Below are 115,343 nucleotides of genomic sequence, written 5' to 3'. Positions count from 1 at the left end.
CTCGTTCTCCGATAAAATTGTAGTCAATATTGCTAACAAAGGGGAGAATCCTGATGATCTTACAGAATACGCTACTACCTTTATTGATTCTATAAACACGCATCTTTCTAAATATGTAAAAAAAATACAAGGCAAAGTAGGGGATGATAATGTGATGGAATTATACGATTTTGTATACGATCACCTTCCCTTTTTTCTTACTAAAGATGATTATGACAATTTAGATAAAAAGATTAACCCAGATTCTATTGCTAGGGTTATAGAGAGTAATTATAAATCTGTGATTTCTCCAGCAGGTGTTGTTACTAGGAAGTATATTGTGAAAGATCCTTTATCGTTAACACCTATAGGACTCCAAAAGCTTGCACAACTTCAGTTAGGAGATAATTATGATCTATACAATGGTTTTTTAATTACTAAAGACAGGAAAAATTTGTTGTTATTTCTTACTCCTGCATTAGCAACAAATGAGACAGGAGAGAATACTATTTTTGTAGAGAAGTTAAAAAAAATCACTAACAACCTTAATGAGAAGCATTCCGAAACAACCAATGCTACTTTGTTTGGAGCTACGTTGTATGCAGTAGCTAATGCTAAACAGATAAAAGGCGACATACAACTCACAGTTAGTATTGCTATGACGATACTGTTGTTGATACTAATTTTCTTTTATCGTAAGTTAGCAGTACCACTTATTATTTTTGCACCTACTATATTTGGTGCTACTGTAGCTATTGCTTTATTATACTTGATCAAAGGAAAAATTTCCGCTATATCCTTAGGTATAGGTTCTGTTTTGTTGGGAATTACACTGGATTATTCCTTGCATATTCTTACACATTTTAGGAATAATAATAATGTGAAAGAATTGTATAAAGATGTTTCTATGCCCGTAATAATGAGTAGTCTTACTACAGCAGTTGCATTTTTATGTTTAATTTTTGTAAAATCCGAAGCGTTAAATGATCTTGGGATTTTTGCAGCAATAAGTGTAGTTGGGGCATCTGTTTTTGCATTAATTTTTATACCACAGGTATATCGTTTTTCAGAAAGTAAAAAGACAAATAGAAAAACTTTTATAGATAAAATATCTCAAATAGATTTTCATAAAAATAAAGTTTTAATTTCCATTATAAGTATTGTGTTTATTGTCGGATTATTTCTTTTTCATAAAGTTGGCTTTAATACAGATTTGAGTACCATGAATTATCAACCGGAAGAGTTGGTGGCTGCAGAGGAAGACCTGGATAGAATAAACAATAACAAAGCAAAATCAATTTATCTAGTTTCTTATGGTTCTTCATTAAATGAAGCTTTAAACGCAAATAATAAATTATTTGAAACTCTTGATCAAAAGAAATCAAATAATGAATTAATAAACTTTAGCTCCGTTGGAGGAATTGTGTTATCTAAGGAAGCTCAAATAGAGAAAATAGCTCTTTGGAATGAATTTTGGACAAAAAAACGTAAAGATTCTTTAACCAATTTATTAATAGAAAAAGGGAAGGTTCTTGGTTTTAAACCAGAGACATTCACTCAATTTTATACAGCATTAAATAAAGAAATTAACCCAATTGGTTTTAACGAATACCAAAATATTAAAGAACTGTACCTCGATGAATTTGTAACTAGTGAAAAGGATTTTTCTACTGTTGTTTCGGCAATTAAAGTTGATCATCAAAAAGCTGATGAGATTAATGCCTCACTTAATAAGATTCCCAACACCGTAGTTATTGATAGGAAACAGTTGAATGAGAATTTGTTAGGGAATCTAAAGAATGATTTTAATTCATTGATTGGGTATTCCTTAATAGCTGTAGTCCTATTACTGTTGTTGTTTTATAAAGACCCAATGCTTGCTTTGGTTACTGCATTACCTATTGCTATTACGTGGGTAATTACATTGGGAGTAATGAAAATGCTAGGAATTGATTTTAATATTTTTAATGTAATCATTTCTACATTTATTTTTGGATTGGGTGTAGATTACAGCATTTTTATAACGAACGGACTTATAAAGGAATATACGTATGGGGTTAAGGAACTTTCGACCTATAAGACCTCTATTTTGTTATCCGTAATTACTACTATTTTAGGAGTTGGGGTTTTGATCTTTGCAAAACATCCTGCTTTACGTTCTATATCTACGGTATCCTTAATTGGTATTCTATCGGCAGTGTTGGTTTCATTTACTATCCAGCCAATGTTATTTAGAGCGTTTATTACTAATCGAGCAAGAAAAGGATTAACTCCGCTTAGAATTCGTCAAACATTATGGTCAATATTTAGTTTTGGGTATTTTATTATTGGCGGATTTATAGTTTCCGTAGTGAGTAGCCTTATTATTCCGTGGTTTCCGGTGAGCAAGAAAAAGAAAATGGCTGTTTTTCATAAAGTGGTTTCTAAGTTAATGGGATCTGTATTATATTCTAATCCTTTTGTAAAAAAACGTATATATAATCCGGAAAACGAAGATTTTAGTAAGCAATGTATTATTATAGCAAACCATTCATCTTTCTTAGATATCATTTCTATAGGGATGTTATACCCTAAGTTGATCTATTTAGTGAAAGATTGGGTTTATGATAATCCAGTTTTTGGTAGGGCTGCAAAATTAGCTGGATTTTACCCAGTTTCTTCTGGTATAGAAGGAGGGGTTGAACACTTAAGAGAAAAAGTCAAACAAGGATATTCTTTAATTGCATTTCCCGAAGGAAGCAGAACAGAAACCGCTAAAATGAGTAGATTTCATAAAGGATCCTTCTATCTAGCTCAAGAGCTAAATTTAGATATACTACCAGTTGTTATTCATGGCAATTCACAGGTTTCTCCTAAGGGGGATTTTATTATTCACGATGGAGCTATTCAATTAAAAATATTACCAAGAATTCAATTAGATAATAAAGAGTTTGGAGATGGGTATACAGACAGAACTAAAAAAATAAGTTCGTATTTTAAAGAGCAATATGCCACTTTACAAAATGATCTGGAAGGAATTGATTATTATAAAAAAGCATTATTAAATAACTATAGATACAAGAGTTGTTTTGGAGAAGTAAAAATTGATTACTTAGCAAATAAGGAACAATATTATAAAACAGCGAGTTTTATAGAGCAAAAAGATCGTGTGATTTGTTATAGTGATGATTATGGTCAATTTCTTTTACACCTAGCTTTTAAAAGGCCGTATGCTAAATTAAAAGGAATTTTAACTAAACCTCAGAAATTGAGTGTGGCAAAAAACTGTTATACAACGGTTAGGAATAAAATAGAATTTGTGGCTGATGAAGATTTGACATCGACAAAATTTGATGTACTTTTGTTACATACAACTACACCATTACAACCACAACATTTAAAGAATTTAGTGTCAGAGGATATTACAAGAATTATTGTTACCTCTGAAGATAATTTGTTTTTCGAATCATTGAAAACTACATTTAAGGTAGTTGTTCAAGAGTTTGGATTAACAGTTTTGAATAGAATATAGCACATGCAAGAAAAATTTGATGTCATTATCATTGGGAGTGGATTAGGTGGATTGGTTTCTGCAAACATTCTTGCTAAAGAAGGTAAGAAAGTATGTGTATTAGAAAAGAACAATCAATTCGGAGGAAACTTACAGACTTTTGTTAGAGATAAAAGTATTTTCGATACAGGAATTCATTATATAGGCGGTTTAGATAAAGGCCAGAATCTATATCAGTATTTTAAGTATTTAGATATTATGGATGATCTAAAACTTAAAAGAATGGATATCGATGCGTATGATGTCATTACTTTTGATGATGACGAATTTGAATACCCACATGCACAGGGATATGATAATTTTGTAAAACAGCTAGTAAAGTTTTTTCCAGAAGAAAAAAAAGGGATTCAAGAGTATGTAGATAAGGTAAAAGATACTTGTTATAGATTTCCATTGTATAATTTAAATGAAGGAGATCGATATTATGGAGAAGATCTATTAACACTAAAGGCCAAGGATTATATAAATAGTATTATTAAAGATCCAAAATTAAGAGCTGTACTCGCTGGTTCTAATTTGTTATATGCAGGAGACCCAGAAAAAACACCATTTTATGTTCATGCATTATCGGTTAATTCATACATGGAAAGTGCTTGGAGATGTATTCAGGGAGGAAGTCAGATAGCTAAGTTATTAGTAAAAAGATTTAGAGCACTTGGAGGTAAAATTTACAAATACCAAGAAGTAAATAAATTTAATTTCGAAGAAGATCAATTAGTTTCTGTATCCACTACCAAAGGAGATACTTTTTATGCAGATAATTTTGTCTCTAATGTAGATCCAAAACTTACATTACAGATTGTTGGTAAAGAAAGATTTAGAAAATTATATTATAAGAGAATTCAGAATACAGAAAGTATAATTTCTTCTTTCAGTTTATATATAGTTTTCGAAAAAGGAACATTTCCTTATATCAATAAAAACTACTACCATACTAAAACATTTGATCAAGTATGGACCACTCAGGATTATGCCGAAGAGAATTGGCCAGAAGCATATATGTTTACGACCAATGAAGATCTCAAAAACCCAGGTTATGCAGAAAATTTGACTTCAATTGCTTATATGCGATTCGATGAAATGGAACCTTGGAGTCATACCTTTAATACTGTTGCAGAAAAGAATGATAGAGGAGAAGATTATGAAGCATTTAAGCAACGCAAAATTGAAGCTTATTTAAAAGAAATTGAAAAAAAATACCCAAATATCAGATCCTGCATTAAATCTATTCATACTTCTACACCACTTTCTTATAGAGATTATATAGGCTGTTATGAGGGTTCTATGTATGGTTTTGTAAAGGATGCAGATAATCCAATGAAATCCTTTTTATCACCAAGAACTCGGATTCCTAATTTGTTATTTACTGGTCAAGGATTAAATATGCACGGAGTGCTGGGAGTAACGATAAGCGCAGTAGTTACTTGTGGAGAATTAGTGGGTAAAGAACATTTATTACAAAGAATAAAAGATACTTTGGCAGAAAAAGAATTATCCGAGTCATAATGAAAAATATTTGCTATCATATTTTCTTTATATCTATTGTCATCTTGTTTTCTTCCTGTGGTGTTAAGAAATCATTGGCTGCAAAACCAGATATTTCTGGAATAGAAAATGTCGATACTACTCGGATAAAACACAGTGAAACTTTTTTTACATTAAACAATAATCTGCTTAGAAAGAATAAACAAGGATTATGGGAAATGTATTTAGAAGGTAAGCCACTCGAACGAGGAGTTGCAGCAGGAAGTTTGAGTCGAGAATTGATTAAAATTCAAGAAGATGCTTTTATCGGCAAAATAACGGAATTGATTCCTTCAGAAAGTTACCTTAAATTCTTGAGTAAAATTGTAGCTTGGTATAATCGAAAGTTACATTTGAATGTTCCAGAAGAGTACAAAACAGAAATTTATGGAGTTTCCAGATATGCATCGAATGATTATAATGATTTTGCGGAACCTTATGTAAGAATGTTATATGCGCACGGAGCGCATGATATCGGGCACGCATTACAAGATTTGATGTTAGTCGGTTGTACGTCTTTTGCCGCTTGGGATGACAAAACAGTTGATGGAAAATTGTTAATAGGACGTAATTTTGATTTCTATGCGGGAGATGACTTTTCTAAAGAAAAGTTAGTGACTTTTATGAACCCTTCTGAGGGTTATAAATTTATGACTTATGGATGGGCCGGAATGATGGGAGCACTATCAGGAATGAATGAAGAAGGACTAACGGTTACTATTAATGCAGGTAAATCTAAAATTCCATTGATAGCAAAGACCCCAATATCGATTCTAACAAGAGAGATTTTACAATATGCGTCTACTATCGATGAAGCTATCGAAATAGCAAAGAAAAGAGAAGTGTTTGTTTCAGAATCTATTATGATTGGTAGTGCTAAGGATAAAAGGGCCGCACTGATAGAAGTTTCTCCTGATAATTTTGGAGTGTATAAGGTACCAAATACAAACCAATTGATTTGTTCTAATCATTTTCAGAGTGATTCTTATACACAAGATAAACGCAATCAAAAAGCTATAGAAGAGAGCCATTCTTTTTATAGATATCAGCGAATGACAGAGTTACTATCCGAAAATGATAAGTTAACTCCTGAAAAAGCAGTAGCAATATTGAGAAATAGAGATGGTCTTGATGATAAATTGATAGGATACGGTAATGAAAAGGCATTGAATCAGATGCTAGCACACCACGGTATTGTTTTTCAACCTGAAGAACGTAAAGTATGGGTTTCTACCAATCCATATCAGATGGGAGAATTTGTAGCCTATGATCTTGATGATGTTTTTGGAAGAATGAAACAACAAAAAGAAGAAATAGTGATTGCTACAGAATCTTTAAATGTTCCCGAAGATCAGTTTATTTATACTAAAACATATGCCAATTACGAAGCATTTAGAATATTAAGTAGAAAAATTGAAAGCGCTATTGATAATGAAGAAAAGATTTCAGAAGACGAACTTTTAAAATTTCAAAGCTTAAACTCTAATTATTGGGCGACGTATTATATACTAGGAGAATATTATTATGTGCAAAAAGAATATAAGAAAGCTTTGATAGCTTTTAAACAAGCACAGAAAAGAGAGGTAACTACAGTTCCTGATGTAAAGAATATAGAGAAATACATTAGGAAGTGTGAACGAAAAATATAAGTTAATGACTCAACATATAGAACAATCTACACCAGCGGAAATATCGAATCTTCAGAATGAAAAACTTCTAGAGTTAATCGATTTTGTTATTCAATATTCTCCGTATTATAAAAGATTGTTTGCTAATCTAGGTATTTCTAAAGAAGATATCCAAACCGTTGATGATCTTAAAAAACTTCCTATTACTACTAAGGACGATTTACAGGCGTATAACGATGATTTTTTATGTGTTCCTAAATCAGAAATTGTAGATTATGTAACTACTTCTGGAACCTTAGGGAAGCCGGTTACGTTTGCACTAACGGAGAAAGATCTACAAAGATTAGCGTATAATGAAGCAACTTCTTTCGAAACAGCAGGAGTAACCAAAACAGATGTGGTGCAGTTGACTACTACTTTGGACAGAAGATTTATGGCGGGTCTTGCATACTTTTTGGGAACCAGAAAGTTAGGAGCAGCAATGGTTCGTGTAGGATCAGGAATTCCAGAATTACAATGGGATTCTATAGAGCGTTTTCAGTCTACTTATTTAGTGGTAGTGCCTTCTTTTTTACTAAAGTTAATTTCCTATGCGGAAGCCCACGGGATTGATTATCAAAATTCTTCGGTTAAAGCTGCGATTTGTATCGGAGAACCTTTAAGAGATCAGGATTTTAATTTAAATACTTTAGGCAGTAAGATTAAAGAGAAGTGGGACATAGATTTATATTCTACTTATGCATCTACAGAAATGAGTACTGCATTTACAGAATGTGCAGAACATAGAGGGGGACATCATCGCCCAGAGCTTATTATCGCAGAGATTTTAGATGAAGATGGTAATGCAGTAGAAAAAGGTGAAGTAGGAGAGTTAGCGATTACTACCTTAGGTATTGAAGCGATGCCTTTATTACGATATACTACTGGTGATATGGTACAAGCACATCATGAGCCTTGTAACTGTGGTAGAACAACCATGCGTTTAAGTCCAGTTTTGGGTAGAAAGAAGCATATGATTAAGTATAAAGGGACTACTTTATATCCGCAAAGTGTGATCGAGGTACTCACAAGTTTTGAAGGATTGGGTATGTATATAATTGAAGTAGTTATTGGCGACTTAGGAACCGATAAATTATTGATTCATATTTCAGATTCTCTAAGTGCTTTACGACAAAAAGAGTTAAAAGAACATTTACGAGCAAACCTTAGAGTAGTACCAGATTTGGTATTGAATTCTAAAGAAGCATTAAAAGCTAAAAAATTCCCAGAGATGAGTCGTAAACCAATTTCTTTTATAGATTCTAGAGAAACTACTCATAGTTCTTGAAAGTGATTGTTATTCTTTTTTTTGTTATTTTGAAATTTCCCCATTAAGATAAGTGGATTTGTGATTTTTTTTATAGCTTTAAATAATACTAATTTTAAAACCTGTTTATAATGAAAATTAAACACTTCACTCAAATCTTAATTGCTTTAGGGTTTTTATTGTCCACTTCTTGCCAACAAGAAGAAACAGTTTCAGAAAACGAAAATCAATCTTTTACAGAAGATCTCTTCGCTAAGAACTGGCAAGAAGCAGATCTTTCAAGCATTTTTACCGGAAAAGAAATGAATTATCCAATTTCTATTACTCAATTAGAAAACGTCCTTGATCATAAAGATGTCTATCAAATACGGTTCGTACCAGGTGTAATAGACGAAGAACTACTTGTTAAAATAATAAGTATTGATGTAAGCGGTAATGTTCTTGCAGAGGAATTGGTGGAACAGAATAAAGATTTACAAATTAGCAATCAATTAAATGGTATTAGTACTATCGGATTTAATAGAGAGTTAATATCCGATCCTACCGTTGCGAAACATATTTTACGGTTTGATGAAGCTGCTGAATATATGAATTCTTGGGGTCAAAAGTCAAATCAAGACATAAATGAAGTAACTTCTTTTGGTGGAATGCGTGTACGTCATTTCTCTATAGAACCTAATGTAGTTTCTCATATGATTGATCAGAGAGCAGAGTTTATAAATCTTTCTTGGGGACTTAATAAGAATAATAAACTAACAACGGTTTTTTTACCTGTTACAAATAGTAAAATACAATTAACAACTAAGAATGGAAATAGTGGATCAGCGTATGATTTTACAAACCCTTGCCCGCCAGAATGTGATCCTAATTAAAATTACATAATAATATATTTAAGACCTAACATTTTTTTTAGATTTTGTTGGGTCTTTTTTTATTTATGGTTGATTCAGAGTTTTTGATAATGAGTAGTTATTTGTTTGATTTTCAGTAAGAAGAAGGGTTTTGTTATATGAAGTAAATAATTTTTTCATATTTACTTCACGATTTAAGTTGTATTTATTATAAATTTAGGGACATTTAATTTAAATCTATTTTATTAGAATTATCTACTAAAAGATTTTTGTTAGATGTTTATTTACATACCCACACTCCATATTTTGTAAGCTTATTTTAATCATATTACTAATTTAAATCGAAAACAAAAATGATTCCAGACAAAAAACACAATCCCGACAAAGCGAATACAGTTAAATCAGATGTAGCTGCAGAATGGACAGCCGCATGGAGAAAACAATGCCCTGATAATTGTAAAGCTTTTTTGATACCTGCTGTTGATTTAATCGAAGTTTTAAATGAAATGGGTATTCTGGGTAATAAAGCTGCAGCAAAGGCTCAGAAAAAAGCTTCTAAAAATAAATTAGATGTACGAGCATATATGGCTATTGGATCAGAGGATGGAGGCCCTGTAGAAGAAAGGTTATTAATAGTTGGTACTCAAGAAATCGATGGAGTATATAGAGATATTATTAATGGAAAGATAGATGGGAAATCAGCAGGTTTAAGCGATGGCCCTAGTAGTGGTATTTATGATGTTACTTCTCCCTGTCCGCCAGTGTGTGATAATAATAGTCCTTTAATATAATTTATTAATGTATTTTTTAAAAGGCCTAATTTATGTTGGGAATATATTTTTAATCATAAATGCTATATTATATATAAGAGCCTTACATAATAGTAAGGCTTTTAAAGTTTTTACATTTTTTTTAGTCACTATTAGCATAATTCAAACTAGTATGACTTTGATAAGCCGTGTCCTGCACGAGAATAATTTATATTTAAATAATGTTTTTTTAGTATTACAATTTCTAATTTTATCTATTTTTTACAGTACCTTATTAAAGCGTAGATTTGTAATTTCTATTTTAATTTTAGTTTTATCGTTTTTGAGTTATCAGTATTTGAGCGATTTAAACTTGTTTTTTGTGTATAATCCAATTGGAATTAGTTTGACTCAGGCAATTCTGATGATATATTCTTTATTATATTTATACGATTCTTTAAAAGACAAAAAGCCTCAATTTTTATTAATTAACATAGGGATATTTTTGTATTTAATCTGTAGTACTTTAATCTTCGCTTCTGGAAATTTAATTTTTAATATTAATATACCTCAAAAAACTTATCTTTTACTCTTAAAATTAAATGCTTTTTTGTTTATTATCTTCCAAATCCTAATCTTTATAGAATGGAGAAAGAATTACTACAAGAAGATTCCCAAATCATAGTGGTTATTTTAATAGCTATTATGGTATTACTGTTAATGGCAGTATCATTAGTACTTTTCTTTTTCTTTTCCCGTAAAAAAATAGTTGCAGCAGAGCTAGAAAAAGCGAATATGGCGATTTCTTATCAAAGAGATTTGATACACGGTACCATAGAAACCCAAGAAGAAGAGCGTAAACGTATTGCGCAGGATTTGCATGACGCTATTAGTGCCAAACTAAATGTGGTTAGTCTTAGTACCAATGTCTTAATAGATGGCAAATTAAATAAAGAAGAACAGGAACAAACATTACAACATATATTATCAGTTACTACAAAAACTCTAGAAAGTTCAAGAAGATTAGCACATAATTTATTACCTCCAATTTTAGAAAATTTTGGATTGCAAGCTGCAATAGAAGAGCTTTGTGATGAATTTATTAGCAGCAAAAAATTAAAAGTAAATTACACTGTTGTATACCATGATTTTTTTTCTAAAAACAATGAATTGCATATTTTCAGGATTATTCAGGAGTTATTAAATAATTCAGTTCGACACGGTGAGGCGGCTAATGTAGTTTTAAATATTAATGAAGACGATAAAGAACTAATTATAGAATACTCTGATGATGGGAAAGGATTTGACATACAATCCATAAATATAAACAAGGGAATTGGACTTAAGAATATAGAAAGTAGAGTAGAAATACTCAATGGGATACTTTCTTACCAGAGTGAAGTCGGTAATGGAGCAACGTTTACTATTAGCACTAAAAAACCTAAGAAATGAAGAAAGACATTATAAAATTGGCTATTGCTGATGACGAAACATTATTTAGACAAGGGATTACTTTTATTCTGGATAAAGAGAATAATATAGAAATTTGCATACAAGCAGAAAATGGAAATGATTTAGTAAAACAATTAAATCTTTCCAAAGAATTACCAGAGGTCATTTTGATGGATTTAAAAATGCCCGATCTTAATGGAGTAGAAACAACTAAAATTGTTAAAAAGAAATTCCCAGAAATTAAGATCATCGCGCTAACAAGTTATTATAGCAAGCCATTTATCATTAACATGATACAACAGGGAGCTGTTGCTTACCTTGCCAAAAATGCAACACCTACAGAAGTTATAAATACTATAAATCAAGTGGCTATTAAAGGATTCTATTATGATGATAATGTAATGAGCATTTTAGAAGAAGCTTCTTTAAAATCAAAAAAGAAAACCAGAGATAGTGAGTATTTGACCAGCAGAGAAAGGGAAGTTCTAAAGTTGATATGTGAGCAGAAAACAACTACAGAAATTGCAGAACAATTGTTTATTAGCCCACGAACGGTAGAAGGACATCGTAATAATTTATTAGTAAAAACAGGATCTAAGAATATTGCTGGTTTGGTAATTCATGCAATAGAGAATCAAATATTTGTGAGAAATCAACAAATCTAAAAATGTTTTTTTGATATCAATTTTATAAAAACAATCGAAAATATTGCCAAATTAAATAACATTTAAATTTTATTTTAACATATTTTTTTGTTAATAAGACCTGTTAAAGGTTAAAACCCGTTAAAGCACTTGACAAAATCGCTACAGGGCATATATTAAAAGTGTTGATTAATTAATCAGCATACAAGGATAGAAAGTAGTGAACTTTTATTCTTTAGAATTTGAAATCTTAAAAAGTTATTGAATATTTTGCGTGTAGCAATATATTCCAGTTACTAACAGAATACGTTAGTTACTTTCTTAGTAAGTTCTATTACAGATTAACTTTTTTCAGACAACATTTTAAAATACTTTAATATGGGCTATTTATTATAGTGATATATGATTTAGTATGAATTTTTCAAATTCGTTTAAAACTAATTTTTAACGTTTAAAACTTATTTATGTCAAGTAACAACAACACCATTATCGGATTAGCAACAGGAGTAGCACTAGGAGCAGTGACCGCACTTTTATTTGCACCCGATACTGGTAAAAATACAAGAAAGAGAATCAAAGTAAAAGTAAAAGATACGAAAGATGATTTAGCGGAACGTGCTAATAAAATTTCTGAAGAAATAGCATCAAAATTTAATTCGCAAAAAACTGAATTTTCAAAAGAAATCGACGGGCTAGTAGGTGATATGAGTTTAAAAGCAGACGATGTAATTCTAACGCTCGAAAAGAAATTAGAAACATTGAGAAAAAGAAATGAAAAGATTAATGCTAACTAACGGCTTATTTAATGTCGTTTATATCTAAATAAAAAGAAAGAAAAGAGTTAGTAATTAATAATTTCAAAAACAGAAACATGAAAATTTTAAATAAAATACCATTTTTATTATTATTCACCTTTGCAATCACAACTGCGCAAGAACACAATATGGAGATTACCAAAGAAACTACCGTAAAGACATACGAGTATGAAAAAGGTGATATGACGATTCCTTATGAGGTAACTATATGGAATAAAGAGTTAGATCCAATTAAATTAGCTAAAGAAGATCAATATAAGTTAAATCAAGAACGTGTAGACGCTCAAGAAAGAATTACAAAGGTTATTAACATAGATGATCAATACGACAATTCATTTGATAATAGAATTCAGATATCATATTTAAAAGAGGCAGATAAAGATTTTAAGATAATGCCATTAAATGATGGATTCGTAATTATGGTGAGAGGAGAAGAATTAAAGTATTCTTTAGAAAATAAAAGTTACAAGATTAAAAAAACATCAGATGAAAATTTCTTTATGATAGAAAAATTATCTGATTCTAAATAGGATTAGCCTATATGTTTGTAATATAGATTAAAAAACCCAAGTCAGCATTTAAGTTAGTATTAAATGTTGACTTAGGTTTTTCTACATTTTAAAACTATTTTTTCTTCATTACAATTCGTTGTGAAAAATAGATAGATGTCTCCACCATCTTTAATTTTAAATTTTTTACGAATTTCGGAAACAGTTTCTGGAAAGTTACGTGTAGTAATATTAGCTTTTGTAATTTTTTCCTTCTTCAGTATTTTTTTTTGATAGGGGAACACAGAAAGTATTTCAAAACTCCTTCCAGGAAAATTAATAAGATTATCAGAAGTATATAAATGCGAATGTTGATGGAGTTTTTCTAGGTCAAAACTTTTTGAAACATTATAAAACCCTCCTGATTTCATAATGGCAGCATTAGGCTCATACACGTACTTTTTTGGATTAGAAAATTTAGGTAAAGTATTATTTCCTTCTTTTAATGAAAAATCGAATATCTGATTTTCATTCTTATTGATTTGTATAGTTTTAATTAGGGTATCAGTTTCGATATTTTTCTCTAATACCCAAAGCAACTCTTTTACTTCATTGTTTACCGCAATAACATGAATTTCCTTTACAAATTGTAATGATTTTAATCCAGAATGAATATCGAGTAGAGGAGATGTTTTGATTAGTATGCGATCACTTTTAGAAAATAATAGGTCTAAATTAGATGGAACATCTGGTAAACAATCTTCTAAGAAAAATACTTTTCCTTTGCTGTCATGTCTTCTAGATGGATCAATGTAAATCCAATCTACAAACTCTAGTTTTTTTAAAATTTCTAACCCATCACCAGAGTGAGTTTCTATATTGTGAGCATTCAGAGCTCTAAAGTTGTGAGCTGCTATTTCGCTTAAATCTGTATTTAATTCACAATGAATAACTTGCTTTACCTTTTTAGAAAAATAATAGTCATCGATTCCAAAACCTCCAGTAAGATCTATTAAGCTATTGCCGGTAACTAAATTGCTTTTATAAAGTGCCGTGACTTCTGATGAAGTTTGTTCTAAATTAAGGGTAGGAGGATAATAGATATCCTTTGTTTTATACCATAGTGGTAACTTGTCTTTTGTCTTTTGTCTACCATTAATCTGCTGGGCTAATTCTTGTACGCTTATAGTATCATAAGGACTACCGGATAATATAAACTTAGTCAGATCTATTGGTTCGTTGGATTTTTTATAGATAAAATCCTGTACTTCCTTATGTAATACGTTGTTATTCAATCGTTACAATTCTTTAGTTAATTGCTTAACAATTTTATACTCTGATAAAAATTCTTTTGCAATTACCTTAATAGCTGTATAAAAAGGCACAGCTACAATTAAACCTCCAATTCCAAATAATGCACCAAAAATAAGTATAGCAAGGAAAATCTCTAAAGGATGTGATTTTACACTGTTCCCGAAAATCAAAGGCTGATTTAAGAAATTATCAATTAGCTGTATTACGATATATCCTATTAAAATATAGGTTAATTTAGGAAGAATAACAGATTGAAAATCGTACCCCAAATTACTTGTCGCGGCCAAGATTAATACCAAAGCTCCACCAAATAATGGGCCTACGTAAGGTATTAAGTTGAAAATAGCCGCAATTAAAGCAACGGCAATGGCATTGTGAACCCCAAAAATCAATAATAAAATAGTATATAAAACGAATAGTATAAATATCTGTAGTAGCAAGCCAACGAAGTATCTAGATAATAAATCTTTGATTTTATTAAACGCACGCATAAACCTAGTTTCATCTTCTTTTTTGGCAAAAACCATCAAACTTTTTTCCAATAACTTACTGTCTTTTAATAGAAAAAAAGAAATAAATAAGACAGAAAACAACCCGATTAATAAGGCTCCGAAACCACTTAAAAAGGTATTGATAGCATCAGGAATCGCTTTTAAGTCAAAGAACTCCATTAAATCAGTTTGCTTAATTAATTCTATAAAGTTCAGTTTTTCTACATTAAAATAATCGCTGATCTCCTGGTTTAAACGATCTAGGTCATCTCCAACTTCATTTATATCAATTTCTCCGATCAATTGTCCTTGTTCTGTAATGATAGGCACAAACAAGAGAAATAAACTAAGAAAGAGACCAATGGTGATAAAAAGTGTAAATATTACGGCAAGTGAGTTATTGAATTTTAATCGTCTTTTTAGGAATAACACAAGCGGTCTTCCCATTAAAGAAATTACCGCAGCAAAAGTAACATAGAGAAGAATAGATTGTATTTTATATAAAAACCAAAGTAAAATGACTACTCCGACAACGATTCCTAGGGCTCTTAAAATCCCATATGCGATTGTTTTTGAATTCATAATTATATTTTTAAACAAACTTTAGTTAATTGATAAACATATGATCATTTATAACTATTGATCATCAATCATCAATTGTTTTGTAATTTCATACAGTGCAATACCGGTAGCTGTAGCAACGTTCATACTGCTGTTGGTACCATACATATTGATATGTATACTTTTCATCAATTTTGTTAGTACATCTTTAGAAATTCCTGATTTCTCTTCGCCAATAACAAGTGCAATTTTATCATTCACAGAAAATAATTTTGTCGAAACCGGTACACTGTTTTCTGTAATTTCTAAACCAACAACTTTGTATCCTTCTAATTTTAAGTTGTCTATGAGCGGTAGAATATGCTCGTGATGTTGGTAAGGAATTGTTTTGTACGTTGATCTTGCAGTTCGTTCCATTCTTTTACTAACAATAGTTATGTTTTGGCCACAGAAGTAAATTTGTTCCACACCAAAACTATCTGCAATTCTAAAAATACTGCCGATATTAGCAGGAGAATTTACGCTATCGCAGATCAAAGTAATTGGGAATTGTTTTTTGATAAAAACTGTGGTTTCGTGAGTTAGTTGCGTTGGCATTTAATTAATTTTCAAAAGCATATTTGATAATATTAGCACCCATTTTTAGTGCTTTCTGACGAACTTCTTCGGAGTCATTGTGAATTTCTGGATTTTCCCAACCATCTCCAAGATCACTTTCAAAGGTAAATAATAATACAAGTCTACCTTCATAGGTAATTCCCAATGCTTGAGGCCTTTCTCCATCGTGTTCGTGTATTTTAGGGAGTCCTTGTGGAAATTTATATTTAGCAGAAAATATCGGATGTGATACTGGTAATTCTACTAATTCTTGATCGGGAAAAACTTTGATAAGTTCTTTCCTTATGTAAGGCTCCATTCCATAATTATCATCAATATGCAAAAAACCACCACTCAATAGATAATTTCGTAAATTTTCTGCATCTTGTTCTGTAAAGAAAACATTTCCATGACCAGTCATATGTATATATGGATATTGGTAAATATCAACACTTTCTGGTTTTACCGTTTTAGGTTTGGCACTCATTGCGGTTTGAATATTCTGATTACAAAAACTAATCAAATTCGGTAATGCGGTAGGATTACTATACCAGTCACCACCTCCATTGTATTGTAATACTGCAATATCCTGTGCTAAAACAACTCCAGAGAATGCCACTAGAAAAAGAAAACTTGTAAGTTTTTTGGTCATCATCGTCTAAATAATAGAATCTAAAAGTACTAAAATAAACAAGATGAAGAGAAACCTTTTGATACTATTAACGCTCATAATTACTACAGTGGTTCAGGCACAGAGTGATAACAACTCAATTGTGGTTATGGAACTGTTTACTTCTCAAGGATGCAGCAGTTGTCCTCCTGCAGATGAATTATTAGATATGATTAATGAAAAATACGAGAATGATAATGTATTTGTTCTTTCTTATCATGTGGATTATTGGAATCGATTAGGATGGAAAGATCCTTTTAGTACAGAAGCGTTTAGTGATTATCAAAGGGATTATGCACAACAGTTTAATAGTAGATCTATATATACTCCTCAATTAGTTGTTAATGGTAGTGAACATTTCACTGGATCTAATAGCTCCAAGGCGTTGGCTGCAATACGTAATTATTCTAAATCAAAAACAACTAATGTAATTAAGTTTACTAATGTAGAACGAGATACTAATACGCTAAAAATTGATTATGGAGTCCAAGGTGATTCATTTGATCAGGTAACATTTGCATTGGTTGTGTCCGAGAGAACCACTGAGATTGGTAGAGGAGAGAATCGAAATAGAAGTTTGAAAAACACAAATATAGTTGCTAGTCGTTTGGTGAAACAGGATATCTCTGGATCTGTTACATTGTCGATTCCGGATTGGATAGCAGATAAAGATGAGTTATCGGTTATAGCATATACTCAGGATAATAAATTGGCGACTACTGGTGCAGCTAGGATAAATATTTAATAATTTACGAGCATAATATTTAAAAGCTATAACAATGAATGTTATAGCTTTTACTGTATACTGTAACAAAGTTGTTTCGTAAACGTCTGTTTTAAAACAGCCAAATGAAAACACGAGATGCCTCATTGTTAGCTTTTATAGTGTCATTAGCTATATCCGGATACAGTCAAAATTTACCAAGTCTATTAACTGATAAGAATATCAATGCTACTTTTTCTATTCTAGCTTATGACAAGAAAGCTAAAGAATATGGAATTGCTGTTGCAACCAATAATATATATGTTGGAAACTCTACGGTTTATATTGACCCAGCGATTGGAGCTTTTTCAGTTATTGCGGAAACTGAACCTCTGTACGCCATAGAAGGTTTTAAAAACTTAAAAGCTGGTAAATCAATAAAACAAGCCATTCTAGAGGTTAAAGAAAACGATAAAGGGTCGCACTATAGACAAGTATCTGGTATGGATGTAGAAGGAAATGTGTATGCTTTTACAGGAGAATCCTTAAAGTATTGGAATGGAGAAGCATCAGAGGTGTTAGGTGAGAATTTTGTAGTTATAGGTAATCAATTAGATAGAGAAGTACTTTCGCAAATGTCTAAAGTATTTAAAAATACCGAAGGAACATTGGCAGAACGACTTTTACAAAGCTTAATTGCTGGACAAAATGCTGGTGGACAAATTTCTGGAAAACAATCTGCTGCAATTGTTGTAAAGGGAGTTGATAATGCGTGGTATAACCAAATTGATTTGCGAGTAGATAATTCTAAAAAACCTATTAAAGAATTACAAATATTAATGAAGTATCATTATGGACGAATTAGGCTTAATCAGGCATTATATGCACATAGAGAAGGAAATATAAAAAGAGCTAAACAAAAATTATTAGAAGCAGAATCAATGCTTGACGGATGGGATGGTATTTATACTCGAATAGCAAAAACTAATTTTATTTTAGGCGATGAAGACAAAGCGATCAAATGGATCAAAAAGGGGCTGTCAGAAAATCCAAAATGGTCAGTAAATATTCCTGTATTTTACTTTCTACGTAATAATCCAGAAATGAAATCAATTATTAAACCAGATTCATTTAATATAAATGATTGGGAGAATGCGATACAGATGCTTAGTAGTTTAGGGAGAGAACTAGAAGTTATTACCTTGGCTCAGGAACTGTTGGATAAAAAAATAGAATCCTCATATTTAAACTTTTTGTTAGGAAGAAGTTATTTCTATGAGAAAGAAGAGGATAGAGCAATTGAGTTTTTAGAAAAGGCGTTAATCCTAGATGAAGAAAATATCGAAGCAAGAATTTTACTTAGTAAAATCAAGTAAAATTTTATAAATTAATTACCATTACCAATCACTCGCGGAAAAGGATGTATAGTAAATATTGAATGTTTGTATTAACAGGTAATTTCTTACTCTAACATTTACTACCTTAGCATTAATAATAGAATATCAATCAATCAAATTCACATAAATCACTCATCATGTCAAAGAAACGCACTTGGAAATTTTGGACTTCTAGAACCTTATTAATCATTTTAGTTTTAGGGGTACTCTGGTTAGTTAATCTTATCTGGTTTAAACCATTTAGCATTAATCATTTTTATGACAAAGTATTTGTAGAATTAGCTTTAGAGAGCCCTGAATTAACAACTTCGATGGGAATTCCCGTAATCTATGACTGGTCAAAAGATGAGTTAGACGATATCTCTGATAAAAAACAGTGGGAATCTTTTAATAAAATGAAAAAAGATTATGAAACTTTACAGAGTTATAATTTTGAGAATCAATCCGACGCAAACAAACTAAATACCAAGATATTAGGTTTTTATTTGGAAAGTTTAATGGAAGGGGAACAGTTTTTCTATCATGACTATCCAGTAAATCAAATGGGAGGAATACAAAGTTCTTTGCCAAGTCTAATGGAAAACTCTCATAAACTTAGGGATAAGAGCGATGCAGAAGCTTACATTACTCGTTTAACTAAATTTGAAACTAAGTTTGATCAGTTAATTGAAAATCTCAAAATAAGGGAAGATAAGGGAATTATACCTCCTAAATTCGTAATGGATCGTGTTATCGATGAAATGAATGGTTTTGTAGGAGCAAATTCGAATGAAAACTCTGCAGTAAAATCAAATATTCTTTACACTAATTTTCAAACTAAAATAGATGAGTTAGAAGATTTATCTGATGAAGAAAAAGATGATTTAAAGAAACAAGTTGAAGATAAAGTACAAACTAGTGTTTTTGGAGCATATAAAAAATTAATAGAATATTTTAAACAATTAAAAAATAAAGCTACTACAGATGATGGGGTTTGGAAACTACCAAATGGAGAAGCTTTTTATAGATATCAGTTAAAGCAAAGAACCACCACAGATTTAGATCCAGAAGAGGTACATAAAATTGGATTGTCAGAGGTCGCTAGAATAAAAGATGAAATGCATCAAATCCTTTCTGCAGAAGGATATGTAGATTCTACAAAAACATTAGGAGCGATTATTCAAGAATTAAATAAGGAAGAGCGTTTTCTTTTTCCAAATAATGATGAAGGAAGAAAAATGGTAATAGATGAGTATGATCGCATATTATCTGAGATCAGTGCAGGTTTAGATGATGCTTTTGATGTGAGACCAAAAGCAGGTTTAGAGGTTAAGAGAGTTCCAGAATTTAAGGAAGAAGGATCAGCAGGAGCTTATTATACAAGACCAGCTATGGATGGCTCACGTGGAGGTGTTTTTTATGCAAACCTTAGAAATGTCCATGAATCTGTTAAGTTCGGAATGAAAACGTTAGCCTATCATGAAGGGGTGCCTGGACATCATTTTCAGATCGCTATTCAATCAGAGTTAGAAGGAGTTCCAATTTTTAGGACTATTGGTCTTTTTACATCATATATTGAAGGTTGGGCATTATACTCAGAACAATTAGCTTGGGAGTTAGGTTTTTATGAAAATGATCCTTTTGGAAATTTAGGTAGATTACAAGCAGAAATGTTTAGAGCCGTTCGTTTGGTAGTAGATACTGGTATTCATCATAAAAAATGGACTAGAGAACAAGCTATTGATTACATGGTACAAAACACAGGAATGACTACTACAGAGGTAACAACAGAAATAGAACGTTACATTGTTTGGCCAGGACAAGCTTGTGCATATAAAATAGGAATGCTTAAAATTCTTGAGCTAAGAGAAAAAGCTAAACAACAATTAGGAGACAAATTTGATTTAAGAGATTTTCATAATGCAGTTTTAAAAAATGGAGCAGTTCCTTTAGATGTTTTAGAAGAGATAATAGATAGCTATATAAAGGATGCTAAATAAAAGAAATCGTAATTGATTTTGTTTAAAAAAACAAGTATAATTATAGAGTATGAATCTAGAGGAAAATAAAAAAAATGCTATTGCTTTTTATAAAATGGCTTATGAAGGTAAACCTAAAGAAGCCGTGGAGAAATATCTTGGTAATGAATATATTCAGCATAATCCTGATGTGGCAGATGGAACAGAGGGGTTTATATCTTATTTTGAAAGAATGCAACAAGAATATCCTAATAAATCCATAGAGTTTGTAAGATGCATTGCTGAAGGAGATCTAGTATCGCTTCATACACACCAAACTTGGCCGGGAAATGATGAATATGTAACGATGGACTTTTTTCGTTTTGACAAAAATGGAAAAATATGTGAACATTGGGACTCAATACAGCAAATTCCAAAAAAGTCAGCGAATCCAAATACAATGTATTAAGAATTTTCAATAACAATAGAATTAATTTGATAACATACCTTAAGTATTCTGATTTAGATAGCTCTCTAATAAAACAGTATAAATCTGCTATCACCGAAGCCTTTCCAGAAATTATTTTAAGATCTAGGGTTACAGAAGAATATTGGAGTAGGCTGGAAAATTATTTTCCTCACACTCAGGTTTTCATGGTTGATTCTAATAATGATCTTTTGGGTTTTATGAATGCAATCCCCATATTTTGGGACCAAATGTTGGAAGATTTACCTCAGGAAGGATGGGATTGGCTTCTTAGAAAAGGGATTTCAGATTTTGAGGATAATGTACTACCCAATATTTTAGGAGGTCTGCAGATTATTGTAACAAAAAAATACCAAGGTCAAGGATATAGTAAGTTATTAATATCTAAAGGAAAAGAAATTAGAAAGAGTCTTGGGTTAGATAAACTCATAATTCCGATACGACCAATTTTAAAGCATAATCATCCACAATTATTGATGAAAGATTATATCGACTTAAAGAAGAACAATAAAGTCTATGATCCTTGGATAAGAACTCATTTAGAAAGTGGAGCAACTCTTATTAAGGTTTGTGAAAACTCTATGAATGTTAGAGGTAATATAAGTTTCTGGGAAGAATTATTAGGTGAAAAAATTACTGAATCAGGTAGTTATAAAATAGATGGAGCTCTAAATTTGGTAACGGTAGATCTAGAAGAGAACTATGGAGAATATAGAGAGGAAAATATATGGATATATTATGATTAGTATTGGTTTTATTAAATAAAGTTTAAAAATATATAGGGCATTATCTATTCGGATAATGCCCTATATATTATATCAGTTATATGTATTATACTATTCTATCACAAGCTTTTTAGTAACTGAACCACTGGTTTGATCCAATCTAATTAGATAAATGCCAGCATTGAGATTAGATACGTTAAGAAGATTGTTATTTAAAGTTTCAGAAATAACTTGCTTACCTAACATATCAAATACGCTAACAGTAATAGCTGAATTTGATGTAGTTGTTATATTAATAAAACCTGTATTTGTTGGATTAGGAAACATATTAAAGTTTTCTAATTTTTCATCAAAATCATCAACAGATAAAGTACTAGCATTATCATTAACATCACCTGGCGTACCGAGGTCACCACTACCAAAAGCTGTAACCGCCTCTGCCCAGTTAGCTCCATCATCATTAGCAATACTATTTAGGTCATTGATTGATAATTCCATACTAGCTCCTGTAGGATCAGGGAAGGTAGCTCCATTATCCCATATTACCTGATCAATAACCGTAGAACCACATTCTATAATAATACCATCCGTACTATTTCCTAAAAATACATCACGTGCTTCATAAGCATAATCTAATACAATGCTACCGTTAGGGTCTCCAATAACTATATATCCATTTGCCGGTATGACTAACGAATTTGCTATTACATGAAAATCATTAACGCCATCATCATCTTTGATAGTCCAACTAGCAATATCTATTGGACTTGAAGTAGTATTGTATAATTCAAAATATTCTCCATTAGGATCATCCCCATCAGAAACAGGGTTTTGCATAATTTCAGTAATGATGATATCGCCAACATTTGCGCAAACCGGTGTTTGATATACAATTCCAGTTAAAGAAATAGTTTGGTCTGTAGTGCCAGTAGTAGATACGGTAATATCTCCAGTAAATGAATTAGGAGCTAAACCTGTTATCAATCTTACAAAAACTTCCGTATTGTTAATAGTTCCCATAGTAGGAGTAATACTAACAGAAGAACCAAAGCCAGTTCCTGTAGTAAGAGATACTTCAAAATTGGCAGGAGCGGTTATTGTTATATCTCCAGTAAGAAATAAACCTTCTACATTAAAGCTATCTTCTGTAGAAGGACCCTCACCTTCAAAATACGAAAAGTCTCCGATAAAACCTGATATAGTAAATTGAGGATCGTCGGGTGATACTGTACCGCTTAACATTACTGTTTGGTCAGTAGCACCTGCTGAAGAAGCTGTAGCGTCTCCCATATAAGAGTTAGATACCAAGTTAGCAGCTAAACGAACATAAATTGTAGTTGTAGAAACAGTTCCTGTTGTGGGCGTTAATGTAGCAGAAGATCCAAATCCTGTACCTGTAGTTGTAGAAATTTCAAAGTTCATCGGAGCTGTTACGGTAATGTCAGAAGTTAGATTAGTTCCTGAAACTGTAAATGTGTCTTCAGAAGAAGGACCATTGTTTTCAAAATAATCAAGACCTGATATAGCTCCGCTTATAGAAATTGTTGGAGTACCTGTAGCTGATTCGACAAAGTTATTAGTGTTTATTGGTAATATCAATTCCCCATCCGATGATTCGGTTGTCCAATTCGCTGGGTTAGCTATTAAAGGAATGTAGTTGGCAAATGAAGTTTCAGAATTTCTAGATCCACTATATTGACCTCCATCAGGGCTTCCTGAAGTAGCAATTGTAATGAATGTAGATCCATCAGTTAATCCAGAACCTGTTAAATCCCCAACACTATTTGCATACTGAATACCTGCTAAAAATGTAGTAGGAGTGTTTTCGTCAGTACCAAGGTACGCTAATAAAGAATCTCCACCACCTGCGAGATTTATGGTTCCACTTCCTACTTGAGTAAGAGTTCCTAAAGAAGCTCCATAAGAAGCATTCCCATCACTATCAGTGTCAGTAAAAACAACAATAGTACCAGCAGCTATTACAGAGTTAGGGGTGTCCCATTGGATGTTTCCTTCATTAGAATCAACAAACGCTGCCATTCCATCAAGTTCATCATCTGAAAAATAAATAGTAGTGTTTGCAGCTATATCGGCCAACGCAACAATTGCAAAATCGTCATCTCCATCTGCATTATAAGCGACAAATGCTATATCCCCTGTAGATTGCGCAAAAGAGCTTATTGATAATGAAATAGTAAAAAATAAAAAATAAAGTTTTTTCATAATAGTAATTATAATTGAGTGAAAATAGTTTAGCAATATACAAAGAAATGGGTATCGTAAAACCATCATTTGGAACAAACTATGTATTCTTAATTATAACTTAACACTACTATTGAATAGTGATAGTTAAAAGTAAAAACATCTTAAGTTTATGTTATCAAGGAATTATTTTAAAAAGAATTACTTGATTTAGTTGTGGTAAGAAGGCATTAAAATTGTTGTCAGAAATAACAATCAGAGATTTACTTCCATCTGAAAACAGAGGACCAAAAGCTATTCCTTCTATATTGTCGACAGTATTATTAGTCAGTTCACTACGAATACTATTAAATTCAAATAAAAGTGTTTTAGTCGCTTTTGTTACTGTTTCTGATAAAAGAGGACCAGTATTTAATGTATTGCTCGCGTTGGTAGCGTCAACATTATAAATTTTTACAGTGTTACCTCCATCCAAATATCCTGAAGAAAATGATCTTTCTAGAAAAAGAAATTGATTTTCATCATATTCTAAAATTTCAACCAGTCCGTTAATGCTAAATGTTGTTCCTAAAGCAGGTTCGCGATCAACAGCATCCAGCTCATATACAAACTGTCTTTCTGGTGTGCCATTTGTTTTATTAATTCGAGTAATACGAACTGGAGATTCTGTTTCTGTAGTTGTTGGTTCTGGTCCATCCTCAATTAATGGAAGTTCCATGCCAATCCAATATGCATTGGAATCAAAACTAATACACAATGATTCTAATGTACCATTATGTCTTGGTCCGGATTGATCATTTGTTGTATTGGCATTTAAATTTTCTGGTAGTACGAAACTGCGTAATTGAGTGCCATTAGGTTCTATCTCTAATAGGGCTGGATCAACGTTGTTGCTAATAGAACCTTCACTGGTATAAATGATATTACCTGTGTCAATATCGAATCTAATAGCCTCAGGGTTTATTTCATTTTCTGGAATGGAAGTTCCTATTTCATCCTTAATTTCTATTAGCGAACTGATGGAGGCATTTGAGAAACCTTCTTGGTTAAAGGCAATGTTGGCTATGTAATATCTGATAGGGTTTGATCCGTCACTTATTATGTACCAAGTATCGTTTTTATAATCAATACCAGAAAAGCCTCCTGTAGGAACATGATCAATAGGGTCATTAGTAATTATTATTTCATCGATATATTCTAAACTACTAATTGTATTGAGTGAGGGATCCGGAGAATCAGAACTTGTACTGGAATTGTCATTCGATGAACAACTTGCAAAAAAAACAATAACACAGATGGATATTCTAATTTTTACAATCATAATCTTGGTTATTAGATTTTGTAAAGATATTAATTATTTAAACTACGAATTTAAAAAAGCGACACTATGCGTTGCAACAATAGCAGCGGTTTCTGTTCTTAATCTTGTTTCTCCTAAAGTAACAGGGATAACTCCTTTTTTTAAAGCGCTCTCAATTTCTTTGGTAGAAAAATCTCCTTCGGGACCTATTAATAATGTAGTGGCACTATGTAATTTAAGAATATCCTTTAAAGATTGTTTCTTAGTTTCTTCACAATGTGCAATAAGTAACTGGTCCGAAGTATCTTTTTTTAAAAATTCCTTAAAAGAAATAGCTTTGTTTAATATAGGCAAATACGATTGAAGTGATTGTTTCATAGCACTTTGTAATATACGTTCAAATCGTTCTGGTTTGATTATTTTTCGTTCACTGTGATCACAAATAATTGGAGTAATTTCATCAACGCCAATTTCTGTAGCTTTTTCTAAAAACCATTCGTAGCGATCATTCATTTTAGTAGGAGCAACTGCAAGATGTAATCTATAATCCTTAGACGGTTGATGATGTCTTTCTTCTAATTTAATAATACATTTATTAGGGCTTGAAAATGTAATAACCCCTTTACATAATAGACCTAACCCATTGGTGATTTGTACTAAATCACCTTCTTTTTTTCGTAAAACTTTAGTGATGTGTTTGCTTTCTTCTCTTGAAAATTGAAATTCTTGAGTGGTTTCTGTAATATCCTTATTATAGAATAACTGCATAAGTGAAAAATTAAAACTTAATTCGGGCTTTAGCAACAATACTCATATCAGTAAAATCCTTTTTTAAATATTTTAGATAACCAACAATACCGATCATGGCTGCATTGTCTGTAGTGTATTCAAATTTTGGGACAAAAGTTTTCCATCCGTATTTATGTTCCCCTTCTTTTAATGCTTTTCGTATTCCAGAGTTCGCAGAAACTCCTCCACCAATGGCAATGGCCTTTATTCCTGTTTCCTTAGAAGCTTTCTTTAATTTGTCAATAAGAATATTAATAATTGTATATTGAATTGAAGCGCAAACATCTTCAAGATTCTCTTTTATGAAATCAGGGTTCTCTTTAACTTGTTTTTGAACAAAGTATAATACAGCAGTTTTGAGACCGCTAAAACTAAAGTTTAAACCATCGACTCTAGGTTTTGTAAAAGGAAACGCTTTTGGATTTCCAGACTGCGCTTTTTTATCAATTAAAGGGCCTCCTGGATAAGGAAGTCCTAATATTTTTGCACTTTTATCAAAAGCTTCTCCAACTGCATCATCGATTGTTTCACCAATAATTTTCATATCAAAATGATCAGTAACTTTTACAATCTGTGTGTGCCCTCCACTAATAGTTAAAGCAAGAAATGGGAACTCTGGTTTATCAAAATCCTCTTCATCAATAAAATGTGCTAGTATATGAGCTTGCATATGATTAACATCAATAAGTGGAATTTCTAGCGAAAGTGCTAATGACTTAGCAAAAGAAGTGCCTACCAATAATGATCCCATTAGACCAGGACCTCTGGTAAAAGCAATTGCACTAAGATCGGATTTATTGATGTTCGCCTGTTTTATGGCTTGATCAACAACGGGAACAATATTTTGCTGGTGCGCCCTAGAAGCTAATTCTGGGACAACACCACCATATTGTTCGTGAATTTTTTGTGATGCTACAACATTTGATAGCACGCGACCGTTGCATAATATAGAAGCAGAGGTGTCATCGCAAGAAGACTCAATACCTAGGATGTATACATTTTGTGAGCTCATTATGAGGAAAAGGGCATAGAAATTGTTAATATTGTCAGCAAAGTTAAAACAATAAAACGTATCAAAAAATTTGGGAAAATATTGAAAAGGATATTCCTTATCCTTATTTCGCTATTTGTGCTATTAGTGATACTATTTTCCATTCCTGCAGTTCAAACTTTTTTAGGTAAAAAAATCACTAATTATCTTAATGATGAGTATGATGTAGATATCAATGTGGGTAGAGTAGGTTTGACTTATTCAGGAGATGTAAATTTAAAAGAAGTTTTTGTAAAAGATCATCATAAGGATACATTAATATATGCTAAAAATATCGCCACTTCAATTCTGAATATAAGAGAGATTTCTAAAGGACAACCAGAATTAGGAAGTGTTTCTATTGATGATTTAACCTTTAGAATGAAAATGTATAAAGGTGAGCGTAGCGACAACCTTATGACTTTTATTAGAAAATTTAATACAGGTAAGACTTCCACATCTAATACTAAGTTTTTACTCACTACAGGAAATGTGACTATGGAGAATAGTAAATATAGTTACATTGATGAAAATCTTAGTTCTCCAAGAATAGTTGTGATAAGGGATATTTTATTAGATGCAGAAAGTTTGAAAGTTGACGGAGAGGATTTTTATATAACAACAGATTTATTATCATTTAAAGATCATAGAGGATTAAATGTTTCTAATTTAAAAACGGGTTTTTCTATTACTCCAACAGAAATGCGTTTTCGAGAGTTATTATTGGAAACTATTGATTCTAAAGTAGAGGGAGAGATAGTATTCTCATATGAACGCGGTGGATTGGTTGATTTTGAAAACAGCGTTAATATTACTGCTAATTTTTATAAGGCTACTGTTTCTACTAATGATTTAATACCTTTTTATAAGGAGTTTGGTAATGACGAAGATTTGATTTTAAAAAACACCAAACTAAAAGGTACGCTAAACGATTTCGAAATACTAGATTCAGATATTTCAGGATTAGATCGGTCGATCATTCAAGGAGATATTAGAATTAGAAATGCGGTAACAAATGTTTCTAAGTTTAGATTAGATGGTGATCTAAAGAATTTGACTACGAACTATTATGACTTGGTCAATTTATTGCCTAACATCTTGGGAGAATCATTGCCAAAGCAACTTTATCAATTAGGAAGTGTAAAAGGTGTGGGTCAAACAATAGTAACGATTAAAGATGTTGATGTCGATATGGACTTCTTTTCTCAGTTAGGAAAAATTAATGTTTTTGTTTTATTAGGTGATCTAGATAATGTAAAAAACGCCACTTATAATGGAAATGTAATTTCTAATAATTTTAATGTAGGTCAATTATTGAGTAAGAAAAATCTTGGAAATGCAGCATTTGATATACATGTAGACGGAAGAGGTTTTACGTTAGATAATCTTGATACTAAGCTAGAAGGGGATATTAGGAAATTCGAATTTAACGGGTATACATATACCGATTTAAATGTATTTGGGAACCTAAAAGATCCTGTTTTCGACGGAAAATTAGTTTCCGACGATCCAAATATGAAGTTTAGTTTTAATGGTGTAGCGGATATATCTAAGGAAATTAATAATTATGATTTTACTGCCAATGTGGATCATATAGATTTACATCGCTTGAACTTTTTTACCAGAGATAGTATTTCTGTTTTCAACGGAGATGTAAAAATGAAAATGAAAGGAACGGGTATTAACGATGCTTTTGGTACCATTTCATTTGAGAAGACATTATATAAAAATCAAAATGCTAGTTATTACTTTGATGATTTTGATATTACTTCAAGTTTTGATGATAAGAATGTACGAACAATTACCGTAAATAGTCCTGATATTATAGAAGGTAATGTAAAAGGGATATTTAGATTTGAAAATGTATATGACTTATTTAGAAATTCTATAGGAAGTCTATATGCTAATTTTGAACCTACAGAGATTACGGACAATGAATTTATGGAATTCAATTTTAAAATTTATAATAAAATTGTAGATGTCTTTTTTCCAGAAATTGAATTTGCTCCAAATACCTCGATAAAAGGGAAAGTAGAAAGTAATGATTCCGAATTTAAATTAACATTTAAGTCACCATCTATTAAGGCGTTTGATAATTTAATGAAAGAAGTGGATATTCAGGTAGATAATAAAAACCCATTATTTAACACCTATGTAGCTATCGATAGTATAGATACGAAGTATTATGATGTATCTAAGTTTAGTTTGATTAATGTAACACTTAATGATACATTGTTTATGCGCTCAGAATTTAAAGGAGGTAAAAATAATGTAGATGATTATAACTTAGAATTTTACCATACTATAAATGAAGATAATAATTCGGTTTTAGGATTTAAGAAATCTGATTTTACCTTTAAGGGATATACTTGGTATGCTAATCGAAATAAGAGTAAAAGTAGTAATAAAATAATTTTTGATAATAATTTTCAGAATATAGACATTAGAGCTATTCGGTTAAGTCACGAAGGGGAGGAGATAAATGTTTCTGGAACTGTTACCGGTAAGGATAATAAGGATATTAAAGCTACTTTTAAAGATGTAGATCTTAATAAAATTACGCCTTATATAGAAAATTTAAAGCTATCAGGAGTAGTAGATGGCGATCTTAAGGTGTTTCAAGACAAAGGAGTGTATTTTCCAAGTTCTACTGTAATAATTGATAAGTTAGCAGTAAATGATTCAAAATTAGGGGAACTCCGAATGAATGCTTCTGGAAACGAATCGTTGACCGAGTTTACTGTAAATACGAGGTTGGTAAATGAAGAAAATGTAAAAATACTTTCTGCAATAGGATCAATTGATGTTTCTGGTAAGGATCCGGATATGAATATAGATGTAGATTTAGAGCGATTCAATATGTCTGGGTTTAGTCAATTAGGAGGAATTGTAATATCTGATCTTAGAGGTTTCGTAAGTGGTAGTGCTAAGGTTACTGGGGATTATGTGAATCCATCGATTGATGGTTTACTAAGGCTTAACGAAGCAGGTTTAAAAGTACCGTATTTAAATGTTGATCTTGATTTTGATGATGATTCTAGAATTGTACTCAGTAAGCAACGTTTTAATTTTGATGATGTCTCTATTACAGATACTAAATATAAAACCAAAGGTGTCTTAGGAGGGTATATTGGTCATCAACGTTTTTCTAAATGGGATTTGGGTCTTACGTTAAATGCAAGTGAGCGATTGTTGGTTTTGGATACCGAAGAGGATGAAGAATCTTTGTATTACGGAACTGGTTTTATCAGTGGAGATGCAACCATTGAAGGTCCTACGGATGGTTTGGTCATTAATGTGAATGCAACTACAGAAGAGGGAACGATATTTAAAATACCCTTAAATGAATCCGAATCGATCGGGGATAACTCATATATTCATTTCTTGAGCCCAGAAGAAAAACAAGCACGTTTAGCCGGGAAAGAAATTATATTAGAAGAGATAAAAGGTTTAGAACTTAATTTTGATCTTGATGTTAATAATAATGCATTAGTAGAAGTTGTTGTCGATAAAAAAACAGGAAGTTCTTTAAAGGGGAGAGGAGCCGGAACCTTACTTATAGAAATTAATACAAATGGAAAGTTTAATATGTGGGGGGATTTTGTGGCTTATGAAGGAAGTTATAATTTTAGATATGGAGCTTTAGTTGGTAAAGATTTTACTGTAAGATCTGGAGGTAGTATAAACTGGGATGGTAGCCCAACACGAGCTAAACTTAATCTTAGTGCAGTATATAAAACGGAAGCAAATCCAGCGGTGCTATTAGAGAATGCAACCATTAATCGTAAAATACCAGTAGAGGTAGTAGTAGATCTTAATGGAGAATTAATACAACCTGATCTTAATTTTAATATAGAATTACCTAATTTAAGTTCCGTTGCAAAAAGTGAGTTAGAGTATCAATTAGAAGATCAAGCAACGAAAGAATTACAAGCACTGTCCTTAGTAACACAAGGACAATTTTATAGCGGAAACTTAGATCCAACCTTTATTACAGGGAATTTGGTAGAACGTGCAGCTGGATTGGTAAATGGTATCTTTTCTGGTGATGATGATAAATTTACAGTCGGTGTAAATTATGTTCAAGGAAATAGAAATGTCGATCAAGAAGCTGCTGATCAATTTGGAGTAACAGTTTCTACTCAGATTAATAATAGAATCTTAATTAATGGACGAGTGGGAGTTCCAATAGGAGGCGTAAGTGAATCCGTAGTAACTGGAGATGTGGAGGTAGAATACCTTTTTAATGAGGATGGAACTTTAAAAGGAAAGATATTTAATCGACAAAATGAAATTCAGTACATAGGAGAATCCCAAGGCTATAAGCAAGGATTGGGACTTTCTTATTCAGTAGATTTTAATAATTTTGGAGAACTTTGGGATAAAGTATTTAAGTCTAAAAAAGTAAAGGATTCTTTGTCTCAAAAAACAAAAGATACTATTGATATAGAGAAACCAGAATTTATTAATTTTACAGATAAGAACAAGTAATCGGATCTAATTTATACACAATAAATGGCTAAACAAATTAAAACTATTGGGGTAATGACATCAGGAGGAGATTCTCCTGGAATGAATGCTGCTATTAGGGCAGTAGCACGTGCTTGCTCTTATTATAATGTAAAATGTATTGGTTTTTATAGGGGCTATCAAGGAATGATAGAAAATGATTATTGTGAAATGAATGCCCGTAGCGTTCGTAATATTATTAGTGCGGGAGGTACCATTCTTAAGTCCGCTCGCTCTGCAGAATTTAAAACTCCTGAAGGAAGAAAAAAAGCCGCAGAAAACCTTAAAAAGGCTGAGGTGGATGCGATGATATTGATTGGAGGAGATGGAACTTTTAAAGGAGGAAAGATCTTTAGTGAAGAACATGATATACCTGTTATCGGAGTTCCAGGAACTATAGACAATGATATTGCAGGAACTAACTTTACAATAGGATATGATACGGCTTTAAATACGGTAGTTGATGCGATAGATAAAATTAGAGATACAGCAAGTTCGCATGATCGATTATTTTTTATTGAAGTAATGGGGCGGGATGCAGGTTTTATAGCATTAAATAGTGGAGTAGGAGCTGGAGCAGAAGAAATCTTAATCCCTGAAGAAAATTTAGGATTAGATAGAATGCTAGAATCATTAAAAAGAAGTAAAAGATCCGGAAAATCTTCAAGTATAGTCGTAGTCTGTGAAGGTGATAAAATTGGAAAAAATGTGTATGAACTTGCGGATTATGTAACGGAAAACATGCCAGATTATGATGTAAGAGTTACGGTTTTAGGTCATATGCAACGTGGAGGATCTCCTTCTTGTTTTGATAGAACACTGGCAAGTAGGCTTTGTGTTAAAGCAGTTGAACTGCTGTTAGACGGAGAACAAAATGTGATGGTTGGATTACTTAATAATAAGATTGTAGCTACCGATTTTGATAATGGTTTAAAAGAAGATCATAGTATCAATAAAGAACTCCTTCGTATTTCGGATATCCTTTCAGTATAATTACAATGATTACAATAGCAATTATAGCACACGATGGTAAAAAAGCAGAAATGGTTCAATTTCTGAATGAACATCAAGAAATCTTACAATCTAAAAATGTATCGCTTATATCTACGGGTACCACTGGAGAGAAAGCAAAGCGCGCAGGTTTTGATGTAGAAGCATTATTATCCGGTCCTCTTGGAGGTGATGCACAAATTGCTGCTGGTGTTGCAGAAAAAAGAGTGGATATGGTTATTTTCTTTAGAGACCCTTTGGCAAAACATCCTCATGAGCCTGATATTTTTATGTTGATGAGGTTATGCGATGTGTATGACGTTCCGTTGGCTACAAATCCTGCTACTGCACAGTTATTACTAAAGGGACTATAAATTATTGGGATAAATTTCGGATACATTGCTCTCTAATTCCCCAGATTTTATCAAATGAAAAATTTAATTCTTCTTCAATAATCCAAGATTTGATATACTCTTGGTGATAATGGATTTTAAAATCTCCTACTTGAAGAGGTTTTATGTTTTTTTCAACTATTACGTCATTTTCGATTTTGTAAAAATCCGATATACTAGATGTCGCATCTATAGTTTGATTTTTGTACCGTAAATAGGTGTGAGCTTCAGGAATGTAGTTTAAGTTATTTTCTAAAAGGATGTTTCCAATATTGGGAGTATTTATACTATTCATTCTATAAATACCAATAATAAGATCTATATCATTTCTTCCATTTAAATTAGCTACTCGTTTCAATAATGCGTGTTTAGAACTACAAGTACCCTTTTGTTCTAAGATAACCAATTTAGAGTCTATTCTATTGGCATTTCGGCCATAGGGGAGGTCTTTGATAAATTGAACTAGTTGAACCCAAGAGCTAATACCTTTTCTTATAATAAGATTAGATAATTCATCATTAGAGGTAATTTCGAAATCGGTCATATTTAAAAATAAAAAAACTCAAACAAATTTTGCTTGAGCTTTTAATATATTTTTTGAAATGGATATTATTTCACCGCAATTACCGAAATTTCTACATTTACAAATTTTGGTAACGCAGCAACAGCTACAGTTTCTCTGGCTGGAGCAGTATCTTCATTAAAATAGCTTCCATAAACTTCGTTTACCTGAGAAAAATTATTCATATCACTTAAGAAAATAGTAGTTTTTATAACGTGTTCAAATGTCATACCTACTTCATCTAGAATTCCTTTAAGGTTTTTCATTACCATTTTTGCCTCAGTTTTAATATCATCCATAACCAGTTCTCCAGTTTCAGGATTGATAGCTATTTGACCAGAAGTGTAAAGTGTATTACCATTAAGAATAGCTTGGCTGTAAGGGCCTATCGGAGCAGGAGCATTAGTAGTAGTTATTATTTTTTTCATAATGTGTGTTGTGTTATTGTTTGTTTTGATTTTATAAACCTAGTATAACTTAAGTATACATATTTAAGATACTAACTTATAATTGTCTGTCCGGTTCACGTCTTTTATCATACTTAATATCACTAAGAACAGAGGATTTGATACCTATAAAGAAGTTCCATGATGTTCTTTCGCTAAAAGGAATCCAATTAAAACTCAAATTCCAACTGTCTAAGTCTCTTTGGAACCTTAAATTGGTATATGTGAATCCAGGGTTTTTAAGATCATACCCAGAGGATACTCCAACGGACCATTTAGGAGCTAGTTCTACATCTCCAGAGAACATAATTGAGTGTGATGAAATTTCGTTTTGCCTAGCGTTATTACTGTAATTGACGGTATATGATAGGCGTAAGGACCAAGGGATTTTGTAATTATAGTTCTTGATATCCCTTTTTTCTTTATTGTCATTAGTTGGACGATTTGACTGATCATCTCTAAAATCTGTTCCGCCACCAAATAAATTATCAGGTCGCCCACCATTCTGTAAAGTTTGATTGGATAAAGGATCTTCATTAGACTGGCCTTTTTCAAAATCTTTACTAGAAAAGGAATACCCAAAATTAGCACTGGCTCTAGTTAATCTAAATAGACTACCTCCGTTATCAATGTTCCAAACATCTATTTTGCGATTGTTGTTATCTAATGCATAAGGATCTAACTCTGCACTAAAGTTAATGTCTAGTTTGTTCTCTATTATAGGAATATTTCCGGTAATAGATAGTGGGCTCAATTGCAGAGAATCACCAGCAATATTATATGCGGTTCTAAAATTTAAGTTATTTAATAAAACCACCTTTCGGGGTTCTAAATCAGTGGTATCCTTACTCTTTACCTTAGCTTCAAGGTTATTGCTTAAAGAAAAGCCAATGCTACTAGAAAAAGTATTACTTGGGGCACCGAAGAACCCACCTTCGAATCTAGAGTATTCAACTACTTCTGTTTCGTCAATATCTAATGTATTCGGGTCATCGGTTATTGTATATTCATCATAGAATTGATCAAAAGCCGGATTGATACTATAACTAATTGATGGTCTCATAGTATGACGTATTGCCTGGATTTTCTTATCTTTCTTAAAGTTAAAAGTTCCATATATAGTAGTTCCTAAACTTGTTGAAAAATTATAAGTTCTATAAGCATCAAAACCAGCAATGGTATCTCTAACAACTTCTCCTGCACCGTCGTTAGCATCTGGGTCATAACTCTGATCAATAGTTTCAAAAACCCAATTTTCCTGAAAACTTGTACCCATAGTGGCACTTAAGTATTTAAAGATTTTAAAGTTCGTGCTAATAGGTATGGAATGCTGCATACCGATTCTTGCATCGTTGAACATATCTCCTGTAAAAAGATCATCATCGGTAGTAGTAATTCTGTTTTCTCCTCTAAAGTTGTACTGCGTATTAATATTTTGTATGATTCCTTTCTTAACACCTACTTTTGGAGCAAAAGGAAATATTCTAGAAACACTAGCATTTACATTAGGAAGCGATAAATTCACTTCTTGCGTATTGGTATTGGAGTTGTGATTGGCAGCTACATTTAGGTTTACTTGTGGATCTCCTTGAAAAGTTTTCGAATAAGAAATTGAAGAACTAAGTTGATTATTTAAGAAGTTACCAGTATTAAGTTGATTTGTTGACTGCTGGAAAAAATCACTACTACCAAAATTCACAGAAGCAGAAAATCTTGAATTAGGATTTGCTTTTGCATCTTGAGAATGAGTCCATTGTATGTTGTAAGTAGTTCTCTGAGCAAAATCAGGGAATCCTCTTTCACTAGTTAAATTATTTTCGAATCTAAAACGGAGATTTCCTCTATATCGATATCTTACGGCATATGCGGATTCAGTAAGAAGGGTATAACTACCATTGGTATAGTAATCCCCTGTAATTGTTAAATCGGCATAATCACTTACTGCAAAGTAATAACCACCATTTTGTAAAAAGTATCCTCTGTTATTTTCTTCTCCATAACTAGGGATAATAAAACCAGAAGTTCTTTTATCTTGCAAAGGGAAATAACCAAATGGTAATCCAAGAGGAGTTGGTACATCTGCGATAAACATATTTACCAAACCAGTGACAATTTTTTTCTTAGGTACTAGTTTTATTCTACGAGCGTAAAAATAGTAATCAGCGTTATCTACATCTTCTGCAGTTGTAAATTTTACATTACTCATATAGATTACAGAGTCATTTACCCTTTTAGAGACTTCTCCTTTAACATTCATTTCCCCTTGTTTCGTTCGGGAATTATATATTAAAGCTTTTTCTGTATCAAAATTAAATCTAATAGAATCTGGCTCCACTACATTTTGAGCTTGTTTAAAAACAGGTGTTTGAGTATAATCTCCCACAGAATCTTTAATACCGTAGGCATACACTTCATTTTTAGCATTGTCTACTATGATAAGCCCTGCGTTTATTTGCATTTCGCCATATATAATTTCAGCTTCATTATAGAGATACATTTTATTTTCTCTACGGCTTAGTCTCATATAGTCTTTAGACTTATATTTGACCTTATCAGTTAATAATTGTGGCGGAGCAACTGTGGTATCCTTCTTTGTTGTGTCTTGATCTTTTTCGTTTTCCAGTAACTCAGTTTTAGATTCGGAACCTTTTTTTGGTAAAGAAATAGAATCCTTTTGCGCTGGAATAGGTTTTTTGGTCGTTTTATCGAACTCTTGTGCAGTTGTATAACAAATACAAAATAGTGAAAAACTTAGTGAATAAAGTATGTTACGTACCGTTGTTTGCAATGGTTTATATCCTATTTTTGTAAAACTATGGCTTAGTTTTTGAAGTGCCAAAATTACATATATTTTTTATGTAGAGATTGTAATTGGTAAAAAAATAAATATTTATATCAAATACTTTGCTCTAACGTTATTTTTAAATGAAACCTGTATTCTAATTTCTAAGGTCATAACCATATGATTTTAGAATTATTATACTAAATACGGAAACAATTTGGTAATGTTTCAAGCTAAGTGATAATTTTGCATAATTATGAAAAAGAAAATAATATACAGTTCACTTTTAATTGCATCGGTTTTTATCCTATCAGCATTTACATTATCTGTTGTGAGTGAAAGTAATAAAGAGAAGTTTGTGGTGGTTTTAGATGCCGGGCATGGCGGGCATGATCCTGGAAATAGGGGAAATGGTTACAAGGAAAAAGATATTGCTCTTAAAGTAGTTTTAGCAGTTGGTACGGCCTTAGAGAAAGATGATCGTTTTAAAGTGGTTTATACCAGAAGTACGGATAAGTTTATAGAATTACATGAAAGAGGGAAAATAGCAAATAAAGCTAAAGCGGATTTATTTGTGTCCGTACACTGTAATTCTCACCGTTCACAAGCATATGGAACTGAGACTTTTGTATTGGGATTACATGCGAATAATGAGAATTTTAATGTTGCTAAAAATGAAAACTCAGTTATTTTATTAGAAGATAATTATGAAGCGAACTATGATGGGTTTGATCCAAATTCTCCAGAATCAATAATAGGATTAACTTTAATGCAAGAAGAATATCTAGATCAAAGTCTTACTTTGGCTAGTTTCGTTCAGAATGGATTTAATAAAAGCTTAAAACGAAAAAGTAGAGGAGTAAAACAAGCCGGTTTTGTTGTTTTACATCAAACCTATATGCCTAGTGTGTTAATAGAACTAGGATTTCTTACCAATAATAAAGAAGGTAAATACCTCAATTCTAAAAAGGGTCAGGATGAGATGGCAAAATCTATTATTTCTTCTATTATAGATTATAAAGAGAGTCTAGATGCGATATATTATGTTCCTGATGCTCCTGAACCAGAAGTTCCGGAAGTGGTAGATAGCGATTCTATAACAAAGGTTGTAGGACAAAAAATGTATGATGGAATAACGTTCAAGGTACAAATAGCAGCAGGATCTAATGACATAGAACTTGAGCCGAAAAACTTTAATGGATTAGATCAATTATCAAAGATTCAGTTTGAAGGATTGTATAAGTATTATTTTGGAAGTACTTCTAATTATAATTTAATCAAGGAGTTGAGAGGTGTAGCTGTTGATAAAGGATATGCTTCATGTTTCGTTGTAGCATTTAAGGATAATGAATTAATTCCTCTTACAGAGGCTTTAAAAACTGATGCTACATCGAACTAATCTAAATAAATACTAATAAATCGTTCGTTAATAATCTTTGGAAGTATATTTTTTATTCTAAATTTGTGTCCTAAACATATGCTATTTTGAAATTTACTCGCGAAGTTAAAACAGGAATTTTAGCACTGTCTGCTATAGCACTTTTAATTTTTGGATATAGTTTTCTAAAAGGTAAAAATCTTTTAGAAAGTGACCGAACTTTTTATGCTGTGTATGATAACGTAGAAGGTTTGATACCTTCATCACCAGTTACTATAAATGGTTTGGTAGTAGGAAAGGTAGTTTCGATCAAGTTTGCTGACTCTAAAGGAAATCTTGTAGTGGAATTTAATGTTAGTAGTGATTTTACTTTTTCTAAAAACAGCGAAGCCATGGTATATGGTGGAGATTTAATTGGAGGAAAGTCATTGGCAATTAATCCAATATATGAAGCTGGTTTAGAAGCAAAGGACAAAGATACATTGCCGGGGAGAGTTAAAGCTGGTTTATTAGAATTAGTAAATGAACAATTAACTCCGCTGCAGTTAAAATTAGAATCTGCTATTAAAGATGCTGATACTTTATTGACTTCTGTAAACGGAATTTTGTCCGTTGATAACAAAAATAATTTAAATTCCATTTTTGCAGATCTTAGTGTTACTGTTCGAAACTTTAAAGGTGCATCAGGGTCTTTAAATAATATTTTATCGGGTAATGAAAAAAAATTAAATACTACGCTTTCTAACCTTGATGAAATGTCTACGAATCTTAATCAGTTTTCGGATTCATTATCAAAGGTTAATATAGGTAAACTAGTAAAAGACCTAGATGGGGTTTTGGCTAATTTTGAGAAAATCTCTAAAGATTTAGAAGTAGGAAAAGGAACGGCAGGTAAATTATTAAAAGATGATAAGCTTTATAATAATCTAGAGGATGCTAGTAAAGAATTAGAATTACTACTTCAGGATCTTAGATTAAATCCTACGAGATATGTAAATATTTCGGTTTTTGGAAAAAAGAACAAGCCATACGTAAAGCCTACAGATTCAATAAACTAACTACTTCAAATGATGCAATATATTCCTAATATCATATTTATAATTGCTTTAATAGCAGGAATTGGATATTTCACAAAAAACATTCGTAAAGTCATTCGAAATATTCGATTGGGTAAAGATGTAGATCGAACGGATAACAAAAAAGAACGTTTTAATAATATGATGATGATTGCTTTTGGGCAATCAAAAATGGTAAGAAGACCTATTGCAGGGATATTACACGTGGTCGTATATATAGGTTTTGTTATTATTAATATCGAAGTGCTAGAGATTATTATTGATGGTATTTTCGGAACGCATAGAATTTTTGCATTCTTAGGAGGGTTATATGATTTCTTAATTGGTTCTTTTGAGATTCTTGCACTTTTAGTTTTGGTAAGTGTGTTTATCTTCTGGATAAGAAGAAATATTGTTAATATTAGACGTTTTAAAACCTTAAAAGGTTGGCCTAAAAATGATGGTAATATTATTCTTTATTTTGAGGTTGTGTTGATGACACTATTCCTTACTATGAATGCTGCCGATTTACAATTACAAAATTTAGGAGCTGAACACTATATAAAAGCGGGATCTTACCCTGTTAGTCAGTTTATAACTCCTTTGTTTAATGGGATGTCGGAAGGAGCACTAATTATTCTTGAGCGTAGCGCTTGGTGGATGCACATTATTGGGATTTTAATATTCTTGAATTACTTATATTTTTCAAAACATTTACATATCCTATTAGCTTTTCCAAACACTTATTACGGAGATTTAAGGCCTAAAGGACAGATGGATAACCTAGAATCTGTTACTAAGGAAGTAATGTTGATGATGGATCCTAATGCTGATCCATTTGCTGCACCAGCAGAAGACGAAACCGAAGGAGAACCAGAAAAGTTTGGGGCTTCTGACGTTACTGATTTAAATTGGGTGCAATTGCTTAATTCTTATACTTGTACAGAGTGTGGGCGTTGTACCAGTGAATGTCCTGCAAACCAGACAGGCAAGAAGTTATCACCTCGAAAGATAATGATGGATACCAGAGATCGTCTTCAGGAAGTGGGAGATAATATAGATAAGAATGGTAGTTTCGTAGATGATGGAAAGCAATTGTTAAATGATTATATAACACAAGAAGAATTATGGGCTTGTACAAGTTGTAATGCCTGTGTAGAAGCTTGTCCAGTTAGTATAAGTCCGTTGTCTATTATTTTAGATATGAGAAGATATTTAGTAATGGAGCAAAGTGCTGCACCAACAGATCTAAATAATATGATGTCTAACATAGAGAATAACGGAGCTCCTTGGCCATTTAACCAGATGGACAGACTAAACTGGAATAAAGAATAAAATTTGATAATATTAACCATAACTATTAACCATAAACTTTTAAAAATTAAGAGAATTTAGAAATTATGAAGAAGGAAGAAGTAGAGAAATTATTGCATGATAAGGTAGAAGAAGGGGAACACATTAGTCCAGTATTACCAGAAGGTATTAAGAATTACCTTATTGATATTGATGGTACGATTACAGAAGATGTTCCTAATGAAGAGCCAGAAAGAATGGTTACATGTGAACCATTTCCAGATGCTTTAGTTACATTAAATAAATGGTACGATGAAGGACATATTATTTGCTTCTTTACATCAAGAACAGAGGAACATAGAGAAGTTACTGAAACTTGGTTAAAAACCCACGGATTCAATTATCATAGTCTTTTAATGGGAAAACCAAGAGGAGGGAATTATCATTGGATAGATAATCACTTGGTAAAAGCAACTCGTTATACTGGTAAATTTACAGAATTAGTAGAGAGAGTTGTAACTATCGAAGTTTTTGATGACGGTAAACACGATTAAATAAGTTTTTGTTCGAGATTTTTTCTAACAAAAACCAAGGATATAAATAGTATAAACATATGAGTGAAGCAATAAAGGTGCCTACAATGGCAGAGTATATGGCTGAAGGTAAGATGCCAGAAATATTATTTTGGGTAGGATGTGCTGGAAGTTTTGATGATAGAGCTAAGAAAATCACAAAAGCCTTTGTGAAGCTTCTTCATAGTTCTAAAGTAGACTTTGCTGTATTGGGAACCGAAGAAAGTTGTACAGGAGATCCAGCTAAAAGATCTGGGAATGAATTTTTGTTTCAGATGCAAGCAGTTACCAATATTGAGGTAATGAATGCATACGAGATTAAAAAAGTTGTTACCGCCTGTCCTCATTGTTTCAATACATTAAAAAATGAATATCCTGCTTTGGGAGGGAATTATGAGGTAATGCATCATACACAATTCCTTAAATCACTTTTAGATGAAGGAAGATTAACAGTAGAAGGTGGTAAGTTTAAAGGTAAGAGAATTACTTTTCACGATCCTTGTTATCTAGGTAGAGCTAATAATGTATATGAAGCGCCAAGAGATCTTCTAAGAAAATTAGAAGTAGAACTTACAGAAATGAAACGTAGCAAACGTAATGGATTATGTTGTGGAGCTGGTGGAGCACAGATGTTTAAGGAACCAGAACCAGGTAATAAAGATGTAAATATTGAGCGAACGGAAGATGCTTTAGAAACAAAACCAGATATTATTGCTGCGGGTTGTCCATTTTGTAATACAATGATGACTGATGGTGTGAAAAATAAGGAAAAAGAAGATAGTATTGATGTGATGGATGTAGCAGAACTGATTGCAAATGCTCAAGATTTGTAAAAAAAGATTTTAAAGATTAAGCAGACTAATAAAAGAGTTGATATGTTTGTTCATATTAACTCTTTTTTGTTGCAACAATTAGGAATACTTTTTGTTATTTTAGAAAATAAAAAGAAAGAGGATGTTAGTAGATTTTAAAGAACTCCCGGATACGTCAAGAATTTGGATCTATCAAGCCAATAGATCATTTACTTTAGAGGAGTTAGATGAGATAAAAAATAAATTAGAAACTTTTATAACACAATGGACTGCACATGGATCGGATCTAAAGGCAGGGTATGATATAAAGTATAAAAGATTTATAACAATTGCATTAGATCAAGATATGAATCAAGCAACTGGTTGTTCTATAGATGCTTCTGTCCATTTTATACAGCAGTTAGAAACAGATTATAAGGTTGATTTAATGGATAAAATGAATGTTTCCTATAAACAAGGGGAATTTGTTGCGTATAAAACACTTACAGATTTTAGAAAAATGGCCAAGAATAGATCTGTTTCTCCAAACACAATAGTGTTTAATAATTTGGTTACTAATATTGCTGAGTATAAAACTGATTGGGAAGTTCCTGCTAAGGATAGTTGGCATAACCGTTTTTTAAATTAGTTTTTGTGCGATATATTTTTTCTAAATACTTTTCTTATATAATTTTTGTTTTTACGCTATCAGGTCTTTCTCAAGAGTCTGATACTTTAAATATTAAAGATTCTATTGTTGGAATTCAGGTTGATTCTCTTGTAGAGCAGTTAGCCGAAAATAAAGCACCATTAAGTCCACTGATTGTTAAAGATGAGTATGATGTTCAAAGGTTATGGGTAGATAGTATTTATAACAAAATGACTTTAAAAGAAAAAGTCGGACAGTTATTTATGGTAGATGTTTTCTCTTCTAAACCAAAGAAAGAAACGGATAAAATAAAAAAACTTATAGAAGAATATCATATAGGAGGAATTATTTTTTCTAAGGGAGGACCGCAACGTCAGGCAAAGCTTAATAACGAATATCAAGAAATTTCTAAAATACCGTTATTAATCGGTATGGATGCAGAATGGGGATTAGCTATGCGATTAGATTCTACGAAAGCATTTCCTTGGAATATGACGCTAGGAGCTATTCAGAATAATGACCTAATAGAAGAAACGGGACGACAAATAGCAAAACATTGTAAACGACTAGGTGTACATATTAATTTCGCTCCAGTTGTGGATATGAATACCAATCCCAAAAATCCAATTATAGGAAATCGTTCTTTTGGAGAAGATAAAGATAATGTTACGGAAAAGGCATTAGCTTTTATGAAAGGAATGCAGAAAGAAGGTGTTTTAGCAAGTGCGAAACATTTTCCAGGACATGGTGATACAGATAGTGATTCTCATAAAACCTTGCCTACCATTAATTTTGATCAAAAGAGAATTGATAGTATAGAGTTATATCCTTATCGTAGGTTAATAGCTGACGGGTTATCCAGTGTAATGGTGGCTCACTTAAATATTCCAAGTTTAGAGGCTCGATCGGGATATCCTTCTTCTATTTCTAAAAATGTTGTCACGAATATATTACAAGATAGTTTAGGTTTTGAAGGGTTGGTTATTACTGATGCTTTAAACATGAAAGGTGCATCAGATTTTAAAGCTCCTGGAGACATTGATCTTGCAGCATTAAAAGCGGGTAATGATATTCTTTTAATTTCAGAAGATGTTCCTTTAGCATCCCAGAAAATTGTTTCTGCTTATTACTCCGGTGAGATCACAGAACAACGTTTAGCACATTCGGTTAAAAAAATATTATTCGCTAAATATAAAGCAGGTCTTCATAAATATGAACCTGTAAAGACAGAATATCTTTTTGAAGAGCTTAATAGTACTGCTAATGAAGTGTTACATCATAAACTAGTAGAAAATTCACTTACGTTAGTTAAAAATGATAGAGCAATTCTACCTGTTAAAAACTTAGATCTTAAAAAAGTAGCTTATGTGTCATTGGGAGATGATTCTGGAGAAGTGTTTTTAGAAGAACTAAATAAATATACTAAGGTGGATTGGGTAAAAGGAAACCAACTTCCTGAAATATTAGATCAATTAAGGAACTATAATTATGTAATCGTAGGATTGCATAAATCAAATAACAATCCTTGGAAAGATTATAAGTTTAAGGATAAAGAATTAGTTTGGTTATATGAGATAGCTAGACTTAATAATACAGTTTTAAGTGTTTTTTCTAGACCTTATGCTATGCTGGATCTTCAAACGACTACCAATTTCGAGGGAATCTTAATGGCTTATCAAAACAGTCCTGTTGCGCAGCAAAAAGCTGCTCAATTATTATTTGGTGCTATTGAGGCAAAAGGAAAACTTCCGGTAAGCCTAGGAGTTGATTTTCCTTTAGGAACAGGTCAAGAAACAAGATCTTTAAAACGATTAGCTTATGGAATACCAGAAACAGTTGGTATGAATTCTCATAAACTAGAAAGGATTGATTCTATTGTTAATATAGCAATAAGAGAAAATATGACTCCTGGCCTACAATTAATTGTAGCAAGAAAAGGGAAAGTAGTCTACAATAAGAATTATGGATATCACACCTATGCTAAATCAAGGAAAGTAAAAGGTTCTGATATTTATGATCTAGCATCGTTGACAAAAATTCTTTCAACTTTGCCTTTAACTATGGAGCTAAAAGATAAAGGGATTTTATCATTAGATACTCGAGTAGGAGAGATGTTACCATCATTTAAGGAATCTAACAAGAAAGATATTACAATTAGATCTATGCTCTCTCATTATGCTCGATTAAGAGCTTGGATTCCATTTTATTTAAAGACTTTAGATACTGTAACATCTAGGCCAGATAAAAAATATTATAGAACTAAACGTACTGATGATTTCAATATTAGGGTAACGGGCAATTTATATCTGCGAAGTGATATGAAAGATTCGTTGATGTTACGAATTAAGGATAGTGAATTAAGAAGTAGACTTAGTTATAAATACAGTGATTTACCTTATTATTTGATGAAATCTTTTATCGAAGGGCATTATGGGAATGATTTAGATGCGTTGACTCAGCAACATATTTACAAAGCCATGGGAGCGAGCAATATGGGGTATTTGCCTTTAAATAAATTTGATAAAAAGCGTATTGTGCCTACAGAAAATGATCAGGCCTATAGGAAGGAGGTCATTCATGGATATGTTCATGATCAAGGTGCAGCTATGTTTGGTGGTATTGGTGGACATGCAGGTTTATTTGCTAATGCAAATGATGTTGCTAAGATGATGCAGATGTATCTTAATGGAGGATATTATGGAGGTAAACAATTTATAAGTAGTCAAACAATTGATGAATTTAATACGTGTACATATTGCAATAAGAGGGTTAGAAGAGGAGTAGGTTTTGATAAACCTCAACTTGGAGATGTTGGACCTACCTGTGGTTGTATATCTATGAACAGCTATGGGCATAGTGGTTTTACGGGAACATTTACTTGGGCAGATCCTGATGAAGAGATTATTTATGTTTTCTTAAGTAATCGGACGTTTCCCGATTCTGCGAATCGAAAATTGATTTCTAATGATATTCGATCAGAGATTCAGAGATTAATATATGAAGCAATAAATTATTAATATTGGTTTAAAAATTTAAATTAAATGAACATCAAAATATCAGAAAAGGGACCTTTGTTTTCTAGAATAGTTGCTGGATGTATGAATTGGGGCGAATGGGGTGCAAATCTAACAACTGATGAGTCACAGAAATTAATTGAAGACTGTTTAGAGATTGGAGTAACGACGTTTGATCATGCTGATATTTATGGACATTATACAACAGAATCATTGTTTGGTAATGCTATAAAAGGTAAGAGTTCATTAAGAGAACAAATGCAATTGGTTACCAAGTGTGGTATTCGATTAATAACTCCTAATCGACCGGATAATCAAATTAAATCTTATAAAACTACCAAAAAGTATATTATAGAATCTGTAGAGCAATCACTAGTGAATTTACAAACAGATTTTATCGATATGCTATTAATTCATAGACCTAGTCCGTTAATGAATCCTTTGGAGATTGCAGAAGCTTTTGAAACCTTAAAATCTAGTGGTAAAGTGTTGCATTTCGGAGTTTCTAATTTTACTCCTTCTCAATTTGATATGTTGAATGATGTTTTTCCTCTACAAACCAATCAAATAGAAATTTCACCATTACGATTAACACCATTTATTGATGGTTCTTTAGATCAGTGCATAAAACATGCTATCAAACCTATGGCTTATTCTACTCTTGCTGGAGGAAAGTTTTTTTCAAAGCAACCAAATGAAAAAGTTGTTAGAATTAACGAAGTAATAAATCCTTTAATCCAAAAATATGAAGTTCCTGCTGATCAAATATTAACCGCTTGGTTACTAAAACATCCTTCTGGAATATTACCGATAATGGGTTCTACAAAAATTACTCGTATTCAATCTGCAGTAAATTCTTTATCCATCGAAATTACAGATGAAGAATGGTTTAGAGTATGGGAGGCTTCTACGGGAACAGAAGTTGCATAATTTTTTTATTTAAATATTCTAATAGTATATATTTCTAAGTGTCAAATAAACAAAAGATTAGTCTTAGTTATAGTATTTGTTTTTCGATTCTAGTTAAGTTTTCTTTCAAAAAAAATAAAAAAATACAAGAAAGTGGGGTAACATATTTCCTTCTAATGACACTTATGTATAGTGAAAGTTTGGTTTATTAAATAAGGTAGGCACTTAATTAAACAAACAATTACTGAGAAATCAATGGCTACGGTTTCATAGGGGTATGTGTACCGTAGTCAGATTTTGTAAATTTAAAAACATAAAAGCTACTTCATAAGAGGTGGCTTTTTATATATATATTAGAATCTATTCTATCTTCCAACTATGCTCCAAATGCTTTATTGTATTTAAAAACTTCGCAATTAGATTTTAGTGCATAGCTAAAGTTTAATAATGTTAGTAAAGTTATTGTTTTCTAATCTTTTTATATTCTTTGGTTCTTTATAAATTGTGAATAACTATGCGTGCATTGTTAATAAATTATTGCTAAACTGTTTTTGTATTAAATTTTTATGTACATTTAGCAGGCTTAACGATTGGACCCTAATATGATTTATTTCACATAATAATTAGAAATTGGTCATAATGTATAAAGAAAACATATCAAATCACGCGAATATTAAAACTCATTACCCCCTATAATGAACAACTACAAACTCACTATTATCGGATTTGCAATATCCGCATTCCTGTATTTTTCATCGATTTTTTTAGAACTTGATCTTTTCGAACTGGTATTAGCTTTTTTAGCGAGTATTGAGAAATTTAATTTTGGCGAATTTATTCTACCACTTATCATATTTTCAATCTTTTTAATTTTTGATATGCGTAGGCGTGTTAAGAAAATTAAATTAGAAAATGCAAAATTAAAGATTTACAAAGCTATGTTGTCTTCTAGTCATCATATCCTAAATAATTTTATTTATCAGATGGATATCTTTAAAATTACGGCAGAGGATACACCTGGTTTTGATGCAAGAACATTGGCTTATTATGAAGATATTATAAGTAATACCTCTAGTCAGATTCATTCACTTAGTAATCTCTCTAGTATTGATGAGTATTCTATCAGAACTTCGGTAATGACTGGATGATCCCTAGATTTTATATTCTATATTTTGTTTATGATTTCGTGTAAGTACAGCATATCTTTATCGACTTTATACAAAAAACATTAAGTATGGATATTATTGACTACCTTCTTGGTAGAGGAGGTTTCGCTATATTGGCACTTGTAGTTGTGGTAGTGTTATTATATAATAAGATAAAGGCTAGAAGAGAATTTAGAGTTTCTCCTAAGAAGAAAAACAAATAAACTATTTGGTGTTAAAAAAGGAGTCAAACATATTGTAAGACTCCTCTATGATTTTTTTAAATCTTTTTTCTTAATTAAACTGACATACTTTGTATGAAGAAAAAGGACTGTATCTACAAGATACATCTCCTGGTCCTAAAAACGGAGACAAATTCCAGCAATCTGCATTGGTGTTACATCTTCTACCAGCAATGTATCCACCATTGATTTCTTTTTGTTGTTCTTTGTTTAAAGAGGTTCCTAAATTTTTGATTTTGTTAATCATAATGTGAAAAATTTAATTTGTTATATCATTTTCAAGATAAATTCTTCTCTAGTATAAATAACAACTTTGTGGAAGTTCTACAAAATCGTGTGGACTAAAGTTGTGTTGTAATTAAAAAATGTATTTGTGAACCTTTTAATAAATGCTTAGGATTCCTCTTTTTCGAAGAAACTAAACACTGATCCTCCGTATTTACGGGCGTTTCTAAAATTAGGAGCATGCTCTAAGGAGGTGTGTTTGGAATGTTCGATGATTAAAATACCTTCTTCATTAAGTAGGTCATTAGCAAAAACCAATTCTGCAATTTTTGTAAACTGCTCCGTATCGAAATCATATGGGGGATCTGCAAAAATAACATCTGATTTCTTTTTTACTTTTTCTAGATAGCTATATACATCACTTTTAATAGTGTCTATATCAAATTCTAACTCCTTGGCAATACTTTTTATATAACCTACACATCCATAATTAGTATCTACCGCAGTTATATTTTCGGAACCACGAGAAGCAAACTCATAACTGATGTTTCCTGTTCCTGCAAAAAGATCTAGTAAGGTTACCTGAGAAAACACATAATGATGGTTTAGGATATTAAACAATCCTTCTTTAGCCATGTCTGTTGTGGGTCTTACAGGTAGTTTTTTTGGTGCCTGTAATCTTTTTCCTTTATATTTTCCTGAAATAATTCGCATATCAAAAATGACTTAATAAAACAAAATGTTGGTGCGCATCTATAGAATCCATTGTTTCTGGTAGTTGTATGGTGTTATTTCTATTTCCAAAACTTACATTCCTTATATATTTATAAGCAATATTGTAACATGGACTGTCTTTAGAAATATCTCCAAGAAAAACCAGGTGAAACTCTTCGGGATTTAATCGCAATTGTTCTGCCGCAAACATTACATAATATAGAAAATCCTCATTAGTTTCATATATATATGAATTACTCAATATTAATTTCCCTTTGGTTACAACTACTAAATCGAAAGATGCAGAATTCATATTAGCAAAAACTCTAGTCGTTTCACTATTTTTTTCTTTGGATAAAATACTATCCACTAGTATTGTTGAGGAGTGCTTGTATGTAAATGATCCAAATATTTCAAAAAAGAAATTGGTAATATTAGTATAAGGGATATAAACAATTACTATTTCATGCTGATTAAGTTCATCATAGGCTATAAAATCATTTTCTAATACCTTAATGTTGTACTTTAGGTAATCTTTGAGTAACTCTGTATCAAATAAAGCTTTAGGTACAGCAGTATAAAGATCATTTTCATAGATCACTTCTACAGTTTCAAAATCATATTTTAGATGTGTATTATGATCAAAAATATATTTGATTTTGTTTAAAACCTGCTCAGGAGATAAGCGTACACCAAAATTATCTTGCTCTAAAGCAACTATTTCGTTTTCAGAATTTACTGCACAAAAAGAAAGTCCATTCAGGCTCACCTGAATGGACAATGTATATTTTGTATTACCTGTGGTGTTACTCCTGTTTTGTATTTGAGTCATACGTTTTTGGCCAATTACCTGTGGTATTTACTTCTTGCATAGAACCTACTGATAAAAAAGGTCCATCAACACCTTCTACCGATACTACTTGCTTTTCTTGGAATAATAAATCTTTATCAAGATCGTGCAATAATATATCTTTAGGAACTCTTGCTTCAAAAACACTTACTCGTATTCCGTTTTTGTCGATAAATCCAGCATCAAGTTCGAACTTAGCATCTTTACCATCTACAGGAACATTCATCATTGTTTTGTATCGATCACTCCCTTTAAATAAAGAATCCTTAACAGAAGCATATCCAAGTGTATCTACTACAACAGTATCTCTTGGCTCGTCAATTTGCAGAATTTTGTTGAATGCTACAAAACTAGAATCTCTACGCTGCGTTAATGTAAACTTAGCAGTATCTATAAAAGCAATTAATTTGGTTGGATCTTTTTCAAATTTACCAACTACCGTTTTATGGGCTAATTCTGCTTGTCGGATATCTCTAAGGTTTTCAATGGCTTTTGCATAACGTACCTTTTTAACTTTATTGAATCTTACAGGACCCATTACAGAATCGTATACCATGTATCCCAAGGCTGCGATAACTACCCATAGAACTAATTGAAGAACAATTTTCATTTTATAATTTAGCTTTTAGACATTAGTGTATACGCAAATCTACAATTTTTTTTTAATCGTAAAAGTTTATAGCCAAAAAATCATTACTATCTTTGATTTATTAACAGATTATGGATTTAAGGAATACAGATATTTCATGAGGGAAACAGAGTTTTATCAATTATTAAAAGATGATTTTCCTTTTGAACTGACTCTAAAACAGGATATTGTACTTCAGAAGCTTTCTACTTTTATTTTATCAAGTACAAAAGACTCACTTTTTTTATTAAAAGGGTATGCGGGGACAGGAAAAACAACTTTAATAGGAACTTTAGTAAAAAATCTATGGAAAGCGAAGTTAAGTTCTGTTTTATTAGCTCCTACGGGTCGAGCTGCAAAGGTGATTACTAATTATTCAGGAAGACATGCGCAAACCATTCATAGGAATATTTATTATCCTAAAAAGAACAGTAGTGGAGGACTTGCTTTTCAGTTAAAACAAAACAAAAATAGGAATACAATTTTTATCGTAGATGAAGCCTCTATGATCCCTGATACACCCAGCGATAGTAAGTTGTTTGAGAATGGCTCATTACTAGATGACCTAATGATGTATGTGTACTCTGGTCATAACTGTAAGGTTTTATTTATAGGGGATACTGCACAGTTACCGCCTGTAAAATTAGAAGTTAGTCCAGCACTAGATCCAGACACATTATCGATGGGATTTAATAAAGATGTGATACAAATAGAATTAGATGAAGTTGTGCGGCAAGCCGAGAATAGTGGTGTTTTAATGAATGCGACCTCATTACGAGAATTGTTAAATGATGGTTTTTATGAATCTTTTCAGTTTGACGTACAAGGATATCCTGATATTATTAGATTAGTAGACGGGCACGATATTATGGATGCTTTAAATGATTCGTACGCAAGTTCTGGTCACGAAGAATCAGTTATTATATTAAGGTCTAATAAAAGAGCCAATATATATAACCAACAAATTAGATCTAGAATACTGTTTCAGGAAGAGGAACTTTCTGCTGGAGATTATTTAATGGTTGTAAAGAATAATTATTTTTGGTTAGATACTAAAAGTGAGGCAGGATTTATTGCGAATGGTGATATTATAAAAATACTAGAAATTTATGCTATAAAGGAGTTGTATGGTTTTCGTTTTGCTGAAGTAAAAATAACCATGGTTGATTATCCTGACCAAAAGCCACTGGAAACTGTTCTTATTTTGGATACATTATCTTCCGAAACGCCTTCTTTGTCCTACGAAGACTCTAATAAGTTGTATCAAGAAGTAATGAAAGATTTTGAAGGGGAAAAGTCCAAGTATAAAAAGTTTTTAGGTGTTAAGAATAATAAATTTTTTAATGGATTACAGGTGAAATTCTCTTACGCAATTACATGTCATAAATCTCAGGGAGGACAATGGGATACAGTGTTTATAGAGCAGCCGTATCTCCCTGATGGTGTTAATAAGGATTATCTACGGTGGTTGTATACTGCGGTTACTAGAGCAAAAGAAAAATTGTATCTTATCGGATTTAAAGACGATTTTTTTATCGAAAATTAATTTTTTTAAGAAATGCAAGAAACAGTAATAAGTATATGCTTAGGAATTGGATTAGCCGCATCTGTTGGGTTTAGAGTGTTTTTACCTTTGTTGGCGGTTAGTTTAGCAGGACATTATGGAGCAATTCCTTTAAATTCTGATTGGGAGTGGGTAGGGAGTAACACGGCATTAATCGTTTTATCTATAGCTACAGTAGTTGAGATATTAGCTTACTACATTCCTTGGTTTGATAATTTATTAGATACTATAGCGATTCCACTTGCAGCAATTGCAGGAACAGCTGTTATGGTATCAACTGTTGCTAATTTAAGTCCTGTAGTTACGTGGGCTCTTGCTATTATTGCAGGTGGAGGAACAGCGGCAACGGTAAAAAGTACAATGGGAGCATCTAGGTTAACATCATCTGCTACAACAGGTGGATTAGCTAATCCTATAATTGCAACAGCAGAAACGGGTACAGCGACAATTATGTCGATATTATCGGTATTTCTCCCGTTCATAGCAATTATTATGGTAATACTGTTGTTTTTTGGTTTAAGAAAAGTTTATAAAAAACTATTCACTCGCTCTTCCGGAAAATCGATTTAAAAAAGTTATTTTTGACCTGCAAAAGCAAGCAATTTTGAACAAAATGGACTTAAAAACTATCGCAATGATTCCTGCGAGGTACGCTGCATCCCGATTTCCAGGGAAATTAATGCAGGATCTTGAGGGAAAATCTGTCATTTTAAGAACATACGAAGCTGCAGTGAGTACTTCATTGTTTAGTGAGGTTTATGTGGTAACGGATAGCGAGATTATATTTAAAGAAATTACGGCTCACGGTGGCAAAGCCATTATGAGTATTAAGGAGCACGACTGCGGAAGCGATAGAATTGCTGAAGCAGTGGAAAATATGGATATTGATATTGTAGTCAATGTGCAAGGCGATGAACCTTTTACTGAAAGAGAAAGCCTAGAAAAGGTTTTAGAAGTATTTCAGGGAGAGGATGCTGCTAAGATTGACTTAGCAAGTCTTATGACGCCAATGACTGATTGGGATGATATCGTGAACCCAAATAGTGTTAAGGTGATTGTGGATAAAGACGACTACGCCTTATATTTTTCCAGAGCTCCAATTCCGTATCCTAGAGATAAAGAAATCAGTCATACCTATTTTAAACATAAAGGTATTTATGCATTTAGAAAGCAAGCAATTCTAGATTTTTATCGCCTACCGATGAGGACTTTAGAAGCTTCTGAAAAAATTGAATGTATTAGATATTTAGAATATGGTAAGAATATAAAAATGATAGAGACGCATCATGAAGGTGTGGAAATAGATACCCCGGAAGATTTAGAAAAAGCAAGGAATTTAATTAATAAACAAAATCTTTTGAATAGTACATCTACGGTTACTCCTAAAGTTGAAGAATCCATCCATAAGAATTTTCCTATGGTACCAAGAGTGGTTTTTGGTAAAGGATCTTTTAATCAACTAGGACAAATCCTCTCTTCTGAAAGAAAAAATGGAGCCCCTTTTATCTATCTTATAGATGATGTTTTTGAAAATAACAAAACATTTATAGAAGATAGAATACAGTTATCGGGTAATGATAGCATAGTGTATGTTTCCACAAAAGAAGAACCTAAAACTTCTCAAGTAGATCAATTAGTTTCTGATTTTAAAAACACATACAGTTTTACACCAAGTGGTATTATAGGTATTGGTGGTGGATCCATTATGGATCTAGCAAAAGCAGTAGCTATAATGATGAATAATACAGGAAGCGCTACAGAATACCAAGGTTGGGATCTTGTAGACAATAAAGCTGTGTATCACGTGGGTATTCCAACAATTTCTGGAACAGGAGCAGAGGTGTCAAGAACAACAGTATTGACAGGTCCTGAAAGAAAATTAGGTATTAATTCTGATTTTACACCTTTTGATCAGGTAATTCTAGATCCAGAATTAATACGAAATGTTCCCAAAGACCAATGGTTCTATACAGGAATGGATTGTTATATCCATTGTATCGAATCGTTAAAAGGAACATATCTTAATGCTTTTAGCCAGAGTTATGGAGAAAAAGCGTATGATTTATGTAAAGAAATCTTTCTTGAAGATACGCTCGATAAAGAAGAAGCAGATGCTAAATTAATGATGGCTTCCTGGCATGGTGGAATGAGTATAGCATATTCGCAGGTTGGAGTTGCGCATGCCATGAGTTATGGATTAGCATATGTTTTGGGTACCAAACATGGAATAGGTAATTGCATTGTATTTGATAAGTTAGGAGATTATTATCCAGAAGGAGTGGCGCTATTTAAAAAAATGAAGGAGGTTCATGAAATTGAGCTACCAGTTGGTGTTTGTGCGGATGCCACCGAAGAACAATTGGATACAATGGCATCTGTTGCTCTTGGTTTAGTCCCTTTATGGGAAAATGCATTAGGAAAAAATTGGCAGGAACAGATAAATGCGGATAAGCTAAAAGAAATTTATCGTACTTTATAAGTGATCTTTAATACTTAAAGTTATTATGACTAGACTAGCATCTTTTATATTTTATAAAATAATGCGATGGAAGATGATAGGAGATTTTAGTAGTGATACTATTAAAAAATGTGTTGTTATAGCAGTACCCCATACTAGTTGGCATGATTTTTATTTGGGATTATTGATCCGAAAGGTAAATCGTGTGAAAATAAGTTTCATGGGTAAGAAAGAACTTTTTAAATGGCCATTTGGTTGGTATTTTAGAAAAGTAGGCGGGATAGCTTTAGATAGAACACCTGGACAGAATAAAGTCGAAGCAATTGCAAAAGAATTTGAGAAACGTGATGAGTTAAGATTAACTTTAGCTCCAGAAGGAACTAGAAAGAAGGTATCTACATGGAAAACAGGTTTCTACTATATAGCTATAGCTGCAGAAGTACCAATTATTATGGTTGCTTTTGATTTTGGAAAGAAAAGAGTAGTGATCTCTGATCCCTTTTATCCTACAAATAATCTTGATAAAGATCTACAATTTATGTATGCTTTTTTCAAGGATGTGAAGGGAAAAGTACCTGAATATAGTTTTGAACCAGAAGTTTAGAACTTTTCAGTATTTTCCTTTTTAATTATTTCTTTTTTAGGTTCTTTCTTTTTTTCTTCAAGTGCACCAGCTCCAAAAAGTAGTTCAGTACTGGAGAATGTCGTTCCAAAAGTTTTCGCGGCATAGTATACTTGCGATATAGCACTTTCTACCTGTTCTGTTGTAAGTTCTTTTAAAGGATGAACATACGCCGACCAAAGAATGCCATTAGAAATGGCGTACTTTACATCTAATGCCGAGTGAAAATTAGCAGTCATAGAATCTAACAATAAATCTTTATCTAAATTTTCGGATTCCATAATCGGAGCTATAATGCGCATTCGATTGTTTTTTTGATCAGTAACGCATAGCATTGGAGTATCTTTATATACTAATTGCCAATTTCCAGTGATTCCTGCTAATGTATCTGCTTTTCTGGTAATTATTTCTCTTAATGTTTCATTAGTCATATTTTGAGCCTGAGAAAATTGCATTACCAAAAGAAATGTCAAAAAGATCCATTTTTTCATAATTGTCTTAGTTTTTTGGTTGGTCGAAAAGGTGAATTAAACATAACAAAAAAGACTGTCTTTTATAGACAGTCTTTTCATAAAGTATTGTTATGCTTTTATTTATTCATCAGAAGAAGATTCTTCCATAGTATGATATACATTTTGTACATCATCATCTTCCTCTATTTTTTCTAAAAGTTTTTCTACGTCAGCAACTTGTTCTGCAGTCAGTTTTTTGGTGACTTGCGGTATACGTTCGAATCCAGAAGATAAAATCTCAATTTCTCTACTTTCTAATTCTTTTTGGATCGCTCCAAAACTTCCAAAAGGCGCATATATTAAAATACCATCTTCATCCTGAAATACCTCTTCAGCACCAAAATCAATAAATTCTAGTTCTAGTTCTTCAGGGTCTAATCCCTCTCCATTAATTCGGAAATTACAAGTATGATCAAACATAAATTCTACAGAACCAGAGGTTCCTAAGTTTCCGTCACATTTATTAAAATATGATCTTACATTGGCTACTGTTCTATTGTTGTTGTCAGTTGCTGTTTCTACCAGAATAGCAATTCCATGAGGAGCATATCCTTCAAAAAGGACTTCTTTATAATCGCTTTGATCTTTGTCAGAAGCTTTTTTAATGGCACGCTCTACATTATCTTTCGGCATATTTACAGACTTCGCATTCTGTATTACAGCTCTTAAACGAGAATTAGAAGCTGGATCAGGTCCACCTTCTTTTACAGCCATTACAATATCTTTACCAATACGAGTAAATGCTTTGGACATTGCTGACCAACGCTTCATTTTACGTGCCTTTCTGAACTCAAAAGCTCTTCCCATAATCTAAATTTAAAATCTGAATACAAACATAAGTAGAAACAAAAAGTTTCACAAATCGATATTCATTTCTGATTTATATTTTATTCTTCTTCTACAATTCCGTCGATGGCTTTTGCTAATTTAAAGTCCTTTTCGGTAACACCATCTGCATCATGAGTAGATAATGAGATGTTAACTACGTTGTATACATTAGACCAATCTGGGTGATGGTTTAGTGCTTCTGCCTCAAAAGCTATACGTGACATAGCTGAAAAAGCATCTTTAAAATTTTCGAATTCAAAAGAAGTATGGATTGCATTATCTTCATATTCCCATCCTTCCATCGCTTTTAATCGGCTCGTAATTTCTGTTTCGGTTAATTTCATAATTGTATTATTAGTTTAAATAGATCTTTGTAATATAATTAAAGTCCTAATTCTTTTCTTAAAACTTCATCCTTATTACTATTCTTACTCCAATAAGGAGATTTTATACTTTTTAGTTTTGTTGCTTTTGTAACTAGTTCTTTTGCATTAGCACCAAAACCACTTTTAAAAGTTTCTGTCCAGCTTTCTATCTCATAAGGGAAAGAAGCGGTAAAAGTGATACTTATGCTTCGATTTAGTTTGGGGTATTCTATAGTATATGTATTATAATTGGCATCTTTTTGCAAGGTAGCTTTCGCATCATATGCCTTAATTTCTTTATGTTTAAGTCTACAGTATTCTAAAGAAGGAATGATTTTTAAGTCTCCTTGTGGTAATTCATTTGGGTTAATTCGAATTTTAGTCCATAATTCATTTTCAAGAATGTCTTTGTTTAATTCAAAATTTTGATCCGCTTCTCCTTGAAAATAGGAGTGAGACGTAAGCTCATATTTTTCTCTGTTATTTAATTGAGCATATACGTGACCACACCATTCTTGCATAGAACTTGATATTTTTATAGCATGCTGATTATCAGTAACAGGATAAAAAGTACTTTGCATAATAGAATAAGGATATATTCCTGTATTGAATTTTTTAGTGGCATTTAATTTTAGGACAGGAATATTATCAGAGTTTTGGTAATCCGCTTTTACTTGTTCTTTAGCCAAAAAATCTTCAGTAACATATATTAGTACAGCTTTTCCTTCTCTCATTTCACCATATCTGGCTTGTTCCAATTTGTACGATGTTATTTCTGCATTTCCAGCATACCAGTATTTTTTAAACTCTTCAGAAAGTTCTTTTGTAGGTTTTGTAATTGTGGTTGTGTTTTCTGTACTGGTTTTTTCAGTACTTTTTATGTTTTCATCTGCTTTGATATTACTGCACGCAATAATTACCAAAACACCTAGTATCCCAAAAAGGAACAATGACTTTTTCATAATATAATTTTTAAGCAATGTAATTATCTAGAATACTTTTTTGGACAAATTTTATTTCAAAATAACATTGATGTGCCCTTATTATTCTTTCATATTAGTAAAACTAAATTACGATAATGCTATGATCTGGCAAGTTCTATTAACGTTTCATAAACAAGTTGTATGGGTAATCCCATTACATTGAAATAGCTGCCTTCTATATTCGTAATTCCGATATGTCCAATCCATTCTTGTATTCCATAAGCACCCGCTTTATCTAATGGAGAAAAAGTATCTACATAGTATGTTATTTCTTCACTACTTAGTTCTTTAAAAGTTACTTTGGTAGTTTGATTAATAACTTTGGTAGCTGTTGGTGTTTTAAAACATACTGAGGTAATTACTTCATGAGTTTTTCCTGATAAGGAAGCGATCATGTTTTTAGCATCTGCTAGGTTTTTAGGTTTTCCTAATGCGATATTCTGATGCCAAACAATCGTATCACTAGTTATTAGAATATCATTTTTTCTTAATTCTGTAAATTCTGCAGCTTTTAGTTTCGCTAAATAATCAGAGATTTCTTCCGCTTTAAGGTGATCAGGATATATTTCATTTACCTGTTTTAACTGAATTGTAAAATCCAGGTCTAAATCCTTAAAAAACTGTTGTCTTCTGGGAGACCCTGATGCCAGAATTAAGTTATAATCTTTTAATACTTTTTTTAGCATTTCTTATTTTAGAATAAATTGATAAAGTAATAGAGATAACGAAGCTAAGAATAGTACAATTTTTAATAGAAGACTTAAAGTTTTAAAATCTTTATTGCTTTCTGCTCCCCAACTTTTAAACATAAAATATAATAGCGGAGCAACGAGTAACCCTAGAACTATGATAACAGCAGTAGAATTATTGAATAAATATGTATATACATAATAAATGATCATACCTATTGGTAATATGGTCAAGCCTCCAATCAATTTTGCCGTACGATCTTTTCCTAAACTAATTGGTATTGTTGGTAAACCTGCATTGTGATCTCTATCAACATGCATACAGTCTTTTACAATTTCTCTAATAGTAACAATTATAAAAGCAAAAATGGAATAGTCTACAACAATTAAAAAAATAACCTTTTGTGAAGCTCTATTTTGCTCAGTAATGGCAGGAAGCAAGTCAAAAATAGTCACAGCTATCAATCCCAAAGCCATAAGAATACCAATAATAATATTTTTTAAAACTAATATTTCTTTTAGATAGGTCGTGTAAATATAAAATATACCTGATACCACTATAAACAAAGCAGCTAATTTGGGTATTCCAATGATATTAGATAAATAAAAACCAATACCAACTCCAATAACATTAAATACAATAAAAAGACGGTTTAAGACTTTTTCAGATACAATCGTCTCTGATTGTTCTTTATCCTGAATATATAACATAACATTTGCCGCGGCCACTAAAGAAATAGTGGAAATAATTAAAAGCGAAATTCCGAATGCATTTAGTGTTACGTCTATATCAAACGGTTCAAAAAGGCCATATTTAATAAATAATTGTGCTAAGGCTATAAGAATGAGATTATCAAATTTAATCAGCTTTAAATATGCTTGCATATGGGATTGGTTTGATTTGTTCGCAAATGTAGTAATTAATCTTTTTTGAGGAAGTATTAACTTAACTTCTTCAGGTCCTTATTTTATAGGGTTGTAAGGATTTATTAACGTTAATGGTCGGTTAACGATACTCAATTCCTCGTTTTGATAGATGGTATCTTATAAATTTGATCTCATCAACAATCAAAAAACAAATAGTAATGTTTAGAATCATCATCATTTTATTAGTAAGCTATAGTTCTATCGCGCAGACTAAATATCAAAAAGACTTTAATTATTATTGGAGTACAGTTGATAGATACTTCGCATATTTTGATACTCAGCAAATAGATTGGAACGAAGTAAGAAGGATTTATCAACCTTCTGTGGACACGATTCAAAATGGGGATGATTTTATTCGTTTATTAGAAATGACCAATAATGAGTTGTTTAATGGTCATATAGGTCTTAATACTAATTTGAATTCTTCTAGCAGAATGCTACCTACAGGTACAGATATTTGGGTTACCTACAAAAATAATAAATACACTATAGCAGCCATTAGAAAAGGTTTTCCTGCAGAAAAAGCAGGATTAGCAATAGGAATGGAGGTGACTGGGTATAATGGAATTACAATTTCAGAAGCTGTAAAAAAGTTTTTACCTAAAAGTGTTACTGTACATACTAATAAAATGTATGAATATGCAGCAAATCTTTTATTGGCCGGAACACATAATACTAAAAGAAGTATGAATGTTAATGGCTCATTAACATTCAATATAGAAAATGTAAAAAATAAGAATGCCACAGAATTGGTGGTTTCTAAAGTGATACGAGATAATATTGGTTATATCAAAATCAATAACTCCTTAGGAAATAACAATACTATAAAAGCTTTTGATGAAGTAATGAAGAACCTTCATAATACCAAAGGTATTGTTTTAGATCTTAGAGATACTCCTAGTGGAGGTAACACAACGGTTGCTAGAGCTATTATGGGATCTTTTATAAGTAAAGAAGCGCCTTATCAACAACACAATTTTATTTATGAAAAAAGATTATTTGATGTAGAAAGAAAAACAATCGAGCTGGTTTCTCCTAGAGGAAAAACGTACAAGAACCCTTTGGTAATTCTTTGTGGTCGATGGACCGGAAGTATGGGAGAAGGCATAACAATTGGATTTGACGGACTAAATAGAGCAGAAGTAGTTGGTACGGAGATGGGAGATTTATTAGGAGCTATTTATCAATATACACTACCAGAAACTAATATTGGGTTTCAATTTCCGGTAGAAAAGTTATTTCATATAAATGGGATTCCTAGAGAAGATTTTAAACCAAAACATTATATCTTAGATTCTCAAGATCAATTGCAAAAAGCTATTGATATCATCAATACATCTTTATAATGAAGAAAAAGATAAACATACTGATCACAACATCCGCCATGGCATTAATTGCATTATGTGCAATACAAGCATATTTGATACATAATACCTATCAATTAAAAAAAGATGTCTTTATCAAAGAAACTAAAAAAGCCATTAGTAATATAGATAATACTGTAGAGATGGATTCTTTGGCAGAAGCATGGTATGTTTACTTAAGTGAAAACCTAATAGAATATAAGAAGAATAATATCCAAAAGAAAGAAGCATTGAACAGGTTTAGACCTATAACAGATTCTCTAAATCATTTATTTGTAGATTATTATAAAAAGGAAATTGCAAATAGAAATTTAGAGTACGATTTGCAATACAAAAAGGATATCAAAAGTATTGTAATTTTTGATGGAGAAGAGATGGATTCTATTTTTTCGGCATCAAGTGGAGAAAATGTTTATTCTTTTGGAGAAAAGTTTCCTAAAGAAGATGAAGTAGTGATGAGTAAAGCCCGTTGGTTTACTGATATGGACTATGAAAATGAAATTAATAATGATATGATAAATGTTTCATTAGATATAGAAGTGAGAACAGTTGATTATATCAATATTATAGGGTGGAAGAAGATTGTATTTAAGCAGATGGCAACATTATTTATTTTCTCTATTCTTTTATTCCTTTTTGTAGTAAGCCTAATGTTTTATTCTATTAGAAACCTAATTCGTCAGAAAAAACTAGCGGATATAAAAACGGATTTCATTAATAATATCACTCACGAACTTAAGACTCCTATGGCTACTCTAGGTATTGCTACTAAGAGTTTAAAGAAAACTGAAATACAGAATTCTCCAGAGGCATTTTTTAATACGTTGGACATTTTAGATCGTCAAAATAGTAGGTTACAGAAGTTAGTAGATCAAGTGGTAACGAATAGTTTAGGATCCGAAGAAATAATACTTAACAAAGAAGAAATATTAGCAGATACTTATTTTAAGAATGTTTTAAAGGATTTTGAATTATCTGTTCAGGATATGGATGTTACCGTAAGTTCTAAGATCGAGTTTAGAGAAGTATATTTTAGTATTGATAAGTTTATGTTTACCACTGCATTACTTAATATTCTGGATAATGCAGTGAAATATGGTAAAGAAAAAGTGGATATAGTGTTTAGAACCTATCTTAAAGATGATGTGTATGAGATCTCAATCCATGATAATGGAATTGGAATTTCTGAAAAAGAGCAACGTAAAATTTTTGAAAAGTTTTATCGTGTTACAAAGGGAGATATTCATGATGTAAAAGGGTTAGGGCTAGGGCTTTTTTTTACTAATCAAATTGTAAAAGCGCATCAAGGTAATATCAAATTAGAAAGCAAGCAAGATTTAGGGACAACGTTCACAATAACAATACCGACAAAAATATAATTATGAAGCATATATTATTAGCAGAAGATGATTTTGATTTCGGAAGTATTTTAAAACAATATTTAGAGCTTCATGGATACAGTGTAGTTTGGGCCCAGGATGGGAAAGAGGCCTTACAAGTGTTCTCCGAAAAACAGTTTCATATATGTGTATTTGACGTAATGATGCCAAAAATGGATGGTTTTACATTGGCAGAAAAAGTAATAGAAATTAATCCAGAAGTTCCATTTGTTTTTCTAACAGCTAAAAAAATGAAGGAAGATAAAATACGTGGTTTAAAACTGGGAGCTGATGATTATATAGTTAAACCTTTTGAAGCTGATATTTTAGTTTTAAGACTTCAAAATATTTTAAAAAGATCTCAGAGAATTGAAACTATTCGCGAAGAAGTTATCACAATTGGTAATTATAAGTTTGAGGCAACTAATCACTGTCTAACACTACACGGAGAACGACAGAAACTTACAGAAAAAGAAACAGTTTTGATTCAATATTTATACGATCATAAAAACACCATGATCAAAAGAGAAAATTTATTAAAAGACGTTTGGGGTAATGATGACTTCTTTTCAGGTAGAAGTATGGATGTGTTTATTAGTAGGTTACGAAAATATTTTAAACAGGATAATAAAATAAAAATAGAGAGTGTAAGGGGAGTAGGGCTCACCTTTAATTTGGAATAATTAAAGCCCATCAATCATCAATCAAAAAAACGAATAATTATGAGAACAATAAGTATCTTTCTGTGTCTAGCGGTATCATACTGTGTTAGTGCGCAAACATCAGTAAGTGAGTTGAATAGAAAAATAGATTCCATCTATAAGACTAGTAAAATAGCTGGTTTTGGAGTTTCTATTATGACACCTGATCAAATATTATATCAAAATGGATTTGGTTATGCTGATATAGAAGCTAATAAAAAATATACTATAAATACAGTGCAAAATATTGGTTCTGTTTCTAAGACCTTCATAGGAATTGCTTTAATGAAAGCCATAGAACAAGGGAAGTTAAGTGTAGATACTCCCATTAACGATATTTTGCCATTTAAGATTCATCATCCCAAGTACCCAGAAATTTCAATTACTGTTGAGCATTTGGCTACGCATACATCTTCTATATTAGATACCGACGCCTATGAAAAGAGTTATGTTATAGAAAATGCAGTAGCACTCAATAAAGAAAGTTATACTAAAAAAGAACGTAAAGAATTGGAGTTAATGAGCTCTAATAAGACATATAGTCTAGAGAGTTTTCTTAAAAATCATTTAACTCCAGAAGGAGAATGGTATGAAAAAAGTAATTTTTTAAAACATCAACCGGGAGATAGGTATGAGTATTCCAATATTGCATCTGCATTATTAGCGTATATAATAGAAATAGCCACTGATATGTCATTTCCGGAGTATACGCAAAAACATATTTTGGATCCATTAGGTATGAATAATTCTGGTTGGTTGGATGAATCTATTTACCAAGGACATCGCGCTTCTACCTATACAGAATCGGGAAATATTATCCCTAAATATAAATTAATTACATATCCTGATGGAGGATTTAAAAGTAGTATCAAAGAATTATCTATGTATCTACAAGGTCTTATGAGAGGATATTACGGAGAAGATAATATACTTAAAGCTGCAGCATTTCAGCAAATGATGTCTGCTAAGTTAACCAAAGCGCAGTATAATACTAAAAAAGAATTAAAGGATAACTATGGATACTTTTGGGAAGTTTCTCCTTCTGGAAAAATGGGGCATAATGGCTCGGATCCAGGGATATTAACCTTGATGTATTTTAATAAAAAAGAAAAAGTAGGAGCTATTTTTTTTATGAATACTTCTTTAGAAGAAAGCAAGGAGATTATACGTTCCGTACAACAAATTTGGAATACAGTAAAAGAATTCAAAAAAGATTATATCAATACGTTAAGCATTGGTGAGTGACCAATAGCGTATAAGTAATACCGTCAATATTCATAACTACTGTGTAACATAAAAAGAATACATAAAATGTTCAAATCAAAATTTTGGAACCAACTTATAATCTTTGTAATTGCTATAATAACTATTTTAATAGCTAGGGAGTATTTTTCTAACCTACTGATTGAAAAAGGAATTAAATCATATCAGACACATACGTTTTTAAATATTGGATCAAATCTGCTTTTAATTCTAGTTTCGATAGTATTAATACAAAATAATGGAATTTCTGAAATCGCAGGAATAAAACGAACAAAACTAAAAAGATGGTATCTATTACTTTTTCCTCTTGTCTATTTAGTATTACTTAATGGATTATCGATAGATGAAATGGATAGAGAACCGCTAATTTCTAATATTCTTGTGTTTGCAATATATTCTTTGTCCATTGGTTTTGCAGAAGAATTAAGTCTTAGAGGTTTTTTACAGTCTTATTTAATCAAACACTTAGGTACTACAAAAAGGAATATAGTTTTATCCGTATTAATTTCTTCTTTATTTTTTGGATTACTGCATTTAATAAATTTTGACAATGGATTTTATGGAGAATTATCTCAAGTTATGTACGCAACATTTATCGGAGTGATGTTTGGAGTGCTATTAGTTATTACCAAAAGAATTTATCCTTTAATTATTATCCATGCTATTATTGATTTTGTTGGAGACTTTGATACAATTGGACTTAATATTAACAACACGACGAGTGAAAGCAGTTCATTAGAAAGTGCTGCTCTTATAGCTTTGTTGGTATCGCCTTGTTTATTATATGGAGTTTCACTTATAAGAAAATATCCACTACAAGATAATATAGAAGAATGAAAAATTAAGCATAACATATTAGAGTAAAAAAATCAATCATTAATCAAAAAACAAATATTATGAAAACACTAATTTTAATTATTGCCAGTTTTGTATTGGGTTTATTAACTACCAATGGGCAAACGACAGAAACGAGTTCATCAAAATCTTCTTCAGAATTTTCATTTACATATGACTCCGATGCAGAAAACAAAAAGTTCTATAGATCTTTTATTACGCTGGATATGGATGATAATTATAGAATAAAAATAAAATTTATGAAGTATATGGAGTCTAATGTAAAATCATATTTAATTGATCAGTTTGGAAAAGAAAATATGACCGAAAAAAATGATTCTTATGTATGGAGTAAAGGTTTAGAAGAAGAGGAGGTTTATCAAGTAAAGCTAAAAGGAAATAGGCTAAGAATAAATGTTAAAAAAGAACTGGCATCCGATAAGTTACTTAAAAGATTTACTCAGATAGGTAAAGAACTAAAAAAACTAACTTCAGAATCAGCTGGTAGTTAGAGAAATAAGTAGAAACATCAATTAATAATCATTAATCAAAAAACAAGTAGTATGAAAACAATCATTTTTATGTTGTGTGTAGCGCTGGCTATACCAACTTTAAACGCGCAGACAAGTTCTAATTCTAAAATTTCAGTTAATTATTCTAGTGATGACACTAGTGATAATGGGTATAAAATAAATATCTCTATTTCCAACACTGATGATGCTTACAGCTTAAAAGCAAGTTTTCCTTCACATAAAACAGAGAAAGTAAAAAAGTTTCTGAATGAACATTTAGAAGTAAAAATGTCTAAAAATTACAGTTCTTATATGTGGAATTATAACAATAAAGGAAGTGAAGGATATAGGGTAAAACTTAGAAAAGGTAAATTATCTGTTTTTTTGGATAAAGAAGCAATATCAATTGACCTGGTAGAAGATTTAATAGATGCATTTAGCGATCTAAGAGATTTAATTAAAGATAAATAAAAGAGAACATCTTAATGAAGAAAGTAATTATATGGATGATGTTTTTTATATACATCATTTCAATCAATGCTCAACAGGATCAAAAGAAGTTTCTTACCGCAAAACAAATATCAGATTTGTATGATATGATGATTTCTGAAATCGAATATGTTGATGCAGAATCGATAGAGGTAAGAAATAAAACAAAACAGGTTAATTGGGATCAATACAAGGCCTATCATAAAAAACAGTTTGGGAAAGCCGATGGTTATAAAAGTTTAAGAAAGAAATTTCTTGATTTCGGGAAAGGATTTACTAGTGGGCATTCTTATTTTAAGTTTAGCTATCCAATAGAAAAGCAAAAAAAGGATAAGTTAGAGAGTTCCATTAAAATTGGATTTACATATCCAGAAATGGTGTTTTTTGATATAGAGTCTAAAAAAACAATCTCAAAAATTAATGATGTATCTCTCAAAGATGTTTTTGAACATTTTGTAAACTATGAAACCAGAGCAAATGGAATAGGAACTTGTCAGTCTAGTTTTAAATATAGATTTGAGCACGGTGTGTTAAAAGTAAAAGGTGATCTTCCAAAGCAAATAACTTTTGAAGATGGCAGTCAAAAAGAAGTGACTTATACTATTGATAAGGATGCAGAATCCTCTTATGATCGTTATATGAAGAGGATTGATCTTAATGAATATCAAGATTGGCAATTAATAGAAAAAGGTTACAAAACAGCTTTACTTATTAGAGATAGTATAGCTTTAGTCAAAATTAAAAACTTTGCTTATAAGAATGGTGATAATGATTTAAGATGCACAACTGCCGTAGGTGATTCTACAGTATGTAGTGATATTGTAAAAATCAGAAATGGGTTAAAATCAGTTGAAAACGATATAAATTACGTGATTTTTGATGTCCAGAGTAATCCTGGTGGAAATGAAAATTCATCATTTCTTGCAGAGTTTTGTCCATCTGAATTTAAAGATTTAAGAGTACAGTATAAAAAAACAGCGATTCTAGAAGACAATGATCTTAGAACAGAATTATCATATGGTTTTCCGGGAGCAAATGGATGGTTTGAAGAAATTTCGGAAAATGGGATTTATGAAAAAACTAAAAATGGAAGTTTTTTACCACCAAGAGGAGACTTCTGTCGAGGTGGAAATAAGTGCGAGCTGGAATATATTGAACCTAATGAAACCGCTAAGCGGAAAGTAAAAAAAATAATAGTTTTAGTTAATGAAAGAACTGCAAGCTCAGCAGATGATTTTGTGTATAGAATGAAAGAATATAGTAATGCTACTATTGTGGGGCAACCACAATCCGCAGACCTAACATTTGCTCTGATTGGGATTGTTTTTTATGTAGACAACCAAGGTAATATAAAGAAAATGTACACAGGTAATAATCAAAGAAATTATGATGTTCCAGGAACAGAACTCTTTCAGTTTTCCATACCCTATTCTAGAACAGTGAATAAAAACGGAGAAATGCTTCAAGGGAATCCACTTAAACCTGATTTGTTAGTTAAAATAACTAAAGATAATTTTGAAAATCGAGAACGTATAGTGTTAAATAAAGCTATAGAAGAGTTCGTTACCAAAGATTAGAATTAAGTAATTTCAAAAACATAAAATGAGTCTTATCGATGATGATAAGGCTCATTTTTTAGAATAGTAAATCCTCTATATAACTGTTCTATAAAAAATAAGCGAATCATCTGATGCGAAAACGTCATTTTAGATAATGAAAGTTTACCATTGGCTCTATTATAAACTTCCGGACTAAAACCATATGGACCACCAATGACAAAAATCAATTGTTTAATACCACTATTCATATGTTTCTGTAAAAGTTGAGAAAAACCTACAGAGTCATATTGCTTTCCATTTTCATCTAATAGGATTAAAACATCAGAAGTAACCGTCTTGCTTAAGATGAGTTTTCCTTCTTTATCCTTTTGTTGTCCTTCACTAAGGTTTTTAGAGTTTTTTATATCAGGTAAAATTTCAAAAGTAAATTTAATATAAAACCCTAATCTTTTTGTGTATTCGGAGATAAGATCTTGTAGTTGTTTATGATCTGTTTTACCAATTGCAATTAATTTAATAGTCATAGATATAGTTTCTTTATTGACTTTGTACTTCCAACTTCGTACTTCCAACTTCTTTTCCTACTTTAGCAAAAATAACCATTCAATATGATTACAAAAGCTCAATTTGATACAGAAATTGAATTAATAATAGCCAATGCCATACGAGAGGATGTAGGTGATGGAGATCATAGCTCCTTAGCATGTATTCCGGATACAGCAACTGGTAAAGCTAAATTGTTAGTAAAGGATGAAGGAATATTAGCAGGTGTCGATTTTGCTAAGAAAGTATTTAATTATGTCGACCCTAAAATGGAAGTTGAGGTAAAAATAGAAGATGGATCCGAAGTTGAGTATGGAGATATAGCCTTTTATGTTTCAGGAAGTTCTCAGTCTATCCTTAAGGCAGAACGATTGGTTCTTAATGCTATGCAAAGAATGAGTGCTATAGCTACTAAAACACATCAGTTTGTACAGTTATTAGAAGGAACAGGAACCAAAATTCTGGATACTAGAAAAACAACACCAGGAATTAGAGCTTTAGAAAAATGGGCTGTAAAAATAGGTGGAGGAGAAAATCATAGATTTGCGCTGTATGATATGATCATGCTTAAAGATAATCATATCGATTTTGCTGGTGGAATTACAAAAGCAATAGAGAAGACAAAAAAATATTTAGCTGATACAAATAGGGATCTTAAAATAATTGTAGAAGCTCGAAATCTCGATGAGATTAAAGAGATTCTTAAAACCCCAGGAGTTTATAGAATTTTGATCGATAACTTTAATTATGATGATACCAGAAAAGCTGTAGAGCTTATTGGAGATACTTGCCTTACCGAATCTAGTGGTGGGATAAATGAAAAAACAGTTCGTAAATATGCTGAATGTGGCGTAAATTATATTAGTAGTGGAGCTTTAACCCATTCTGTTTATAATCTTGATTTGAGTTTGAAAGCGGTATAATATATGTCAAAAGCAGTTGAAGATAAACTAAATAAAATTCCGATTATTAATATTCTAGTTAAGATCGGTAAAAAAGTTATTCTTCCCGGTTTCGAAGGTCTTTCTGTGTATGATTTGGTAGAGATTTATGCTATTGGAATTGTAAAAGGAACGTTTTCTGCTAGAGCGAGTGCCATTTCGTGGAGTTTTTTTCTATCTCTTTTTCCTTTTTTACTTTTTCTTTTAAATCTAATACCAATTATCCAAATAGATGGTTTCCAAGAAAATTTCTTCGAATTTATAACGTCTGCATTACCTAATCAATCTAAATTATTCTTTGAAGAGATATACACTGATATTTCTGCTAATCCTAGAACAGGTTTGTTATCTACAGTTTTTATATTGTCATTGTTCTTAATGACTAATGGGATAAATGCTGTGTTTTCTGGGTTTGAATATTCGTATCACGTAACATTGAATAGAAATTTTGTAAAGCAGTATATAGTGGCTCTAGGGGTATCTTTGATCGTGGCATCATTGTTGCTTATTACCGTAATAGTAACACTATATTTTAGTTATTTGTTAGAAGATCTTAAGGAGATGGGAGTAATGGATAATACGGTTTTCTGGCTGCAATTTGGTAAATATGGATTGTTTGTCTTGATGATTTTTCTTGTAGTAGCGACGTTGTTTTATTTTGGAACAACAGAAGGAAAAATGAATAGATTCTTTTCTCCTGGAGCATTTATGACTACAGTATTGATCGTGGTAACAACCTATTTATTTGGAGTATATATAGATAATTTTTCTAACTATAATAAATTATACGGTTCAATAGGTGCTATGCTGATTCTAATGGTATATATATGGCTTAATGCTAATTTACTTCTGTTAGGTTTTGAATTAAATGCTTCACTTATTAAATTGAAGAAGAATTTTTAATATTTTAGCAACATACAAACATTTAATTTAACAAAAATGAAAAAACTAAGCTTATTATTTATTCTTTTAGCAATTGTAGGAACTAGTCAAGCTCAGGTTCAAGTTGGGGATGCTACGTTACCAAATACGGTAACTTTTAGCGGAGAAGATTTGACGATTAATGGAGCAGGTATGAGAGAGAAGTTCTTTTTTGATATCTATGCTGGAGGATTGTATCTAAAGAAAAAAAGTACAAGTGCTAGTGCGATTGCTGCTGCAGATGAAACAATGGCAATAAAATTGCATATATTATCTGGTATGATGTCTAGAAGCAAAATGGAATCTGCGCTTAGAGATGGTTTTAAAAAATCTACAAAAGGTAATACGACTTCTTTAGACAAAAGAATAAACACTTTTGTTGGATTTATTAAAGATGAAATAGAAGAGGGACAAATCTATGATATTGTATATGAGAAAGGTAAAGGAAGTGTAATTTATAAAGATGGAGTAGAGAAAGGGTATGTAGAAGGATTAGACTTTAAGAAAGCCTTATTTAACATATGGATTGGAAATAATCCTGCAGATAAAGGTTTAAAAAATGAAATGTTAGGTGCTTTTTAGGATAAAAAGTGTTATTTTAGCGTTGAAATACACAATTTAACGTTTTTTTTCTGTTTTTACTATGCGTGCATAATAAATTTTATTACTTTTGTGTAATAAGGAAAAATTTTAATACTAATACACCCCAGATAAAACTTTAACAAAGATGAAAAAAATTACTTTACTAATCGTAGCACTTATTTCTTTAACAACTGCTACGGCACAAATCAGAGTAGGTAAAGCTGTATTGCCTTACGAAGAAAACTTTGGTGAAACAGATCTTAAGTTAAATGGAGCTGGGATGCGAGAAATGTTATGGATTGACTTATACGCAGGCGGACTTTATTTACAGAAAAAGAGTAAAGACCCAAGAGCTATCTTAGATGCAAATGAAACAATGGCTATAAAATTAAATATAGTATCTGGTTTTGTAACTCAGAAGAAAATGATTAAAGCGGTTCAAGACGGTTTTAAGAAAGCAACTTTTGGTAATACAAAAGCGTTAGATGAAAGAATCAATAAGTTTATTAAATTTTTTAATGAGCCTATTGTTAAAAATGATATTTTTGATATCGTATATATAAAAGATAAAGGAGTACAGGCTTTTAAGAATGGAAAAGAGCTTGGGGTGATAGAAGGAAGAGACTTTAAATATGCTTTATTCAAGATATGGTTAGGTGATGAACCGGCTAGTGAAGGAATTAAGAATGGAATGTTAGGACTTCAGTAGTCTACTATTTTATAAAATTATTAAAAAGCTATCTGAATTTCAGATAGCTTTTTTTGTTTTAGCATCATATTCTCTATATTGAACACTTAAGTTTAAAACAGTTAATTACAATGAATATCTCTAAAGTTCTTATTATAACATTATTACTTCTAACCGGCTTAGTGAATGCTCAAAATGAAATAGTTGGTAAATGGAAGACTATCGACGATAATACAGGTGAACCAAGGTCGATAGTAGAAATTTATAAAAAAGGAAATAAATTGTTTGGAAGAATCGATCGAATTTTAAAAGAATCGGATCGTAAGCAATTATGTAAAGAGTGTGAAGGAGATGACTATAATCAGCCAATAGAAGGAATGGTTATTATCAAAGATTTACAAAAGGATGGTGATGAATATGAAGATGGTACTATAATGGATCCAGAAAATGGAAAAGTATATAGATGTAAAATCTGGATTGAAGAAAATGATCCTAATACGCTGAATGTTAGAGGGTATATTGCTTTCTTATTTAGAACTCAAAAATGGGTTAAAGCATAACCATTTTTAAATCTAAAATTTTATTTAAAGAAAATTTTAACATTTTTTATTGTTAGTTTTTAGAAAAATACAGAACTAAGTCTTTGTAATAATTAAAAACTAAATCATGAAAAAAATAATTACCCTATCTATCTTATTAGTCGTTACGACTATTACTACTGCTCAAATAAGAGTAGGAGATGCAGTAATACCTTATAAAGTAAATTTTGAAGGAGAAGAGCTTACACTAAATGGAGCTGGTGTTAGAAAAGTATTAGGAGTAGAAACATATTCTGGAGGATTGTATACGGTTAATAAGTATACGGATGATAGAAAAGTTTTGGATGCAGATGAAAGTATGTCTATTAGATTAGTTATCAATTCTAAAAAAGTAACTAATAAGAGAATGAAGAAAGTATTTAAAAAAGGCTTTGATGACGCTATGTTTGGTAATACACAGAGCTTAGATGCTAGAATTGATCAGTTTTTAGAATTGTTTGGAAGTACAACTCAGATTAATGATTTCTTTGATTTAGTTTATATCAAAGGAAAAGGAATAAGAACTTTTAAGAATGGAGAAGAAGTTGGATATATAGAGGGAAGGGATTTTAAATATGCTTTATTTAAAATATGGTTAGGAGATGAACCAGCTTGCAAACTTATAAAAGGAGGAATGCTTGGACAAAATGGATAAATAAGATTTACCCCAAAATAAGCAAAAGGCTGATCAATTGATCAGCCTTTTGTTGTATATAATAAGGGTAAAAATGTATTTTTGTTTGAATCAAAAGTATCGATGACGTATTTTATAGATGTAATCCTACCTATTCCTCTTAATAAGGAGTTTACTTATAGTGTTAACGAAAATGAAGCACATTTTTTAAAGCCAGGAATGAGAGTTGCTGTGCAATTTGGTAAGAGTAAAGTCTATGCTGCTTTAGTTACCAATATACATCAAAAGGCTCCAGAAGTATACGAGGCAAAGGAAATTGAACATATTTTAGATGAAGCTCCAATTGTAACAATAAATCAGCTAGAGCTTTGGTCATGGATCTCTCAGTATTATATGTGTTCAAAAGGAGAGGTGATGAGAGCAGCTCTACCGAGTGCTTTTTTATTAGAAAGTGAAACAATTATTCTTAGAAACGATAACAGTTCGATTGACGAAAGCGGATTGAAGGATGATGAATTCTTGTTGTATGAAGCTTTACAGCATCAAAGTTTACTTCGAATACAAGAAGTAATGGATATAATTGGGAAAAAAAACGTTCTACCTTTAATTAAAAGATTATTAGAAAAAGAGGTTATTAACGTACAGGAAGAGATTTATGAGCAATATAAGCCTAAGCTTGTAAGATATGTTAGACTAGTATCCGAATATACAAAAGAGGAAGGTTTACAATCTTTATTGGATTCATTAACTCGTGCTCCAAAACAACGGGATGTATTAATGCATCTATTTATGTTACAAGCTAAAAGTGATAAACCTATTAAAGTAAGTGAACTTGTAAAAGTATCTGGAAGTAACACATCAGTTATTAAGTCGTTAATTAATAAAGAGATATTAGAAGAATATCATAAGCAAACAGATAGGGTTCAATATGAATCGGATGCAGTAGCTGTTACTAAAGAATTAAATACATATCAAGAACAAGCATTAACGGATATTAAAGAACATTTTTTAGAAAAAGATGTTTGCTTGTTTCATGGGGTTACATCTTCTGGAAAAACAGAAGTTTATGTGAAATTGATAGAAGAGCAGTTGCAAAAGGGAAAACAAGTTCTGTATTTATTACCCGAAATAGCATTAACGACCCAATTAATAAGTAGATTGCAAGAATACTTCGGAGAAAAATTAACGGTATACCATTCAAAATATTCTGTAAATGAAAGGGTAGAAGCTTGGAACTATGTAAAAGATTCAAAACCTAAAGCTCAGATTGTTATAGGAGCGCGATCTTCAATCTTCTTGCCATTTACTAATCTAGGTTTGATTATAATAGATGAAGAACACGAGAGCTCATTTAAACAGTATGATCCAGCACCAAGATATCATGCTAGAGATACTGCAGTAGTGTTGTCTAATATGTTTAAAGCCAAAGTAGTTTTAGGTTCTGCAACTCCAGCTTTAGAATCGTATTATAATGCAGAACAAGGTAAATATGGTTTAGTGGAGTTGACAAGACGTTATGGGAATGTTTTAATGCCAGATATTAACCTTGTAGATTTAAAAACAAAATATAAGAGAAAAGAAATGACGGGGCATTTTAGTGACACTTTGTTACTTGCTATTCAAGATGCACTTAAAGAAAAAGAACAAGTCATTTTATTTCAAAATAGAAGAGGATATTCTCCTGTGGTAGAATGTAATACCTGTGGTCATTCTCCGCAATGCCCTAATTGTGATGTAAGTTTAACATACCATAATTATAGAAATCAATTGCGATGTCATTATTGTGGATATCATATAGCAATGTTACAAAAATGCCTTGCGTGTGATAGTCATGAATTAACAACAAAAGGTTTTGGTACAGAGCAGATTGAAAATGAGCTTAAAGAGTTGTTTCCAGAAAATAGTATTGGCAGAATGGATCAAGATACAACGAGAGGTAAACATGGGTATGAGAAGATTATAAATAAGTTTGAAGATGGAGAGATTGATATTTTGGTGGGGACACAAATGCTTACTAAAGGATTAGATTTTAGGAATGTAACATTGGTAGGTATTATGAATGCAGATAATCTCCTTAATTTCCCTGATTTTAGAGCTCATGAAAGAAGTTTTCAATTAATGCAGCAAGTTGCAGGGAGAGCGGGGAGAACAAGTAAGAGAGGAAAAGTATTAATTCAAACTTATAATCCATTTCATCAAATCCTTCAGCAGGTATCTATTAATGATTATTCAGGGATGTATAAAGATCAGATAGAAGAACGCTATCAATATAAATACCCGCCTTTCTACAGAATTATTAAGATTACTGGGCGGCATAAAGATTATAATAAAGTAAACGAGGCTACTTTGTGGTTAGCGAAATCTCTTGCCATGACTTTTAAAGAAAATGTTTTAGGACCAGAATTTCCTCCAATCTCTAGAATCCGAAATCAATACAATAAGAATATTTTAATAAAAATACCTCACGGACAATCTTTAAAAAAGACGAAAGATTTTATAAATAAGGTACAGAATTCTTTTAAGAGTATAAAAGAGTTTTCTGGTGTTAGGATTATAATTAATGTAGATAATTATTAATTATAGGGTCATCTTATATCCGTTAATCAATATAATGTCAAAAATACAAAGTCCCACTTATAAGAAAAATGGGACTTTTTATTTTGTTTGTTATTAGTAGAATTATTATCCGCTTAAAGCTTCTATCAAAGAATGTTTCTTATGTCTACTAAGAGGTATTTTTTCGTCGGCAATTTCTATATTACGACTGTTATATCGTTCTACCTTATCTAGGTTTACAATATATGATTTATGTATTCTTAAAAAACGATCACTAGGAAGTTCTGCTTCAAAGGATTTCATAGTAGCTAATACTACTATCGGATCTCCATCTTCCATAATTAATTTTACATAATCACCTAAAGCTTCAACATATTTTAATTGACTTAAAAATATTTTACGCTTTTTTAGATTACTTTTCACAAAGATATAGTCATCGTCTTCAATAGATGCTTGTTCAGAATTTAAACGTGACATACTAAGCGCTTTTTCTACAGCAGCATTAAATCGATCTTTTTTAAGAGGTTTTCTTAAATAATCAATTGCATCGTAATCAAAGGCTTTAAATGCATATTTCGTTTTTCCAGTAACAAAAATGATATGAGGTTTATTTTCTAGATCGTCCAAAAGGTAAAAACCAGTAAGGATTGGCATTTCAATATCTAAAAATAATAAGTCAACCGGAGTATCTAATAATCCGTTCTTTGTCTCAATAGCATTGTTCCATTCTGCCACTAATTCTAGCGAAGAATGTTCATCTATTAATTTAACAATAGCCAGTCTTTGTAGACGTGAATCGTCTACTACCGCACATTTTAATTGAGATTGTTCCACTTGCATAGGTTAATATTCTATACAATATTAATGAATATATATTATTTCCACAAACATTTTACGCTTTTTATCGATAAAAGATGTGTTTCGTCGAAGTGTTTTTTAGTTTGAAAATCAAAAAAATAATGTTACTTTTGCAGCCAATTTTAATTAAAAATAGATTTTTTATGAATCATTATGAAACTGTTTTCATCTTGAATCCCGTTTTATCTGAAGAACAGATAAAGGAAACAGTTAAGAAATACGAAGACATTCTTGTTTCTAACGGTGCCAAGATGATATCCAAAGAAGACTGGGGGCTTAAGAAGCTTGCTTATGCGATCCAGCACAAGAAAAGTGGTTTTTATCACTTATTTGAGTACACTGTACCAGGAGAGGCTATCAACACAGTAGAGGTTGAGTTCAGAAGAGACGAAAGAGTAATGCGTTACCTTACTGTTCGTTTAGATAAGCATGCAATTGCTTGGGCTGAGAAAAGAAGAAATAGAAACAAACAAAAAGCTTAATTATGTCATCTATAGAACAACAAGCTAAAGGAAAAAAAGATGGAGAGATTAGATATCTTACTCCGTTAAATATAGATACTTCAAAAACTAAGAAGTACTGTCGTTTCAAAAAGTCAGGTATTAAGTATATTGATTACAAGGATCCTGATTTCTTAATGGCATTTGTAAATGAGCAAGGTAAATTATTGCCTCGTCGTCTTACTGGAACTTCTCTAAAATATCAACGTAAAGTGAGTGTTGCTGTAAAAAGAGCAAGACACTTAGCATTAATGCCATACGTTGGTGATTTATTAAAATAAAATTCGTCATAACATTATGGAACTTATATTAAAGAAAGACGTTGAGAATCTAGGATTCGCAGACGATGTAGTAGAAGTGAAGAACGGTTATGGACGTAACTTTCTAATCCCTGGAGGTTTTGCTGTATTAGCAACTCCATCTGCTAAAAAAGTATTAGAAGAAACGTTAAAACAACGTGCTTTTAAAGAAAAGAAAGAAATCGAAGATGCTGAGAAAATAGCTAAGAAAATAGCTGGATTCGAAATCAAGATTGCTGCTAAGGTAGGATCTGGTGATAAGTTATTCGGTTCTGTTTCTAATGCAGATGTTTCTGAAGCATTAGGAAAAGAAGGTGTTGAACTAGAGAAAAAGTTTATCACTGTTCCTGGAGGAACTATTAAGCGTTTAGGTCAATATGAAGCTTCTGTTCGTTTACATAGAGCTGTAATTACACCGGTTGCTTTTGAAATAGTTGCGCAAGCAAAATAATTTGATTTTTTAAACCGGTTGATAACTGGTTTATAATAATATAGAAAACCGCTCATTTGAGCGGTTTTTTTTGTTTAATTTATATTTAGTTCACACAAAAAAACAACCGATGAAAAAAACTCTTTTAACCTTAGTTTTTGCATTATTGGCAATAACAATTCAGGCTCAGGTAACAACTTCTAATATTTCAGGATTAGTGTACGATAACGCTAATCAATTATTACCTGGAGCAAATATTACGGCAATACATTCACCTACAGGAACTACGTATGGTGGAACTACTAATTTTGATGGTCGTTTTGATCTTATTAATTTAAGAGTAGGAGGACCATATCGAGTAACAATAAGTTATGTTGGTTTTAAAAAGAAAGTATATGATGATGTTTTTCTTCAGTTAGGTCAGACATATAACATAGATGTTGTTATGATAGAAGATGATAATCAACTTGAAGAAGTAGTAATCACTACCAATAAGAATGCTACTTTTAGTAGTGAAAGAACTGGAGCAGAAACCAGTATAGGGAATAGAGAGTTAAAATCATTACCTACAATTACACGTTCTGCAGCTGATTTTTATCGATTAGAACCTACAGCTTCTAGTAATGGTTCTTTTGGAGGGAGAAATGATCAGTTTAATAATTTTAGTCTAGATGGGTCTATTTTTAATAACCCTTTTGGATTGGATGCAGCAACACCAGGTGGTCAGGCAAATGCTCAGCCAATATCATTAGATGCGATAGATCAGATTCAGGTTTCTACGGCGCCTTATGACGTAACCCAAGCTGGTTTTACAGGAGCGTCAGTAAACGCTGTAACTAAAAGTGGTACTAATGAATGGAAAGGAACCGTATATGGTTTTTATCGTAATCAAGATTTAACAGGAGATCAAGTAGGGGATGATGATATTATTGTTCCAGACCTTACCCAGGCTCAATATGGATTGAGTGTTGGAGGACCAATAATAAAAAATAAATTGTTCATTTTTGGGAATTTTGAAATTGATGATCGAGAAGATTTAGGTTCAAATTTTTTAGCCGCTAGACCAGGAGTAACTGGAGCTAATGTTTCGAGAGTGTCAGCAGAAGATTTGGATTATGTTTCTCAACAGCTTGGTTTACTTGGGTATGAAACGGGACCATATGAAGGATACACGCATAATACAGAATCAACTAAAGGGATTTTAAAACTTGATTGGAATATTAATAATAATCATCGATTAGCATTGATTTACAACTTTTTAGACGCATCTAGGGATTTACCTGCGAATCCAGAGGCTATTGGTAGAAGAGGACCAGACTTAACAACACTACAGTTTAGAAATGCTGGATATACTATAAATAATAAGATCAATTCATTTTTAGTAGAACTGAATTCTAATTTTGGAGGAAATATTTCGAATAAATTTCAAGCTGGATATACATTTTTTGATGATAGTAGAGATCCATTTTCTGCTCCGGCTCCACCGATTAATATAGCGCAAGATGGTGTACGGTATATTGTGGCAGGTCACGAACCTTTTTCTATCAATAATAGATTAGAACAGAAAGTATATCAGGTAACGAATAATCTAAATATAGTTACTGGTAAACATACCATTACTTTAGGAGGAAGCTTTGAGAGATTCGAATTTGATAATTCTTTTAATCTTGGATTGTATACTTATTTTAATGGAGATGGTGGAGTAGGTACATTTGCTCCTGATTTTGATAGCGTTCGAATAACGACAGGTTCCACTAATAGTTTTGAACAAGCTATTAATAACGGCCTTATTGCGGAGGCTTTGGCAAATGCGCAAAATGTTTTTGACACAAATAATGCTACTGATAATTGGGCGTTGGCAGAAACTAATGTGGGGCAATTGGCATTTTATGCTCAGGACAAATGGAGAATGAATGATCAATTTACGCTTACATATGGTATTAGAGTGGATCAACCTCTTTTCTTTGATACCAGAGATAAAATTGCCGAAAATATCGAAAGAGCGGCTGGAGGCGAATTTCCTGATGGTAATTATCAACCAGGAATTACATATTTTGATGAAAATGGAACTCCCACAAACTTGAATAGTTTAGATCTACCTTCTAAAAAGCTGTTAATTTCTCCACGATTAGGATTTAATTATGATGTAAAGGGAGATAAAACAATTCAAATTAGAGGAGGTACCGGTATTTTTACAGGACGTCTTCCATTCGTGTGGATAGGAAATCAGGTAGCAAATCCAAATTTCTTTTTCTATACCACATCCGCTCCAGATTTTCAGTTCCCACAGGTGTTTAGAAACAGTTTGGGTGTAGATTATAAGTTTAAAAATGGCTTGATTGCTTCTACTGATATTATTTATACTGAAGATATTAACGCGCAAATGGTAAGAAATTATGGATTATCTACCCCTTCGGGAACGTTAAATGGAGCAGATGAAAGACCTATTTATCTTGCGTCTGATAGAGCGGTAAATGAATTTGGTGGCACAACCAATGCTTATGTGTTTACGAATACCAATGTTGGTTATTCATTTAACTGGTCATTTAAGCTTCAGAAAAGTTTTAAAAATGGATTGTTCGCTAGTGTTGCTTATAATTTCTTGGAGGCAGAAGATGCAAGTTCACTAGATGCAGAAATATCAAGTGATGCGTATGATAGAAACCCCGCTATTGGTAATGTGAATCAAGCTGTGAGTACCGCCTCTAGATATGGTGATAAGCATAGGATTGTTGGGCAGATAAATAAATCTTTTAGTTATGGAAAAAATAAACAATGGAGAACTTCTTTAGGAGCTTTTTATGAGTATGCTCAGGGAGGAAGATTTTCATACACATATTCAGGCGATATAAATAATGATGGTTCAGTTCTAAATGATTTGATTTACATTCCTACCGAATCTGAACTTGCGTCGTATAACTTTAGTGGAACAATTGTCGAGCAAGACGATCAAAGAGCAGCTTTAGAGGCTTACATACAGCAAGATGAATATCTAAGAGAGCGTAGAGGGGATTATGCAGAGAAATATGCGATTTTGAGTCCTTGGAGAGCAAGATGGGATGTAAAGTTATTACAGGATTATAACTTTCAAATAGGTGATAAGACAAATACAATACAGTTGAGTGTTGATATTTTGAATTTTGGTAACTTATTAAATTCTGATTGGGGGGTAATAGAAATTCCTGTAAATGATCAACCAATTGGAGTTACCGTCGATGCTACTAATACTCCAACGTATTCTTTTGATACTTCTCAAACTAGCACCTTTGCTAATGACTTTAGCTTAGATTCTAGATGGCAAGCACAGGTAGGACTTCGATATATTTTTAACTAAAAAAAGAATTTCGGTATTAGATTTAAAAATCCGTTCTTGATTTATTAGGAGCGGATTTTTAATTATCACTATTTTTGCACCCAATTTTATTAGAAAAGATGAGATATCGCAGGCTTACCAAAGAACAGTTAGAAGAATTACACCAAGAATTTATCAATTTTTTAGCTACACAATCTATAACAGCAGATGAGTGGAGTGATATTAAACAGAATAAACCAGAAGTAGCAGAAGAAGAGATAGATGTTTTTAGTGATTTGGTTTGGGAAGGAGTTTTGGGCAATGCTCAGTATTTAGAACATTTTTCTAAAGATCAAATACATCTATTTTATCTTGGTGAAACAGAAATGCATTTAATTGCTATTAAAGTGAATTTTCCTGATATAGATATTACTACACAAGAAGGGTACGATTGGTTAAGAAATAACCTGTTAGATGATCAAGTAGCTTTTTATAACGCAAATAAAGAATACACAGAAGATCCTAATATGGATAAGTTTAAACTTATTTTACAAGGAGCTAATATTACAAAAGGTGAATTGTATCAGTATTTTGAAAAACTAGTTGAACAAAAATCATGATCATTCTTTTAAGCTAATTATTGACTATTCGTACCTTAAGGATTCAATAGGATCTTGTCTCGCAGCTTTGACCGCTGGGTATGAGCCAGAAACAACTGCTGTTAAGAATGAAGTAATTACTGCAGCAAAAATAGCTAACCATGGAACTGCAAACTCAAAACCGGATACAGCTACTATAATTGCTCCAATAGTTATTCCTAGTATAATACCTACGATACCACCTATTTGACCGATGATAACTGTTTCCATAAAGAATTGGCTCGATATAGTATTCTTTTTAGCTCCAAGTGCTTTACGAACACCAATTTCTCTGGTTCTTTCTGTAACAGAAACTAACATGATATTCATTAAAGCAATAGAGGATCCAAAAATGGTTATGATACTGATAATCCAGGCAGCCCAATATAAATAGGATGTAATACTAGATATACGGTTGATTAGGTCATCACTGCGTTCTAGGCCAAAATCATTTTCTTCTACAGGATTTAGTCCTCTTATTTTTCTAAAGGTAATGATTGCTTCATCTTGAGCCCCTTCTAAGAATTGCTTGTCGTCAACTTTAACGCTAATGTTATAATTGATATTTGGTAATGTGTATATAGAGCGTGCAACCTGTAAAGGAATTAGAACCTTAAGATCTTGATTGTCTCTAAATGTTGCTCCTTTACTTTCTAAAACACCAATAACTTTAAATTTCACACCTCGTATACTGATTGTTTTGTTTATTGGATCTGTGTCTTTGAATATATTTTTTTTAAAATCAGAACCTATTAAACAAACATTGTTATTGTTTTCGATATCAAAAAAGGTAAAACTTCTTCCAAACTCTACTTCAGTCCCTGTGTTTTCTAAGTAATTTTCATTTACACCAACTACAGAAGCTTCTGGGTCCGTTTTTTCATTTTCGAATTTAACTTCTGCATTTCTGGTGCCACTAAAAGATACGGAGGTTTTAGAAAATGGATATTGAAATTTTTCTTTAAACTGCCTTACGTTACGATAACTAATTATAGGATTTATCTTTTCTCTTTCGCCACTTCCGCCACGTCTTGTTGTAAATTCATATCGCTGAATATTAAAGGTGTTAGATCCCATAGAGGCAAAATCTCCAGTAATGGTGTTCTCTAAGGCTCCAAGAAATGTTAGGATACCAACTAATGCAGTAATACCTATGGCAATAATCAAAACAGTAAGAATCGTGCGTAAAAGCTGCCCTTTTATAGAGTCTAAAGCTATACTGATATTCTCTCGAAAAAGTGAAAACATAATGGGTGAATTAGTATCTTTTGAAGTATAAGACTACAAAATGAGCTTAAAGTTACTCAAAAAAGTAAATTTTATTAATATAAGTAAAACTCTTTATGCTTTTCGTGTAAAATTTTAAAGCTTTTTTAGATATTTACATCCTTTAATAATTGATAATTAGTAGAAGTATTTCTGGTTTAGAAATATTTTTTATGATTTAAAAAATAGAACGAAACGGACATGGCACAAAAACCATCCATACCAAAAGGAACACGTGATTTTTCTCCAATAGAAGTGGCTAAGAGAAGTTATATAATGAATACAATCAAAGAACAATTCCAGTTGTTTGGTTTTCATCCTATAGAAACTCCAAGTTTTGAGAATAGTGATACGTTGATGGGTAAATATGGAGAGGAAGGAGATCGATTAATATTTAAGATATTAAATAGTGGAGATTATCTTAGTAAAGTGGATGATACTTTGTATGACAGTAAAGAAAGTAGTAAGATGACTACTAAGATTAGTGAAAAAGCACTCCGTTATGATTTAACAGTTCCTTTTGCCAGATATGTAGTACAACACCAAAACGAGATTGATTTTCCGTTTAAACGTTATCAGATACAACCAGTATGGCGTGCTGATCGTCCGCAAAAAGGTAGGTTTAGAGAGTTCTATCAATGTGATGCGGATGTGGTAGGGAGTAAATCTTTATGGCAAGAAGTTGATTTTATTCAACTGTACGATAAAGTATTTAGCAAATTAGGATTAGATGGTGTTACTATTAAAATGAATAACCGCAAGATTCTTTCAGGAATAGCAGAGGTTATTGGAGCAAGTGATAAATTGATTGATTTTACTGTTGCACTAGATAAGTTAGATAAAATTGGAGAGGAAGGTGTTAAGAAAGAGATGATTGCTAAAGGGATATCTGAGACAGCTATAGACAAAGTAAAGCCACTTTTTAATTTTACAGGAACTACTTCCGAAAAAATAGATAAATTAAAAGAGTTGTTAGTATCTTCTGAAGAAGGGATGAAGGGAGTAGAGGAGTTGGAGTTTATTGTAAGTGCGATTACAGAAGTACCTCTTGATAAAGCTTCTCTTGATTTAGATGTTACATTAGCGCGTGGTTTAAACTATTACACTGGAGCGATTTTTGAAGTAGGTGCACCAGAAGGTGTAAAGATGGGGTCCATTGGAGGAGGAGGACGTTACGATGACTTAACTGGGATTTTTGGTTTAAAAGATGTTAGTGGTGTTGGAATTTCTTTTGGATTAGATAGAATTTATCTCGTTTTAGAAGAGTTAGATTTGTTTCCGGATACAGTAGCACCATCTACAAAAGCATTATTTATTAACTTTGGAAAAGAAGAAGCCTTATACAGTCTAAAGAGTATAAATCAACTCAGGGAAGATGATATAATTGCAGAGCTTTATCCCGATAGCGCTAAAATGAATAAACAAATGAAATATGCGAATAAAAGAGAAATTCCATTTGTAATTTTAGCAGGTGCCTCAGAAATGGAAAACGAGAATTTTACCGTTAAAAATATGCAAACTGGATCCCAGGAAACAATGAATTTAGAAGAATTGAAATTACTTTTAAAGTAAGATAAACCAATAATTTTATAAACCAAACTAAAAATAATACTATATTAACTACCCTAAAACTATAATTATGAAAAATATCTTATTGAGATTTCTTTTATGCCTTTTATTGATTTCTGTGGTTTCTTGTAAAAAAGACCCTAAGTCTGATAAAGTGGATGTAATCGAGGAAGCAGTAGACTCAACAGATGTTGTAGAGGTTGTAGAAGAGAAGAAGCCAGTAGTAAAAAAGAAAAAGAAATCTACAAAAAAGAAACCTAAGAAAGAAACGATAAAGCTTCCGGCAGGAGCTCCTTCTTTTAGCAGTACCGAAGCTAAAAAGTATATAAGAGATTACGAAGCTTATGTTTCAAAATATAAAAAAGCTGTAGAATCTAAGGCCGATATGGATGCCTTTTTGAAGCTAAGTGAGTCTAGCTCGAGTTTAACGAAACAATATAGGAAATTAATTTCTACGCTTCCTGCAGCAGAAATGGAAAAAATGAGTAAGTATATGCAGGAAAAAACAAAACAAATTGATGCGTTAAATAGACAAATGTAAGTTTGATAACAGCGTTAAATTTAAGAATAAGTCATCCATCAATGTGGATGGCTTTTTTTTGTTTAAGGCTTTAAAAATAAAAAAGCCCTTAAAAATAAGGGCTTTAACGAATTACTGTAGCGAGAGGGGGGCACGATCCCCCGACCTCTGGGTTATGAATCCAACGCTCTAACCAGCTGAGCTACCTCGCCAAATAGATGCTACATCATTTTAATTCGGGTGCAAATATAAAAACAAAAAGCATTGTAGCAAACAATAAAGTAGAATTAATTTTTTCAAATACTCTTTTCAATATTTTTAAAGTAAATAATTAATCTATATATTGGCTTACTAACAATTTGCAATATGTCTGAAAAAATAAAATACGAACTTGAATTTGTAATACAATCTTCTCCACAACTATTATATCAATATATTTCTACTCCATCAGGACTTTCTGAGTGGTTTTCGGATAATGTAAATTCACGTGGTGAAATGTTTACATTTATTTGGGATGATAGTGAGGAGGAAGCAAAACTGTTAAGCAAAAAAAGCGGAGAGAGAATCAAATTTAGATGGATGGCAGATGATGAAGATGGTAATGATTATTTCTTCGAATTACGCATACAGGTTGATGAAATTACAAAGGATGTTTCCTTGATGGTGACTGACTTCTCCGATGATGATGAAATTGATGAGAATAAAATGTTATGGGATAATATGATCGGTAATTTAAAACAAGTTTTAGGTTCCGCATAAATCCTTTAGTTTTATAATGTATATTTGCCCCGCCCAATAATTTATTGGTAATAAGGGGCTTTTTTTATGGTCAATATTAATGGAAATTTAATCGTAGATAATGAAGCAACATTATCTATCGCTAATAGAGGATATGCATATGGTGATGCATTATTTGAAACGATTCGTGTAAACTCGGGAACAATTCTTTTCTGGGAAGATCATTATTTTAGATTAATGGCTTCTATGAGAATTCTTAGAATGGAAATACCAATGAATTTTACCCCGGAATTTTTACAACAAGAAATTTTAGAGCTTATTCAAGAAAATGGATTTATGAATTCATCCGTTAGAGTTAAAATTATTGTTAATAGAAAAGAAGGTGGATTGTATACTCCTAATTTTAATAGTATAGATTATTCTATTTCTGTAGGACCATTAAATTCTTCATTTTATACTATTTCTAGTACTTCTTATGAAGTTACATTGTTTAAAGATCATTACATAGCTCCTGATTTATTATCTACATTAAAATCTAATAATAAGTTGGTAAATATTTTAGGAAGTATTTTTACAAAAGAAAATGGTTTTGAAAATTGTTTGTTGTTGAATACTAACAAAATGGTTCTTGAGGCATTAAATGGTAATTTGTTTTTGATTAAGGGAAACAAAATTAAGACTCCACCAGTTGCTGATGGTTGTTTAAAAGGAATTTTGCGTACTCAATTGTTGAGGATTTTGGAAAAATTACCGGAGTATGAGGTAGAAGAAGCATCGATTTCGCCATTTGAACTTCAGAAAGCTGATGAGTTGTTTATTACCAATGTAATTACAGGAATACAGCCTATTACAAAGTTTAGGAAAAAGGAATATACATCAGAAGTAACAAGAAGGTTGCTAGGTGTATTAAATGCAAGAATAAGAATAGGAGGTTAGTTATAGCTAGGATCTTCTGGAGCGTTTGACCATAGAAGATATTCTCCACCTAATTCTATCATCTTTTCTTTCCAGAAAGTATCATACGATTTACCAATGATATTTTTTTCATAGGTGTTTTTTACAATTACCCAAGAATTAGCTTCTAACTCTTGTATAAGTTGCTCCGCATCCCAGCCAGAATAGCCTAAGAAAAAGCGAATCTCATTCGGTGTGATTTTGTTTTCTTCAATTAAACTTGATACTACAGAGAAATCACCTCCCCAGTAGATGCCAGAAGAAATTTCAACACTGTTAGGAATCAAATGAGGAACTTTGTGAATAAAATATAAATTATCTTGTTCTACTGGTCCACCATTGTATATTTTAAATTCTGATTCTACTTCTGGAACTAGATCAGACAAAACATAATCTAAAGGTTTATTCATGATAAACCCTATCGAACCTTGATCACTATGATCTGCAAGAAGCACAACCGAACGATTAAAAGAAACATCACCGATAATAGACGGCTCGGCAATCAGAAGATGTCCTTTTGAAGGTTGAAGTGAAATCATAGTTGGTGTAGTTTGTATTAAAACTAAATAATTATTTTTAATAATCAAAGAGGAAGTTTGACTTTTACTGATAATCCATAAAAAAAAGCTCCCTAAAAAGAGAGCTTTCTATAATATCAAAAACTAAATAAATTAGTTAACTGAACTAGATAAATCTGCACCAGCTTTGAACTTTACAACATTTTTAGCAGCGATCTTGATAGTTTTACCTGTTTGAGGGTTTCTACCTTCTCTTGCAGCTCTTTTAGAAACTGACCAAGAACCGAATCCTACTAAAGAAACACGGTCACCTTTTTTAAGAGAACCTTCAACATTTCCTAAGAAAGATTCTAAAGCTTTCTTTGCTGCTGCTTTTGTAATTCCAGCGTCAGCTGCCATTGCATCGATTAATTCTGTTTTGTTCATAATTCTGTTTTTAAATTAATTGTTGGTTAAACCAAATTTTTGTTAAACGCTCTACAAATTTATACGGATTTATGATTCGTGCAAGGATTAGCCCAGTAAATACGGGGTTTTGTTGATAACTCAACACGATTGTTAATAAACCTGTACGTTTTCTATGAATTTTCTTACTCTAGTGATAGCAAGGGCTCAGGCCATTTTAGCATCCTTGTAAAAGGTATACCCATTTAAGAGTGCTTTCGCTTCCATAGCTTTTTTCCCCGGAAGTTGAATTTTATTTAGAATAATGTACCCATTGGCTACTGCCACTTTGATTATAGAATCTTCTACGATAATTTTTCCAATATCAAAATTATGTTCTTCTTCCTCTATTTCCGTATCATATATTTTAATAGAAATTTCTTCACCTTTATTATATAATAATGACCAAGCAGTTGGGTATGGACTTAATCCTCTAATGAGGTTATAAATAGTTTTGATATTATCATTCCAATTGACCTTAGTATTGTCTCGATGGAGTTTGTAGGCAGTTTTTAATTCTTTATCTTCTTTTGGCTGCATTTTGGTTGTGACCGTTTCGTTCTCAATTGCTTTAATTGTGTCGATTACTAAAGAAGCTCCGTTTACCATTAATGTGTCATGAAGTGTTCCAGCAGTTTCATGATCTTGTATTTCAATTTCTTTTTGAAGAATAATATGTCCAGTATCTATCTTTTCATCAATAAAAAAAGTAGTAATACCCGTTTTTTGTTCTCCATTTATAATAGCCCAATTAATCGGAGCTGCTCCTCTATATTGTGGCAATAAAGATGCATGAAGGTTAAATGTTCCATATGTAGGCATGTCCCAAACTACTTTTGGTAACATCCTAAACGCAACAACAATATTTAAATTAGCATTTAAATCTTTTAAGTTTTTGATAAACCCCTCATCTTTTAAATTTGTAGGTTGCAGTATAGGTAGATTTTGTGATAAGGCATATTCTTTTACTGCAGAAGCTTTTAATTTTCTACCTCTTCCTGCAGGTCTATCCGGAGCTGTAATAACACCAACTACGGTATAATTATTTTCGATAATTGTTCGTAAGGTCTCTACAGCGAAATCTGGAGTTCCCATAAACAGAATTTTTAAGTCTTTCATTATGTTATACTAGTTGATAGTTATTGTAAGAATCAATTCTTATGATATTGTGTTCATTTAATTCTCTGAGGATTTTTAAGGCAATATCTTCAGGGCATTTTAGTTGCATTAAAAGATCTCTAGAGGATAATTCATTTTTTTGTAAAAGATTGATTACTGTATTTCTGATTTCTCGGGGATCAATTGAATTGGCATTATTAGCACGACATACGCTGCACATACCACAATCTTTAGTATCCTTTTCTCCAAAGTAATCAAGCAGTTGTCTACTTCTACATATTGTTTCATTTTGCACGAATCTAATCATGGTTTTTACCTTATTTGATTTAGAAGCGTGTAGTTCTTCAATAAATGGTTTTATGCGATTAATAGTGTGATCATCTTCTCTAGGGACTAGAAAAGTGATATCAGCATCAGTTAATTGATTATTAAAAACGAGTAGTTCTGCTTCTTCTAATCTTTTTAAAACATCTATAACTTCTTTTTCGCTTATATTTATTTTAGAAGCTATTAGCGATAGATTTATTTTTACTTCTTCATCAAAAACACCTCCATATGTTCTTAGAATAGCTTTGGTGGTTAATTCTAAATGAGGATTTTTTTCTAAGTATCCCAATAAATGATTTCCGGTGGTTGTAATATGGAGGGAACTTTTTTTAGTAAATCGTTGTGTAAAATTAATAATACTGCAACGATCTAAAAATTGTAAAGCATTATATGTTATTAAGGTGCTAAGGCTGTAAGTCTTGCAAAATTCATTAAAATTAAAGCCATGGGTAGTTTGTTCTCCCTCTCCATAGGATATCCTGAAATAATTGCACAATTTGCGGTATATCAATTTTACAAAATCTACATTAGGGAGTACTTTGATAAATTGATTTTGAACTCTAATAATATCATTTTCGTTTTTGAGAAGAAAAGCATAAGAAATCTCTCCATCTCTTCCGGCTCTTCCGGCTTCTTGAAAATAACTTTCGATACTCTCTGGGATATTATAATGAATAACAGTTTTTACATTGGCTTTATCGATCCCCATACCAAAAGCATTGGTTGCAACCATAACTCTAATATCTTCCCTTAACCATTGATGAAAACGTTTTGTTTTTTCTTTAGAGTCTACACCGCCGTGATAGTAAGTTGTTTTATATCCGCTAGCGTTTAAAAAGTCACTAATCTCTACCGCAGATTTTCGATTTCTAACATAAATGATAGAACTTCCTTGATATCGTTTTAAGATTCGAACAAGTTTATCACTTTTATCCAGAGTATGATAAACCATATATCCTAAATTACTTCTAAAAAAAGATTGTTTAAAGGTTTTAGGTTGAAATAAATCTAACTCTTTAATAATGTCATCCGCGACATTAGGAGTTGCTGATGCAGTAAGAGCAATCATCGGAACAGCGGGTTTGATCTCTCTTAATATTTTGATTTTCTTGTAAGAAGGTCTAAAGTCGTTACCCCATTGAGAAATACAATGAGCTTCATCGATCGCAATAAGATTAATGTTCATTTTCTTTAAACGCTCTTGTACTAAATCCTGTTGCAGCCTTTCTGGTGAGAGGTATAGAAATTTGTAATTCCCATAAATACAGTTATCTAAAAGTGTATCTAATTCTGAGTGTTTAATTCCGCTGGTTAATGCAATGGCTTTTATACCTTTTTGTTGCAAATGCTCAACCTGATCTTGCATAAGTGCAATTAAAGGAGATATAACTATGCAAATTCCAGGTTTAAATAGCGCAGGAATTTGAAAACAAATGGATTTTCCGCCTCCAGTAGGAAGTAAAGCAAATGTATCATTATCTTCTATAACAGCATTGATGATTTCTTCTTGTAGCGGTCTAAAAGAATCATGATTCCAAATCTTTTTTAATAATTGGATAGGGGTGGCCATCAATACTATATTACGTGTTGTAATATAAAAGTACTACGTTCTTTTACATTTCCAAAAGGAACTTCAATACAATTGTATCCAAATTTTGAATACATCTCTAATAAATGATGATGAATTTGTTGTGCCTCATCAAAACTTTCATAACGTTGTTCATCTGAAGTATAGATTTCTTTCCAGGGGGGTAATAAAAAAATCTGATTATAAGGGTGTTTTGTGCAAGCTTCTACAAAAGTATTATCATATGTTTGTTTAAACAGATTCATATATGCTAAGACATCAGGAATTCCTCTATCATAAAAAGCGATATTTTTATCATTAGCAATAGGATCATTATACTGAGCAATCCTACCATTTAGTAATTGCATATTAAAATCATATGGATCAGAAACAGATACTATTGGATTAGAGACTATCTCTATAGTATCGTTATTATCTTTTACCTCTTGGGTAATACTTCTAATAAATTCAGGAAAACAAAAGAAGCCTTCTTCTTCAAGATTTTTAATAATAGATGTTTTTCCTGTTGAAGGACCTCCGGTGATAACTATTTTGTGCTTTGCCAAAGAAATATTTTTTCAGCAAATTTCGTAATTATTAACTGATTTTAAAAATATGTAAACAAGGATACCATAAAGCTCTGTTAAAGTTGAATTTGTCAAACTGTATTTTTAGTAACTTCAGTAACAAAATAAGGATTATTCTCTTATTTAGACTAATTAAATACAAATCCTAAAAATAAAACTCATGCCTGTTTATAATCTAAAAGTAAATGGTCAATCACTTTCTGTAGAAGCTGATGAAGACACACCTTTGTTATGGGTGCTAAGAGATCACTTTGATCTGGTTGGAACTAAATTTGGTTGTGGTATTGGACAATGTGGTGCCTGTACTGTACATGCGGATGGTGTAGCAACAAGAAGTTGTTTATTAAAGGTTTCTGTAGCCACAGAAATGAAAATCACTACAATAGAAGGTTTGTCAAAAGACATTTCGCACCCAGTGCAACAAGCTTGGAAGGAAATTGATGTGCCTCAATGTGGATATTGTCAAGCCGGACAAATTATGACCGCTGCAGCTTTTCTAGACCAAAACCCTAATCCAAACAAAGAGGAGATTAGAGATGCAATGAGCGGGAATATATGCAGATGTGCTTCTTATAATAGAATAGAGAAAGCAGTAGAACAAGCAGCAAGTAAAATAAGTTAACCAATATAAATTCTAAACTAATGAAACGTATAACAACTCCTTCGGTAAGTAGAAGGTCATTTATAAGAACATCAGCTTTAGCAGGTGGCGGAATCTTAATTGGTTTTAATTTGTTTCAATCTTGTAAACCAGAAGTAGCACCACCAGTAGATATTGCAGATTTAAACTTTAACGATTTTAATGCTTTTATTAAAATTGCAGATAATGGAATGGTAACAATTTTTTCGCCAAATCCTGAAATTGGACAAGGTGTAAAAACATCGATGCCGATGTTAATCGCAGAAGAATTAGATGTAGATTGGGAAAATGTTCTTGTAGCGCAAGGAGTATTAGATACTAAAAATTTCACTAGACAAGTTGCTGGAGGAAGTCAATCTCTAAGGCATGGGTGGGAACCGCTAAGACAAACGGGAGCTACCGCAAGACAAATGCTTATTAATGCGGCTGCTGCAAAATGGGGAGTTGACCCTAGTACTTGTAAAACAAAAAGCGGAGTTATTTCTAATGGTAATGGGGAAACTTTAGGGTATGGAGAAGTCGTAAAAGAAGCAGCTTCTTTAAAAGTTCCGGAAAAAGTAAAACTTAAAGACCCTAAAGATTTTACGATTATAGGAAAGGATATTTATAATGTTGATATAGATAAAATCATTTCTGGAAAACCTCTATATGGGATGGATTATAAAGAAGATGGGATGGTCTATGTCTCCGTTGTTCGGCCTCCTGCATTTGGTAAAAAACTAAATGATTTTGATGCTACAGAAGCAAAAAAAGTAAACGGCGTTATAGATGTTTTTAAGTTTGGAGATAAAATAGCAGTATTGGCAGAAAATACATGGTCTGCCATGAAAGGTAAAAAAATAGTGAAGGCAAAATGGATGGATGACTCCAAACTTGAAAATACTAAGGATCATGATAAGATTTTAGTAGATCTTTTAAATGGTAATGAGTTTAATACAATGCGCGCGGATGGTGATGTAAAAAAAGCGTTTGCCGCTGCGGATAAAGTTGTAGAACGTACCTATGAGTCACCGTTTCTTCCTCATAACTGTATGGAACCCATGAATTTCTTTGCTCACGTTACTGCTGAGAAAGTTAAGTTGGTTGGACCAATACAGACACCTGCAGGAACAGCTAGAAGAGTTGCGGAGTTATTAGATAGAAAACCAGAAGAAGTATCTGTGGACATGACAAGAATGGGAGGTGGATTTGGAAGAAGATTATATGGAGATTTTGCTCTAGAAGCTGCAGAAATTTCTAATATAGCAAAGAAACCAGTAAAGGTAGTATATTCTAGGGCGGATGATATGTCTGCAGGAATCTATAGACCTGCTATAAAATATAGAATAAGCGCAGCGATTAAGGATGGTAAACTAACGGGGTATCATTTAAAAGAAGCTGCAATTAATTCTAATATGTATGGATTAATTCCAAATTTCTTTCCAGCAGGAGCGATAGAGAACTATCAAGTTGATGTTGCAAAATATGATAGTAATATAACCATTGGAGCTTGGAGAGCACCATATACTAATTTTTTAGCATTTGCTGAACAAAGTTTTTTTGATGAATTAGCAGAAGCAATGGAGGTTGATAATATTCAACTTAGATTAGATTTATTACAAAATGTAAAAGGTCATAAAGACGAAAGAATACAATATTCTCCAGAACGATTAGAGCAGGTGATTAAAACGGCTGTAGAGAAATCAGAGTGGGGTAAGAAGCCAGAAGGCGTATATCAAGGGTTTAGTTCTTATTATTGTCATAATACTCATGTGGCTGAAGTTGCAGATGTGGTATTGGAGAATGATCAACCTGTGATAAAAAAGATAACTTGTGTAGTGGATTGTGGGATCGTAGTCAATCCTCTAGGAGCAAAAAATCAAATAGAAGGAGGAGTTATTGATGGAATAGGTCATGCGATGTATGGTGATTTTTCTTTTGAAAATGGAGAACCACAGGATACTAACTTTAACACATATCGCTTAATTCGTATGAATGAAACTCCAGTTGTAGAGACTCATTTTATCGAAAGTGATATTGCTCCTACCGGCTTAGGAGAGCCAACGTTGCCTCCTGCAGGAGCAGCAGTAGCTAATGCAATAAAAGCAGCTAAAGGAGTTAGGCTTACAAAACAGCCTTTCGTTAAAAACATGAAAAACGAGACATTGTTAGGTAGTGTATGACGCATGAGTTTAAAGAAATAATAACTTCATATAAAGAAGCTAATAAGAAAGGTGTAAGAGCTGTCATGGCAACTATTGTTGATGTTGATGGCTCATCATACCGACGTCCAGGTGTGGGAATGCTTATCCTAGAAAATGGAGAGATGACTGGAGCTGTTAGTGGTGGGTGTGTTGAGAAAGAAGTGCTACGACAATCGCAATCAGTTTTTGCTGATAATAAGGCTAAAATAATGACTTATAATGGTAGATACCGTTTAGGTTGCGAAGGTGTTTTGTATATTTTGATAGAACCATTTTCTATTGATAGTGATGTGATTACTACAATAGAGGATTATCTGTTTTCTCGTATACCTTTCGAGATTAATTCTCATTATTCTAAAAAAGAAGATTTTGTTGAGACAATGGGATCCACGATTTCTTTTGGGGACTTTAAAGAGCTTGAATTTTCAAGTTGTTTTGATATCCATTTAGTTAAAAATAATATAAGTTTTGACTGTTTTTCACGAAGTATGCAACCTTGTTTTCGATTGATAATTATAGGATGGGAACATGATGCAATTGAGTTATGTGCAATTGCAAATGCCACAGGATGGGAAGTAGAGATTGTGAATACTCCTAAAAAACCAAAAATTGCATCGGATTTTCCTGGGGCTACCAAAGTATTGAATCAATCTCCTGAAGAGTTATTTATAGATAAAGTAGATAAACAAACTGCAATTATTTTGATGACTCATAATTTTGCTAAGGATTTGTTGTATCTACAAGCTATAAAAAACGCATTGCCTGTCTATATAGGTTTGTTAGGTCCTTCTAAAAGAAGAGAAAAACTTCTTTCTGCATTTATAGAGTATTTTCCAGATGTTAGTGAAGAGTTTATAGATTGTATTTATGGGCCTGCAGGCTTAAATCTTGGTGCAGAAACTCCTCAGGAAATTGCAATTTCCATCATTGCAGAAATTTTATCTGTAGTTCGTGATCAGGAGCCAATTTCATTGCAGGATAAAGTAGGCGGTATTCATGGATCTTCGAAACAAGAAAAATTAGATAAAATATCTTCTCATAATTAATAGAATTGTTCATATCATATTAGCCGCTGGATCCTCTAGTCGTATGGGTGCTCCTAAGCAGCTATTATCTTGGCAAGGTGATTCATTAATCGTAAACGAAATTAAAAAGTCATTAAATCTAGAGTTAGTTAAAACTTATGTTGTGTTAGGAGCAAATTTTGAATTAATAGAAAAAGAGATCAAGGGGTGTCCAATTCATATTTTGAATAATAAACAATGGAAGCTAGGGATGGGATCTTCTATTAATTTTGGGGTACGATATCTTCTGAGTAATCAAGTAGATTTTGATGCAGTATTATTTTCATTAGTAGATCAACCTTTAATAAATGTAAATCATTTAAGCCGTTTGATATCGAAATTTGATTCTAATCCTAATAGAATTATTGCTACTAAAATGAAAAATAGAACAGGAGTTCCAGCTATTTTTCCGAATACCTTTTGTTCTGAATTATCAGAGCTTAAGGAGGATTTTGGTGCTCGATACATTATTGAAAGACATATGGACGATTTGATAACTATTGATGGTGGTGATAGAACAATTGATATCGATACGTTAGAACAGTATAATGCATTGCTGAAAATGAAAAAAGAGTAGAGAGTGCCATTCTGATATATGAATGAGAAGGTGTATCTTTACCCAAAAAAATTGTAATACATGAGTGATGCTCCTAATTCTGAAGAATTTTATAAAAAACTAAAAATTCAATTAGCTGATACTGCTTTATGGCCTACAGCTTATTTGTATAAATTTATAGTTCCTACGGATATTGAAAAAATAAATCTAATCGAAAAAATATTTGATAACCTGGGTGCGGTTATTACGACTAAACAATCAAAAAACGGGAAGTACACAAGTGTTTCTATCAATGTAAGAATGAAGAATCCCGATCAGGTAATCTCTAAGTATAAAGAAGTAGCTGATAAAGTAGAAGGAGTTATTTCTCTATAACCAAAATATTTTTAGATACTTAATAAACATACTAATATTATTTTAGTATTTTGCAAAACAATTAATGAGCTACTGAAAAGTCTACGCGTTAACAAGGCTGTTTTATAACTTACCATTCCTTTTTAGAGAAGCTCATATTACTATAGATTTTATGGATGTTAACAATCATATGGAAATAAATAATTTAGAATATAATACCGAGCGTGAAAAGCTTATTATACCAGAGTATGGTCGTCATTTACAAAAAATGATTGATCAGGCGGTGGAAATAGAGGATAAAGAAGAAAGAAATAAAGTAGCTAAGGCTATTATTGCTGTTATGGGAAATCTACAACCTCACCTTAGAGATGTGCCGGATTTTCAACATAAATTATGGGATCAATTATTTATTATTAGTGATTTTAAATTAGATGTAGAAGCTCCTTATCCAATACTAACAAAAGAAAAGTTAGAAGAAAGACCGGAGCCTTTAGAATACCCTCAGAATTTCCCAAAGTATCGTTACTATGGTAACAATATTAAAAGAATGATAGATGTTGCTGTTAGTTGGGAAGAAGGAGATTTAAAAACTGCCTTAACTTATACCATTGCAAATCACATGAAAAAATGTTATTTGAATTGGAATAAAGATACAGTAGATGATCATGCAATTTTTAATCATCTTTTAGAATTAAGTGATGGTAAAATAGATCTTAGAGATAGTACTGAAGAACTAAGTACAGCCTCAGATTTAATGAGAGGTAAAAAGAAAAATTATCGTTCTGGAGGTTCTAATAAAAAGAATTACAGAGGTGGCAGCAATCGAGGAAAAAAACGTTATTAACCAATACCAATATACATAACCCATTTACTTTTATGAGTACTTTTCAGATAGAAGGAGGGCATCAGCTCAAAGGTGAAATTACACCTCAAGGAGCTAAAAATGAGGCCCTACAAATTCTTTGTGCAGTATTATTAACCCCAGAAAAAGTGACTATTTCTAATATTCCAGATATTAGAGATGTCAATAAGCTTATAGAAATCCTTAGGAATTTGGGGGTTAAAATCCAGAAGCTAGGTAAGGGTAAATATACTTTTAAGAGTGATGAATTAAATTTAGAATACCTAGAAAGTGAACAGTTTAAACAAGAAGGTAGTGGTTTAAGAGGTTCTATCATGATTGTAGGGCCTTTGCTAGGAAGATTTGGTAAAGGGTATATTCCTCGCCCTGGAGGGGATAAAATAGGACGTAGAAGATTAGATACACACTTTGAAGGATTTATTAATCTTGGTGCTGAGTTTAGATATAATAAAGAAGAACGCTTTTATGGAGTTGAGGCTCCAGAAGGATTGACAGGAACTTACATGTTATTGGATGAAGCTTCTGTTACAGGTACTGCAAATATTGTAATGGCTGCTGCTTTGGCAAAAGGGAAAACTACAATTTATAATGCAGCTTGTGAACCATACTTACAACAATTATGTAAGATGGTAAATTCCATGGGAGGCAAGATAAAAGGAGTTGGTTCTAACTTACTGACTATCGAAGGAGTAGAGTCTTTAGGTGGTTGTGAACATAGAGTGCTGCCTGATATGATAGAGATTGGTTCTTGGATAGGTTTGGCTGCAATGACCAAAAGTGAAATAACTATTAAAAATGTAAGTTGGGAAAATTTAGGAGTAATACCGAATACATTCAGAAAACTTGGTATTACTTTAGAAAGAATAGGTGATGATATATATATACCTGCACATGTTGATGGGTATCAAATAGAAAGTTATATAGATGGTTCATTCATGACCATTGCAGATGCACCTTGGCCAGGTTTTACACCAGATTTGTTAAGTATTGTTTTGGTGGTGGCTACGCAAGCAAGAGGAGAAGTGATGGTACATCAGAAGATGTTCGAAAGTCGTTTATTCTTTGTAGATAAACTTATAGATATGGGGGCTAAAATCATTTTATGTGATCCACATAGAGCAACTATTATAGGCCATGATTTTAAATCGACCTTAAAAGCGACAACTATGGTGTCTCCAGATATAAGAGCTGGAATATCCCTATTAATAGCGGCTTTGAGTGCTAAAGGAACATCAACTATTCATAATATCGAACAGATTGATCGCGGGTATGAAGATATAGATGATCGTTTAAGAGCTATTGGAGCAAAAATTATACGTATAGATTCTTAGAGAATAAGAGAGTAAAGAAATATATAAATAAAAAGAGGAACTTTAAAAAAGTTCCTCTTTTTATTTATATAAAGGATACTCGTACTTTCTTTTTCTTTAGTCTTGTGTTTGTAACTTGTTCAATTACCTTTTTTGCTTTAGAAGCTTTGACTGCAACAAAAGCACAATCTGGTTTGATTTCTATAATGCCTAGTTCTTCTTTGCTTAAATTTCCTTGTTTGAAGAAAAGCCCAGCGATATCACCTTTGGATATTTTATCTCTTCTTCCTCCAGAAATAAATAAAGTTTTCCAGTCTGATTGTTTAGGAATAGGAGCATCAACTAATTCCTCGATTTCAGGATCAATGATGAAGTCAGGAAGTGGTTCGTCTTTCCATTGTAAGATGTAAGCGGTTCCGTCTGCATTCATTCTTGCGGTTCTACCATTTCTATGAGTAAATTCCTGACTTTTTAGTGGTAAATGGTAGTGAATTATATATTTTATTTCAGGAATATCAATTCCTCTTGCAGCTAGATCCGTAGCAATTATAATTTGGTGAGTTCCGTTACGAAATTTAATTAATGTACGTTCTCTATCTTTCTGCTCCATTCCACCGTAAAAACAACCATGACTGATTTTATGTTCTTTTAAATAATCACTTACTCGTTGTATAGAGTCTTTGTAATTACAAAAGATAATCCCTGGTTGGTTTCCGATATGACTTAGAGCTTTTACCAATATAGGTAATTTGTCTTTTGTATCAGAAACGATACTTTTTATTCGCAATTGCGAATGACCTTCATCTAGATAGTCAATCTGAACGGGATTATGTAGCCCAACAAATTCTGGAACACTTACTTCTTGAGTTGCCGATGTTAAAACTCTCTTTTGAATATTTGGCAAATTTTCTATAATCTCGGTCATTTCTTTTTCAAATCCGATTTCCAATGATTTATCGAATTCATCAAGAACAATTGTTTTTATAGAATCGATAGAAAAATTGTCCCTTCGTAAACGATCAGCAACTCTTCCCGGCGTCCCGATTAGAATTGCAGGACGATGTTTTAAATCTAATCTATCTTGTGACCCAGATCTTCCTCCGTATACTGCATTTATTTTATATCCGGTACCCATATCTCTTGCTACTTGCTCAATCTGAATAGCTAGTTCTCTGGAAGGTACAAGAATTAGTGTTTGTATTTCGGTACAATTTTTATCAAGTGCTTCGATGACGGGTAGGAGAAAAGCCAATGTTTTTCCAGTACCTGTAGGTGATAGTAATACTATATTGTCACTAGAAGATATTGCTAATTTGGCTTCTTCTTGCATAGGGTTAAGCTTTTCAATCCCTAGTTTTTGCAATATAAGTTGTTGGTTTTTTACAATAGTTGACATCGTGCAAAGGTACAGTTAATTAGCGCTTAAATTCAATAAAATTTTGAAACGAATAGAATAAAATTAGGACTCTTTGCTTGATTTTTCTTATATTCTGACTTGAGTTAGATACTTCACATTTCACGCAGATACATCTTATAGGTTGTTTAGGGAAGGTTTATTTTTATTTTTTTTAGTAAGTATTTACATCGTTTCAGAGAAAATTCCCTAAATTTAATTGCACAACATCACTTTAAATACATTTTATTGACCGATTGATTTAGTAGGATTAAGTGTTTTTTTAAAAGGGTTTAACGCAGATTTAATATATAATATTTAAAGTTTAATTATGAAAAGAATTTTAGCAATAGATGATCAACAATTAATTCTATTATCCTTAGAAAAACATCTTTCCGATCTTGGTTATGAGGTAAAATGTGCTGATAATGGAAAAGAAGGTCTGTTATTGTTTGAATCCTTTTCGCCTGATTTGGTTATTGTGGATATCAATATGGATGAAATGTCTGGTTTAGAAGTGATAAAAGCAATAAAAGAGAAAGAGAAATCTGATGTAAAAATATTAGTGCTTTCTGGGAATAATGATGAAGATACTATTATTGATGGCTTTGATTTAGGTATTGATGATTATATGAAAAAACCATTATCTCTTAACGAAGTTTCGGTAAGGATAGGTAGGATTTTTGGAATCAAACATGATAGGTCTCCTTCTGAAGATTCTAAAGGAAAAATGTTGCAAAGGAATTGTGTAGGAGTTGTGATACCTTGCTATAATGAAGAAAAAAGATTATTAAGTAAAGAGTTTATAGATTTTACAAATAGTAATTTAGGGTATCACTTATGTTTTGTTAATGATGGCAGTACTGATGATACCCTTAATGTATTATTAGAGTTGAGTAAAGGTAGAGAAGATAGTATAAGTGTTTATAATTGTGAAAAGAATGGAGGTAAAGGAGAAGCTGTGCGACAAGGAGTTTTACATTTGGCTAAGGATAAACAGTTGGATTATATTGGGTATTTGGATGCAGATTTATCAACGGATTTTAGAGACTTTGATGATCTTGTTCAAACAATAGCTACTTCGGATTTTAAAATAGTAAGTGGTTCTAGAATGAGTAGAATGGGAGCAGACATTACTAAGGAATCTGCTCGTAAAATTATAAGCAAAACAATCAACCTGATAATTCGAAATATTCTGGGAATGTCATTTAATGATACTCAGTGCGGTGCTAAAATTATGGATAAGGAAGTGTTTAATGAGTTGTTTAAAGAGAAGTTTATTACAAGATGGCTGTTTGATGTAGAGATATTTATGAGAATGCGTAAGTTTTATGGTAAGAAAAAGGCCGCTTCATATATCTGTGAACAACCATTAAAAAGATGGATTCATGCGGATGGGTCTAAATTGTCAATGAAGGATTCTGTAAAAATAGTGGGACAACTTGGACACATAGCGTATCATTATGGAGTTAAAGTTAAAAGTACTGCGTAAAAAATATAGTTATAGTGTGCTCTCCAAATACCGAGTAATATTTTCTAATATACTTTCGAATTCTTCTCGGAGTATTTCTGATTCATTTTTTAAATTATCCTCATATTTCTCAGCAGTATCATAACTAGTTTTCAATCCTAGGATACTAATCTTATGTTTAAGCTTATGTACATCTTCTGCAGCTTTATTGTATTTCTTTGATTTAATACTTAGGATATACTTTTCTTTTTCTTCAGGAAATTCTCTCCTTATAACAGCGAAAATTTTTTCTTCAAAAACTTTATCACCGTTTGATAATTTATTAATAAAAGATAAATTAGGTTCTTCCATCGGTTATGTATTATTTAAGTGGTACTTCAAATTTACATTTAATTATGATATTTTAAAGTTATTTTTTAATGTTAATTAAGGGAATTTTTAGTGCTTATTGTGTGTTTAAATATTAATGATCTAAAGTTTAATATACATAATACTTCAATTTTGATTTTCTCTAATGATGCACTACACTTTTCTCAAAGAGTGTTTTTTTTCTCTGAATTTTGTTTATAACGTTCATTATTAACTTGTTTTTTGTTAATAAGTGATGATTTCTATGATGAATTTTATGGTTATTAACAATTTTAGTAGGAAAATAATACTTTATTATTATGGTTATTAACATAAATTGTGTTTTTTATCGATAAAAATATACTTTATGAATATTTACTAACAATTTTTTGTTTTAAATGTTGATTATATGTTAATAACTTATTATATTTACTATAATTAATCCTTAAATCACACAGTTATGAATCATCTTTATTCTTCTATTGAACTTATTTTTAAAAGTGCTGTTGACTTCTTAAGAGATCTTCCCGGCGCATCTAGTTATGCGATCCGTAAATAACAATAAATTGTTTAGTGTAGTTTATAAATAGTCAAAGAGGTTGTTTTCCATAAGACAACCTCTTTTTTTATACTACTATATTAGAATATATGCACAATTGCACTTGCTCAATACTCAAATATTTTGTTCTTTGCATTTCTATAGTACTATATATTGAAGGATTTAGAACAAAAAATACGCTCTTTTACACCCGTTAGTGATTCTGATATGGAATATGGGTTGCAATTCTACAAAAAAGAAATTTATAAAAAAGGGGCATATCTTGTTAAGCCAGAACAATCTATTCAAGATTTCTATTTTATGAAGAAAGGCTGTGTAACCTATTATACCATTGAAGAAGGGGTGACCAGAGTAATGGAGTTTTTTACAGAAGGTTCTTTTTTTACAGATTTGTATCCATATATTGAAGAAATTCCGTCCGAATCATATTTAGAAGTAATCGAGGATTCTATCGTTTATACCATTTCTAAAACTGATGCTCTTAAAGTTTTCGATTATTCTCATGCATTAGAACGTTTTGGAAGATTATCTATGCAAAAGGCTTTTATTAATAATTTTCAAAGAATTAATAGAATGAAGAATCTTTCTAATCAGGAACGTTATCTTCAGTTATTAGAAAAGCGACCTTCACTTTTTCAGAGAGTTCCCCAATATCTTATTGCTTCTTATTTAGGGTTAACTCCAGTTGGGCTTTCTAAAATAAGAAAGAGGCTAAGTCAACAATGATTTAGTAGTAAGATTTTCGGTAACGTTTATAATTTAATTAATTTAGAATAGTAATGTTCTAAGCCGTAAGTAGTTTATAGGTCAATTTTTGTTTTAAAAACAAAAGGATATCATAAAATTCATATTTATTAAACCAGTTTAATTAGAATCTACTAAATATTCACGAAATTTATTGAGTTGTCATTAATCAACTTCTTAAAACTTCACACAATGGCTAAAGAATATATAGATCTAGATACTTTAAAATACCTCTTATATGATGTTCATCAATTAGAAGAGGTACTACAACAAAAGCGTTTCGCAGATCACGATAAAGAATCACTGAACTTATTTTTGGATTCTGTAAAAGAATTCTCAGATCGTGAATTGTTTCCCTACTTCAAAGAAATGGATGAGAATCCAGCATATTATAAGGATGGAAGTGTAGTAGTTCATAAGCAAGTAGAGGTTATGATGAAAAAGGGTGGTGAGATGGGACTCATTTCAGGAACTTTTGATTATGAAGCTGGAGGATTGCAATTACCTATGATGATGTATACAGCATCTGCTTTTATTCAAGATGCTGCGAATAATCATTTACCAGGTTATGTAGGATTAACATTAGGTGCTGCAGAATTGATTATTCATTTTGCTAGTAAAGAATTAAATGATACTTATGTCCCTAATATGCTTTCCGGAAATTGGGGAGGAACTATGTGTTTAACCGAACCTCAGGCAGGTAGTTCATTGTCTGATGTGGTAACAAAAGCTACTGAGCAAAAGGATGGTTCTTATAAAATTCTTGGGCAAAAAATATTTATTTCTGGAGGCGACCATCAGTACGCAGAGAATTTTGTACATCTTGTTTTGGCCCGTATTGAAGGAGCTCCTCCAGGTACTAAAGGAATATCTTTATTTATCGTTCCTAAAAAAAGACCGGATGGCAATGGTGGTCTTATTCCTAATGATGTGACTACTGTTGCAGATTTTCAGAAAATGGGACAACGCGGATATTGTACTACGCATTTAGGTTTTGGTGATGCAGATAACTGTAAAGGGTGGTTGGTTGGAGAACCACATCAAGGTCTTAAGTATATGTTTTTAATGATGAATGGAGCTCGTATTGCTGTTGGAAGAGGAGCTGCTGCAATCGCTACAGCGGCATATCAAGCTTCATTACAATATGCAAAAGAACGACCGCAAGGTAGAAAATTAGCAAGTACGGGTAAAAAGGATCCTGAACAAGGACAGACATTAATAATTAATCACCCAGATGTCCGCAGAATGTTATTGTTACAAAAAGTAATAGCAGAAGGATCTCTGAGTTTGGTTTTATTAGCATCTAAATATTATGACCTTAAGGAGACTTCTCAGGACGAATCCGAAAAAGAGAAATATAGCTTATTATTAGAGTTGATTATCCCAATGGTTAAAACATATCCATCAGATATGGGCGCGCATGCAGTTTCTAATGGATTGCAAGTGTTAGGAGGTTATGGATTTTGTTCTGATTTTATATTGCAACAATATCATAGAGATATTCGTATTTTCCCTATTTATGAAGGTACTACAGGTATTCAATCTCAGGATTTATTGGGTAGAAAACTTTTGATGGAAAATGGTAAAGCGCTAGAAGCACTTAACAATGAAATAATGCATACTATCCGACAAGCATCGGAGTATGATGATCTTCGTAGATATGCGAATTCACTTGGAGAGAAATTGCTATTAACGCAAAAAGTAATAGGTTTCTTGGTTGGGTTTGCTAAAAAAGGAGATTATCAACGTTTTTTATCTGATGCTACTCCCTTTATGGAATTCTTTAGTAATATAACGATCGCATGGATATGGTTAGATATGGCAGTACATGCTAAAAATGCAATCATAACTGGAAAGGAATCATATTCTGAAGAGTTTTATGAGAGTAAAATCCATGCGATGAAATTTTATTTTAAATATGAATTACCAAAGACCAGTAGTCTAGCAGAAATTCTTATGGATGAAGAAGTGTTGACTATTCTGGGAGAAAAAGAAGTCTTTAATTGATTGAATTTTATATCAGAAAACACTCAAATATTTTAATAATAACGAAACATTAATTCATTAAATATATAATGAACAGTATAAAACAATCATTTAATTTAGAAGGAAAAGTAGCGATCGTAACAGGTTCTAGTAAAGGAATAGGAAGATCAATTGCACAAGGTTTGGCAGAATATGGGGCTAAAGTGGTTATTAGTAGTCGAAGTCAGGAAGCAGTGGATCTAGTTGCGGCCGAGTTTAAAAAAGCTGGACTGGAAGCTTTTGGTGTTGCCTGTCATGTTGGTAAATCGGATCAACGCGAAGCTTTGGTACAAAAAACTATAGCACAGTATGGAGGAGTTGATATTTTAGTAAATAATGCAGCAATAAACCCTGTGTATGGTCGAATTGAAGATCCAGATGAGAATGTTTTTGATAAAATAATGGATGTCAATGTAAAAGCGCCTTGGGTTTTATCCAATCTAGCGTTGTCATCTATGCAAAAACGTGGAGGCGGTAGTATAATTAATATAGCGTCAGTAGAAGCTTTACATCCTGGAGCGGGTTTAGGATTGTATAGTACGAGTAAAGCGGCTTTATTAATGCTTACTAAAAATCAAGCAAAAGAATGGGGGCAATACGGAATTCGTGCTAATGTAGTATGTCCTGGATTGATTAAAACGAAGTTTAGTGCTGCTCTTTGGCAAAATGAAAAACTATTAAACAAAATAGAAAAAACCTTACCGACGGCTCGTATGGGAATGCCAGATGAAATGTCTGGTATTGTTTGTTTATTAGCCTCTGAGGCTGGTGCATATATGACAGGCGGCGTATACAATGCAGATGGTGGATATATGATTGCTGGTTAGTACTCATGTTTTTTGTTTAAAGCATTACTCTGGTGTTGTTCAATTGCTAAAATAAAATAAGACGATTATAAGATGAACTTTGATTACTCGGAAGAAGTACTAGAATTACAAAAAAAACTCATTACGTTTTTTGAAGAACATATATTACCGATAGAAAAAGAAGTAAATGATTTTCTTTATGATCCAGATAACCGATGGAAATCTTGGCCAGGAATAGAAGATTTAAAAGCTAAGGCTAAAACCGCAGGGTTATGGAATTTGTTTTTGCCTAAAACTTATGGAGCATTAAGTCCTGGATTAACTAATTTAGAATATGCTCCACTAGCGGAGATTATGGGGCGTATTTTGTGGTCTTCAGAAATATTTAATTGCAGTGCTCCAGATACAGGAAATATGGAGGTATTAGCAAAATATGGTTCAGAAAATCAACAAAAAAGGTGGTTAGCCCCATTAATGAATGGAGAAATCCGATCAGCTTTTTTAATGACAGAGCCTCAAGTAGCCTCTTCGGATGCTACGAATATAGAAACTTCAATAATCCGAGACGGTGATGAATATATTATCAATGGAACAAAATGGTGGTCTTCTGGTGGAATGAATCCCCATTGTAAGGTCGCCATTGTTATGGGGAAAACAGATCCAAATGCTCCAAGACATAAGCAACAGAGTATGATTTTAGTCCCCATGGATGCACTTGGATTAAAAATTATTAGACCATTATCGGTGTTTGGATTCTATGATTCTCCAGAAGGACATGCAGAGATCGTTTTAGAAAACGTAAGAGTACCAAAAGAGAATCTAATATTGGGCGAAGGAAGAGGATTCGAGATCGCACAAGGACGATTAGGCCCAGGACGTATTCATCATTGTATGCGTTTAATTGGGATGGCACAACGTTCTTTAGAACTAATGTCCAAACGAGCAGCAGAGCGTATTGCTTTTGGAAAATCATTTAAAGACTATAGTAGTATCCGGCAAGAGATTGCGCAATCGCAATGTGATATTGAACAAGCTAGATTACTAACGCTTTCTGCAGCTGATAAAATGGATAAACTCGGTAATAAATCTTCGAAAGACTTAATTGCAATGATAAAAATTGTAGCTCCAAATATGGCATTAAGAGTAATAGATAGAGCTATGCAAATACATGGAGGAAAAGGAGTGGGGCCTGATACGCCTCTTGCACATTTTTTTGTAGCGGCTAGAATGTTACGTTTGGCAGACGGTCCAGACGAAGTACATATGTACCAGTTAGGAAAAAGCGTAATTAAAAAATATTCAGAATAAAATATGCAAAACGTACGCAAAGGCGAAGAACTAAATGAGAAAACTTTAAAATCATTCCTTCTTAAGGAAGGTTTGATAAATAATGTTCAAAGTGATTGGAATGTTGAACAATACACTCACGGGTATTCTAACCTTACTTATTTGTTAAAAATAGAAGATAAAGAATATGTATTACGTCGCCCACCATTTGGTGCTATTAAGCGAGGACATGATATGGGGCGAGAATTTAAAGTCCAATCTGCTGTATATAAGGTATTTCCAAAAGTTCCTAAAATGTATGCTTTTACAGATGATGAGAGTGTATTAGGTTGTTCTTTTTATATTATGGAAAAGGTAAGCGGAATTATTTTGAGTACTCGTGAAGCCAAAAAAAGAAACATTTCAGCAAGTGATTTTAAAACTATTGCCGATTCCTGGCTAAATACTTTTGTAAAACTTCATAATATAGATTACCAAGAGGTTGGCTTAGAAGATCTAGGAAAACCAAAGGGGTATGTAAGCCGTCAAGTATTGAACTGGGGGAAACAATACCTTAAAGCGGCGACAGATAATATTCCTGCTGCTGGAAAGATAATGAAATGGATGGAAGATAACCAGCCAAGAGAATACCAATATAGTTTAGTACATAATGATTTTAAATATGATAATGTCGTATTTAAAAATGATAGCTGGAATGATGTTATTGCGGTATTGGATTGGGAAATGGCAACATTAGGAGATCCATTAATGGATTTAGGGACTTCATTAGGATACTGGACAATGAGCAGTGATCATGAATTTGTGCAAAAAGGTATTCCTTCTCCAACAATTATGGAAGGGAATCCTAGTAGAAGTGAAATAGTGGAATTGTATGCACAAAAAAGTCAAAAAGAAATAAAAAATTTGGTGTTTTATTATGCATTTGGACTTTTTAAGATAGCAGTTATTGCTCAACAAATTTATTATAGATACGATAAAGGTTTAACAACAGATCCACGTTTTGCGCAACTGGATAAGGCATCCGCACTACTTTGTAATCTTGCTTGGCAGGCAATACAAACTAATAAAATTGATTAAATATAGAAATAATGGATTATTTGGCAGCGACATATTATTATGATTACGAGACGGAGGAAATCCAGAAGATTATAGAAGAATTTAAAAGTAGCAATGTAACATTGAAAGAAAAAGCAAAGGCTTTGTATATTAAGGTTAGAGATGGTTGGCGTTATGATCCATATCATATTAACCTGAAGAAAGAGGCTTATAAAGCAAGTAAGGTAGCTACAAAGAACAGTGGTCATTGTTTAGATAAATCCATTTTATTAATCGCCGGTTTAAGAGGGTTAGGTATTCCTGCCAGAATTCACCTAGCTAAAGTGAAAAATCACATTGGAGTAGAAAGGCTTATAGAGAAGTTCGGGACAAATGAATTAACACCTCACGGAATGGTTAATGTTTATCTTGATGGAAAGTGGGTAAAGGCGTCACCAGCATTTAACAAAGCATTGTGTGAAAAATGTAATGTAGCACCTTTAGAGTTTGATGGAGAAAATGACTCAATGTTTCAGGAATTTGATAATAAAGGAGGGATTTTCATGGAGTACCTGGAAGATTACGGTCATTTCGAAGATGTTCCTTTTGATTTTATACTGAATAATATTAAAGAACATTACACAGATATATACGAGAAGTATAAAGAGCTTAGTGAAATAAGATTATAAAATCAATTTTTATGAATTCATACACTGGAATTACCCAAAAACAGTTTCAAGATTTTTTAGAATTACCTATCGATGGATCATTTCAGATGATAAATCTTTTGAAATTTAAGGATTATGTAGAAGAAACTGGGACGACAGGTAGAGAGGCGTATGCAGAATATTTGAATGCGATACTGCCTTTTTTTGAAAACACTAGAGCGAGAATCGTATATCAAGGTAAACCTCTGTTTGGATTGATAGGTCCAGAGAATACCGTCGAATGGGATAAAATACTCATTGTACAATACGAGAGTAAAGAAGAATTTGTAAAAATGATTACAGAAAAAGAATATCCAGCTGATATGCGTAGCAGAGCTTTATTAGATTCACGTCTTATTCTTTCTTTAGGGAAATAAATCTAGATTAAACAAATTATATAGTATTACATGCAAGTAAAAGATAAAGTAGTTATAGTTACAGGAGCAGGTTCGGGAATAGGAGCCGCTACGGCAAAACATTTTGCAAAACATAGAGCAACCGTTGTTGTTTCTGATATTAAAGAAGAAAAAGCAAATCAGGTTGCAGAAGAAATAAATAAAGAAGGAGGAAAAGCGACAGTAATTACTGCTAATGTTGCTGATTTTGCACAAGTAGAGTTGTTAATTTCTAAAACGGTAGATCAGCTTGGGCAATTAGATGTAATGGTAAATAATGCAGGGATAGGTCCAAGAAATATGTCTAAAACAGCAGAATATACGTTAAAAGATTGGGATAGTGTTATTTCGGTAAATCAAACAGGAGTCTTTTATTGCATGAAATTAGCTTTACAGCAAATGATGAAACAAGGTTATGGTAATATTGTAAATATTGCATCCTTAGCAGGATTAAAAGCATCATTAAATAACCTTTCATACAGTGCTAGTAAATTTGCTGTCGTTGGGATGACCAAATCAGCAGCATTAGAATATGCAACTAAGAATATTAGAATCAATGCAGTTTGCCCGGGCTATACAGAATCGGCACTCTTAAGTAAATTGTTATCAGTACGACCTGATATGGACGATATGCTAAAAAGTGTAATTCCAATGAAGCGGTATGGACAAGCGGAAGAAATAGCAGAAGCTGTGGTGTGGTTAGCTTCAGAAAACACGAAGTTTATAACGGGACAGACAATTACATTAGATGGAGGAACTTCTCTATAAAACAATTATTCAATTAGTAAATAAAGCCAAAGCCTATAATGCAAACCATTAAAGTAGAAAGAAAAGATGACTACGCAATTGTTCAATTGAACAGAGGAAAAGTAAATGCTATTAACCATCAAATGGTTCAGGAAATAAGACGAGCTTTTGATGATTTAGAAACTGATAGTTCTGTAAAAGGTGTAATAATAACTGGTACACCGCATTTTTTCACAGCGGGTCTTGACGTTATAGAATTGTATGGTTATGATAAGCCGAAGATGAATGAGTTTTTTAATGATTTTGGAGGGATGTATATCCAATTAGCCAAGTTTAGTAAACCATTTATATGTGCTATTACAGGATATTCTCCAGCAGGCGGTTGTGTGATTGCTATTACTGCCGACCATCGTATTATGGCTGCAGGAGAAAAATATACTATTGGTCTAAACGAAGTAGCAGTGAATATTCAGATTTCTAATAACCTTATTAGAGGGTATTCCTATTGGTTGGGAGAAGGAAAGGCAAATGAATGTATTCTTGGAGGAAAGTTATTGAGTGTTGATGAAGCTTTGGATACTGGCTTAGTAAATGAAGTTTGTGATTTAGAAGAAGTTTTGCCAAAAGCAGAAGCTAAAATGAAGCAGTATTTACAAGCTGATGAAGAAATTTTTAAGAATACTAAGTATAAGTTACGAAGAGATTGGTTAGAAAGTATGGAAGAAGATCCTAAGGTCGATTTAGAACAAGCAATTTCTCTTTGGTGGAAACCAGAAATAAGAGCAAAAATGAAGGCTTTCGTAGAAAGTTTACAGAAAAAATAAATTGGATTAAATAAAAAATATTTTAAAAATGAATAAGCAAATCATCTTAAAAAACCGCCCAGAGGGATTACCAGATAAAACTACTTGGGAGTTACAGGAAAATCCTATTCCAGAACCTAAAGAAGGAGAGGTATTGATTAAACATCATTATATATCGTTAGATCCTGCAATGAGAGGCTGGATGCGGGAAGGAAAATCATATATAGAACCAGTAGAATTAGATGATGTAATGAGAGCTGGATCTATAGGAGAAGTTATTAAATCCAATAATCATCCTAAATTTAAAGAAGGTGATTTTGTAACCGGTTGGGGAGGAGTACAGCAATATACTGTAACTAATGGTGATAATTGGTATACTGTAGACCCTAAATTAGCACCTTTGCCAATGTATATTGGAACTCTAGGGATGCCTGGTATGACAGCATATTTCGGAATTTTAGAAGTTGGTAAAATAAAAGAAGGAGATACTGTTTTAGTTTCTGGGGCTGCAGGAGCGGTTGGCAGTATAGTTGGTCAGATAGCAAAGATAAAAGGATGTCGTGTTATTGGAATAGCAGGAGGAAAAGAAAAATGCAACTATATTAAAGACGTTTTAGGCTTTGATGCTGCTATAGATTATAAGTCTGGAGATATATATGAGGCTATCAAAAATGAATGTCCAAAAGGTATTGATGTATATTTTGATAATGTTGGAGGAGAAATTTTAGATGCGGCGTTATCTAGACTGCGTATGCAGGCAAGGATTGTTATTTGTGGGGCAATTTCTCAATATAATAATATGGAAGATATGAGAGGGCCTAAAAATTATCTTTCATTATTAGTAAATCGGGCAACAATGCAGGGTATGGTTGTTATGGATTATGCAAAAGATTATGGGAAAGCAGCTAGAGAAATGGGTGGTTGGTTGGCACAAGGGAAATTGAAAAGTAAAGAAGATATTTATAATGGAATCGAAAACTTTCATGAAACATTTTTGCGTCTTTTCTCTGGAAATAAAATGGGTAAACTTGTATTAAAGGTTATAGAGGATTAGTATGAAGGCTATAGTTTGTAAACAATACGGACCACCTTCTAATTTGGTATATGAGGATGTTGTATCTCCAAAACCAAAGGAAAATGAAGTCCTAATTCAAGTAAAAACCTGTGGAGTGAATTTCCCTGATACTCTTATAATTCAGGGCTTGTACCAGTTTAAACCCGATGTTCCTTTTATTCCAGGAAGTGATGTAGCAGGAGTTGTAAAAGAAGTAGGGATTAATGTTAAGCACCTTAATATTGGAGATGAGGTTTTTGGATTTGTAATGCAAGGCGGTTATGCAAAAGAAGTTGCAGTTCCTGCTAATGTATGTTTTAAAAAACCTCCTAAGATGGATTTCTCTGTTGCGGCTTCTTTTATGATAGCGTATGGCACATCTTATCATGCATTAAAAGATCGTGCTCAATTAAAGCAGGGCGAAACTTTACTGGTTTTAGGGGCATCAGGAGGAGTTGGGCTTGCAGCAATTGAACTAGGAAAGTTATTGGGGGCTAAGGTTATTGCGGCTGCGTCTTCTAAAGAAAAACTGGAATTATGCAAACAATATGGAGCAGATGAAGTTATAAACTATACAGAAGAGGATCTAAAAAGTAAAATCAAAGAGTTAACAAATGGAAAAGGAGCAGACGTTGTTTATGATCCTGTAGGAGGAGATTTTTCTGAACCAGCATTACGAGGAACAGCTTGGGAAGGTAGGTATTTAGTAATAGGTTTTGCCGCTGGTCAGATTCCTAAAGTACCATTGAACCTTGCATTACTAAAGGGATGCTCTATTGTTGGTGTGTTTTGGGGTAATTTTGCAATGAAAAATCCTAAAGGGAATATGGATAATACATTACAGTTAATGAAATGGATGGAAGAAGGAAGAGTACAACCACATATTCATAAAATATATCCGTTAGAAGAAACTCCAAATGCGTTAGAAGAAATGATGAATAGAAAGGTGAGAGGCAAAGTGGTGATTCAATGTTCTTAATATTATTTAATAAACAAGCTTACATATGAGATTAAAAAATAGAATTGCAATCGTTACAGGAGGAGCAAGAGGAATAGGAAAAGCTATTTCTACTTTATTTGCTAAAGAAGGCGCAACTGTAATTATTTGGGATTTATTATCAGAAGGTGAACAAGTGGCTAAATCTATATTAGACAATGGTCAAGTTGCTGAATTTACGAGTATTTCCGTTACTAATAAAAGTGCTATTGAAGCCGAAGCCGAAAGGATTCATAAAAAGTATGGAAAAATAGATATTTTGATTAATAATGCAGGAATAACTAAAGATCGCACACTGCATAAAATGAGTGAGAATGAATGGGATGCTGTAGTCGAAGTAAATTTAAAAGGTGTTTTCTTATGTACACAAGTTGTTTCTCAATATATGAAAGAATCGAGGTATGGAAGAATTGTATCTGCGGCTTCTAATGTAGGTTTACGAGGTAATTTCGGGCAAACCAATTATGCTGCTACTAAAGCAGGTGTTATTGCGATGTCTAAAACTTGGACAATAGAGCTAGGTAAGTATGGAATTACAGCTAATGCTTTAGCTCCTGGATTTACACTAACAGAAATGACAGATCAGATTCCTAAGGAACATATAGAAGGAATTAAATCACAAATTCCTTTAAAGAAAGCCGCTACACCTATTGATATTGCTTACGGGTATTTGTATTTGGCATCAGATGAAGCTTCTTATGTATCAGGTATTTGTTTGACTATAGATGGAGGAATCTCAAGATAGTTTAGAAATCTACAATAAGTAAAAATATGGATCAGTTGACTTGTAAAAACTTTGATGAGTTTAAAGCTTACAACGGAAAACAATTACCATTGGGTGAATGGGTCACTGTAACCCAGGAAATGATTAATGCCTTTGCAGATGCTACAAAAGATTACCAATGGGTGCACGTTGATTTAGATCGAATTAAAAAGGAATCTCCATTTAAGAGACCTATTGCTCATGGTTTTTTATCAGTTTCGCTACTATCCAAAATGTTGATGGATCTTATTGATATAGAAAGTTTAGCAATGGGTGTTAATTATGGACTTAATAAAGTAAGGTTTCCAAATCCTGTAATTGTAGATAGTAGGTTAAGATTACATAGTAGTATTAAGGATATAGAGGCTTATACCGAAAAAGGCCTAAAAATAACTTGGGATTGTTCAGTGGAAATTGATGGTTCAGAAAAGCCTGCCTGTGTTGCAGAATTTGTTTCGTTAATGTTTGAGGAGTAAAAAATGTAATTTGCTTTTATTTAGAAAAGTGATGTCATTTTTGAATCTATTTTAATAGTATATCTAAGTATGCAATTTCAAGAATTTTATTTCAATTATCTTAAATATCAGTTGTACGGTCAATATTGGTTGCCTACTAACTGTAAAGCAATGGTTTTGCTAGTACATGGTATGGGTGAGCATTCTGGTAGATATTCGGATCATGTAATTCCTGAGTTGTTGTCAAAACAAATAGGTGTAATTACTTATGATAATTTTGGTCATGGTAAGAGCAGTGGTAAAAGAGGACATTGCCCTAATTATGATTCTCTTATGGATACAATAGACGCTGTTTATCAAAAATCAAGAGAAATAGTAAATAACCTTCCTGTATTGTTATATGGCCATAGTATGGGTGGAAACTTGGTTATCAATTATTTAATCCGGAAAAAACCAGAAGTTACAGGAGTAATTATTACGAGTCCTTTCTTACGTTTAGCGTTTCAGCCACCAAAATGGAAAATGACAATGGGAAAGATGTTTCAAAAAATAGCACCTTCTGTAACATTGCCTTCTGGGTTGGATGTAAAGGCCATTTCTAGAATAGCGGATGAGGTAGAAAAGTATGAAAATGATCCTTTAATTCACGATAGAGTAAGTACTAATTTCACACTTCCAATTATAGAAGCCGGTATTTGGGTAATTTCTAAAGCCGCTTTTGTTGAAAAACCAGTTTTGATAGTTCATGGAACTGCAGATCAAATTACTGATTATAGGGCAAGTCAAGAGTTTGCAGAAAAGAATGACTTGATTTCATTTATTCCTTTTAAAGGAGGGTACCACGAACTGCATAATGATTTAGAAAAAGAAAAGTTTCTTTTGACGATTACGAATTGGATTGTTCAGATGGTTTAATGTGTTGTTTTTTAATTTATTAAGTGTATTTTTCGTCAGTTTTTTCATACTTGTTTATAGTTGTTATAGAAGCTGTTTTTCCTTATTTTTATTAGAATATTTATTTGTTGTCTAAAAACAACTCTTGAAATCTGAAAACACACAAAAAACAATAAAGTATTATGGGCGAACTAACAAGTGCTAAAAAGAAATCGACAAGTGTTTTACATATAATTCCAGAAGAACAAATTGGATCAAATAACTGTTGGGCTGCTGCTTTATCAATGGCTTTACAAAGTTATGGAACATTTAAGTCCGAAAAAGAACTAGACCAAATGTTTGAAGCAAATGATCAAGGTTTAGATTTATTTACATTACATCCGCAAATATCAACTCACTTTAGCTATATCAATTCAGAATATAGAAGTTTAATTTCTGGAAATGATCCAAAACTTACCTTTAGTGAGATAAAAGGGCATATAGATAGCAGTCGTCCAATTTTAATTGGGACACAAAATTATAATGGTTTTATGGCGCACGCACTTTTGATAACGGGGTATAAAGATGATAATACGGTTTTAGTGATTGATCCTTGGGTTGGAGTTTTAAAAGAAATAACGTTAGAAGAATTAGAGAATTACTGGGTAGAGACCATTGTATTCGATAAATAAAAATATCTAATTATAGAGTAGGTTTGGTGTCCTTTTAAGTCTATTCTTTTTTTGATTTGGTATATGGGATTGTAAAATAAAACACAGAACCTAAGTCTTTTTTGCTTTCTAACCAGATTTTTCCGCCAAGCATTTCACTGTAGGCTTTAGCGATAGATAATCCAATACCAGCCCCTTCTATGGCATAATTATTTTCGATATCTGCTTGTACGAAGCGTTCGAAAATTGCTTTTTGTCGATTTTTTGCAATTCCCATACCGGTATCTTTTACGTAAAATTGTAAAAATTCATCTTCCACTTTATAACCAAAAGAAATAGAGCCTTCAGGAGTATATTTAAGAGCGTTTTTAACTAAGTTGGTTAGTATAGCGTTAAATTTTTCTTTGTCTGTTTTAATAATTGCTTCTTGGTCCGGTAAACCATTGTTAAAGCTTAATAGCAAACCCTTTCTGTCTGCTTCTGGTTTAAAAAACTGATATAAATAAGTTACTTGTTCATTGATGTCTATATCTGATGTAAACACCTTCACTTGTCCAGATTCAATCTTCGAAATATCAATTATATCTCTTATAATATTGAGCATTCGAGTGCCACTTTCTTCTATAAGACTAATGTATAGTTGTTGTTCGTCTCCGGTAAGTACAGGTTCTTTAAGTAATTCGGCAAAACCTAATATCCCATTCATAGGAGTTCGTATTTCATGACTCATGTTTGCTAAGAAAGAAGACTTTAAACGATCACTTTCTTCAGCTTTATCTTTCATTTTA

The 115,343-nt window shown here is 32.1% G+C and carries 111 protein-coding genes, 1 tRNA gene and 1 pseudogene (2 of these 113 only partly in view); 80 read left to right on the top strand and 33 right to left on the bottom strand.

The features are described 5' to 3' along the window. The 10 genes from D1815_RS07430 to D1815_RS07380 all read left to right on the top strand — a co-directional run. On the top strand, positions 1-3,490 hold the 3' portion of the coding sequence (locus D1815_RS07430; protein ID WP_118386500.1) for an MMPL family transporter. Its footprint begins 188 nt before the window's first position; the window shows 3,490 of its 3,678 coding nt (coding positions 189-3,678); the start codon falls outside the window, past its left edge; its stop codon occupies positions 3,488-3,490. Positions 3,491-3,493: 3 nt separating this feature from the next. Then, positions 3,494-5,035: an NAD(P)/FAD-dependent oxidoreductase gene (locus D1815_RS07425; protein ID WP_118386499.1), complete on the top strand. Its 1,542-nt coding sequence runs from the start codon at positions 3,494-3,496 to the stop codon at positions 5,033-5,035. Beyond that, positions 5,035-6,702, top strand: a complete 1,668-nt coding sequence (locus D1815_RS07420) for a C45 family peptidase (RefSeq protein WP_118386498.1) — start codon at positions 5,035-5,037, stop codon at positions 6,700-6,702. The genes D1815_RS07425 and D1815_RS07420 overlap by 1 nt, the downstream gene beginning before the upstream one ends. Before the next feature lie 4 nt (positions 6,703-6,706). After that, entirely contained in the window at positions 6,707-8,008 is a 1,302-nt protein-coding gene (locus D1815_RS07415; protein WP_118386497.1) for a phenylacetate--CoA ligase family protein, read from the top strand. A gap of 110 nt (positions 8,009-8,118) precedes the next feature. Then, positions 8,119-8,859: a hypothetical protein gene (locus D1815_RS07410; protein WP_118386496.1), complete on the top strand. Its 741-nt coding sequence runs from the start codon at positions 8,119-8,121 to the stop codon at positions 8,857-8,859. Positions 8,860-9,191: 332 nt separating this feature from the next. Next, entirely contained in the window at positions 9,192-9,629 is a 438-nt protein-coding gene (locus D1815_RS07405) for a hypothetical protein (protein ID WP_118386495.1), read from the top strand. A gap of 603 nt (positions 9,630-10,232) precedes the next feature. After that, positions 10,233-11,039 carry a sensor histidine kinase gene (locus tag D1815_RS07395; RefSeq protein ID WP_118386493.1) on the top strand — a complete coding sequence of 269 codons (807 nt, stop codon included), beginning with the start codon at positions 10,233-10,235 and terminating at the stop codon, positions 11,037-11,039. Then, positions 11,036-11,704 (top strand): response regulator, encoded by a 669-nt coding sequence (locus D1815_RS07390; protein WP_027392730.1) that lies wholly within the window; start codon positions 11,036-11,038, stop codon positions 11,702-11,704. Before D1815_RS07395 ends, D1815_RS07390 begins: the two co-directional genes overlap by 4 nt. Positions 11,705-12,147: 443 nt before the next feature. Next, positions 12,148-12,477, top strand: coding sequence for a YtxH domain-containing protein (locus tag D1815_RS07385; protein ID WP_118386492.1), 330 nt, complete (start codon positions 12,148-12,150; stop codon positions 12,475-12,477). 77 nt (positions 12,478-12,554) lie between these two features. After that, positions 12,555-13,028, top strand: a complete 474-nt coding sequence (locus tag D1815_RS07380; protein ID WP_118386491.1) for a hypothetical protein — start codon at positions 12,555-12,557, stop codon at positions 13,026-13,028. Positions 13,029-13,099: 71 nt separating this feature from the next. Here the strand turns inward: D1815_RS07380 and D1815_RS07375 are convergent, their stop codons facing one another. From D1815_RS07375 to D1815_RS07360, 4 genes are read right to left on the bottom strand one after another with little or no spacing between them, the layout of a single operon-like run. Then, the gene (locus D1815_RS07375; RefSeq protein ID WP_118386490.1) at positions 13,100-14,281 is read right to left on the bottom strand and encodes a class I SAM-dependent methyltransferase; all 1,182 of its coding nucleotides are present in this window, start codon (positions 14,279-14,281) and stop codon (positions 13,100-13,102) included. Between the two features lie 3 nt (positions 14,282-14,284). Continuing rightward, positions 14,285-15,373, bottom strand: a complete 1,089-nt coding sequence (locus D1815_RS07370) for an AI-2E family transporter (protein ID WP_108803142.1) — start codon at positions 15,371-15,373, stop codon at positions 14,285-14,287. Positions 15,374-15,427: 54 nt separating this feature from the next. Continuing rightward, positions 15,428-15,949 carry a TrmH family RNA methyltransferase gene (locus D1815_RS07365; protein ID WP_118386489.1) on the bottom strand — a complete coding sequence of 174 codons (522 nt, stop codon included), beginning with the start codon at positions 15,947-15,949 and terminating at the stop codon, positions 15,428-15,430. Between the two features lie 4 nt (positions 15,950-15,953). Continuing rightward, entirely contained in the window at positions 15,954-16,601 is a 648-nt protein-coding gene (locus tag D1815_RS07360; protein ID WP_118386488.1) for a DUF4159 domain-containing protein, read from the bottom strand. A gap of 43 nt (positions 16,602-16,644) precedes the next feature. Here D1815_RS07360 and D1815_RS07355 point away from each other — a divergent pair, with 43 nt between their 5' ends. The 5 genes from D1815_RS07355 (at position 16,645) to D1815_RS07335 (ending at position 21,889) form a co-directional block, all read left to right on the top strand. Next, positions 16,645-17,364 (top strand): thioredoxin family protein, encoded by a 720-nt coding sequence (locus D1815_RS07355; RefSeq protein ID WP_027392723.1) that lies wholly within the window; start codon positions 16,645-16,647, stop codon positions 17,362-17,364. Between the two features lie 104 nt (positions 17,365-17,468). Continuing rightward, entirely contained in the window at positions 17,469-18,698 is a 1,230-nt protein-coding gene (locus tag D1815_RS07350) for a DUF1028 domain-containing protein (protein ID WP_118386487.1), read from the top strand. A gap of 158 nt (positions 18,699-18,856) precedes the next feature. Further along, positions 18,857-20,698: a DUF885 family protein gene (locus D1815_RS07345; protein WP_118386486.1), complete on the top strand. Its 1,842-nt coding sequence runs from the start codon at positions 18,857-18,859 to the stop codon at positions 20,696-20,698. 49 nt (positions 20,699-20,747) lie between these two features. Further along, entirely contained in the window at positions 20,748-21,125 is a 378-nt protein-coding gene (locus D1815_RS07340; protein WP_027392721.1) for a nuclear transport factor 2 family protein, read from the top strand. 26 nt (positions 21,126-21,151) lie between these two features. Further along, complete coding sequence (locus D1815_RS07335) at positions 21,152-21,889, top strand: N-acetyltransferase (protein ID WP_118386485.1); 738 nt, start codon at positions 21,152-21,154, stop codon at positions 21,887-21,889. 90 nt (positions 21,890-21,979) lie between these two features. On the opposite strand, the gene D1815_RS07330 is transcribed toward D1815_RS07335, so the two are convergent. The 4 genes from D1815_RS07330 to tsaD form a co-directional block, all read right to left on the bottom strand. Beyond that, positions 21,980-24,091, bottom strand: a complete 2,112-nt coding sequence (locus D1815_RS07330) for a T9SS type A sorting domain-containing protein (RefSeq protein ID WP_158594439.1) — start codon at positions 24,089-24,091, stop codon at positions 21,980-21,982. A gap of 157 nt (positions 24,092-24,248) precedes the next feature. Continuing rightward, on the bottom strand, positions 24,249-25,391 hold the full coding sequence (locus D1815_RS07325) for an esterase-like activity of phytase family protein (RefSeq protein ID WP_118386483.1): 1,143 nt from the start codon (positions 25,389-25,391) through the stop codon (positions 24,249-24,251). 42 nt (positions 25,392-25,433) lie between these two features. Beyond that, complete coding sequence (locus D1815_RS07320; RefSeq protein WP_118389914.1) at positions 25,434-26,138, bottom strand: 16S rRNA (uracil(1498)-N(3))-methyltransferase; 705 nt, start codon at positions 26,136-26,138, stop codon at positions 25,434-25,436. Between the two features lie 10 nt (positions 26,139-26,148). Further along, the gene (tsaD, locus tag D1815_RS07315) at positions 26,149-27,171 is read right to left on the bottom strand and encodes a tRNA (adenosine(37)-N6)-threonylcarbamoyltransferase complex transferase subunit TsaD (RefSeq protein WP_118386482.1); all 1,023 of its coding nucleotides are present in this window, start codon (positions 27,169-27,171) and stop codon (positions 26,149-26,151) included. Positions 27,172-27,252: 81 nt separating this feature from the next. Here tsaD and D1815_RS07310 point away from each other — a divergent pair, with 81 nt between their 5' ends. Genes D1815_RS07310 through D1815_RS07300 form a run of 3 tightly spaced genes read left to right on the top strand, consistent with a single transcriptional unit; the run spans position 27,253 to position 33,062 of the window. Continuing rightward, complete coding sequence (locus D1815_RS07310; protein ID WP_240337547.1) at positions 27,253-31,680, top strand: translocation/assembly module TamB domain-containing protein; 4,428 nt, start codon at positions 27,253-27,255, stop codon at positions 31,678-31,680. Positions 31,681-31,704: 24 nt separating this feature from the next. Continuing rightward, positions 31,705-32,691 carry a 6-phosphofructokinase gene (gene pfkA / locus D1815_RS07305; protein ID WP_118386481.1) on the top strand — a complete coding sequence of 329 codons (987 nt, stop codon included), beginning with the start codon at positions 31,705-31,707 and terminating at the stop codon, positions 32,689-32,691. A gap of 8 nt (positions 32,692-32,699) precedes the next feature. Continuing rightward, complete coding sequence (locus D1815_RS07300) at positions 32,700-33,062, top strand: methylglyoxal synthase (RefSeq protein ID WP_027392716.1); 363 nt, start codon at positions 32,700-32,702, stop codon at positions 33,060-33,062. A gap of 1 nt (position 33,063) precedes the next feature. On the opposite strand, the gene D1815_RS07295 is transcribed toward D1815_RS07300, so the two are convergent. The 3 genes from D1815_RS07295 to D1815_RS07285 all read right to left on the bottom strand — a co-directional run bounded on the left by D1815_RS07295 (position 33,064) and on the right by D1815_RS07285 (position 36,927). Then, entirely contained in the window at positions 33,064-33,624 is a 561-nt protein-coding gene (locus D1815_RS07295; RefSeq protein WP_233557573.1) for a hypothetical protein, read from the bottom strand. Between the two features lie 65 nt (positions 33,625-33,689). Further along, the gene (locus D1815_RS07290) at positions 33,690-34,070 is read right to left on the bottom strand and encodes a RidA family protein (RefSeq protein WP_027392714.1); all 381 of its coding nucleotides are present in this window, start codon (positions 34,068-34,070) and stop codon (positions 33,690-33,692) included. 76 nt (positions 34,071-34,146) lie between these two features. After that, on the bottom strand, positions 34,147-36,927 hold the full coding sequence (locus D1815_RS07285; protein ID WP_027392713.1) for a putative LPS assembly protein LptD: 2,781 nt from the start codon (positions 36,925-36,927) through the stop codon (positions 34,147-34,149). A 199-nt stretch (positions 36,928-37,126) separates the two neighbouring features. Here D1815_RS07285 and D1815_RS07280 point away from each other — a divergent pair, with 199 nt between their 5' ends. The 10 genes from D1815_RS07280 to D1815_RS24010 all read left to right on the top strand — a co-directional run bounded on the left by D1815_RS07280 (position 37,127) and on the right by D1815_RS24010 (position 47,900). After that, positions 37,127-38,269: an N-acetylmuramoyl-L-alanine amidase gene (locus D1815_RS07280; RefSeq protein WP_118386480.1), complete on the top strand. Its 1,143-nt coding sequence runs from the start codon at positions 37,127-37,129 to the stop codon at positions 38,267-38,269. A gap of 86 nt (positions 38,270-38,355) precedes the next feature. Next, the gene (locus D1815_RS07275; RefSeq protein ID WP_118386479.1) at positions 38,356-39,306 is read left to right on the top strand and encodes an MlaD family protein; all 951 of its coding nucleotides are present in this window, start codon (positions 38,356-38,358) and stop codon (positions 39,304-39,306) included. A 12-nt stretch (positions 39,307-39,318) separates the two neighbouring features. Further along, positions 39,319-40,638, top strand: a complete 1,320-nt coding sequence (locus D1815_RS07270; RefSeq protein ID WP_118386478.1) for a (Fe-S)-binding protein — start codon at positions 39,319-39,321, stop codon at positions 40,636-40,638. Between the two features lie 65 nt (positions 40,639-40,703). Beyond that, on the top strand, positions 40,704-41,150 hold the full coding sequence (locus D1815_RS07265; RefSeq protein ID WP_027392709.1) for a phosphoheptose isomerase: 447 nt from the start codon (positions 40,704-40,706) through the stop codon (positions 41,148-41,150). Positions 41,151-41,209: 59 nt separating this feature from the next. Beyond that, positions 41,210-42,001 carry a (Fe-S)-binding protein gene (locus D1815_RS07260; RefSeq protein WP_027392708.1) on the top strand — a complete coding sequence of 264 codons (792 nt, stop codon included), beginning with the start codon at positions 41,210-41,212 and terminating at the stop codon, positions 41,999-42,001. 121 nt (positions 42,002-42,122) lie between these two features. After that, on the top strand, positions 42,123-42,608 hold the full coding sequence (locus tag D1815_RS07255) for an ABC transporter ATPase (RefSeq protein WP_027392707.1): 486 nt from the start codon (positions 42,123-42,125) through the stop codon (positions 42,606-42,608). Positions 42,609-42,721: 113 nt separating this feature from the next. Then, entirely contained in the window at positions 42,722-45,625 is a 2,904-nt protein-coding gene (locus D1815_RS07250; RefSeq protein WP_369899410.1) for a glycoside hydrolase family 3 N-terminal domain-containing protein, read from the top strand. Positions 45,626-45,649: 24 nt separating this feature from the next. Continuing rightward, positions 45,650-46,552, top strand: coding sequence for an aldo/keto reductase family oxidoreductase (locus tag D1815_RS07245; RefSeq protein WP_108803161.1), 903 nt, complete (start codon positions 45,650-45,652; stop codon positions 46,550-46,552). Positions 46,553-47,226: 674 nt separating this feature from the next. Then, positions 47,227-47,679: a hypothetical protein gene (locus D1815_RS07240; RefSeq protein ID WP_027392705.1), complete on the top strand. Its 453-nt coding sequence runs from the start codon at positions 47,227-47,229 to the stop codon at positions 47,677-47,679. Between the two features lie 86 nt (positions 47,680-47,765). Beyond that, positions 47,766-47,900, top strand: coding sequence for a hypothetical protein (locus D1815_RS24010; protein WP_255420153.1), 135 nt, complete (start codon positions 47,766-47,768; stop codon positions 47,898-47,900). A gap of 70 nt (positions 47,901-47,970) precedes the next feature. Here D1815_RS24010 and D1815_RS07235 read toward each other — a convergent pair whose 3' ends face one another. The 4 genes from D1815_RS07235 to D1815_RS07220 all read right to left on the bottom strand — a co-directional run bounded on the left by D1815_RS07235 (position 47,971) and on the right by D1815_RS07220 (position 50,317). Further along, on the bottom strand, positions 47,971-48,165 hold the full coding sequence (locus D1815_RS07235; protein ID WP_027391087.1) for a hypothetical protein: 195 nt from the start codon (positions 48,163-48,165) through the stop codon (positions 47,971-47,973). 146 nt (positions 48,166-48,311) lie between these two features. Further along, a complete protein-coding gene (locus D1815_RS07230) occupies positions 48,312-48,857 on the bottom strand; it encodes an RsmD family RNA methyltransferase (RefSeq protein ID WP_118386477.1) in 546 nt (181 codons plus the stop codon). 1 nt (position 48,858) lies between these two features. After that, positions 48,859-49,689, bottom strand: a complete 831-nt coding sequence (locus D1815_RS07225) for a DUF3822 family protein (RefSeq protein ID WP_118386476.1) — start codon at positions 49,687-49,689, stop codon at positions 48,859-48,861. Next, entirely contained in the window at positions 49,664-50,317 is a 654-nt protein-coding gene (locus D1815_RS07220; RefSeq protein WP_027391090.1) for a hypothetical protein, read from the bottom strand. The genes D1815_RS07225 and D1815_RS07220 overlap by 26 nt, the downstream gene beginning before the upstream one ends. 136 nt (positions 50,318-50,453) lie before the next feature. On the opposite strand from D1815_RS07220, the gene D1815_RS07215 reads away from it, so the two are divergent. The 5 genes and pseudogenes from D1815_RS07215 (at position 50,454) to D1815_RS07200 (ending at position 54,961) form a co-directional block, all read left to right on the top strand. Beyond that, complete coding sequence (locus D1815_RS07215; protein ID WP_118389909.1) at positions 50,454-51,881, top strand: ATP-dependent RecD-like DNA helicase; 1,428 nt, start codon at positions 50,454-50,456, stop codon at positions 51,879-51,881. Between the two features lie 12 nt (positions 51,882-51,893). Next, complete coding sequence (locus D1815_RS07210; protein WP_118386475.1) at positions 51,894-52,469, top strand: DUF4126 domain-containing protein; 576 nt, start codon at positions 51,894-51,896, stop codon at positions 52,467-52,469. Between the two features lie 64 nt (positions 52,470-52,533). Further along, positions 52,534-53,238, top strand: a pseudogene (gene kdsB / locus D1815_RS24085) (3-deoxy-manno-octulosonate cytidylyltransferase); the annotation flags it as partial. Between the two features lie 78 nt (positions 53,239-53,316). Continuing rightward, on the top strand, positions 53,317-54,378 hold the full coding sequence (locus D1815_RS24080; protein ID WP_027391093.1) for an iron-containing alcohol dehydrogenase family protein: 1,062 nt from the start codon (positions 53,317-53,319) through the stop codon (positions 54,376-54,378). Between the two features lie 25 nt (positions 54,379-54,403). Beyond that, entirely contained in the window at positions 54,404-54,961 is a 558-nt protein-coding gene (locus D1815_RS07200) for a 1-acyl-sn-glycerol-3-phosphate acyltransferase (RefSeq protein ID WP_035084005.1), read from the top strand. On the opposite strand, the gene D1815_RS07195 is transcribed toward D1815_RS07200, so the two are convergent. The 6 genes from D1815_RS07195 to D1815_RS07170 all read right to left on the bottom strand — a co-directional run bounded on the left by D1815_RS07195 (position 54,958) and on the right by D1815_RS07170 (position 59,241). Further along, the gene (locus D1815_RS07195) at positions 54,958-55,470 is read right to left on the bottom strand and encodes a hypothetical protein (protein WP_233557599.1); all 513 of its coding nucleotides are present in this window, start codon (positions 55,468-55,470) and stop codon (positions 54,958-54,960) included. The genes D1815_RS07200 and D1815_RS07195 overlap by 4 nt on opposite strands. Positions 55,471-55,572: 102 nt before the next feature. Next, a complete protein-coding gene (locus D1815_RS07190; protein WP_027391096.1) occupies positions 55,573-56,298 on the bottom strand; it encodes a YebC/PmpR family DNA-binding transcriptional regulator in 726 nt (241 codons plus the stop codon). A gap of 80 nt (positions 56,299-56,378) precedes the next feature. After that, positions 56,379-56,666 (bottom strand): 4a-hydroxytetrahydrobiopterin dehydratase, encoded by a 288-nt coding sequence (locus D1815_RS07185; protein ID WP_027391097.1) that lies wholly within the window; start codon positions 56,664-56,666, stop codon positions 56,379-56,381. Positions 56,667-56,701: 35 nt separating this feature from the next. Continuing rightward, positions 56,702-57,646 (bottom strand): hypothetical protein, encoded by a 945-nt coding sequence (locus tag D1815_RS07180; protein WP_027391098.1) that lies wholly within the window; start codon positions 57,644-57,646, stop codon positions 56,702-56,704. Between the two features lie 119 nt (positions 57,647-57,765). After that, on the bottom strand, positions 57,766-58,353 hold the full coding sequence (locus D1815_RS07175) for a Maf-like protein (RefSeq protein WP_118386473.1): 588 nt from the start codon (positions 58,351-58,353) through the stop codon (positions 57,766-57,768). Positions 58,354-58,356: 3 nt separating this feature from the next. Next, a complete protein-coding gene (locus D1815_RS07170) occupies positions 58,357-59,241 on the bottom strand; it encodes a geranylgeranylglycerol-phosphate geranylgeranyltransferase (RefSeq protein ID WP_118386472.1) in 885 nt (294 codons plus the stop codon). 200 nt (positions 59,242-59,441) lie between these two features. On the opposite strand from D1815_RS07170, the gene D1815_RS07165 reads away from it, so the two are divergent. The 8 genes from D1815_RS07165 to D1815_RS07130 all read left to right on the top strand — a co-directional run bounded on the left by D1815_RS07165 (position 59,442) and on the right by D1815_RS07130 (position 67,402). After that, on the top strand, positions 59,442-60,629 hold the full coding sequence (locus D1815_RS07165; protein WP_118386471.1) for a S41 family peptidase: 1,188 nt from the start codon (positions 59,442-59,444) through the stop codon (positions 60,627-60,629). Beyond that, the gene (locus tag D1815_RS07160) at positions 60,629-62,026 is read left to right on the top strand and encodes a sensor histidine kinase KdpD (protein WP_118386470.1); all 1,398 of its coding nucleotides are present in this window, start codon (positions 60,629-60,631) and stop codon (positions 62,024-62,026) included. The genes D1815_RS07165 and D1815_RS07160 overlap by 1 nt, the downstream gene beginning before the upstream one ends. Before the next feature lie 2 nt (positions 62,027-62,028). Further along, positions 62,029-62,709 carry a response regulator transcription factor gene (locus D1815_RS07155; protein ID WP_118386469.1) on the top strand — a complete coding sequence of 227 codons (681 nt, stop codon included), beginning with the start codon at positions 62,029-62,031 and terminating at the stop codon, positions 62,707-62,709. A gap of 39 nt (positions 62,710-62,748) precedes the next feature. Next, positions 62,749-63,972 carry a serine hydrolase gene (locus D1815_RS07150; RefSeq protein ID WP_118386468.1) on the top strand — a complete coding sequence of 408 codons (1,224 nt, stop codon included), beginning with the start codon at positions 62,749-62,751 and terminating at the stop codon, positions 63,970-63,972. A 66-nt stretch (positions 63,973-64,038) separates the two neighbouring features. Then, the gene (locus tag D1815_RS07145; RefSeq protein ID WP_118386467.1) at positions 64,039-64,827 is read left to right on the top strand and encodes a CPBP family intramembrane glutamic endopeptidase; all 789 of its coding nucleotides are present in this window, start codon (positions 64,039-64,041) and stop codon (positions 64,825-64,827) included. Between the two features lie 59 nt (positions 64,828-64,886). After that, on the top strand, positions 64,887-65,336 hold the full coding sequence (locus D1815_RS07140; RefSeq protein WP_118386466.1) for a hypothetical protein: 450 nt from the start codon (positions 64,887-64,889) through the stop codon (positions 65,334-65,336). A gap of 51 nt (positions 65,337-65,387) precedes the next feature. Then, positions 65,388-65,807, top strand: a complete 420-nt coding sequence (locus tag D1815_RS07135) for a hypothetical protein (RefSeq protein ID WP_027391107.1) — start codon at positions 65,388-65,390, stop codon at positions 65,805-65,807. 14 nt (positions 65,808-65,821) lie between these two features. Further along, positions 65,822-67,402: a S41 family peptidase gene (locus D1815_RS07130; protein WP_118386465.1), complete on the top strand. Its 1,581-nt coding sequence runs from the start codon at positions 65,822-65,824 to the stop codon at positions 67,400-67,402. A gap of 32 nt (positions 67,403-67,434) precedes the next feature. On the opposite strand, the gene rlmH is transcribed toward D1815_RS07130, so the two are convergent. After that, complete coding sequence (rlmH, locus tag D1815_RS07125; protein ID WP_118386464.1) at positions 67,435-67,908, bottom strand: 23S rRNA (pseudouridine(1915)-N(3))-methyltransferase RlmH; 474 nt, start codon at positions 67,906-67,908, stop codon at positions 67,435-67,437. Between the two features lie 84 nt (positions 67,909-67,992). Here rlmH and nadC point away from each other — a divergent pair, with 84 nt between their 5' ends. From nadC to priA, 7 genes are all read left to right on the top strand, one after another. Then, entirely contained in the window at positions 67,993-68,850 is an 858-nt protein-coding gene (gene nadC / locus D1815_RS07120) for a carboxylating nicotinate-nucleotide diphosphorylase (RefSeq protein ID WP_118386463.1), read from the top strand. A gap of 3 nt (positions 68,851-68,853) precedes the next feature. After that, positions 68,854-69,771, top strand: coding sequence for a YihY/virulence factor BrkB family protein (locus D1815_RS07115; protein WP_118386462.1), 918 nt, complete (start codon positions 68,854-68,856; stop codon positions 69,769-69,771). Between the two features lie 36 nt (positions 69,772-69,807). Further along, a complete protein-coding gene (locus D1815_RS07110) occupies positions 69,808-70,371 on the top strand; it encodes a chalcone isomerase family protein (protein ID WP_027391112.1) in 564 nt (187 codons plus the stop codon). A 145-nt stretch (positions 70,372-70,516) separates the two neighbouring features. Continuing rightward, a complete protein-coding gene (locus D1815_RS07105; RefSeq protein WP_027391113.1) occupies positions 70,517-71,080 on the top strand; it encodes a chalcone isomerase family protein in 564 nt (187 codons plus the stop codon). A 110-nt stretch (positions 71,081-71,190) separates the two neighbouring features. Beyond that, on the top strand, positions 71,191-71,619 hold the full coding sequence (locus D1815_RS07100; protein ID WP_118386461.1) for a DUF2147 domain-containing protein: 429 nt from the start codon (positions 71,191-71,193) through the stop codon (positions 71,617-71,619). Between the two features lie 106 nt (positions 71,620-71,725). Beyond that, positions 71,726-72,292, top strand: a complete 567-nt coding sequence (locus tag D1815_RS07095; RefSeq protein WP_118386460.1) for a chalcone isomerase family protein — start codon at positions 71,726-71,728, stop codon at positions 72,290-72,292. 102 nt (positions 72,293-72,394) lie between these two features. Continuing rightward, positions 72,395-74,848, top strand: coding sequence for a primosomal protein N' (gene priA, locus D1815_RS07090; RefSeq protein WP_118386459.1), 2,454 nt, complete (start codon positions 72,395-72,397; stop codon positions 74,846-74,848). 105 nt (positions 74,849-74,953) lie between these two features. Here the strand turns inward: priA and D1815_RS07085 are convergent, their stop codons facing one another. Beyond that, a complete protein-coding gene (locus D1815_RS07085; protein WP_118386458.1) occupies positions 74,954-75,667 on the bottom strand; it encodes a LytTR family DNA-binding domain-containing protein in 714 nt (237 codons plus the stop codon). A 161-nt stretch (positions 75,668-75,828) separates the two neighbouring features. Between D1815_RS07085 and rpsF the strand changes: the two genes are divergently transcribed. From rpsF to D1815_RS07060, 5 genes are all read left to right on the top strand, one after another. Next, positions 75,829-76,167, top strand: a complete 339-nt coding sequence (rpsF, locus tag D1815_RS07080; protein ID WP_027391118.1) for a 30S ribosomal protein S6 — start codon at positions 75,829-75,831, stop codon at positions 76,165-76,167. Beyond that, the gene (gene rpsR, locus D1815_RS07075) at positions 76,167-76,466 is read left to right on the top strand and encodes a 30S ribosomal protein S18 (RefSeq protein WP_174412104.1); all 300 of its coding nucleotides are present in this window, start codon (positions 76,167-76,169) and stop codon (positions 76,464-76,466) included. The genes rpsF and rpsR overlap by 1 nt, the downstream gene beginning before the upstream one ends. 16 nt (positions 76,467-76,482) lie before the next feature. Further along, complete coding sequence (rplI, locus tag D1815_RS07070; protein WP_027391119.1) at positions 76,483-76,935, top strand: 50S ribosomal protein L9; 453 nt, start codon at positions 76,483-76,485, stop codon at positions 76,933-76,935. Between the two features lie 109 nt (positions 76,936-77,044). Beyond that, positions 77,045-80,248 (top strand): carboxypeptidase regulatory-like domain-containing protein, encoded by a 3,204-nt coding sequence (locus tag D1815_RS07065; protein WP_118386457.1) that lies wholly within the window; start codon positions 77,045-77,047, stop codon positions 80,246-80,248. A 98-nt stretch (positions 80,249-80,346) separates the two neighbouring features. After that, entirely contained in the window at positions 80,347-80,826 is a 480-nt protein-coding gene (locus D1815_RS07060) for a DUF6495 family protein (protein WP_027391121.1), read from the top strand. 24 nt (positions 80,827-80,850) lie between these two features. Here the strand turns inward: D1815_RS07060 and D1815_RS07055 are convergent, their stop codons facing one another. After that, on the bottom strand, positions 80,851-82,092 hold the full coding sequence (locus D1815_RS07055) for an ABC transporter permease (protein WP_027391122.1): 1,242 nt from the start codon (positions 82,090-82,092) through the stop codon (positions 80,851-80,853). A gap of 219 nt (positions 82,093-82,311) precedes the next feature. Between D1815_RS07055 and hisS the strand changes: the two genes are divergently transcribed. Both hisS and D1815_RS07045 read left to right on the top strand, forming a co-directional pair. Beyond that, entirely contained in the window at positions 82,312-83,682 is a 1,371-nt protein-coding gene (hisS, locus tag D1815_RS07050; RefSeq protein ID WP_118386456.1) for a histidine--tRNA ligase, read from the top strand. A gap of 67 nt (positions 83,683-83,749) precedes the next feature. Beyond that, the gene (locus D1815_RS07045; protein WP_118386455.1) at positions 83,750-84,220 is read left to right on the top strand and encodes a hypothetical protein; all 471 of its coding nucleotides are present in this window, start codon (positions 83,750-83,752) and stop codon (positions 84,218-84,220) included. Between the two features lie 117 nt (positions 84,221-84,337). Here D1815_RS07045 and D1815_RS07040 read toward each other — a convergent pair. Next, positions 84,338-84,411: transfer RNA gene (locus D1815_RS07040), tRNA-Met, on the bottom strand. Between the two features lie 154 nt (positions 84,412-84,565). Between D1815_RS07040 and D1815_RS07035 the strand changes: the two genes are divergently transcribed. Together D1815_RS07035 and D1815_RS07030 are read left to right on the top strand one after the other, a co-directional pair. Further along, positions 84,566-84,958 carry an START-like domain-containing protein gene (locus tag D1815_RS07035; protein WP_027391125.1) on the top strand — a complete coding sequence of 131 codons (393 nt, stop codon included), beginning with the start codon at positions 84,566-84,568 and terminating at the stop codon, positions 84,956-84,958. 66 nt (positions 84,959-85,024) lie between these two features. Next, positions 85,025-85,873: an aminotransferase class IV gene (locus D1815_RS07030; protein ID WP_118386454.1), complete on the top strand. Its 849-nt coding sequence runs from the start codon at positions 85,025-85,027 to the stop codon at positions 85,871-85,873. Here D1815_RS07030 and D1815_RS07025 read toward each other — a convergent pair. The 5 genes from D1815_RS07025 to D1815_RS07005 form a co-directional block, all read right to left on the bottom strand. Then, a complete protein-coding gene (locus D1815_RS07025) occupies positions 85,870-86,430 on the bottom strand; it encodes a YqgE/AlgH family protein (RefSeq protein WP_027391127.1) in 561 nt (186 codons plus the stop codon). The genes D1815_RS07030 and D1815_RS07025 overlap by 4 nt on opposite strands. A gap of 132 nt (positions 86,431-86,562) precedes the next feature. Beyond that, positions 86,563-86,835 carry an HU family DNA-binding protein gene (locus D1815_RS07020; RefSeq protein WP_027391128.1) on the bottom strand — a complete coding sequence of 91 codons (273 nt, stop codon included), beginning with the start codon at positions 86,833-86,835 and terminating at the stop codon, positions 86,563-86,565. 186 nt (positions 86,836-87,021) lie between these two features. Then, entirely contained in the window at positions 87,022-87,972 is a 951-nt protein-coding gene (gene fmt / locus D1815_RS07015; protein WP_027391129.1) for a methionyl-tRNA formyltransferase, read from the bottom strand. Between the two features lie 4 nt (positions 87,973-87,976). Then, positions 87,977-89,869: an ATP-dependent DNA helicase RecQ gene (locus tag D1815_RS07010; protein WP_118386453.1), complete on the bottom strand. Its 1,893-nt coding sequence runs from the start codon at positions 89,867-89,869 to the stop codon at positions 87,977-87,979. Between the two features lie 5 nt (positions 89,870-89,874). Next, a complete protein-coding gene (locus D1815_RS07005) occupies positions 89,875-90,432 on the bottom strand; it encodes an AAA family ATPase (protein WP_027391131.1) in 558 nt (185 codons plus the stop codon). A 181-nt stretch (positions 90,433-90,613) separates the two neighbouring features. On the opposite strand from D1815_RS07005, the gene D1815_RS07000 reads away from it, so the two are divergent. From D1815_RS07000 to murA, 7 genes are all read left to right on the top strand, one after another. Next, a complete protein-coding gene (locus tag D1815_RS07000; protein ID WP_108804532.1) occupies positions 90,614-91,075 on the top strand; it encodes a (2Fe-2S)-binding protein in 462 nt (153 codons plus the stop codon). A gap of 20 nt (positions 91,076-91,095) precedes the next feature. Then, complete coding sequence (locus D1815_RS06995) at positions 91,096-93,255, top strand: xanthine dehydrogenase family protein molybdopterin-binding subunit (protein WP_118386452.1); 2,160 nt, start codon at positions 91,096-91,098, stop codon at positions 93,253-93,255. Next, a complete protein-coding gene (locus D1815_RS06990) occupies positions 93,252-94,322 on the top strand; it encodes an XdhC family protein (protein ID WP_118386451.1) in 1,071 nt (356 codons plus the stop codon). Before D1815_RS06995 ends, D1815_RS06990 begins: the two co-directional genes overlap by 4 nt. Then, positions 94,300-94,917 carry an NTP transferase domain-containing protein gene (locus tag D1815_RS06985; RefSeq protein WP_369899409.1) on the top strand — a complete coding sequence of 206 codons (618 nt, stop codon included), beginning with the start codon at positions 94,300-94,302 and terminating at the stop codon, positions 94,915-94,917. Before D1815_RS06990 ends, D1815_RS06985 begins: the two co-directional genes overlap by 23 nt. A gap of 60 nt (positions 94,918-94,977) precedes the next feature. Further along, positions 94,978-95,271 carry a DUF493 family protein gene (locus tag D1815_RS06980; RefSeq protein ID WP_027391136.1) on the top strand — a complete coding sequence of 98 codons (294 nt, stop codon included), beginning with the start codon at positions 94,978-94,980 and terminating at the stop codon, positions 95,269-95,271. 151 nt (positions 95,272-95,422) lie between these two features. Next, a complete protein-coding gene (locus tag D1815_RS06975) occupies positions 95,423-96,094 on the top strand; it encodes a DUF4290 domain-containing protein (RefSeq protein WP_233557651.1) in 672 nt (223 codons plus the stop codon). 32 nt (positions 96,095-96,126) lie between these two features. Beyond that, positions 96,127-97,443 carry a UDP-N-acetylglucosamine 1-carboxyvinyltransferase gene (gene murA, locus D1815_RS06970; protein ID WP_118386449.1) on the top strand — a complete coding sequence of 439 codons (1,317 nt, stop codon included), beginning with the start codon at positions 96,127-96,129 and terminating at the stop codon, positions 97,441-97,443. Positions 97,444-97,507: 64 nt separating this feature from the next. Here the strand turns inward: murA and D1815_RS06965 are convergent, their stop codons facing one another. Beyond that, positions 97,508-98,818, bottom strand: coding sequence for a DEAD/DEAH box helicase (locus D1815_RS06965; RefSeq protein WP_118386448.1), 1,311 nt, complete (start codon positions 98,816-98,818; stop codon positions 97,508-97,510). 328 nt (positions 98,819-99,146) lie between these two features. On the opposite strand from D1815_RS06965, the gene D1815_RS06960 reads away from it, so the two are divergent. Further along, positions 99,147-100,307: a response regulator gene (locus D1815_RS06960; protein ID WP_118386447.1), complete on the top strand. Its 1,161-nt coding sequence runs from the start codon at positions 99,147-99,149 to the stop codon at positions 100,305-100,307. A 9-nt stretch (positions 100,308-100,316) separates the two neighbouring features. Here the strand turns inward: D1815_RS06960 and D1815_RS06955 are convergent, their stop codons facing one another. Further along, positions 100,317-100,637, bottom strand: a complete 321-nt coding sequence (locus D1815_RS06955; RefSeq protein ID WP_108804524.1) for a histidine kinase — start codon at positions 100,635-100,637, stop codon at positions 100,317-100,319. A gap of 709 nt (positions 100,638-101,346) precedes the next feature. Here D1815_RS06955 and D1815_RS06950 point away from each other — a divergent pair. The 15 genes from D1815_RS06950 (at position 101,347) to D1815_RS06880 (ending at position 114,576) form a co-directional block, all read left to right on the top strand. After that, a complete protein-coding gene (locus tag D1815_RS06950; RefSeq protein ID WP_027391142.1) occupies positions 101,347-101,919 on the top strand; it encodes a Crp/Fnr family transcriptional regulator in 573 nt (190 codons plus the stop codon). A gap of 210 nt (positions 101,920-102,129) precedes the next feature. Then, entirely contained in the window at positions 102,130-103,944 is a 1,815-nt protein-coding gene (locus D1815_RS06945) for an acyl-CoA dehydrogenase (RefSeq protein ID WP_118386446.1), read from the top strand. Between the two features lie 68 nt (positions 103,945-104,012). Next, a complete protein-coding gene (locus D1815_RS06940) occupies positions 104,013-104,789 on the top strand; it encodes a glucose 1-dehydrogenase (protein WP_118386445.1) in 777 nt (258 codons plus the stop codon). A 72-nt stretch (positions 104,790-104,861) separates the two neighbouring features. Beyond that, on the top strand, positions 104,862-106,076 hold the full coding sequence (locus tag D1815_RS06935; RefSeq protein ID WP_118386444.1) for an acyl-CoA dehydrogenase family protein: 1,215 nt from the start codon (positions 104,862-104,864) through the stop codon (positions 106,074-106,076). Between the two features lie 3 nt (positions 106,077-106,079). Next, a complete protein-coding gene (locus D1815_RS06930) occupies positions 106,080-107,132 on the top strand; it encodes a phosphotransferase family protein (RefSeq protein WP_027391146.1) in 1,053 nt (350 codons plus the stop codon). A gap of 11 nt (positions 107,133-107,143) precedes the next feature. After that, on the top strand, positions 107,144-107,779 hold the full coding sequence (locus D1815_RS06925; RefSeq protein ID WP_118386443.1) for a transglutaminase family protein: 636 nt from the start codon (positions 107,144-107,146) through the stop codon (positions 107,777-107,779). Between the two features lie 11 nt (positions 107,780-107,790). Next, a complete protein-coding gene (locus D1815_RS06920) occupies positions 107,791-108,174 on the top strand; it encodes a DUF1330 domain-containing protein (protein ID WP_118386442.1) in 384 nt (127 codons plus the stop codon). A 30-nt stretch (positions 108,175-108,204) separates the two neighbouring features. Then, positions 108,205-108,960, top strand: a complete 756-nt coding sequence (locus tag D1815_RS06915; protein ID WP_118386441.1) for an SDR family NAD(P)-dependent oxidoreductase — start codon at positions 108,205-108,207, stop codon at positions 108,958-108,960. 38 nt (positions 108,961-108,998) lie between these two features. Next, a complete protein-coding gene (locus D1815_RS06910; protein WP_118386440.1) occupies positions 108,999-109,763 on the top strand; it encodes an enoyl-CoA hydratase/isomerase family protein in 765 nt (254 codons plus the stop codon). A 28-nt stretch (positions 109,764-109,791) separates the two neighbouring features. After that, positions 109,792-110,796, top strand: a complete 1,005-nt coding sequence (locus D1815_RS06905; RefSeq protein WP_118386439.1) for an NADP-dependent oxidoreductase — start codon at positions 109,792-109,794, stop codon at positions 110,794-110,796. A gap of 1 nt (position 110,797) precedes the next feature. Further along, positions 110,798-111,775, top strand: a complete 978-nt coding sequence (locus tag D1815_RS06900; protein ID WP_118386438.1) for an NADPH:quinone oxidoreductase family protein — start codon at positions 110,798-110,800, stop codon at positions 111,773-111,775. Between the two features lie 25 nt (positions 111,776-111,800). Further along, positions 111,801-112,538 carry a 3-oxoacyl-ACP reductase FabG gene (fabG, locus tag D1815_RS06895; protein WP_027391153.1) on the top strand — a complete coding sequence of 246 codons (738 nt, stop codon included), beginning with the start codon at positions 111,801-111,803 and terminating at the stop codon, positions 112,536-112,538. A gap of 26 nt (positions 112,539-112,564) precedes the next feature. Next, complete coding sequence (locus D1815_RS06890; RefSeq protein WP_118386437.1) at positions 112,565-113,032, top strand: MaoC family dehydratase; 468 nt, start codon at positions 112,565-112,567, stop codon at positions 113,030-113,032. A gap of 69 nt (positions 113,033-113,101) precedes the next feature. Beyond that, the gene (locus D1815_RS06885) at positions 113,102-113,926 is read left to right on the top strand and encodes an alpha/beta hydrolase (RefSeq protein ID WP_118386436.1); all 825 of its coding nucleotides are present in this window, start codon (positions 113,102-113,104) and stop codon (positions 113,924-113,926) included. A 161-nt stretch (positions 113,927-114,087) separates the two neighbouring features. Continuing rightward, positions 114,088-114,576 carry a papain-like cysteine protease family protein gene (locus tag D1815_RS06880; RefSeq protein WP_118386435.1) on the top strand — a complete coding sequence of 163 codons (489 nt, stop codon included), beginning with the start codon at positions 114,088-114,090 and terminating at the stop codon, positions 114,574-114,576. A 40-nt stretch (positions 114,577-114,616) separates the two neighbouring features. On the opposite strand, the gene D1815_RS06875 is transcribed toward D1815_RS06880, so the two are convergent. Further along, positions 114,617-115,343 carry the 3' portion of a PAS domain S-box protein gene (locus tag D1815_RS06875; RefSeq protein ID WP_118386434.1) on the bottom strand. 1,163 nt of this gene lie beyond the right edge of the window, so only the last 727 of its 1,890 coding nucleotides appear in the window; its start codon lies beyond the right edge, outside the window — the gene reads right to left on this strand; its stop codon occupies positions 114,617-114,619.

Origin of the sequence: Aquimarina sp. AD1, assembly GCF_003443695.1 — a bacterium.
GTDB lineage: Bacteria > Bacteroidota > Bacteroidia > Flavobacteriales > Flavobacteriaceae > Aquimarina > Aquimarina latercula.
Note: the sequence above shows the minus strand (reverse complement) of the source record. Positions and strands in the feature narration are given on the sequence as shown.

Coding starts and splice junctions, on each gene's coding strand:
- D1815_RS07425 (WP_118386499.1), top strand. CDS start 3,494: ATGCAAGAAAAATTTGATGTCATTATCATTGGGAGTGGATTAGGTGGA.
- D1815_RS07420 (WP_118386498.1), top strand. CDS start 5,035: ATGAAAAATATTTGCTATCATATTTTCTTTATATCTATTGTCATCTTG.
- D1815_RS07415 (WP_118386497.1), top strand. CDS start 6,707: ATGACTCAACATATAGAACAATCTACACCAGCGGAAATATCGAATCTT.
- D1815_RS07410 (WP_118386496.1), top strand. CDS start 8,119: ATGAAAATTAAACACTTCACTCAAATCTTAATTGCTTTAGGGTTTTTA.
- D1815_RS07405 (WP_118386495.1), top strand. CDS start 9,192: ATGATTCCAGACAAAAAACACAATCCCGACAAAGCGAATACAGTTAAA.
- D1815_RS07395 (WP_118386493.1), top strand. CDS start 10,233: ATGGAGAAAGAATTACTACAAGAAGATTCCCAAATCATAGTGGTTATT.
- D1815_RS07390 (WP_027392730.1), top strand. CDS start 11,036: ATGAAGAAAGACATTATAAAATTGGCTATTGCTGATGACGAAACATTA.
- D1815_RS07385 (WP_118386492.1), top strand. CDS start 12,148: ATGTCAAGTAACAACAACACCATTATCGGATTAGCAACAGGAGTAGCA.
- D1815_RS07380 (WP_118386491.1), top strand. CDS start 12,555: ATGAAAATTTTAAATAAAATACCATTTTTATTATTATTCACCTTTGCA.
- D1815_RS07370 (WP_108803142.1), bottom strand. CDS start 15,373: ATGAATTCAAAAACAATCGCATATGGGATTTTAAGAGCCCTAGGAATC.
- D1815_RS07365 (WP_118386489.1), bottom strand. CDS start 15,949: ATGCCAACGCAACTAACTCACGAAACCACAGTTTTTATCAAAAAACAA.
- D1815_RS07360 (WP_118386488.1), bottom strand. CDS start 16,601: ATGACCAAAAAACTTACAAGTTTTCTTTTTCTAGTGGCATTCTCTGGA.
- D1815_RS07355 (WP_027392723.1), top strand. CDS start 16,645: ATGAAGAGAAACCTTTTGATACTATTAACGCTCATAATTACTACAGTG.
- D1815_RS07350 (WP_118386487.1), top strand. CDS start 17,469: ATGAAAACACGAGATGCCTCATTGTTAGCTTTTATAGTGTCATTAGCT.
- D1815_RS07345 (WP_118386486.1), top strand. CDS start 18,857: ATGTCAAAGAAACGCACTTGGAAATTTTGGACTTCTAGAACCTTATTA.
- D1815_RS07340 (WP_027392721.1), top strand. CDS start 20,748: ATGAATCTAGAGGAAAATAAAAAAAATGCTATTGCTTTTTATAAAATG.
- D1815_RS07330 (WP_158594439.1), bottom strand. CDS start 24,091: ATGAAAAAACTTTATTTTTTATTTTTTACTATTTCATTATCAATAAGC.
- D1815_RS07325 (WP_118386483.1), bottom strand. CDS start 25,391: ATGATTGTAAAAATTAGAATATCCATCTGTGTTATTGTTTTTTTTGCA.
- D1815_RS07320 (WP_118389914.1), bottom strand. CDS start 26,138: ATGCAGTTATTCTATAATAAGGATATTACAGAAACCACTCAAGAATTT.
- tsaD (WP_118386482.1), bottom strand. CDS start 27,171: ATGAGCTCACAAAATGTATACATCCTAGGTATTGAGTCTTCTTGCGAT.
- pfkA (WP_118386481.1), top strand. CDS start 31,705: ATGGCTAAACAAATTAAAACTATTGGGGTAATGACATCAGGAGGAGAT.
- D1815_RS07295 (WP_233557573.1), bottom strand. CDS start 33,624: ATGACCGATTTCGAAATTACCTCTAATGATGAATTATCTAATCTTATT.
- D1815_RS07290 (WP_027392714.1), bottom strand. CDS start 34,070: ATGAAAAAAATAATAACTACTACTAATGCTCCTGCTCCGATAGGCCCT.
- D1815_RS07280 (WP_118386480.1), top strand. CDS start 37,127: ATGAAAAAGAAAATAATATACAGTTCACTTTTAATTGCATCGGTTTTT.
- D1815_RS07270 (WP_118386478.1), top strand. CDS start 39,319: ATGCAATATATTCCTAATATCATATTTATAATTGCTTTAATAGCAGGA.
- D1815_RS07265 (WP_027392709.1), top strand. CDS start 40,704: ATGAAGAAGGAAGAAGTAGAGAAATTATTGCATGATAAGGTAGAAGAA.
- D1815_RS07260 (WP_027392708.1), top strand. CDS start 41,210: ATGAGTGAAGCAATAAAGGTGCCTACAATGGCAGAGTATATGGCTGAA.
- D1815_RS07255 (WP_027392707.1), top strand. CDS start 42,123: ATGTTAGTAGATTTTAAAGAACTCCCGGATACGTCAAGAATTTGGATC.
- D1815_RS07245 (WP_108803161.1), top strand. CDS start 45,650: ATGAACATCAAAATATCAGAAAAGGGACCTTTGTTTTCTAGAATAGTT.
- D1815_RS07240 (WP_027392705.1), top strand. CDS start 47,227: ATGAACAACTACAAACTCACTATTATCGGATTTGCAATATCCGCATTC.
- D1815_RS24010 (WP_255420153.1), top strand. CDS start 47,766: ATGGATATTATTGACTACCTTCTTGGTAGAGGAGGTTTCGCTATATTG.
- D1815_RS07235 (WP_027391087.1), bottom strand. CDS start 48,165: ATGATTAACAAAATCAAAAATTTAGGAACCTCTTTAAACAAAGAACAA.
- D1815_RS07230 (WP_118386477.1), bottom strand. CDS start 48,857: ATGCGAATTATTTCAGGAAAATATAAAGGAAAAAGATTACAGGCACCA.
- D1815_RS07225 (WP_118386476.1), bottom strand. CDS start 49,689: ATGACTCAAATACAAAACAGGAGTAACACCACAGGTAATACAAAATAT.
- D1815_RS07220 (WP_027391090.1), bottom strand. CDS start 50,317: ATGAAAATTGTTCTTCAATTAGTTCTATGGGTAGTTATCGCAGCCTTG.
- D1815_RS07215 (WP_118389909.1), top strand. CDS start 50,454: ATGAGGGAAACAGAGTTTTATCAATTATTAAAAGATGATTTTCCTTTT.
- D1815_RS07210 (WP_118386475.1), top strand. CDS start 51,894: ATGCAAGAAACAGTAATAAGTATATGCTTAGGAATTGGATTAGCCGCA.
- D1815_RS24080 (WP_027391093.1), top strand. CDS start 53,317: ATGGTACCAAGAGTGGTTTTTGGTAAAGGATCTTTTAATCAACTAGGA.
- D1815_RS07200 (WP_035084005.1), top strand. CDS start 54,404: ATGACTAGACTAGCATCTTTTATATTTTATAAAATAATGCGATGGAAG.
- D1815_RS07195 (WP_233557599.1), bottom strand. CDS start 55,470: ATGAAAAAATGGATCTTTTTGACATTTCTTTTGGTAATGCAATTTTCT.
- D1815_RS07190 (WP_027391096.1), bottom strand. CDS start 56,298: ATGGGAAGAGCTTTTGAGTTCAGAAAGGCACGTAAAATGAAGCGTTGG.
- D1815_RS07180 (WP_027391098.1), bottom strand. CDS start 57,646: ATGAAAAAGTCATTGTTCCTTTTTGGGATACTAGGTGTTTTGGTAATT.
- D1815_RS07175 (WP_118386473.1), bottom strand. CDS start 58,353: ATGCTAAAAAAAGTATTAAAAGATTATAACTTAATTCTGGCATCAGGG.
- D1815_RS07170 (WP_118386472.1), bottom strand. CDS start 59,241: ATGCAAGCATATTTAAAGCTGATTAAATTTGATAATCTCATTCTTATA.
- D1815_RS07165 (WP_118386471.1), top strand. CDS start 59,442: ATGTTTAGAATCATCATCATTTTATTAGTAAGCTATAGTTCTATCGCG.
- D1815_RS07160 (WP_118386470.1), top strand. CDS start 60,629: ATGAAGAAAAAGATAAACATACTGATCACAACATCCGCCATGGCATTA.
- D1815_RS07155 (WP_118386469.1), top strand. CDS start 62,029: ATGAAGCATATATTATTAGCAGAAGATGATTTTGATTTCGGAAGTATT.
- D1815_RS07150 (WP_118386468.1), top strand. CDS start 62,749: ATGAGAACAATAAGTATCTTTCTGTGTCTAGCGGTATCATACTGTGTT.
- D1815_RS07145 (WP_118386467.1), top strand. CDS start 64,039: ATGTTCAAATCAAAATTTTGGAACCAACTTATAATCTTTGTAATTGCT.
- D1815_RS07140 (WP_118386466.1), top strand. CDS start 64,887: ATGAAAACACTAATTTTAATTATTGCCAGTTTTGTATTGGGTTTATTA.
- D1815_RS07135 (WP_027391107.1), top strand. CDS start 65,388: ATGAAAACAATCATTTTTATGTTGTGTGTAGCGCTGGCTATACCAACT.
- D1815_RS07130 (WP_118386465.1), top strand. CDS start 65,822: ATGAAGAAAGTAATTATATGGATGATGTTTTTTATATACATCATTTCA.
- rlmH (WP_118386464.1), bottom strand. CDS start 67,908: ATGACTATTAAATTAATTGCAATTGGTAAAACAGATCATAAACAACTA.
- nadC (WP_118386463.1), top strand. CDS start 67,993: ATGATTACAAAAGCTCAATTTGATACAGAAATTGAATTAATAATAGCC.
- D1815_RS07115 (WP_118386462.1), top strand. CDS start 68,854: ATGTCAAAAGCAGTTGAAGATAAACTAAATAAAATTCCGATTATTAAT.
- D1815_RS07110 (WP_027391112.1), top strand. CDS start 69,808: ATGAAAAAACTAAGCTTATTATTTATTCTTTTAGCAATTGTAGGAACT.
- D1815_RS07105 (WP_027391113.1), top strand. CDS start 70,517: ATGAAAAAAATTACTTTACTAATCGTAGCACTTATTTCTTTAACAACT.
- D1815_RS07100 (WP_118386461.1), top strand. CDS start 71,191: ATGAATATCTCTAAAGTTCTTATTATAACATTATTACTTCTAACCGGC.
- D1815_RS07095 (WP_118386460.1), top strand. CDS start 71,726: ATGAAAAAAATAATTACCCTATCTATCTTATTAGTCGTTACGACTATT.
- priA (WP_118386459.1), top strand. CDS start 72,395: ATGACGTATTTTATAGATGTAATCCTACCTATTCCTCTTAATAAGGAG.
- D1815_RS07085 (WP_118386458.1), bottom strand. CDS start 75,667: ATGCAAGTGGAACAATCTCAATTAAAATGTGCGGTAGTAGACGATTCA.
- rpsF (WP_027391118.1), top strand. CDS start 75,829: ATGAATCATTATGAAACTGTTTTCATCTTGAATCCCGTTTTATCTGAA.
- rplI (WP_027391119.1), top strand. CDS start 76,483: ATGGAACTTATATTAAAGAAAGACGTTGAGAATCTAGGATTCGCAGAC.
- D1815_RS07065 (WP_118386457.1), top strand. CDS start 77,045: ATGAAAAAAACTCTTTTAACCTTAGTTTTTGCATTATTGGCAATAACA.
- D1815_RS07060 (WP_027391121.1), top strand. CDS start 80,347: ATGAGATATCGCAGGCTTACCAAAGAACAGTTAGAAGAATTACACCAA.
- D1815_RS07055 (WP_027391122.1), bottom strand. CDS start 82,092: ATGTTTTCACTTTTTCGAGAGAATATCAGTATAGCTTTAGACTCTATA.
- hisS (WP_118386456.1), top strand. CDS start 82,312: ATGGCACAAAAACCATCCATACCAAAAGGAACACGTGATTTTTCTCCA.
- D1815_RS07045 (WP_118386455.1), top strand. CDS start 83,750: ATGAAAAATATCTTATTGAGATTTCTTTTATGCCTTTTATTGATTTCT.
- D1815_RS07035 (WP_027391125.1), top strand. CDS start 84,566: ATGTCTGAAAAAATAAAATACGAACTTGAATTTGTAATACAATCTTCT.
- D1815_RS07030 (WP_118386454.1), top strand. CDS start 85,025: ATGGTCAATATTAATGGAAATTTAATCGTAGATAATGAAGCAACATTA.
- D1815_RS07025 (WP_027391127.1), bottom strand. CDS start 86,430: ATGATTTCACTTCAACCTTCAAAAGGACATCTTCTGATTGCCGAGCCG.
- D1815_RS07020 (WP_027391128.1), bottom strand. CDS start 86,835: ATGAACAAAACAGAATTAATCGATGCAATGGCAGCTGACGCTGGAATT.
- fmt (WP_027391129.1), bottom strand. CDS start 87,972: ATGAAAGACTTAAAAATTCTGTTTATGGGAACTCCAGATTTCGCTGTA.
- D1815_RS07010 (WP_118386453.1), bottom strand. CDS start 89,869: ATGGCCACCCCTATCCAATTATTAAAAAAGATTTGGAATCATGATTCT.
- D1815_RS07000 (WP_108804532.1), top strand. CDS start 90,614: ATGCCTGTTTATAATCTAAAAGTAAATGGTCAATCACTTTCTGTAGAA.
- D1815_RS06995 (WP_118386452.1), top strand. CDS start 91,096: ATGAAACGTATAACAACTCCTTCGGTAAGTAGAAGGTCATTTATAAGA.
- D1815_RS06990 (WP_118386451.1), top strand. CDS start 93,252: ATGACGCATGAGTTTAAAGAAATAATAACTTCATATAAAGAAGCTAAT.
- D1815_RS06980 (WP_027391136.1), top strand. CDS start 94,978: ATGAGTGATGCTCCTAATTCTGAAGAATTTTATAAAAAACTAAAAATT.
- D1815_RS06975 (WP_233557651.1), top strand. CDS start 95,423: ATGGATGTTAACAATCATATGGAAATAAATAATTTAGAATATAATACC.
- murA (WP_118386449.1), top strand. CDS start 96,127: ATGAGTACTTTTCAGATAGAAGGAGGGCATCAGCTCAAAGGTGAAATT.
- D1815_RS06965 (WP_118386448.1), bottom strand. CDS start 98,818: ATGTCAACTATTGTAAAAAACCAACAACTTATATTGCAAAAACTAGGG.
- D1815_RS06960 (WP_118386447.1), top strand. CDS start 99,147: ATGAAAAGAATTTTAGCAATAGATGATCAACAATTAATTCTATTATCC.
- D1815_RS06955 (WP_108804524.1), bottom strand. CDS start 100,637: ATGGAAGAACCTAATTTATCTTTTATTAATAAATTATCAAACGGTGAT.
- D1815_RS06945 (WP_118386446.1), top strand. CDS start 102,130: ATGGCTAAAGAATATATAGATCTAGATACTTTAAAATACCTCTTATAT.
- D1815_RS06940 (WP_118386445.1), top strand. CDS start 104,013: ATGAACAGTATAAAACAATCATTTAATTTAGAAGGAAAAGTAGCGATC.
- D1815_RS06935 (WP_118386444.1), top strand. CDS start 104,862: ATGAACTTTGATTACTCGGAAGAAGTACTAGAATTACAAAAAAAACTC.
- D1815_RS06930 (WP_027391146.1), top strand. CDS start 106,080: ATGCAAAACGTACGCAAAGGCGAAGAACTAAATGAGAAAACTTTAAAA.
- D1815_RS06925 (WP_118386443.1), top strand. CDS start 107,144: ATGGATTATTTGGCAGCGACATATTATTATGATTACGAGACGGAGGAA.
- D1815_RS06920 (WP_118386442.1), top strand. CDS start 107,791: ATGAATTCATACACTGGAATTACCCAAAAACAGTTTCAAGATTTTTTA.
- D1815_RS06915 (WP_118386441.1), top strand. CDS start 108,205: ATGCAAGTAAAAGATAAAGTAGTTATAGTTACAGGAGCAGGTTCGGGA.
- D1815_RS06910 (WP_118386440.1), top strand. CDS start 108,999: ATGCAAACCATTAAAGTAGAAAGAAAAGATGACTACGCAATTGTTCAA.
- D1815_RS06905 (WP_118386439.1), top strand. CDS start 109,792: ATGAATAAGCAAATCATCTTAAAAAACCGCCCAGAGGGATTACCAGAT.
- D1815_RS06900 (WP_118386438.1), top strand. CDS start 110,798: ATGAAGGCTATAGTTTGTAAACAATACGGACCACCTTCTAATTTGGTA.
- fabG (WP_027391153.1), top strand. CDS start 111,801: ATGAGATTAAAAAATAGAATTGCAATCGTTACAGGAGGAGCAAGAGGA.
- D1815_RS06890 (WP_118386437.1), top strand. CDS start 112,565: ATGGATCAGTTGACTTGTAAAAACTTTGATGAGTTTAAAGCTTACAAC.
- D1815_RS06885 (WP_118386436.1), top strand. CDS start 113,102: ATGCAATTTCAAGAATTTTATTTCAATTATCTTAAATATCAGTTGTAC.
- D1815_RS06880 (WP_118386435.1), top strand. CDS start 114,088: ATGGGCGAACTAACAAGTGCTAAAAAGAAATCGACAAGTGTTTTACAT.